This window comes from Vibrio rotiferianus, from assembly GCF_002214395.1.
Taxonomy (GTDB): Bacteria; Pseudomonadota; Gammaproteobacteria; order Enterobacterales; family Vibrionaceae; genus Vibrio; species Vibrio rotiferianus.
Map to the genome: position 1 here is coordinate 518146 of NZ_CP018312.1, position 115343 is coordinate 633488.

Annotated in this window: 101 protein-coding genes, 1 pseudogene and 1 riboswitch (1 of these 103 running past the window's edge); of the genes and pseudogenes, 56 read left to right on the forward strand and 46 right to left on the reverse strand. The window is 45.0% G+C overall.

The genetic code is table 11. From position 1 onward, the window contains the following. Positions 1-450 carry the final stretch of an elongation factor G gene (gene fusA, locus BSZ04_RS11470; RefSeq protein WP_010450004.1) on the forward strand. Its footprint begins 1638 nt before the window's first position, so the window shows 450 of its 2088 coding nt (coding positions 1639-2088); its start codon lies beyond the left edge, outside the window; the stop codon is at positions 448-450. Between the two features lie 105 nt (positions 451-555). On the opposite strand, the gene BSZ04_RS11475 is transcribed toward fusA, so the two are convergent. Beyond that, on the reverse strand, positions 556-1485 hold the full coding sequence (locus BSZ04_RS11475) for a LysR substrate-binding domain-containing protein (protein ID WP_088880425.1): 930 nt from the start codon (positions 1483-1485) through the stop codon (positions 556-558). A gap of 97 nt (positions 1486-1582) precedes the next feature. On the opposite strand from BSZ04_RS11475, the gene BSZ04_RS11480 reads away from it, so the two are divergent. Then, the gene (locus tag BSZ04_RS11480) at positions 1583-1792 is read left to right on the forward strand and encodes a DUF1127 domain-containing protein (RefSeq protein WP_010449999.1); all 210 of its coding nucleotides are present in this window, start codon (positions 1583-1585) and stop codon (positions 1790-1792) included. Between the two features lie 69 nt (positions 1793-1861). Here the strand turns inward: BSZ04_RS11480 and BSZ04_RS11485 are convergent, their stop codons facing one another. Next, complete coding sequence (locus BSZ04_RS11485) at positions 1862-3553, reverse strand: AMP-binding protein (RefSeq protein ID WP_071235334.1); 1692 nt, start codon at positions 3551-3553, stop codon at positions 1862-1864. Between the two features lie 127 nt (positions 3554-3680). Continuing rightward, positions 3681-4406, reverse strand: coding sequence for a helix-turn-helix domain-containing protein (locus tag BSZ04_RS11490; RefSeq protein WP_038885138.1), 726 nt, complete (start codon positions 4404-4406; stop codon positions 3681-3683). A gap of 340 nt (positions 4407-4746) precedes the next feature. Between BSZ04_RS11490 and BSZ04_RS25030 the strand changes: the two genes are divergently transcribed. The 15 genes from BSZ04_RS25030 (at position 4747) to BSZ04_RS11565 (ending at position 18407) form a co-directional block, all read left to right on the forward strand. Further along, positions 4747-4920 (forward strand): Flp family type IVb pilin, encoded by a 174-nt coding sequence (locus BSZ04_RS25030; RefSeq protein WP_010449993.1) that lies wholly within the window; start codon positions 4747-4749, stop codon positions 4918-4920. 13 nt (positions 4921-4933) lie between these two features. After that, positions 4934-5416: an A24 family peptidase gene (locus tag BSZ04_RS11500; protein ID WP_088880426.1), complete on the forward strand. Its 483-nt coding sequence runs from the start codon at positions 4934-4936 to the stop codon at positions 5414-5416. Between the two features lie 60 nt (positions 5417-5476). Next, on the forward strand, positions 5477-6790 hold the full coding sequence (locus tag BSZ04_RS11505) for an ATPase AAA (protein ID WP_038885140.1): 1314 nt from the start codon (positions 5477-5479) through the stop codon (positions 6788-6790). A 14-nt stretch (positions 6791-6804) separates the two neighbouring features. Further along, entirely contained in the window at positions 6805-7560 is a 756-nt protein-coding gene (gene cpaB, locus BSZ04_RS11510) for a Flp pilus assembly protein CpaB (protein WP_038885143.1), read from the forward strand. Positions 7561-7567: 7 nt separating this feature from the next. Continuing rightward, positions 7568-9046 (forward strand): type II and III secretion system protein family protein, encoded by a 1479-nt coding sequence (locus BSZ04_RS11515; protein ID WP_088880427.1) that lies wholly within the window; start codon positions 7568-7570, stop codon positions 9044-9046. Between the two features lie 13 nt (positions 9047-9059). Then, positions 9060-9287 (forward strand): hypothetical protein, encoded by a 228-nt coding sequence (locus BSZ04_RS11520; protein ID WP_088880428.1) that lies wholly within the window; start codon positions 9060-9062, stop codon positions 9285-9287. A gap of 29 nt (positions 9288-9316) precedes the next feature. Then, positions 9317-10615 carry a pilus assembly protein TadG-related protein gene (locus BSZ04_RS11525; RefSeq protein ID WP_088880429.1) on the forward strand — a complete coding sequence of 433 codons (1299 nt, stop codon included), beginning with the start codon at positions 9317-9319 and terminating at the stop codon, positions 10613-10615. Between the two features lie 5 nt (positions 10616-10620). After that, positions 10621-11091 (forward strand): TadE/TadG family type IV pilus assembly protein, encoded by a 471-nt coding sequence (locus BSZ04_RS11530; protein ID WP_050568971.1) that lies wholly within the window; start codon positions 10621-10623, stop codon positions 11089-11091. Beyond that, complete coding sequence (locus tag BSZ04_RS11535) at positions 11088-11606, forward strand: TadE/TadG family type IV pilus assembly protein (protein WP_038885149.1); 519 nt, start codon at positions 11088-11090, stop codon at positions 11604-11606. Before BSZ04_RS11530 ends, BSZ04_RS11535 begins: the two co-directional genes overlap by 4 nt. A 12-nt stretch (positions 11607-11618) precedes the next feature. Continuing rightward, positions 11619-12827 (forward strand): nucleotide-binding protein, encoded by a 1209-nt coding sequence (locus BSZ04_RS11540; RefSeq protein WP_038885151.1) that lies wholly within the window; start codon positions 11619-11621, stop codon positions 12825-12827. Positions 12828-12842: 15 nt separating this feature from the next. Further along, positions 12843-14285, forward strand: coding sequence for a TadA family conjugal transfer-associated ATPase (locus tag BSZ04_RS11545; RefSeq protein ID WP_088880430.1), 1443 nt, complete (start codon positions 12843-12845; stop codon positions 14283-14285). A 9-nt stretch (positions 14286-14294) separates the two neighbouring features. Continuing rightward, positions 14295-15263 (forward strand): type II secretion system F family protein, encoded by a 969-nt coding sequence (locus tag BSZ04_RS11550; protein ID WP_010449971.1) that lies wholly within the window; start codon positions 14295-14297, stop codon positions 15261-15263. Between the two features lie 2 nt (positions 15264-15265). After that, positions 15266-16210 (forward strand): type II secretion system F family protein, encoded by a 945-nt coding sequence (locus tag BSZ04_RS11555; RefSeq protein WP_010449969.1) that lies wholly within the window; start codon positions 15266-15268, stop codon positions 16208-16210. A gap of 15 nt (positions 16211-16225) precedes the next feature. Then, positions 16226-17242, forward strand: coding sequence for a tetratricopeptide repeat protein (locus tag BSZ04_RS11560; protein ID WP_010449967.1), 1017 nt, complete (start codon positions 16226-16228; stop codon positions 17240-17242). A gap of 70 nt (positions 17243-17312) precedes the next feature. Then, complete coding sequence (locus BSZ04_RS11565; RefSeq protein WP_088880431.1) at positions 17313-18407, forward strand: phosphatase PAP2 family protein; 1095 nt, start codon at positions 17313-17315, stop codon at positions 18405-18407. Here BSZ04_RS11565 and BSZ04_RS11570 read toward each other — a convergent pair. Together BSZ04_RS11570 and chrA are read right to left on the reverse strand one after the other, a co-directional pair. Then, on the reverse strand, positions 18326-19597 hold the full coding sequence (locus tag BSZ04_RS11570) for an O-antigen ligase family protein (RefSeq protein ID WP_088880432.1): 1272 nt from the start codon (positions 19595-19597) through the stop codon (positions 18326-18328). The two genes, BSZ04_RS11565 and BSZ04_RS11570, sit on opposite strands and share 82 nt — an antisense overlap. 111 nt (positions 19598-19708) lie before the next feature. Beyond that, positions 19709-20848 (reverse strand): chromate efflux transporter, encoded by a 1140-nt coding sequence (chrA, locus tag BSZ04_RS11575; RefSeq protein ID WP_088880433.1) that lies wholly within the window; start codon positions 20846-20848, stop codon positions 19709-19711. A 112-nt stretch (positions 20849-20960) separates the two neighbouring features. On the opposite strand from chrA, the gene BSZ04_RS11580 reads away from it, so the two are divergent. Next, the gene (locus BSZ04_RS11580; protein WP_088880434.1) at positions 20961-21887 is read left to right on the forward strand and encodes a LysR family transcriptional regulator; all 927 of its coding nucleotides are present in this window, start codon (positions 20961-20963) and stop codon (positions 21885-21887) included. A gap of 100 nt (positions 21888-21987) precedes the next feature. Here the strand turns inward: BSZ04_RS11580 and BSZ04_RS11585 are convergent, their stop codons facing one another. From BSZ04_RS11585 to mrdA, 5 genes are all read right to left on the reverse strand, one after another. Further along, positions 21988-23421, reverse strand: a complete 1434-nt coding sequence (locus BSZ04_RS11585; RefSeq protein WP_005449069.1) for an amino acid permease — start codon at positions 23419-23421, stop codon at positions 21988-21990. 89 nt (positions 23422-23510) lie between these two features. Further along, complete coding sequence (locus BSZ04_RS11590; protein ID WP_009698695.1) at positions 23511-23960, reverse strand: beta-galactosidase subunit beta; 450 nt, start codon at positions 23958-23960, stop codon at positions 23511-23513. A 3-nt stretch (positions 23961-23963) separates the two neighbouring features. Beyond that, positions 23964-27062: a beta-galactosidase subunit alpha gene (gene ebgA, locus BSZ04_RS11595; protein WP_088880435.1), complete on the reverse strand. Its 3099-nt coding sequence runs from the start codon at positions 27060-27062 to the stop codon at positions 23964-23966. A gap of 343 nt (positions 27063-27405) precedes the next feature. Further along, positions 27406-28392: a transcriptional regulator EbgR gene (gene ebgR, locus BSZ04_RS11600; protein WP_088880436.1), complete on the reverse strand. Its 987-nt coding sequence runs from the start codon at positions 28390-28392 to the stop codon at positions 27406-27408. Between the two features lie 241 nt (positions 28393-28633). Continuing rightward, on the reverse strand, positions 28634-30532 hold the full coding sequence (mrdA, locus tag BSZ04_RS11605; RefSeq protein WP_088880437.1) for a penicillin-binding protein 2: 1899 nt from the start codon (positions 30530-30532) through the stop codon (positions 28634-28636). Positions 30533-30989: 457 nt separating this feature from the next. Between mrdA and galE the strand changes: the two genes are divergently transcribed. From galE to galM, 4 genes are all read left to right on the forward strand, one after another. Further along, a complete protein-coding gene (gene galE, locus BSZ04_RS11610; RefSeq protein ID WP_088880438.1) occupies positions 30990-32009 on the forward strand; it encodes a UDP-glucose 4-epimerase GalE in 1020 nt (339 codons plus the stop codon). Between the two features lie 150 nt (positions 32010-32159). After that, the gene (locus BSZ04_RS11615) at positions 32160-33212 is read left to right on the forward strand and encodes a UDP-glucose--hexose-1-phosphate uridylyltransferase (RefSeq protein ID WP_047481565.1); all 1053 of its coding nucleotides are present in this window, start codon (positions 32160-32162) and stop codon (positions 33210-33212) included. A gap of 200 nt (positions 33213-33412) precedes the next feature. Further along, the gene (gene galK / locus BSZ04_RS11620) at positions 33413-34573 is read left to right on the forward strand and encodes a galactokinase (protein ID WP_088880439.1); all 1161 of its coding nucleotides are present in this window, start codon (positions 33413-33415) and stop codon (positions 34571-34573) included. Between the two features lie 52 nt (positions 34574-34625). Further along, a complete protein-coding gene (gene galM, locus BSZ04_RS11625; RefSeq protein ID WP_088880440.1) occupies positions 34626-35684 on the forward strand; it encodes a galactose-1-epimerase in 1059 nt (352 codons plus the stop codon). Between the two features lie 181 nt (positions 35685-35865). Here galM and BSZ04_RS11635 read toward each other — a convergent pair whose 3' ends face one another. After that, positions 35866-36864, reverse strand: coding sequence for a substrate-binding domain-containing protein (locus BSZ04_RS11635; protein ID WP_038885172.1), 999 nt, complete (start codon positions 36862-36864; stop codon positions 35866-35868). 177 nt (positions 36865-37041) lie between these two features. Between BSZ04_RS11635 and BSZ04_RS11640 the strand changes: the two genes are divergently transcribed. Both BSZ04_RS11640 and BSZ04_RS25405 read left to right on the forward strand, forming a co-directional pair. Beyond that, a complete protein-coding gene (locus BSZ04_RS11640) occupies positions 37042-37374 on the forward strand; it encodes a tRNA-binding protein (protein WP_088880442.1) in 333 nt (110 codons plus the stop codon). A gap of 367 nt (positions 37375-37741) precedes the next feature. After that, entirely contained in the window at positions 37742-38119 is a 378-nt protein-coding gene (locus tag BSZ04_RS25405) for an outer membrane beta-barrel protein (RefSeq protein ID WP_338063138.1), read from the forward strand. 38 nt (positions 38120-38157) lie between these two features. On the opposite strand, the gene BSZ04_RS11650 is transcribed toward BSZ04_RS25405, so the two are convergent. Next, positions 38158-38709, reverse strand: a complete 552-nt coding sequence (locus BSZ04_RS11650) for a gamma-glutamylcyclotransferase family protein (RefSeq protein ID WP_088881587.1) — start codon at positions 38707-38709, stop codon at positions 38158-38160. Positions 38710-38908: 199 nt separating this feature from the next. Here BSZ04_RS11650 and BSZ04_RS11655 point away from each other — a divergent pair, with 199 nt between their 5' ends. Beyond that, the gene (locus tag BSZ04_RS11655; RefSeq protein ID WP_010449927.1) at positions 38909-40093 is read left to right on the forward strand and encodes an NnrS family protein; all 1185 of its coding nucleotides are present in this window, start codon (positions 38909-38911) and stop codon (positions 40091-40093) included. Positions 40094-40208: 115 nt separating this feature from the next. On the opposite strand, the gene mltC is transcribed toward BSZ04_RS11655, so the two are convergent. The 6 genes from mltC to BSZ04_RS11685 form a co-directional block, all read right to left on the reverse strand. Continuing rightward, complete coding sequence (gene mltC, locus BSZ04_RS11660; RefSeq protein ID WP_088880443.1) at positions 40209-41333, reverse strand: membrane-bound lytic murein transglycosylase MltC; 1125 nt, start codon at positions 41331-41333, stop codon at positions 40209-40211. Between the two features lie 166 nt (positions 41334-41499). Beyond that, positions 41500-47154 carry an SslE/AcfD family lipoprotein zinc metalloprotease gene (locus BSZ04_RS11665; protein WP_420823189.1) on the reverse strand — a complete coding sequence of 1885 codons (5655 nt, stop codon included), beginning with the start codon at positions 47152-47154 and terminating at the stop codon, positions 41500-41502. A gap of 211 nt (positions 47155-47365) precedes the next feature. After that, positions 47366-48925, reverse strand: coding sequence for a glycerol-3-phosphate dehydrogenase (glpD, locus tag BSZ04_RS11670; protein WP_088881588.1), 1560 nt, complete (start codon positions 48923-48925; stop codon positions 47366-47368). A 178-nt stretch (positions 48926-49103) separates the two neighbouring features. Next, positions 49104-49895, reverse strand: a complete 792-nt coding sequence (locus BSZ04_RS11675; RefSeq protein ID WP_071235359.1) for a DeoR/GlpR family transcriptional regulator — start codon at positions 49893-49895, stop codon at positions 49104-49106. A 189-nt stretch (positions 49896-50084) separates the two neighbouring features. Beyond that, entirely contained in the window at positions 50085-51602 is a 1518-nt protein-coding gene (glpK, locus tag BSZ04_RS11680; RefSeq protein WP_038885178.1) for a glycerol kinase GlpK, read from the reverse strand. Positions 51603-51660: 58 nt separating this feature from the next. Continuing rightward, the gene (locus BSZ04_RS11685; protein WP_010449920.1) at positions 51661-52515 is read right to left on the reverse strand and encodes an MIP/aquaporin family protein; all 855 of its coding nucleotides are present in this window, start codon (positions 52513-52515) and stop codon (positions 51661-51663) included. Between the two features lie 870 nt (positions 52516-53385). On the opposite strand from BSZ04_RS11685, the gene glpT reads away from it, so the two are divergent. Further along, on the forward strand, positions 53386-54753 hold the full coding sequence (gene glpT / locus BSZ04_RS11695; protein WP_088880445.1) for a glycerol-3-phosphate transporter: 1368 nt from the start codon (positions 53386-53388) through the stop codon (positions 54751-54753). A gap of 54 nt (positions 54754-54807) precedes the next feature. Beyond that, on the forward strand, positions 54808-55863 hold the full coding sequence (gene glpQ, locus BSZ04_RS11700; RefSeq protein WP_088880446.1) for a glycerophosphodiester phosphodiesterase: 1056 nt from the start codon (positions 54808-54810) through the stop codon (positions 55861-55863). A 423-nt stretch (positions 55864-56286) separates the two neighbouring features. On the opposite strand, the gene dapD is transcribed toward glpQ, so the two are convergent. Then, positions 56287-57318 (reverse strand): 2,3,4,5-tetrahydropyridine-2,6-dicarboxylate N-succinyltransferase, encoded by a 1032-nt coding sequence (dapD, locus tag BSZ04_RS11705; RefSeq protein WP_005391708.1) that lies wholly within the window; start codon positions 57316-57318, stop codon positions 56287-56289. 238 nt (positions 57319-57556) lie between these two features. Here dapD and BSZ04_RS25205 point away from each other — a divergent pair. Continuing rightward, positions 57557-57763, forward strand: a pseudogene (locus BSZ04_RS25205) (recombinase family protein); the annotation flags it as partial. On the opposite strand, the gene BSZ04_RS11715 reads toward BSZ04_RS25205, so the two are convergent. The 6 genes from BSZ04_RS11715 to BSZ04_RS11740 all read right to left on the reverse strand — a co-directional run bounded on the left by BSZ04_RS11715 (position 57738) and on the right by BSZ04_RS11740 (position 62168). Then, a complete protein-coding gene (locus tag BSZ04_RS11715; protein WP_088880447.1) occupies positions 57738-58040 on the reverse strand; it encodes a type II toxin-antitoxin system RelE/ParE family toxin in 303 nt (100 codons plus the stop codon). The pseudogene BSZ04_RS25205 and the gene BSZ04_RS11715 sit on opposite strands and share 26 nt — an antisense overlap. Beyond that, positions 58040-58300, reverse strand: coding sequence for a type II toxin-antitoxin system Phd/YefM family antitoxin (locus tag BSZ04_RS11720; protein ID WP_045394064.1), 261 nt, complete (start codon positions 58298-58300; stop codon positions 58040-58042). The genes BSZ04_RS11715 and BSZ04_RS11720 overlap by 1 nt, the downstream gene beginning before the upstream one ends. Positions 58301-58611: 311 nt before the next feature. Next, positions 58612-59595, reverse strand: coding sequence for a GGGtGRT protein (locus BSZ04_RS11725; RefSeq protein WP_005427312.1), 984 nt, complete (start codon positions 59593-59595; stop codon positions 58612-58614). Between the two features lie 23 nt (positions 59596-59618). Then, positions 59619-60311: an iron-sulfur cluster assembly scaffold protein gene (locus BSZ04_RS11730; protein ID WP_005427365.1), complete on the reverse strand. Its 693-nt coding sequence runs from the start codon at positions 60309-60311 to the stop codon at positions 59619-59621. A gap of 260 nt (positions 60312-60571) precedes the next feature. Further along, positions 60572-60647: riboswitch (Fluoride riboswitch) on the reverse strand. A 156-nt stretch (positions 60648-60803) separates the two neighbouring features. Further along, complete coding sequence (locus tag BSZ04_RS11735; RefSeq protein ID WP_005380208.1) at positions 60804-61103, reverse strand: YebG family protein; 300 nt, start codon at positions 61101-61103, stop codon at positions 60804-60806. 147 nt (positions 61104-61250) lie between these two features. Then, on the reverse strand, positions 61251-62168 hold the full coding sequence (locus BSZ04_RS11740; protein WP_088880448.1) for a LysR substrate-binding domain-containing protein: 918 nt from the start codon (positions 62166-62168) through the stop codon (positions 61251-61253). Positions 62169-62280: 112 nt separating this feature from the next. On the opposite strand from BSZ04_RS11740, the gene BSZ04_RS11745 reads away from it, so the two are divergent. Then, the gene (locus BSZ04_RS11745; RefSeq protein ID WP_088880449.1) at positions 62281-63255 is read left to right on the forward strand and encodes a TDT family transporter; all 975 of its coding nucleotides are present in this window, start codon (positions 62281-62283) and stop codon (positions 63253-63255) included. Positions 63256-63318: 63 nt separating this feature from the next. Here the strand turns inward: BSZ04_RS11745 and BSZ04_RS11750 are convergent, their stop codons facing one another. After that, positions 63319-65136, reverse strand: a complete 1818-nt coding sequence (locus BSZ04_RS11750; protein WP_088881589.1) for a DUF3413 domain-containing protein — start codon at positions 65134-65136, stop codon at positions 63319-63321. Between the two features lie 359 nt (positions 65137-65495). Here BSZ04_RS11750 and recC point away from each other — a divergent pair, with 359 nt between their 5' ends. The 3 genes from recC to recD all read left to right on the forward strand — a co-directional run bounded on the left by recC (position 65496) and on the right by recD (position 75088). After that, positions 65496-68969 carry an exodeoxyribonuclease V subunit gamma gene (gene recC / locus BSZ04_RS11755; RefSeq protein WP_088881590.1) on the forward strand — a complete coding sequence of 1158 codons (3474 nt, stop codon included), beginning with the start codon at positions 65496-65498 and terminating at the stop codon, positions 68967-68969. A 321-nt stretch (positions 68970-69290) separates the two neighbouring features. Further along, complete coding sequence (gene recB / locus BSZ04_RS11760; RefSeq protein ID WP_088880450.1) at positions 69291-72929, forward strand: exodeoxyribonuclease V subunit beta; 3639 nt, start codon at positions 69291-69293, stop codon at positions 72927-72929. Then, positions 72929-75088 (forward strand): exodeoxyribonuclease V subunit alpha, encoded by a 2160-nt coding sequence (recD, locus tag BSZ04_RS11765; RefSeq protein WP_088880451.1) that lies wholly within the window; start codon positions 72929-72931, stop codon positions 75086-75088. The genes recB and recD overlap by 1 nt, the downstream gene beginning before the upstream one ends. 37 nt (positions 75089-75125) lie before the next feature. Here the strand turns inward: recD and BSZ04_RS11770 are convergent, their stop codons facing one another. Then, the gene (locus BSZ04_RS11770) at positions 75126-75314 is read right to left on the reverse strand and encodes a hypothetical protein (RefSeq protein ID WP_010449872.1); all 189 of its coding nucleotides are present in this window, start codon (positions 75312-75314) and stop codon (positions 75126-75128) included. 261 nt (positions 75315-75575) lie between these two features. Beyond that, positions 75576-76913, reverse strand: a complete 1338-nt coding sequence (argA, locus tag BSZ04_RS11775; protein WP_088880452.1) for an amino-acid N-acetyltransferase — start codon at positions 76911-76913, stop codon at positions 75576-75578. A 164-nt stretch (positions 76914-77077) separates the two neighbouring features. Here argA and BSZ04_RS11780 point away from each other — a divergent pair, with 164 nt between their 5' ends. From BSZ04_RS11780 to csdE, 4 genes are all read left to right on the forward strand, one after another. Further along, on the forward strand, positions 77078-77524 hold the full coding sequence (locus tag BSZ04_RS11780; protein ID WP_088880453.1) for a DUF2850 domain-containing protein: 447 nt from the start codon (positions 77078-77080) through the stop codon (positions 77522-77524). A gap of 262 nt (positions 77525-77786) precedes the next feature. Then, complete coding sequence (gene mltA, locus BSZ04_RS11785) at positions 77787-78890, forward strand: murein transglycosylase A (protein ID WP_010449867.1); 1104 nt, start codon at positions 77787-77789, stop codon at positions 78888-78890. Positions 78891-78992: 102 nt separating this feature from the next. Beyond that, entirely contained in the window at positions 78993-79802 is an 810-nt protein-coding gene (gene tcdA, locus BSZ04_RS11790; protein ID WP_005427322.1) for a tRNA cyclic N6-threonylcarbamoyladenosine(37) synthase TcdA, read from the forward strand. Positions 79803-79823: 21 nt separating this feature from the next. Then, entirely contained in the window at positions 79824-80252 is a 429-nt protein-coding gene (gene csdE / locus BSZ04_RS11795; RefSeq protein ID WP_088880454.1) for a cysteine desulfurase sulfur acceptor subunit CsdE, read from the forward strand. Between the two features lie 102 nt (positions 80253-80354). Here the strand turns inward: csdE and csdA are convergent, their stop codons facing one another. The 4 genes from csdA to BSZ04_RS11815 all read right to left on the reverse strand — a co-directional run bounded on the left by csdA (position 80355) and on the right by BSZ04_RS11815 (position 83951). Then, complete coding sequence (csdA, locus tag BSZ04_RS11800; protein WP_088880455.1) at positions 80355-81566, reverse strand: cysteine desulfurase CsdA; 1212 nt, start codon at positions 81564-81566, stop codon at positions 80355-80357. Continuing rightward, a complete protein-coding gene (locus tag BSZ04_RS11805; RefSeq protein WP_010449859.1) occupies positions 81566-82165 on the reverse strand; it encodes a DJ-1 family glyoxalase III in 600 nt (199 codons plus the stop codon). The genes csdA and BSZ04_RS11805 overlap by 1 nt, the downstream gene beginning before the upstream one ends. Continuing rightward, positions 82165-83052 (reverse strand): 2-dehydropantoate 2-reductase, encoded by an 888-nt coding sequence (gene panE, locus BSZ04_RS11810; RefSeq protein ID WP_088880456.1) that lies wholly within the window; start codon positions 83050-83052, stop codon positions 82165-82167. Before panE ends, BSZ04_RS11805 begins: the two co-directional genes overlap by 1 nt. Positions 83053-83159: 107 nt before the next feature. Then, positions 83160-83951 (reverse strand): nucleoside-specific channel-forming Tsx family protein, encoded by a 792-nt coding sequence (locus BSZ04_RS11815; protein WP_088880457.1) that lies wholly within the window; start codon positions 83949-83951, stop codon positions 83160-83162. Between the two features lie 323 nt (positions 83952-84274). Here BSZ04_RS11815 and BSZ04_RS11825 point away from each other — a divergent pair, with 323 nt between their 5' ends. From BSZ04_RS11825 to BSZ04_RS11840, 4 genes are read left to right on the forward strand one after another with little or no spacing between them, the layout of a single operon-like run. Continuing rightward, positions 84275-84871 (forward strand): LON peptidase substrate-binding domain-containing protein, encoded by a 597-nt coding sequence (locus BSZ04_RS11825; protein WP_088880459.1) that lies wholly within the window; start codon positions 84275-84277, stop codon positions 84869-84871. After that, positions 84868-86229, forward strand: a complete 1362-nt coding sequence (locus BSZ04_RS11830) for a DUF4397 domain-containing protein (RefSeq protein WP_088880460.1) — start codon at positions 84868-84870, stop codon at positions 86227-86229. Before BSZ04_RS11825 ends, BSZ04_RS11830 begins: the two co-directional genes overlap by 4 nt. Before the next feature lie 45 nt (positions 86230-86274). Beyond that, the gene (locus BSZ04_RS11835) at positions 86275-86859 is read left to right on the forward strand and encodes an RNA polymerase sigma factor (protein ID WP_029561030.1); all 585 of its coding nucleotides are present in this window, start codon (positions 86275-86277) and stop codon (positions 86857-86859) included. Continuing rightward, positions 86856-87515 carry a ChrR family anti-sigma-E factor gene (locus BSZ04_RS11840; RefSeq protein ID WP_010449847.1) on the forward strand — a complete coding sequence of 220 codons (660 nt, stop codon included), beginning with the start codon at positions 86856-86858 and terminating at the stop codon, positions 87513-87515. Before BSZ04_RS11835 ends, BSZ04_RS11840 begins: the two co-directional genes overlap by 4 nt. 66 nt (positions 87516-87581) lie before the next feature. Here BSZ04_RS11840 and BSZ04_RS11845 read toward each other — a convergent pair whose 3' ends face one another. The 4 genes from BSZ04_RS11845 to BSZ04_RS11860 all read right to left on the reverse strand — a co-directional run bounded on the left by BSZ04_RS11845 (position 87582) and on the right by BSZ04_RS11860 (position 91306). Then, positions 87582-88934 carry an AmpG family muropeptide MFS transporter gene (locus tag BSZ04_RS11845; RefSeq protein ID WP_010449846.1) on the reverse strand — a complete coding sequence of 451 codons (1353 nt, stop codon included), beginning with the start codon at positions 88932-88934 and terminating at the stop codon, positions 87582-87584. A gap of 71 nt (positions 88935-89005) precedes the next feature. Next, entirely contained in the window at positions 89006-89551 is a 546-nt protein-coding gene (locus tag BSZ04_RS11850) for a peptidylprolyl isomerase (RefSeq protein WP_088880461.1), read from the reverse strand. After that, the gene (locus BSZ04_RS11855; RefSeq protein WP_010449842.1) at positions 89551-90120 is read right to left on the reverse strand and encodes a YajG family lipoprotein; all 570 of its coding nucleotides are present in this window, start codon (positions 90118-90120) and stop codon (positions 89551-89553) included. The genes BSZ04_RS11850 and BSZ04_RS11855 overlap by 1 nt, the downstream gene beginning before the upstream one ends. A gap of 28 nt (positions 90121-90148) precedes the next feature. Then, positions 90149-91306 carry a methyltransferase gene (locus tag BSZ04_RS11860; RefSeq protein WP_088880462.1) on the reverse strand — a complete coding sequence of 386 codons (1158 nt, stop codon included), beginning with the start codon at positions 91304-91306 and terminating at the stop codon, positions 90149-90151. Between the two features lie 217 nt (positions 91307-91523). On the opposite strand from BSZ04_RS11860, the gene BSZ04_RS11865 reads away from it, so the two are divergent. The 9 genes from BSZ04_RS11865 (at position 91524) to nqrM (ending at position 99562) form a co-directional block, all read left to right on the forward strand. Beyond that, the gene (locus tag BSZ04_RS11865; RefSeq protein WP_010449838.1) at positions 91524-91832 is read left to right on the forward strand and encodes a BolA/IbaG family iron-sulfur metabolism protein; all 309 of its coding nucleotides are present in this window, start codon (positions 91524-91526) and stop codon (positions 91830-91832) included. A 460-nt stretch (positions 91833-92292) separates the two neighbouring features. After that, a complete protein-coding gene (locus BSZ04_RS11870) occupies positions 92293-93633 on the forward strand; it encodes a Na(+)-translocating NADH-quinone reductase subunit A (RefSeq protein WP_038885204.1) in 1341 nt (446 codons plus the stop codon). 3 nt (positions 93634-93636) lie between these two features. Continuing rightward, positions 93637-94878, forward strand: a complete 1242-nt coding sequence (locus tag BSZ04_RS11875) for an NADH:ubiquinone reductase (Na(+)-transporting) subunit B (RefSeq protein WP_010449833.1) — start codon at positions 93637-93639, stop codon at positions 94876-94878. Further along, positions 94868-95653, forward strand: a complete 786-nt coding sequence (locus tag BSZ04_RS11880) for a Na(+)-translocating NADH-quinone reductase subunit C (RefSeq protein ID WP_038885205.1) — start codon at positions 94868-94870, stop codon at positions 95651-95653. Before BSZ04_RS11875 ends, BSZ04_RS11880 begins: the two co-directional genes overlap by 11 nt. Then, positions 95653-96285 carry an NADH:ubiquinone reductase (Na(+)-transporting) subunit D gene (locus tag BSZ04_RS11885; RefSeq protein ID WP_005436651.1) on the forward strand — a complete coding sequence of 211 codons (633 nt, stop codon included), beginning with the start codon at positions 95653-95655 and terminating at the stop codon, positions 96283-96285. The genes BSZ04_RS11880 and BSZ04_RS11885 overlap by 1 nt, the downstream gene beginning before the upstream one ends. 7 nt (positions 96286-96292) lie before the next feature. Beyond that, entirely contained in the window at positions 96293-96889 is a 597-nt protein-coding gene (gene nqrE, locus BSZ04_RS11890; RefSeq protein ID WP_005436652.1) for an NADH:ubiquinone reductase (Na(+)-transporting) subunit E, read from the forward strand. Between the two features lie 33 nt (positions 96890-96922). Further along, positions 96923-98146 (forward strand): NADH:ubiquinone reductase (Na(+)-transporting) subunit F, encoded by a 1224-nt coding sequence (nqrF, locus tag BSZ04_RS11895; protein WP_005436653.1) that lies wholly within the window; start codon positions 96923-96925, stop codon positions 98144-98146. 155 nt (positions 98147-98301) lie between these two features. Beyond that, positions 98302-99306, forward strand: coding sequence for an FAD:protein FMN transferase (locus tag BSZ04_RS11900; protein ID WP_038885206.1), 1005 nt, complete (start codon positions 98302-98304; stop codon positions 99304-99306). A gap of 22 nt (positions 99307-99328) precedes the next feature. Beyond that, entirely contained in the window at positions 99329-99562 is a 234-nt protein-coding gene (nqrM, locus tag BSZ04_RS11905; protein ID WP_005436655.1) for a (Na+)-NQR maturation NqrM, read from the forward strand. A gap of 76 nt (positions 99563-99638) precedes the next feature. Here nqrM and BSZ04_RS11910 read toward each other — a convergent pair whose 3' ends face one another. Continuing rightward, positions 99639-100853, reverse strand: a complete 1215-nt coding sequence (locus tag BSZ04_RS11910; RefSeq protein ID WP_038885207.1) for a diguanylate cyclase — start codon at positions 100851-100853, stop codon at positions 99639-99641. Positions 100854-101029: 176 nt separating this feature from the next. Between BSZ04_RS11910 and dinB the strand changes: the two genes are divergently transcribed. Continuing rightward, positions 101030-102094, forward strand: coding sequence for a DNA polymerase IV (gene dinB, locus BSZ04_RS11915; RefSeq protein ID WP_082038831.1), 1065 nt, complete (start codon positions 101030-101032; stop codon positions 102092-102094). Here dinB and BSZ04_RS11920 read toward each other — a convergent pair. Next, a complete protein-coding gene (locus BSZ04_RS11920; RefSeq protein ID WP_088880463.1) occupies positions 102091-104016 on the reverse strand; it encodes a RecQ family ATP-dependent DNA helicase in 1926 nt (641 codons plus the stop codon). The two genes, dinB and BSZ04_RS11920, sit on opposite strands and share 4 nt — an antisense overlap. A gap of 76 nt (positions 104017-104092) precedes the next feature. Here BSZ04_RS11920 and BSZ04_RS11925 point away from each other — a divergent pair, with 76 nt between their 5' ends. The 3 genes from BSZ04_RS11925 to BSZ04_RS11935 all read left to right on the forward strand — a co-directional run bounded on the left by BSZ04_RS11925 (position 104093) and on the right by BSZ04_RS11935 (position 106984). Then, positions 104093-104572: a GreA/GreB family elongation factor gene (locus BSZ04_RS11925; RefSeq protein ID WP_088880464.1), complete on the forward strand. Its 480-nt coding sequence runs from the start codon at positions 104093-104095 to the stop codon at positions 104570-104572. Between the two features lie 60 nt (positions 104573-104632). Continuing rightward, positions 104633-105376 carry a YggN family protein gene (locus BSZ04_RS11930; RefSeq protein WP_088881591.1) on the forward strand — a complete coding sequence of 248 codons (744 nt, stop codon included), beginning with the start codon at positions 104633-104635 and terminating at the stop codon, positions 105374-105376. Between the two features lie 243 nt (positions 105377-105619). Further along, positions 105620-106984 (forward strand): sodium-dependent transporter, encoded by a 1365-nt coding sequence (locus tag BSZ04_RS11935; protein ID WP_005436738.1) that lies wholly within the window; start codon positions 105620-105622, stop codon positions 106982-106984. A gap of 93 nt (positions 106985-107077) precedes the next feature. On the opposite strand, the gene BSZ04_RS11940 is transcribed toward BSZ04_RS11935, so the two are convergent. The 5 genes from BSZ04_RS11940 to tsaA all read right to left on the reverse strand — a co-directional run bounded on the left by BSZ04_RS11940 (position 107078) and on the right by tsaA (position 110950). Beyond that, entirely contained in the window at positions 107078-107269 is a 192-nt protein-coding gene (locus BSZ04_RS11940; RefSeq protein WP_088880465.1) for a DUF4250 domain-containing protein, read from the reverse strand. A 2-nt stretch (positions 107270-107271) separates the two neighbouring features. Next, positions 107272-107475 carry a YaeP family protein gene (locus tag BSZ04_RS11945; RefSeq protein WP_010449800.1) on the reverse strand — a complete coding sequence of 68 codons (204 nt, stop codon included), beginning with the start codon at positions 107473-107475 and terminating at the stop codon, positions 107272-107274. Positions 107476-107586: 111 nt separating this feature from the next. Continuing rightward, positions 107587-108255 carry a tellurite resistance TerB family protein gene (locus BSZ04_RS11950; protein WP_010449798.1) on the reverse strand — a complete coding sequence of 223 codons (669 nt, stop codon included), beginning with the start codon at positions 108253-108255 and terminating at the stop codon, positions 107587-107589. A gap of 172 nt (positions 108256-108427) precedes the next feature. Beyond that, a complete protein-coding gene (locus BSZ04_RS11955; RefSeq protein WP_088880466.1) occupies positions 108428-110143 on the reverse strand; it encodes a proline--tRNA ligase in 1716 nt (571 codons plus the stop codon). A 111-nt stretch (positions 110144-110254) separates the two neighbouring features. Continuing rightward, a complete protein-coding gene (gene tsaA, locus BSZ04_RS11960) occupies positions 110255-110950 on the reverse strand; it encodes a tRNA (N6-threonylcarbamoyladenosine(37)-N6)-methyltransferase TrmO (RefSeq protein ID WP_088880467.1) in 696 nt (231 codons plus the stop codon). A gap of 122 nt (positions 110951-111072) precedes the next feature. On the opposite strand from tsaA, the gene BSZ04_RS11965 reads away from it, so the two are divergent. From BSZ04_RS11965 to BSZ04_RS11975, 3 genes are all read left to right on the forward strand, one after another. Continuing rightward, entirely contained in the window at positions 111073-111333 is a 261-nt protein-coding gene (locus tag BSZ04_RS11965) for a type B 50S ribosomal protein L31 (protein WP_010449792.1), read from the forward strand. A 3-nt stretch (positions 111334-111336) separates the two neighbouring features. After that, positions 111337-111462 carry a type B 50S ribosomal protein L36 gene (gene ykgO, locus BSZ04_RS11970; RefSeq protein WP_005380299.1) on the forward strand — a complete coding sequence of 42 codons (126 nt, stop codon included), beginning with the start codon at positions 111337-111339 and terminating at the stop codon, positions 111460-111462. 228 nt (positions 111463-111690) lie between these two features. Further along, positions 111691-113277, forward strand: a complete 1587-nt coding sequence (locus BSZ04_RS11975) for an AbgT family transporter (RefSeq protein WP_088880468.1) — start codon at positions 111691-111693, stop codon at positions 113275-113277. Between the two features lie 56 nt (positions 113278-113333). Here the strand turns inward: BSZ04_RS11975 and BSZ04_RS11980 are convergent, their stop codons facing one another. From BSZ04_RS11980 to BSZ04_RS11990, 3 genes are all read right to left on the reverse strand, one after another. After that, positions 113334-114059, reverse strand: coding sequence for a MipA/OmpV family protein (locus BSZ04_RS11980; protein WP_088880469.1), 726 nt, complete (start codon positions 114057-114059; stop codon positions 113334-113336). 95 nt (positions 114060-114154) lie between these two features. After that, a complete protein-coding gene (locus tag BSZ04_RS11985) occupies positions 114155-114598 on the reverse strand; it encodes a YaiI/YqxD family protein (RefSeq protein WP_005436748.1) in 444 nt (147 codons plus the stop codon). Continuing rightward, the gene (locus BSZ04_RS11990; RefSeq protein WP_088880470.1) at positions 114595-114888 is read right to left on the reverse strand and encodes a hypothetical protein; all 294 of its coding nucleotides are present in this window, start codon (positions 114886-114888) and stop codon (positions 114595-114597) included. The genes BSZ04_RS11985 and BSZ04_RS11990 overlap by 4 nt, the downstream gene beginning before the upstream one ends. Positions 114889-115343: the final 455 nt, after the last annotated feature.

Below are 115343 nucleotides of genomic sequence, written 5' to 3' on the forward strand. Positions count from 1 at the left end.
ATGGATACTGGTGTTCTAGCTGGCTTCCCAACTCTAGACGTTGAAGTTGAACTATTCGACGGTGGTTTCCACGCAGTTGACTCATCAGCAATCGCTTACGAAATCGCAGCTAAAGGTGCATTCCGTCAGTCTATGCCTAAAGCTGGCGCGCAACTTCTTGAGCCAATCATGAACGTTGACGTGTTCACTCCAGAAGACAACGTTGGTGACGTAATCGGTGACCTTAACCGTCGTCGTGGTATGATCAAAGACCAACAAGCTGGTACTACTGGCGTTCGTATTAAAGCAGACGTTCCTCTATCAGAAATGTTTGGTTACATCGGTCACCTACGTACTATCACTTCTGGTCGTGGTCAGTTCTCTATGGAGTTCGCACGCTACGCAGCTTGTCCAGCAAACGTTGCTGAGCAAGTAATCGCAGAAGTTAAAGAGCGCGAAGCTAAGAAGTAATTCTTAATTTAACTCTTTAAGATCTCAAAGCCCCGCCTTGTGCGGGGCTTTTTAATATCTGTCGGTAAACCTATCTATAGGGCTTTCCAACATCTATTACTGACTTTACTTTTCTTTTAATTGAATCGTTTCAAAATCACGAACGGTACTGCGTTCAAATTCAGCAATCTCTTCTTTTATCCACTGACTAAACAGCTGCGTTTTTTGACGCTTTAAATACCCCGTTGGCGCACAAAGGTAATAGGCATATTTGGGTTGAATTCCCGCGTCGCCGATTCGAACCAGTTTACCTTCTTGAATATAACGATACGCCAAACTGTGTTTAACCAAAGCGACGCCTTGTAGAGAAAGTGCACCTTCCAGTACTAAATGCGAACCACTGTATTTTAGGGTCGGCTTCGCTGCTTTATGGCCCAGCGTTTCAAGCCACAAATTCCAATCCAGATCGGGCCATAAATCTTCAATTAACTCTGCTTTCTCCAAGTCTTCTATATGGTAGATATTGTGCTCTTTCTGATAAACCGGATGGCAAGCAGGGTAGAAGACCTCATCCATCAGCCACTGTGACTCAAGGTGCGGATAATTGCCATGTCCATAGCGAACGCAAAGGTCAATTTGACTGTCTTGGAATGACACCAGCTCGTTCGTTGGTTCCATTAACAAGGAGATATCTGGATGACGTTGCCGAAACGCTGTGATTCTTGGTACTAACCAGTGGTGGGCAAAAGAGGGCAATGTTGAGATGGAGAGGTGATTTGGGTTGGGATCTTGGTTAATCAAACGCACACCTTGTTGGAGGTGATCGAACCCTCTCTCAGCTTGGGTAAATAGCAAACTCCCCTCTGGAGTGAGGAGAATCTTTCGATGTTGGCGCACAAACAAATCGGTACCAAGAAACTCTTCTAGTTGACGTATCTGCTGGCTAATCGCGGCTGGGGTAATAAACAAGTGCTTTGCTGCCGCTTTAAAGCTGCCCTCCTTTGCAGCGATGTAGAAGTAGTACAGCCCTTGTAGCGGAGGCATACGCTCTTTCACGTTAGTTTTCCTTAACTCAATGTCAGATTCTATCGTTTGAGAATAACAGGGTAGTCACTGATTATTACGTGGTCAATGTGAATCAAAAGGAGGAGATATGAACAATACCGTGCAAACTTGTGGGCGATTAGCCTCGAAGCCACAACAACGTTTGGTTCAGTTTATCTTTTCTAAACTCTCTATTTGGAGAAAGAACTACCGAACACGGCGTCATCTCGCAGAGCTGCCAGAACATCTTTTGGATGACATTGGTTATAGTGAAAGAGAAGTGCGAAAGGAAATTAATAAACCGTTTTGGCGTGAGTGATTGGGTTGAGAAATAAAAACGCTCCCTAACTGGGAGCGTTTGACAAGACAGTGTAGGGTGATGAACTGATTACAGGTCTTCTTCCCACACAACCATTTCACCTTTTGGCCAGTTGTGACCAATTTCATGATATTTCTGCTCTAGGACATGACGCTTGATCTTCAAGGTCGGAGTCAGAATACCATTTTCGATGCTCCACGGGTCTTGAATCATCAATACCCCTTTGATTTGCTCGTGTGATTCCAGCTCTTCGTTCATACGAGCGATCACTTTGCGAGTCGTTCGTGCGTAACGTTCTTTGTCGAAGTCCGGGAAGTCGTGTGGCACAACCAACAAGATAGGTCCTGGTAAGCCTAGGCCAATCAAACACATCATTTCGACGCGGCTGTATTCGAACAGTTTCTTCTCAATAGGAACTGGTGCAACGAATTTACCTTTTGAAGTTTTAAAGGTGTCCTTCTTACGACCTTGGATAGTCAGGTAACCGTCCGCATCGATTGAGCCAATATCCCCCGTGTGCAACCACCCTTCGGAGTCAAACGACTCTTGCGTAGCAATGTCGTTTTTGTAGTAGCCAGAGAACAAGCCTTTACCGCGAACCATGATTTCATCATCGCCAGCAATCTTAAGTTCAATACCTGGACCGGCATTACCCACTGAGCCAATCTTATCGGCACGGAAAGGGTAGTTTAGTGTGCTGTAGGCGAAAGACTCCGTCATGCCCCAAGCTTCCGTGATATTCAAGCCTACGCTGCGATACCACTCGAGCAATGCTGGTGATACAGGCGCAGAGCCACAACCAAGAACACGTGCTTGATCTAAACCAAGGCCATCCGCCAGTTTCTTCTTGATAAGTGAGTTAATGAACGGGATCTTCAACAGAATGTTGAGCTTTTTCTGTGGAAGCTTGTCTTGAATACGTTGTTGGAACAAGGTCCACAAACGAGGTACAGAAATAAACAGCGTCGGACGATGCATTTTCACATCTTCGATAAAGGTATCGAGAGACTCTGGGAAAGCGGTGGTAACACCACCCATGATGGATGAGCCGAAGATGTATACACGCTCGGTAATATGAGCAAGTGGCAAATATGAGAACAAACGGTCGTTTTCTTGAATACCAATATGATTAATCAACTGTTGAACAGACCAACTGAACGCGCCGTAGGTGAGCATTGCGCCTTTCGGCAGCCCTGAGGTACCGGAAGTATAAACCAATGACATTAGCTTATCGTCAGTGTGTTGAGGGCGCTCTTCACTTGGCATTACATTGGCGATCAGTTCCTTGTACTGATATTGGCAATTAGGTGCAGTGTCATAAGGTAGCGCAATACTAATTAAATCTGGCATTGCATTAATGACTTGCTGCGTTGCGGCTGGATCGTCTAACTTACCGCCGATCAAAGCTTTACTTTCACTGTGGGTAATACAGTACTCGATAGTATCCGCGCCAGCTGTCGGGAAAATTGGCACACTAACATAGTCACCAAGCATCATCGCAAGATCGCAGATAAACCATTCGGCACAGTTTTTCGATACTAATGCCACTTTGTCCCCAGGCTTTACTCCGAGGTTTCGTAGTGCAGACACAAGTTTTAGTGCTTGTTCAGCAACTTCAGCATAAGTGAACTCAACAAACTGTCTGTTGATGATTTGCTTTAGATAGACTTCGTTTGGGCGTTCCTTTGCCCATTTGAGAATCATTTCATTTGGTGGCGGGAGAGCGCAGCCAGTAGCGACTTTAGGGTTAGGCTGATTCATGTTAAGTGACTCCATGTCTTTTACTTGTACTTATAGTTGTTAAAACATTGTTAACTTTAGCATGTTCAATCCACATCAGTGAGTATCATTGCTCATTTCTGTGCGTTTAATAACGTTGTGGGGAGTGTTAAAATTTTTGACGATATGCGGCAGGAGAGTAGCCCGTTTTTTTCTTGAAGATCCGAGAAAAGTAAGACACGTCTCGGTATCCGCATTGGTAGGCAACATAAGCGATTTTGGCTGAGCTATCTTCCACTAGCAGCTTCTTTGCAAGGCTGATTCGTTTAGTTGTCACAAAGTCTCTAAAGCTAATCCCGACTTTTCGATGAAATAACTTAGAAAAATACGTTACAGAATAATGACATAACGCAGCGACATCTTGCTCTTTTATTTCTCGATGAACGTTTTTAGTCACGTATTGAATAACACGATCTAAATTAGAATTATTGTGTAAGAGGTTAATTTCTAAGTTTAAATCGATATTTCTATTGTATGTTGCACCTTGAAAATATTTTAACCTTACTGATTCTATCCAGTCAGGGAAATGGCTTGAACCTAAGTGATAAATTTCGGAACAAATATTATCTTGAGGTAGTACAAGTTCTTCATTTTTATTGAATAGGACAATGAGTTTTTTATCAAGGTTGGAGCATAGAGTGCTAACCGACTTGAGAAAATTATGATCAGGTTGAGTTAAGTAAATAAGGTAGTGTTCAATACCTTTTTCACTCATTACGGCGATATCCTTGCCGTAGTCTAAAACTTCAAATCTGGACTCTATATCACCACGAAAGTGCTGTGGAAGTGAATGAAATGGCTCACCAAGCCAATGAATAGTGATGGTTTCTCTCACGTTCTTTCCTCTCATTATTGAGACGGTCACAATGTTTTTGAAAGCCTGAGTGATCCAATTACACGCTAGTTTTTATATTTCTTGTATTGAGTATTAGCCATCATGTCAGCATTAAGTTTAGAACTATTAAGCAGTTATTCAAGTGTGATATGGGTATCGATCTAATATCCGAATATTCAACGCATAGCTATGTGTTAATAGAAATATTAATTGGCAAAAAAGTCCTAATCGTTAGCAAAAAAGTCCTAACCGTCAATTTTTCGTTTGTCCTACTGTTAATCCATGGCGCAGGTTGCTTTGAAAAAGCGTCATTTACATGGGAATTATGAGGGGACTACAAATGGAATCTGTACGCAAGTTATTCAACGACTTTATTGAAGACGAAGAAGGTCTAACGCTACTGGAATACATTCTTGGTGCTGCGCTGATTGTAGCTGCACTGCTTAATATTGGTTTCTGGAGTACTCTAGCTACCAAGTTTACATCAGTCGCGACAGCTATTAGCTCTCAATAACAGTTGGTCTGAAATGGATCTGCTTGTTTGGGGATTATTGATTGCTATTGGTGTCTCTGATGCTCAGAGGCACCGCATTCCTAACAAATATGTTCTTGTTTTATTTTTAGTTGTTGTTGCTTCACTCATTAGCACCCCTAGTACGGATTGGTTCGATCACGTCAAAGGGGGCGTCGTTACATTCTTCATCTGCTTTGGTTTGTTTATGGTGAGAGCCATGGCTGGTGGAGACGTCAAACTGTTGGCAGTCATAGGTGTATGGTTGGGGTTAAGTCGTATTGGGGACGCGATGATGTGGGTCATTCTTGCCGGGGGTATTGTAGGGCTGTTTTATGCTGCTCTGAATATTGCAAGTAGTGATAAGTCATTGTCGCATCAGGTGAGGGGCTACTGCTTACGAAAAGTCACACCCGGCTTTAGGCACGAGTCTCATTTAGTTATCCCATTCGCTCCTGTCATTGTTATTGGCTTAGCTTATTACTCTTACATTTATTAGTAGACAAGAGATTCTTGCGCTTCTGATAAGTAATGAAGTTGCCTGTGATAGGGAGGTCGCATGGGCTCTGTTTGCTTGGAAAAACTTGTGCCACAAATTACGCCACCAAAAGTGCCAGCATCAGAAGAGGCTCTAGGGGTACCGCCCGCTGTACTAGAGAATTTAGTTCTGAAGCACTTGTCCGCTTATCCAAAGTGCGATCTAGTTCAGCTAACTAGTAAGCTTTGCGTTGTCTCTCATATTGTTGAAAACGCATTGGCTCAACTAAGACGTCGCAGTTGGGTAGAAGTGTATCAGCCTGTCACAGATCAAACACATCATTCCTATTCTAATGTTCGCTATGGGCTTACTGAGCTTGGTATGGCTGAAGCAGAACTAGCGTTTCGCAAGGACGCTTATATTGGACCTGTTCCTATCTCTTTAGAGGAATATTGGACTGTCGTTGAGGCGCAAGATATTCGTAAATACCCGATTGAACGAAAAGATGTCGAGCGGGCGCTTCAAGATGTTTATGGTTCAGATAGGCTAGTCCCTATTTTGGGACCAGCTATCAACTCTGGCAGAGCTTTGCTGCTTTATGGTCATGCAGGTACAGGTAAGAGTTATGTGGCGGCTCGAGTATTGAATGCGATGAATACGTCAGTCTTTATCCCTTATGCGGTATACGCTGACGGCAATATTATCAAAGTCTATTCGGAGCACCATCACCGTAGATTAGATGATAATCATGCACGATTGAGCATAAAGCTAGAACGACATTACGACAAGCGATGGGTGTTGTGTGAACGACCGAATATTCAAGTGGGCGGTGAGCTCACCATGGAAATGTTGGAAGTGAACCACAGTGAGCACAATCGTATTTGGATAGCGCCACTACAGATGATGGCCAACAATGGGATATTGGTTATTGATGACTTAGGCCGTCAACCTATGCCAGTGGATGCCATTCTCAACCGTTGGATTGTACCAATGGAATATTTCTTCGATCACCTAGCTTTACCCAATGGTCAACAAATTACCGTGCCGTTTATGTTGACGCTAGCATTTTCATCCAACTTACCTCCAAGCTCAATTGCGGACCCAGCCTTCTTAAGAAGACTGGGGTATAAGGTGGAATTTCGTCCGTTGGAACACTCTGATTATATCGCACTGTTAAATGAAACGGCCAAGCTTAAGAAGTTGTCTTTAGAAGATGGAATCGTTGACACATTGATGGGGCTGCATAGTGAGAGTGGTAAGGCTTTTTACCCTTGCTTGCCTAAGGATCTATTAGGTATTAGTCGAGATATTTTATTGTTTGAGGGGGGCGGCAGTGAAGTTCACGCAGATATTCTGCGAAGAGCGTGGGAGCTCTACTTTACTGTTGATGAATAGGGAGATAGGGAATTATGAGTCGGACACAGATAGTGATGCTGTTGTTACTCTCAATTGTGTTTGGGTTGGGAGCTGTGATGATTGCGAAACAATGGTTGGATGGACAAAACCAGCCAACGGTTGAACTTGAAGAAGTAGAGCGTCATCCGGTGTTAGTTGCAGCAATGGAGTTAGAGCCAGGTACGGTTGTTGAAGAGCGCCATTTAACCACGAAATTAATGGAAGTGGATTGGATTAAAGAGAGCACGTTGAAAGTACCAGAACAAGCCGTTGGAAGAATCGTTGCGACTACCATTTACGATGGCGAGATGGTTCAGCCGGAGCGCTTAGCTTTACCTGGTGAGGGGGCAACTCTTGCAGCACTAATTCCTGAAAGTAAACGCGCGGTAACAATACGGGTCAATGACGTTATCGGTGTCGCAGGTTTCTTGTTGCCGGGTAATAAGGTGGACATTCTTAATACCATCGGCGGAGGAAAAGGGAAAAGAGCTAACACCACCACTGTTCTTAAAAACATCAAGGTATTGGCAGTAGACCAAACCGCAAAAACCAAAGATAACAAGCCAGTTATTGTTCGAGCTGTGACGCTCGAGGTAACACCAAAAGAAGCGGAAAAGTTACTAACAGAAAATAGTAAAGGGAAGATCCAATTAGCGCTAAGAAACCCTCACGAGGTCGATAAACCAATTGCGAAGAAACGTTACACACCGCGACCAAGCGTGACGGTAATTAAGGGAACTCAGGCATCGAATGTCCGAGTAAGTAATTAGGTGACTTATGAAAAGAACAATTATTATTTTTTGTCAGTTACTTCTAGTCAGTTTTTCTGTTAATGCGGTAGCAGCGCAGTCTGGAAAAATCGTTACTGTACCGCATCATCAGTCAACTCAACTAATGATCTCAGGAAAAGCGAAGAAAGTAACACTGGGGGATCCTGCAGTATTAGATCTTTTGATATTGAGATCCAACGAGCTATTTCTCATTGGTAAAAAACTAGGGACGACGAACGTTTCTGTTTGGGATAGTAGAGGTCGGATCATCGAATCTTTTAATGTTGAAGTTACTCATGACCTAAATAGCCTTAAAGCGAAGCTACATCAATTTTTACCTAATGAAAGTATCGAAGTACATAGCGCACAAGAAAAAATTGTGTTGCGTGGTTTGGTCAGTAATCAGCAAAACATGGATACCGCAATTAAAGTGGCTGAAACCTTTGCTGTCGGTGATGCAGTCGATAAGGAAAAAGACAGCAGTGATGACGAGAAAGTGCATGAAAGCCCGGTTATTAATCTGTTATCTATCGGTGGCGCACAACAAGTTACTTTGGAGGTAACTGTTGCGGAGGTTCAACGTAGTCTTGTACGTCGCTTTGACTCTAATTTCCATTTCTTTCAAAAGAGCGGAGACTTTACTTGGGGGGCAACAACGGTAGGGGGCGATATTCAAAGTATTGATGGCATCATCCAGCCTATCCTTAATGCGCCTGGTGTGAATGAGTTTGGTTTTCTTGGCTCCTTCATTGACAGTAATACTCTATTTACGTTTGCACTGGATGTTGCTAAGCAAAATGGGGTAGCAAAAGTACTCGCGGAACCAAGTTTGACGGCACTGAGTGGTACTCAAGCAGAGTTTATTGCAGGTGGTGAATTTCCTATCCCCGTCCCGAATGAGGATGGCATCACTATTGATTATAAAGAGTACGGTGTAGCGTTAGATTTTGTGCCATACATTCTTAGTGATAAAAAAATCAATTTAAAGATGAATGTCAATGTAAGTGAAATTGCTAACTCAGGGGTACTAACCTTTAGCCCAGGTGAAGTTAATGCCGCATTCTTTATTCCTCCAATCACTAAGCGTAGTGCAGGAACGACACTCGAACTTGCTGATGGACAAACTATCGGGATTGCAGGTTTGTTAAGTGAGAATGCACGCAATGTTGATAGCGGTATCCCGGGGGCGAGTGATATCCCGGTACTGGGTCGACTGTTTAAGAGTGAGGAATTCACGTCTGGTGAAACGGAACTGGTGATTTTAGTTACTCCAAGGTTAGCCAAACCAGTAGATAGAAGAAGGGTAACCTTACCAACAGATGGTTTCGTAAGTCCAAACGACGTGGAGTTCTATTTATTGGGTAAAGGGGCTGAGCTCGATTTTGATAGATACAAATTGAACAGCGATGATCAGCTTGATCTTAATGTTATTGATTACAACGTTTCGGAAGGTGGTTCCGAGGGTAAATTTGGACACAGTTTATAGGGGGGGACTCAGGATGAAAAAACTATTTTTATTATTCACTTTTGTTACATCTCTGGGGAGCTTGGGCTGTGCGAATGAACCAGAGCTTGGAATCTCAGTAAGCCAATTACGAGCAGAGCAAACACTCAACCCTAACGCGTGGCAAGAGAACTTAGGCTACTTGCCAGAGGGTAGTGGAGAGCGTTCGCAAGTGAGTCTTGAGGTTTACAACAATAATGGGATAGCCAAAGACAAAGACTAAGCAGAACTTACTGCTTAAAGGAGTAGGCTATGCTAGCAAAAGGCAATGCCTCATCCAGAACGAAGCAAAGTGGTATCGTTTTGGTGTTAGTAAGTTTGTTGATGCTGTTCATCTTAGCGATGGCTGCATTTGCAATCGATATTAACCATCAAATATTAAATAAGGCTCGATTACAAAATGCGGTAGATTCAGCTGCCCTAGCCGGGGCGGTGGTAGCAGATGATACCCTAGATGTAACTCAAGCCGAGACGGCTGCGATAGCAATGCTAAATAGCTTTGCGGCCGCATCAGGTAACAGTGAAATGACGTTTACTAGCGGGAATTCCGCGGTTACGTTTTCTGCTGACAGGCAGAGTTGGGTCGACGCGGCTTCTTTTACGCTACCAGCAGATGAAGATATCTACGTTCGTGTCGCTGTGACGGATATGCCCTTGACTCAGTATTTGAGCTACATCTTTGGTGGGAATAAAAATGTATCTGCCAGCGCCGTTGCGGGACGAAGTGCTGCTATTGCTTATACCTGCAATATCACTCCGGTTGCAATGTGTGGAGATCCAACTGCTGCGCCTGGTGAGGTATGGGGTTATAACCCAGACGGTTACAATCCTAATACTGATAGATCGCCTTCATTGATACATGAGCTCAAAGTTGGCGACCAAGATAATACAGATATGGGCCCAGGAAACTTCCAGTTACTGGATTTTAGTGCTGGTGACGTAGGGAGTGGAGATGACAGTGGCGGTAATAGTGGTGGTGGTTCCGCTTTAGTTCGCCAAGCATTAGCTGGGGCTTACAACGGCTGTGCAGCTGTCGGGGCTACCGTAACCACCAAGCCAGGTAACAGTATTGGCCCCGTTGCCCAGGGCTTAAACACAAGGCTCAATGATTTCTCTGGGCCAATTCAGAATGATGGAACAGTCCTGCCTGATAAATATGTAAGAGAGCCAAATAATCTGATGCAGGAAGGAGGAACCTACTCTGGGGATCTATATTACGCAGATTACTTGAATGAGTTGAGCGCCTGTGAAGGCGGAGGGAGCTGCCCAGGCAACATTTATTTAGGTGATGCTGGCCAGAGTGGTAGAAGAGTCTTGCGAGTGCCAATCGTTGATTGTACAGAAGATTCTACTGGTAAAACTGACTTTGATGTTTTGGGCTTTGGATGCTTCTTTTTACTTCAGCGGGTTGAAAACTCGGGCCAAGCGTCTATTTTCGGTCAGTTCCTTTACGACTGCATGATTAACAATGGTGCAACGGGCAATAACCCTACAGATAAGGGACCATATCGCATACAGCTTTATGATGATCCGTTAAGTGGAGAATCATGATGAGTATGACTAATCCAGCGAAGCGTCACGCTAGAGTTTTTGGTAAGCGAGGTCACAGTCAAGGATTGGCTGCTATTGAGTTTATTATTACGTTGCCTGTATTACTTATGCTGGCCGTACTAGTGATGGATGTGGGGCGAGCATTCATCCAATATACCCAAGTGAATAAAGCGCTTCAAAATGGTGCGAGATACGCTGTTGTGGACACTTACGGTACGCTTAATTTTGATGCAATAGCCGAAGAATCCAATATTAAAAATGTTGTGGTTTATGGTAACCCGACAGCAACAGGGTCGCCTATCATCGACTTAATAGGTGTCAACGATATCGTAGTGACGCAACCAACGGCTGCGAATAAGGAAGTGACCCTTTCAGCCACTTACAATTACACACCTTTATTTTCGAGTTTACCGTTTTCCAATGAATCTCTTCAGTTTTCAATTGGGGCATCAGCAAAGATGAGGACGGGGCCATGAGGACGCTATTGTCAAAACAGAAAGGGGTTACTCAAGTCGAGTTTTCGATTATTGCGGTTAGTGTACTGCTCGTTATTTTCGTTATCTTGGAATTCGCTGCCTATTTTTATTCGACGCAAATGGTGAATGAAGTAACTAGGAGAGCTGCGCGTTTAGCGACAGTTTGTTATGTAGCCGATAGGGATGATATTCCGTCAATGCCTGCCGTAACGAATATTTACCCATCGGGATTTAATGCAAATAATTTGGAAATTACCTATTTAGATCAAAATGGTAATACCGTCGACGTTTCTGGGTTCTTGAGCACGCCAATGGCGGACTCGGCAGCCCTTGATGCAACATTAACACAAATTAAGTACGTGAAAGCTCGAGCAATAAATTATAGCTTCCAGTTTGTCGTATTATCATTTTTGATTAATGCTATAGGAACGACACCAAATTTTGAAACCATCCTTCCCGCAGAAAGCCTTGGAATTTTAAGGCCAGAGGGAAGCGATGTTATTACGAACTGCTGAGGGAGTAGCAACGTGTTGAAACCAATAAAAATTGCAAGCGACCGTAGTAAAACCTTGAAAACAAATTTGATTGTTTGGGTTGTGTATTCATCGTCAGAATTTAAAGCACATATGGTCGCTGAGTTATCCGAGTGCTTAAACGTCAACATTGAATGGATTGAGCTAAAGTTATTTGTTCAAGAAAACGTAAAGAGTAAGCAAACTCCGGATTTGGTTTATGTCGAAACAGGAGATGGGTGGGCTCAAAAAATAGCTCATGTTTATTCTAACGACAGTAACTTACAGCAGTCCAATACATCACTTATCGTATTTGGTGAAGAGCATGATACGGCATCGCTGAAAATGGCTCTAAAACTGGGGGCATCAGACTATTTTTCTAAAAAATTTGATTTTGAGGAAATTTATCCAGTTTTAAAAACAACGGCTGAAGAAAAGATTTTCAGCAAAAAGATGGGTGATTTAACCTTGTTCATCAATACAAAAGGTGGTGCTGGAGCAACAACGCTGGCTTTGAACTCTGCGATTGAATTAGCAAGTTACGTTCAAAGCAAAGTATTGCTTGTCGATCTCGATATGCAGTTTAGTGATGCGGCAGATTACTTAAACTGCAAACCAAAATACAGTATCAACGATGTTGTTGAACAAATTTCAGATCTTGATGAACTATCATTAGAGACACTAATCTATAAGCACTCTTCAGGGCTAAATTATCTCTGTTTTAACCAAGAAAATATCAAAGATAACTACAAATGTTCTGCTGGGATAAGCAAGTTATTGCCGTTATTGAGACAGTTCTACTCTCATATTATTGTCGATATGTCTCATGGCATTGACCATACATTTCAACAGATTATCTCTCCAGCAACACATGTATTCTTAGTTGTTCAACAAAATGTGACCTCAATAAAGCATGCTTCCAATTATGCAAGGATTTTGGAGTTAGATTATAGCGTTGGTGCCCATAGTATTGAAATAATAGTCAATCGCTTTGATAAAAAAGCCGAAATATCGGTAAAAGATATCGAAGATACAATTAAAGGACGCTCAATTCATATTGTACCTAATAATTTTTCGTTAGCGTTAGAGTGTGCCAATTTAGGTAACCCAATTGTTCAATCGAAGAAGAATAGTGCGATAAAAGCATCTCTAGCCGAGATATCGCACTTATTAGAGAACCCGAAAGAGGATGGAAAAAGCTGGTTTAAGAAATTGTTCTCATAAGCCAAGGAGGGGGCTATGTTTTTTAAACGAAAAAGTGTTGGGGCAAGTTTTTCTGAACTAGCGCAAGAAGAGGAAGTCAAGCTTGAGGAAGACGTTGTAGAGCAAGAGGATCTGGAAACCGAGAGTGATAAATCTCTTTCACCACTAGAAGCAAAACTGAAAGCCGTCGAAGAGCAGAAAAAACAGCTTGAGCAAGACCTTTCTGTTAAACATTACTACCATAAACAATTGCTTGATACGTTGGATGTCGGCTTACTCTCTCACTTGGAAGAAGAGAGAGCCAAAACAGAACTGAAAGAAGCGGTAATTCAGCTGATCTCGGAAGACAAGACACATGCACTTAGTTCTGAAGCACGTAGCCGTGTAATTAAACAAATTGAAGATGAAGTGTTTGGTCTTGGGCCTTTAGAGCCACTGTTAGATGACCCATCAATATCAGATATTTTAGTGAATGGTCATAATGATGTGTATGTCGAGCGGTTTGGTAAGCTCGAAAAAACACCACACACTTTTCTCGACGAGCGTCACTTAAGAAATATTATTGATAGAATCGTCAGTCAGGTTGGTCGTCGTATTGATGAATCTTCACCTATGGTTGATGCTCGTCTAAAAGATGGTTCTCGTTTTAATGCGATCATCCCTCCTCTTGCTATTGATGGTCCTTCAGTATCGATTCGTCGATTTGCAGTCGATCGCCTAACCATGGAGAACCTACTTCAATTGAACTCTGTGTCTGAAGGTATGGCTCGTTTCCTTGAAGCTGCAGTGGTGGGTGAGCTCAATATTCTTATTTCTGGTGGTACTGGCTCTGGCAAAACCACTACCTTAAATATTCTTTCGGGCTTTATCCCTAAAAATCAAAGAATTGTCACCATTGAAGATTCAGCGGAGCTTCAGTTGCAACAACCTCATATTGTCCGTTTAGAAACTCGCCCGGCAAATATTGAGGGAAAAGGTGAAATCAACCAGCGTGAGTTAGTCAAAAACTCATTGCGTATGCGCCCAGACCGAATCGTGATAGGTGAGGTACGTGGTGCTGAGGCTGTTGATATGTTATCTGCGATGAATACTGGCCACGATGGATCGCTCGCGACTATTCACGCGAACACTCCCCGAGATGCACTAGGACGAGTTGAAAACATGTTCTCAATGGCGGGGTGGAATGTTTCGACGAAAAACTTGCGTGCCCAAATTGCTTCAGCGATTCACGTTGTGGTGCAGATGGAACGCCAAGAGGACGGTAAACGTCGTATGGTCAGCGTTGAAGAAATCAATGGCATGGAAGGCGATGTGATTACTATGTCGCAGATCTTTAAGTTTCAAAGGCTTGGGGTGGACAAGGAAGGCAACGTGCTCGGTGATTATGTAGCTACAGGTATTGTGCCTAGTTGCCATGATCAACTGATAAAACGTGGTCTAGACGTACCATTTGAACTGTTCACCGAGGAAAAGCTATAGGAGTGGAGTATGGAAAACCAAGGTCCTATTTTTCTCTTCTTACTATTTTTGTCGGTTGTATTTATCAGTCAGGCATTGATTCTTCCTTCGGCTGGTAAAAAAGTAAAGCAGAAGCAACTGCTCAAAAGAATTAAAGAAAGTCGGAAAAATGTTGATGCAGAGAGCATCAACTTGTTGAGGGCAAATGCGCTCAAAGACTTAAGCCCGTTAGAACAGCAATTGGTTCAAATCGGTATCTTTGACAATCTCAAAAGAAAACTCGAATTAGCGGGAATAAATGTCGGGTTTAGTAAGTTTCTATTAGCGTCATTGCTTGGGGGAGTAGCGGTGGCGCTGCTGTTCTTGTTTTTTGGTCAGGCTTGGTACCTTTGCATTGCTGTCATGTTTCTGATTTGGGTTTGCGAATACTTATATATTCAAAAGCGAATCGATCAGCGCTTGATGAAGTTTGAAGAGCAGCTACCAGAAGCTCTAGATATTATTAAGCGTGTATTGCAAGCGGGACAACCGATCAACCAAGCTTTTGGGGAAGTTGGTCGTGAAATGCCGGCGCCTCTCGGACCAGAATTTCTTAAAACCTTCAACCTACTCAATTACGGTTATGACTTGCGTTTAGCCATTATGCAATTGACTGAGAGAACACCTACGATTTCTATGTTGGCTTTTGCTAGCGCAGTTATGATGCAGAAAGAGACGGGCGGTAACTTAATTGAGAACATTGAAAAGCTCTCTCGCATTCTGCGAGCTCGCTTTAAGCTAACCAGAAAGATCAAAACTATTTCAGCAGAATCAAGGATGTCTGCGTGGATTCTAGTTTTGGCTCCGTTTGCAATGTACATCATTATTGCCATTTCAAAACCTGACTATATCGCTCCTCTCCACAACACACCGACAGGCGTGAAACTGATTGGAATGGGGATGGTTGCGCTATTTATTGGCACCCTTTGGATTCGAAAAATAGTCAGTATGAGGGTGTAGCTATGAATGAACAACAATTAAGAGATTGGCTGGCTCAAATCAATATTGATCAAGAGATCCTCATCATGGCATTCATCATGATTGCAACGGTTTTAGTTGTTTTGACGATTGGCTCTTTGCTTATGGGAGTGAACTCTCCAATTAAAAGAAAATTAGCGGAGCTATCTGGTGAGCCTCAAGGACGCTCACAAGCAAATGCAAGAATGATGGATACCTTGGAATCTTTAGCGCCTCTTACTTCACCAAGTAGTGAAAAGGAACGAGAAACGACCAAAGACAAACTGATGCATGCAGGGTTTCATCAACGTAACGCGTTATCACTGTTTTACGCTATTAAATCCGTTACCACTATCATCGGCCTTTTGGTCGCCATGTTTATTTACATTGTTTTCCCTAATACAGGGCGTCTCTATACCTACATGATTTTGGCCGTCGCGATAGGGCTTTTTGCTCCAGATATTGCATTAAGACAGATGGTGAAGAAACGCCAAGAAAATATCCGCGCTGGTATTGCTGATATGTTGGATTTGTTGGTGGTGTGTACCGAATCTGGATTGGGTTTTAATGCGGCATTAAGACGAGTAGCCAACGAGCTAGCCATCTCTCACCCAGAATTGGCCGATGAGCTTGATACTGTTTGTGTGAAGATCCAAGCAGGTAAACCGATGCCAGAAGCTCTACGAGAACTCGTGGTAAGAACGGGTGTTGAGGAAATCATGGGGCTTGTAAGCATGCTCAGCCATGCATCCCGAATTGGTGGTAGCTTAGTCGACTCTTTACGCGAGTATACAGAAGATTATCGGGATAAGCGTCAGCAAGCATTAGAAGAGATGGCCGCAAAGATACCAGTAAAAATGATGTTTCCAATGGTGCTGTGTATTTGGCCTTGTTTCTTTATTGTCGCAGTCGGACCGGCATTAATTATTCTTGCCGAAGCCTTTTTATAAAGAGGGATAGGGGATATGGATATTCGAAAAACTGTTTTAATTGGGGCTGTAATACTACTTGCAGCGTGCTCCTCTCAACAAAATGACTCTGACTTTGATGGGAGCTTGTATTCCGGAAAGCCCGTAGAGTCTTTAACAAGTGATGCACCTCCGGCAACCGAGGAGGAAGCCATTCAACGCGGTGATGCAGCACTGAACAATAACAATATCGACCTTGCTCTCTATGAGTACATCCGCTCGCTTGCTTTCCCCAATGCACAACACAAAGACAAGACGCTTTATACCGTAGGTAAAATCCATCTAGTCAGAGAGAACTATGAGTTGGCCGATAGATCATTTAGAGCATCGCTGGCCGAAAACCCTGATCATATTGGCTCTCTGGCCGAATTAGGAAAACTAAATACCAAGCAAGGAAAGAAGGAGGTCGGACAAAGCTATTACTTGCGAGCCATTAATGCCGACCAAATCCGCTTGGGGGGAGAGCCTAATTTGACCAAAGATTCGATCTCTAAAGAGTCCGTTGCAGGCTTGCGTTTTGATGAATCTTCGCCAAGTGAGTCATATGTAGGGCTTGGCGTGTTAGCTGATGTAAGAGGAAATCACGAAACAGCCCAAGCACTGCTTCGAAAAGCGGTCGAAATAGATAACCGAAACGTCAACGCGCTGGTTAGTCTTGGTTACTCGTACTACATGATTGAAGATTATTTCAGAGCAACACATTTCACCAGTGCTGCGTTGAGTGTTAGTCCGTCAAATGAGCGCGCAATCAATAACTTAGGTCTAATATCACTTGCAAAAGGCCAGCCACGTCAAGCGTTAAGCATATTTAATAAACACATGAGTGAGCCTGAAGCGCTCAATAATGTGGGCTATTTCTTGATTCTACAAGGTAAGCCAGATGAAGCTATTCCCTACCTTCAGCAAGCGATCAATAAGAACCCTTCTTACTATGAAATGGCCAATAAGAACCTAGAACGTGCTTTAGCTATGGTTCGTGAAGGTACAGATACTTCTACTGCGATATTGCAATAAAAAATCCCGTGAGCAATGTACAGTTTCTGTACGTTGCTCATGTAGGAATGTTTCACTCTAAGGAGATAGTGTGGAAGTCGGGCGAACGGATGCTGAAAATGGTGTAGTAATACAAGATATAAAAAATGCGTTAAGTAAAGACAAACTGCTTTTTTTATTTGTTACAGTTTCTTCAATTATTACTTACTCTATCATAGTAACCTACAGTGATGATATAAAGGTAGATTATCAATTTGATATATACCTTGCTCTTATATTTAGTTGTTTATATGCAACCTTTCTAGCCTGGTCAATTGTTTTTTATTTTAGATCAATTTTAAAAAAAGAATCAAGGTTGTTTCATTCTTACATGTGTGAAATAAAAATGATGTTCAAGCCTAGAAGTAAGGCTATTATATTTTTTATCAGAATTTTAATTGTTAACATTTGTTTTTCAAACTACACATACTTAAAGCAAGTAATTCCAAATGTAAATCCATTTCAACATGATGAGTTGTTTTCAAAGATTGATTTCCTATTACATGGAAATAATTTTCCATGGGAAATAACACACTATATATTTAGCGAATCTATTTTTACTTACATTTTTACATTTTCTTATCATATTTGGTTTGTTTTAGTCTGGGGAAGCATTATCTACTTCTTATGTGTGTGTCGAAATGAAAAATACAGACAGCAGTATATATTGAGCTTTTTATCTTGTTGGTTTTTATTGGGGAGTTTGTTAGCTATATTTTTGTCTTCTGCTGGACCTTGTTATATTCACCTCATTGAACCTGATAATATGAGTTATGTAGCGCTATTGGATCGAATTGAAGATCAAACTATTCTTTTGAATAATATTCCTTTGTATCAAGGTGGAGTAATTGAAGTTCAAGAGTACCTTTGGGTTAACTACATAAATCAAAGGAACGATATAGGAGCAGGTATCTCTGCGATGCCAAGTATGCACGTGTCATCATCAGTTTTACTTGCTTTAGGTGCGGGGCTGATAAGTAGAAGTATGGGGTATTGTCTGTGGGGTTACGCAATAATTATTCAGATTGCTTCAGTACATTTAGGTTGGCACTATGCTATTGACGGTTACTTCTCGTTTCTAGCAACATTAGTAATCTGGTATTCAGTCCGTTGGTTGTTACTTCTTAAGTTTTCAGAGAGTACATAGGCAGTCACTATGCAGAATATAATAACTGACGGAGCGAAATAGAGTGTTCCAGAATATAAGCTATGAATCAACACTGATATGATGAAATTAAATAAAAGTAAATTTTTAGAGTTACTTACTTTCAAGTAGTTATTAATCGATATTCTTGTGATGCAATATAAACCGATTAGGAAGGGTATTGTTCCTAGTACTCCAAACTCCAGTAGAGAGTGCAATATCGAATTGTGTGGTTGTAATAGTCCTAGATTTGTCTTAAATATATGTGCTTCAGGGCCGAAGCCAAGAATAGGTCGTTCAAGAATGAAATTTATAGACTCTTTCCAAAAAAGTAGTCTGTAGCTTGATATTTGATCGATAGAAAGATTTGTTAAATCTGGTGAAGAAATAAATCGATTAAGGCCATTCCATGGAAAAACATTGAAAGGAAGTGAAATGATACAAGAAGTAATCATTAAAAATATTAAAGTAATTGTTTTTGTGAGTGTTTTTTGTTTTACTATTTTTAATAAAAGTAAAGATAAAAGCAAAGATAGGCCATAAGCTAATAGTGCACCTCGTCCACCTAGCCAAATAAGCATGGAAAAATTAACAATAAATAATGGGGCGATGTAAATAGTGTTTTTTCTGCTTGTTTGAGTCAGAATAGCATTTGAACAAAATATGCAACCTAGCATCACAATATAGCCTAATTGTCTCACGTTGCTTGTGATAATTAGTCGGTTGTCCTCTTGAAACATAATGCTAGATGGGTTTAGTTTATAATCATAAAAAGTAATAAATACTGCTATTAGGATCGAAAATGGTATCCACTTGAATATGTCTTCTTTGACTCTATTTTCATTAAGGTAACTAGTTAGTAATAAAATAAAAACAACATTGGTTGTTATTTGAATGTAACGTATTATTCCATAAATACTTTGAGTATTCGTGTGGTGCTCAATTACAAGGAGTATTGTTGAGGTAGAAATGGAGCAGAGAAAAAACAATGGAATTACAAGGTATTGCCTAGGTAAAGAAAATAATGCGTAAATTTTTTTATTATTGCTTGTGTATGCTAATTGAATGATCGACATTTCAAAAAATAAAATAAACAAAGAACCATAAAATGGTTTATGGAAGTTTATAAATGCAGCTAATAATAAAACAACCGATAGCCGAATGTTGATTTTTTCTGAATTTAATGTACTCACACATTCTTCCTTGGGCGCGCTAGTACACTAAATATAGAACAACTTTAAAGTATTGTAAGTACATCGAATTAAACAAGATATTGTATTTAATTCGATGTGCTTATTTAGTGGTTACATCATACCAGTCACGCAGCCTGCTGTGACAAAGAATACGATCATCCAAAGTACAGATAGATTGAGCTTTTTATGTAGGTAGAAACCGGCAATGACTAATGCGATATCAATCGGAGCAATCACAGCACTAATGAATACCGGTTGGTAAAGTGCCGCCAAGAGTAAACCAACTACTGAGGCATTCACGCCATTAATTGCGCCAGATACTGCAGGTTTGCCAGCTAGAGCTTGCCAGTTTTTCAGCACACCGAGTAACAGCAAGAAGCCAGGAAGAAAGACACCCAGTGTTGCAACTAGCGCCCCTAGAATTGGCGTATCTGATAGTTCATAGCCAATGTAAGTTGCGAAGGTAAACATCGGGCCGGGTACAGCTTGCGCTGCTGCGTAGCCCGTTAGGAACGCATCTTGGCTGAGCTGATCGCCAACAATATTTTGCAGCAATGGAAGAACCACGTGACCACCACCAAACACTAAACTGCCAGCTTGGAAGAAGTCGCTAAATAACCCTAGCATCGGTAGCGTATGAGCCACCAATGGCAAGCCAACGAGAAGTACGGCAAACAGGGCGAGTGGAGCGACAGTCGGTTTAAACGGCTCTGCTGGTGTAGTCGATTCTTTCTTTAGATATTGAGTACCAATCAAACCTGCCACGATTAAGACCAACATTTGTGTCATGATGCTAGGTGCAACCAATAGCGCTATTGCGGTTGCTACACACAATCCTGCTGTTAGTTTGCTTTGGCAGAAATTTTTGTACATTCCCCATGTCGCATCGGCGACCACCACAACAGCCAGTAACTTCAAGCCGTGTACGATGTTTTGGAACAGTGCCGTATCCGTGATTTGGCTGCTCACCATTGCAAGTGCCAACATGATGATCACCGAAGGCAGTGTGAATCCAAGAAACGCCATACAAGCGCCGCCCAGACCTCCGCGTTTGTAACCCAATGCAAAGCCAACTTGGCTTGACCCCGGTCCCGGTAAAAATTGGCTCAACGCCACGATTTGTGCGTATTCGCTATCATCAATCCACTTGAGTTTTTCTACGAACGTTTGGCGGAAGTAACCGATGTGTGCTGCAGGACCACCGAAACTGATCCAACCAAGCCAAAAAAAGGTTTTAAAAATGGTAAACATATTGAGCCTGTTAAATCTCCAATAACACTCCAGTTACAGTATGAAATGTACTAAGATGACTCAAATTAATAGTTTTAATTTCATCTATGAATGAAATAGGATTGGGTGATTTGTGAAAGATGATATTCAGTGGCGTAACATCGATTTGAATCTGTTGGTGACCTTCTCTTATCTGTATCGCTATCGCAGTGTGAGTTTGGCTGCCGAGAAGAGTTTTGTCAGTCAGTCCGCCATGAGCCACAGCTTATCGCGTTTGCGTGCGCTGTTTGATGACCCTCTGTTTGAGCGTAAAGGACATAAAATGGATCCGACTGAGCACGCGCATCATATCGCGCCAACAGTGCATCATTTATTGGATTCCATTGCCAAAGACTTGCTGACTAAGTCCGAGTTTCAGCCAGAAAACTACACTGGCGTGTGTCGCATTGGTCTTACCGATTACGCTGAGTTCATCTTCGCACCTCTGCTTTATGATGAAATTCGCAAGCGCGCGCCAGAAGCGCAAATCAGCTTTATCAATGTTAACCGTAGCAACTATGTCGCCATTACTGAACACGACAAGCTCGATGTCATTCTTGGTAGCATGCCCGTACTCGATGACAACTTTGATAGCCAATATCTCTACACTGAAAAGCATGTGTGCCTATGCGATAAGCAGGTTTTAAACGGTGAGACTGAATTATCGATTGAAGCATTTGCCAATATTGAACAAGCCTTGGTGAGCCCGGATGGCAGTTTAAGTACCCAGGTAGACAAAAAACTCGCGGAACATGGTTTAAGCCGTAAGGTAACAGTAGCTTCTCGTAACTTCTTGACGATCCGTAATCTGCTTAAACAACGTAATTTGATTGCCATTGTGCCGGAAAAAATGGCATCAGCAGAAGGGTTTTCAGATGGCTTAGTGTCTGTGCAGCCGCCGATTGCGGTTGCCGATTTTGATATTGCTATGCTGTGGCACACCAGTCGTAACAATGAAGATAAAGGGATGTGGCTACGTCAGTTGGTGGCAGATATCGTTACTTCAACGCACTCTCGCTGAACCCAGCATCGCGAGGTTACTTGGGTATAAAAAAGGGCACCGATGGGTGCCCTTGGTCTGACGAATGTGGTCAGGTGCTATCAAGCGTTATGTGTAAGGCTCACATTGCTTGAGTTGCTGGCGCTGCTTCTTTGGCGCGCTCTTCTTGGTCGAGTGATTTTTCGTATTGGCTGTACTTCCACCAAGCAAAACCAAGGAAAATCACAATGCCACCAACGTTGTAGAAAATAATCGTCATGATGTCTGCGCCAGTTGGGAAGGTTGACGCTAGGAAGCCCACAGTAAAGATAACGATAAGCACAGAAACCGCAGCGATACCTGTCATACGAGAGCCCATTTTGAAATCACGTTCTAGATGGTCCAGTTTTAGGCGTAGGTTTAGGTAAGCCAACATGATAAACAGTGGTGGCAACATTGAAGCCGCAGCCGTCATGTTGATGACCGTGTTCATCAGATCTTGCGCTGTGTTCGAGCCCAAAGTCGGGATGATCATCAGTGGAATAACGATAAGGAATTGGTACCAAGCTGCACGAGCAGGTACGCCGTTTTCATTTAGCTCTACGGTTTTCTTACCAAAGATACCTTCTGGAATTTCAGAGAAGAAGATTTTTACTGGTGTCGCAGTCCACATTAGCAGAGAGCCGAACATCGCGGTAAACGACACTAAGCCTACAAAGCGGTTCATCAATATTTCAGGCAAGCCGAAGTGCGCCGCTAAACCTTCAAATACTTGTACAGAGCCACCCGTGTATTTAAGTGTTTCGCTAGGTACGAATACGTTAATCAGCACTGAAGCGACACAGTAAAGTACGCCGATGAAGATACCTGCAACGATGATCACTTTAACAAAAGACTTTGAGCCGCCTTTCACGTCGTTTACGTAAACCGCCACCGATTCAGCACCGCCTGCAGCCATAAAGATCCAAGTGGTAATGCCTAGGAATGCCCAGCTAAAGTCTGGCACCATGGCTTCTACTGTGATTGGGTCAGCAGGTTGAACGCCACCGACTAATGCAGCGCCAGCAAGCAGGATGTACGACATAGTCAGTAGCAGCATCAAAGAAGAAGTGACTGAGGTAATTGGACCCAACATCTTCGCGCCGTTGGTTGATACGTAAGTTGCGAACGCAAACAGAATCATACTTAGTGCTGTTGTGGTGAGTGGGGTCAGAATGTATTCATAACCAAGGAATGCGTATGACGCATAAGCAATAACGCGTGGCAGCAATGACGTGAAGAAAAATAGGTTAACAAACCAGTAGGTGTAGGCAGAGATAAACGCCCAACGTCCGCCAAGTGAGCTTTTTACCCATGCATACACACCGGCTTCCGAGTCTTTGTTTAACGATACAAACTCTGCGATGATCAAACAGAAAGGAATAAAGTAAAAAATGGTTGCCAAGAAGAACATTGGCGCTGAAGCAAGACCGATCTCAATGTTGTTATTAATTACGTTGTTGAAGCTAAAGACCGCGGCAAAGGTAAGGGACAACAACCCGAATTTGCCTATCGTATTACGTTTGGATTCAGACATTTTCTATCTCCGATGAATCACGTTGGAATTGTAGGGAGGAAGGGCTTGCATTGCTGTGAGCGCAGCCCTTCTCTTGTTCTTTGCTTTTGTTATTTGTTTAAGAAGTAGCCATCTTCGATAGTGACTTTCAGCACGACCTTTCTAACGCGGTTATCACCGTGGAAGCGGTAGGCTTTGGTGTTATCGAAAATCGCTACTTGCCCCTCACAAAGCTCACGAGTATCCCCTTGACCGGAAAGGAACTCGCGGTCAGTTTCATCTTGGTAAGCTTGCTCAGGTTGTAGGTTTTTCTTGTCAGCGAACTCCACCGTTTCGCGACCTTCAAGGTAGTAATGCACGTCGAAGTAGCGGCGGTTGCCTTCAAACATTTCAGTTTGTTTTGTGCCGTCTTGAATCATGTAAACCAAGGAGTCTCCGATGGAATACATCACGCCATCTTTAAGGTTTACGGTGTTCTCAATTGCCTCGACACAGCGCTGCCATTTACGCCCATTGCGGTACACGACTTTGAATTGGTCTAAGTTGTCTAACACGATCATGGATTACGCCTCGTTTGCAGTTTGAGTATTAGGTTGAGTGAAGAACGCATTGTCGAAATCATGGTTTGCCATGGCTTGTGCACTGCAATCGCCTGCTTGAAGTGGCATCAGTGTTAGGCCATAGCGGAACTCGTCCATGTACACGCGGTATGAATCAAGCACTTCGCTTCCCCACGAGTTTGATCCCAGTCCCATCACTTGATGGTCAAGGTTGAGCGTGATATAGCCGCTCTTTTCTAGCTCAATGGTGTGTTGCGCTTCGTGCAGGTTTTGGCTGGTGTAGAACCAAGCGCTGAAGTTAATTTCTTGCTGTGGTTTCACCAACAAACCCGTGCCGTGACGATTCGTTAGTGATGCCCAACGAACGTGTTGGCGGTTGCCGTTGTTTTGTGGGAACGGGTAGTTCTCAAACATGTCGGCTACCGTGCTGTGGTAAACATCAATCAAGTTCGCTTGGCGGCTGTCTTGGTAGTTTTCTTCAGGGCCACGGCCGTAGTAACTCACTTGGTCAAAGCTGCCGTTAATGCCCAAATCCAAGCCAATCACAGGGATTACGTGCGGGTAATCGCCATAGCGTTCACCGCTCAGTTCCACATTCAAGTGACCTTGTGCGTTGATTTGGTAGCGGTAGGTACAGCGCATGCCAAAGTCGAATACCGGTGGTGCAACGATGCTGGTGGTCGTAATCGAAACCGAATCATCCGTTGCTTCGACATGTAGCGTGCGGAAGTGCTCTTGCATGATTTGTAAGTGTGCTGGGTGCCACAAACCTTCGTACTCTTGTTTGTGGTTATCAATCATTGGCTTGAAGAAGTTCAGTCTAGGTTCCGATTGAATCAGCTCTTCACCATTAACGCGCCAAGAGGTCAGCTTGCCGTTGACTTTAGAGAAGGTCAGAGTGAAGTTGTGACCTTCAATCACATGTTCCAAGCGGCTTTCTGTCGTGACTAACGCTTGTGCATTGTGGCTAACAAATTCGACTTCGCTTGCTGTGTTCTCTTTCAGTTGGAATTGGTACACCGCGATGTCGTGGTTCGCTTCGCTGTACAAAGTGCGGCTGTCTTTACGCACGGTGAAGTTGATAAAGGCTTCGCGTTCGTCGAGTTCTGGCAGGTTAATTGTGATTTCACGCGCGCTGTTTGCAGCAAGTTGTTCGACCTTAAACTGCACGCTGCGCAGCGTTTCACCTTCCGCTCGGATATCCGCCGTGATGGTGTAATCATCAAGGTTGGTAAACCACAATTTGTTCTCTACGGTGAAGGTGTTTGTCTTACCTTCTACTGCTTGAATTTTCACTGGAGCGATGACTTGTTTGTACTCTTTCAAGCCCGGTCCAGGTGTTTGATCTGGGTAAATCAAACCATCCATACAGAAGTTGTAGTTATTCGGGTAATCGCCGTAATCACCGCCGTATTTGTAAAACTCTTGGCCGTTTTCATCACGTGCTAATACGCCGTGATCACACCATTCCCATACGTAGTGACCTTGGATATGGTCGTGCGCATAGAACACGTTTTGGTATTCCGTTAGACCGCCAGGGCCATTACCCATCGCGTGTGCATATTCACAAATGATGCGTGGTTTCTCGTGTGGGTGCTCCCCAAAGTGATTCATGAGCTGCGCACGTGAGTACATGGTTGAAATCACGTCGACGACTTCTGCATCGCGGTCTTCTTCGTAATGCACCAAACGGGTGTCATCAATCGCTTTGGTTGCATCGTACATCGCGCGGATGTTGCAGCCGTAGCCGGACTCATTACCCAGTGACCACATGATGATAGACGGGTGGTTCTTTTGGGCGTGAACGTGGCGTTCTGCGCGGTCTACAAACACACTTTCCCATGCGGCATCGTTGGTGATGCGGCTTAGATCGCCAACGTTCGCGAAGCCGTGGGTTTCTACGTCGGTTTCTGCCATTACGAACAAGCCGTAAATGTCACACAGTTCGTAGAAGCGTGGGTCATTAGGGTAGTGCGCGGTGCGAACTGAGTTGATGTTGTGTTGCTTCATCAAAATCAGATCTTTCTCGATACGCTCCATGCCAACTGCACGACCTTTTAGGTGGTCGTTATCGTGGCGGTTCACACCGTGCAGCATCACGTATTGGTTGTTGATGTAGAACAGACCATCACGCACTTTGATGTCACGGAAGCCAACGCGTTGCGGAATCACTTCGACAATATTGCCTTGTGCGTCTTTTAGCGTAATGAACAGTTGGTAAAGATATGGATTCTCTGCTGTCCAATGGACAGGATTGACCATATCAATGGCAAAGCTTGCTTGGCTGTTGTCTTGGATTGTCAGTGAATCACATTGGCCTTTTGCAACCGCAGTGCCTTTGTCTTGTAGCGTGTATTCCAGCGTGTAACCAGAAGCAGCCGTAGTCGACAGGTTTTCCAGTTCAACTTGGCAGCTTAAGGTGGCACTTTGGTAATCGTCGGCGAAATCAGTACGAACAGTTAGATCTTGGACGTGAACGTGCTCTTTTCCGACAAGGTACACATCGCGGAAGATACCCGCCGTCCACCACATGTCTTGGTCTTCAATGTAAGTCGAATCTGCCCACTGCATCACACGTACAGACAGTAAGTTTTCACCTTGTTGTACGTAAGAAGAGATGTCGAACTCTGCGGTCAATCGACTGCCTTTGCTAAAGCCAACGTAATGACCGTTTACGTAAACTTCGAAGTAGGTTTCAACGCCATCAAATTTGATGACGGTTTGTTTATTGTCCCATTGCTGACCCAGAGTGAACGTGCGTTGGTAAGCACCTGTCGGGTTATCTGTCGGAACAAAAGGCACATCGATAGGGAATGGGAAGCCTTCATCTGTGTATTGAAGGTCGCCATGACCTTCCATTTGCCACATGTTTGGAACGGTAATTTGTCCCCATTCTTCCATTTTTTGCGAGTAAAACTCTTCTGGCACCAAGAGAGGATTGGTGAAGTAGTTGAATGTCCATTGACCACTTAGCAGTTTGAAGCGACGGCTCAGTTCTCGTTGGAATGTTTGTGCGTTTTTAATTGAATCGTAAGAGAAGAAGTAAGCACGTGGTGCCATACGACTCTCATGCAGGTGAAGGAAGTTTTCCCAATTGTTCACGTTTGTTCTCCCCTCGGCTTAGTTTGGTAGCAGGCAAAGGAGGAGTCCAATGCTTGAAGCTATCCAAAAGAAATGCAGCCGATGTCATTTGAAAAAGAGTGATGAATTATCTGGGAAAAGATATTAGTAAAAGTTTTACTAAAATAAATTAGTGGAAACGTTTAACTTTAACTTGGTCACGTTTTATCGAGCGATCATTGAACAAGATGTGATCAGGATAAAGGAATGGCATCCCAAGTCGATTTCTTAGGTAAAGTGGATAAAAAATAGCTAGATTTAAAGAAGGGACAATAAAAAAGCACTGAATATTCAGTGCTTTATAAATTTGATAATGTGAAGGGAATTATTGAGTGGTGCCGCGGAGTTTTAATTTACTCGGTACATGCACTTTTAGAGGCAGTGCGCGACCGTCGCGGTATTTTTCTACTAATAAATTTACCCCTTGAATACCCATCATCTCAGAATGAATGCGCACAGTTGAGAGTGGAGGGAAGGTAAATCGGGCGGTTGGGATGTCATTGACGCTGATTAGGGCAATGTCTTGTGGAATGTTCAAACCGAATTCATGAATCGCTCGTAAAACACCAATTGCAATCGAGTCTGAAGCGATAAAGAGCGCTTTAGGAAAATCGCCTTTTGCTAACATGGCTTTTGCTAAATCGTAACCAGATAAGCTAGAGAAGTCGCCGCGATAAATATCGTCTTCAGACACCACGCCTTTCAAGCTGCCGTATTCTACAAATGCATTTTCACGAATGTCTGCAGTGTTTGGTTCATCTTGACCACCAATAAAACCAATCCGTTCGTAGCCTTGTTCGACAAAGAAGTCGACCACTTGTTTACTGATTCGCGCAAGATCGATATCAACACAGTCATATGTGCTATCGCTGTCAGAGAAGTCGATGTAGCAAATGCTGTCAGCAAGACGTTTAGGCAATTTACGAATCACGGCGCTGTCAGTTTTACCGACTAGAAGGATGCCTGTGATCTTTTGCGTTTCTACATCGATGATGCTGTCGTAGCAATTGGTTAGCGTAATGCCCAATTTGTCACACTGGGTTTCAATCCCGTGACGAATCGACAAATAATAAGGGTCATTCACCTCGGCTTCTTGCTTGTAGTTATACAAGGCCAAAAAGTGGTGTTTTTGTCTCGCTTCTTTGGTGGCTTTTTTGGAACTGCTGGTGCGGTATTCCAGCTTTTCTGCGATTTCTAAGATGCGGTGTTTGGTTTCTTCTTTTACGCTCAAGGTTGGGTCGTCATTTAACACCCGCGATACGGTCGCGAGTGAGACGCCAGCTTCGGTAGCGATATCTTTTAATGTTGCCATGTATACTTCCCGTAGGCAAAGCTCACTGTCCCAGTGAGAAAAAGCAATAATCCCCCCATTGTAAACAGCTACTTATAGATGCACAAATTTTTAGTAAAACTGTGCGAGGAGTGAGATGAAGATATCACCGCGAGAAGAGGAATTTTAAGCAAACAAAAGCCCGAGCGGCTAGGACACTCCGGTCGGACTTTATTGTTTATTATTGCCACTTAACATAAGCGGCAAGGCGATAAGGTTAAGTCTAAGACTTTTTACCTTTGGTTTTATCTGGGTCTACCAGTAGGTGATCAAATACATGGCGAATGAACGGAGCACCTACTTTTGAACCACCGTTACCGTGCTCAATGACGACAGTCGCCACGTATTTCGGATGGTCGTACGGTGCAAACGCAGTGAACAACGCATGGTCAAGCAGGTGGTTAGCGAGCTTTTTCGAGTTGTAGACTTCGTCTTTGCGCAGGCCAAACACCTGTGCGGTACCCGATTTACCACCACTGCTGTATTCCGCTCCTTTGAATGCGCGGCGACCTGAGCCATGAGTCCCATTGTTTACTAAGCGCATCGCGTTAATTGGAATATCCCAATACTCATCAGGGACACCTTCGATAGGAGGTAAGTCTTTTGGCGTGACCTTGACTTGGTTTTCAAAACTTTCACCATGCTCAATCACGGCTTTGAGTAGATGCGGGGCTTTCATTTCTCCATGGTTAATGAGGAAGGAAGTCGCTTTTGCAATTTGCATTGGTGTTGCCGTCCAATAACCTTGCCCAATGCCGATAGGCACGGTATCACCTTGATACCAAGGTGTGCGGTGGCGTGCTATTTTCCACTCTCGAGTTGGCATGTTGGCGCTACTTTCTTCGTAAATATCGATACCCGTAGGCAAACCAAAACCAAATTGGTTCATCCATGCAGAAATTCGGTCAATACCAAGGTCAAAAGCGGTTTGATAGAAGAACGAATCAACCGATTCCTCAATGGCTTTGGTGACGTCAACATCCCCGTGGCCCCAGCGCTTCCAATCTCGCCATGCTTTTGAGTTAGGTTTCGAGCCAGGAATGCGCCAAGTGCCATGATCGTTACGTACGGTATTTGGTGTGATTACGTGCTCTTCGAGCCCAGCCACTGCCATAAAAGGTTTTACGGTTGAAGCGGGTGGGTAAACGCCCAATGTAGTGCGGTTAACCAAAGGGTGAGCTGGATCGTTCAACAGAGCGCTGTAGGCTTTGCTGGAAATACCGTTCACAAATGGATTCGGATCGTAGCTTGGGCTAGATGCCATAGCGAGTACGCTGTTGTCACTTGGGTCGAGTACGACTGCGCTGCCTTGACGATGGTCTAGCTCTTTATAGACATACTCTTGCAACTCAATATCTAGGTTCAACACTATGTCTTTGCCTGGAATAGGCGGCACATATTGGATGGTACGGATCACTCGGCCTCGGCTATTTACTTCGACTTCTTCGTAGCCTTTGGTGCCGTGTAGAGTGTCTTCGTAGTAACGTTCTACGCCTAGCTTTCCGATGTTTTGTGTTGCTTGGTAGTTCTGTAATTTGCCTTCTTCATCAAGGCGGCGTAAGTCTCGATCATTGATATGAGAAACGTAGCCCAATACATGCGTTAACTCTGCACCATAAGGGTAGAAGCGCTTGAGATCGGCGGAGACAAAGACGCCATCAAACTCAAATTGGTGGACTGAAAAGCGCGCTACTTGTTTTTCATTAAGCTCATTCATGATCGTAACAGAGCGAAAGCGGCGAGTATGTTTATAGCGCTTTTTAAAAGATTTGACTTGTTCCGGTGTGATATCGATGTAATGACGCAACTTTTCAATCAGTGCATCCGGATCGCCTGCTTGTTCGGGGATCATATCAAGATTGTAAATGGGGCGGTTTTCCGCAAGCAATACGCCATTTCGGTCGTAGATGAGGCCGCGAGTAGGCGCAATAGGCAGTATCTTGATTCGGTTATCGTTAGAGCGGGTTTGGTAGTCTTTAAAGTGATTAACCTGCAAGTTGTATAGGTTGGCGACCAGCCCTCCTAATAAAATGACCATGCCAATAAAGGCGACGATGGCACGGTTCTTAAACAACCTCACTTCCTGGGTATGATCTCGAAATTCGTTTCGCTTACGTAACATGAATAGCTCTTTTGATGCGGTTTCAGTTTTCTGTTTGCCCCAAGAGAGGGAAAAGACTGTGGAATAAGTCCTGTTACAAATGGTTACATTTGAGGCGGAGCTACTGTAGCGGGCTTTATCTCTCGTTTTGTAAGAGCAATGTCAGGGATCGATTGTGGCAAACCAGCTTTCTTGTATGCGTGAATCACCGCGCCTTTTCTTAAGAGTGTAAACGTTGATACATATAAGTGTCATAAGTCGTATTTCTCTTTCTAATTAACTCCAATTGTGCCAATTATATTTGTTTCAAGCTGTGATTTTATTTTTGTGGAAACGTTTACACTAATTTGAATTTGATCACGGATCTGGATCGGTTTTGATTGGTAGACTTTTAGCCAGTTAAGAGATGAGCGAATTTGCTTGGTGATCAGGCTCAACCAATTTCCAAGTATCGAGCAGCAAAAGTGGAGAAGCAAAAGTGAAAGTTCTTGTCACAGGCGGTATGGGGTACATCGGCAGTCTCACATGTGTCCAGATGATTGAAACTGGTATGGAGCCAATCATTGTCGACAACTTGTGTAATGCCAAAGTGGAAGTGTTAAGCCGCATTGAAGCGCTAACTGGTAAGCAACCGGCTTTCTACCAAGGCGACATTCGTGATGAAGCCTTTTTGGACTCAGTATTTGCCAAGCATGACATTCAAGCTGTGATTCACTTTGCTGGCCTGAAAGCGGTGGGCGAATCTGTCGCGAAACCATTGGAATACTACGACAACAATGTGAATGGCTCATTGGTGTTGGCGCGCAGCATGCGTAAAGCAGGCGTGAAAAGCATTGTATTTAGCTCATCGGCAACGGTTTACGGCGATCCTGACATTGTGCCGATTACGGAAGACTCTCCAACGGGGGCGACCACTAACCCATATGGTCGCAGCAAGTACATGGTGGAAGAGTGCTTGAGTGATTTGTTCAATGCAGAAAATGACTGGAGCGTGACTTTGTTGCGCTACTTCAACCCAGTTGGTGCGCATCCATCGGGCACCATGGGTGAAGACCCTCAGGGCATCCCGAACAACTTAATGCCGTTTATCGCGCAAGTGGCAGTAGGCCGCCGCGAAAAACTGTCGGTATTTGGCAACGACTACCCAACGCCGGATGGCACAGGCGTGCGTGATTACATCCACGTGATGGATTTGGCTGATGGCCATATCGCAGCGCTGAAATCAGTCGGTGAAAAAGCTGGTTTGCACATTTACAACCTAGGCACGGGCAAAGGCTCTAGCGTTCTTGAGATGGTAGAAGCGTTTGCAGCGGCTTGCGGTAACCCAGTGCCTTACGAGCTTTGCCCTCGTCGCCCAGGTGACATTGCAGAATGCTGGGCAAGTACAGATAAAGCGGAGCGAGACCTTGGCTGGAAAGCGACCCGCAGTGTTGCGGAAATGACGGCAGATACGTGGAAGTGGCAGTCAAATAATCCACAAGGTTATTCCCCTGCGTAATTGAAGCTGCAACGTTGTTGCCTACACTTTCCAATTCCAATCACATAGAAAACCTATGCTCATGGATATTGGAAAGCTTGCCGCCTAGCTGCAACTCCAATTTCATTGGGGAATGCAGATGAAAGAAATTTTAAAAGTTGAGTAAGTAAGATGTCGAATGTTGAATTTAACCCAGTGGATCACCCACACCGTCGTTACAACCCACTAACGGGTCAGTGGATTTTGGTGTCACCGCATCGTGCAAAACGCCCTTGGAGTGGCGCTGACGAGAAACCTGCAATTGATGAGCTACCAAGCTACGACGAGAAGTGTTTCCTTTGCCCAACCAATGAGCGTATTTCTGGTGATGTAAACCCAGATTACCAAGGCACGTATGTGTTCCAAAATGACTTTGCAGCATTGATGGTGGACTCTCCAGATGCGCCTGAGTCAGACAACCCACTGTTCAAAACGCAAGGTGTGCGCGGTTTGAGCCGAGTGATTTGCTTCTCGCCTGATCACAGCAAAACTTTGCCTGAGCTACCGGTCGACAAAATTCGTGGCGTGATTGACACGTGGAATGACCAAATCGAAGAGCTGGGTAAAGACTACGTTTGGGTTCAAGCATTCGAGAACAAGGGTGAGACCATGGGTTGTTCTCAGCCTCACCCGCACGGTCAAATCTGGGCAAACAGCTTCTTACCAAACGAAATCGAGCGCAAAGAACACAACTTAAAAGCTTACTACCAAGAGCATGGCAGCAACTTGCTGGTGGATTACGTGCAAGCTGAACTTAAAGATGGTTCACGTACCGTGGTTGAGACCGAACATTGGGTTGCTGTTGTTCCTTACTGGGCGGCGTGGCCATTCGAAACCATGCTACTGCCTAAAACGCACATTCGTCGAATGAGTGAGCTAACCGATGATCAACGTGATGACCTTGCGGTTGCAATCAAAAAGCTAACCAGCCGTTACGACAACCTATTCCAATGCTCTTTCCCTTACTCAATGGGCTGGCATTACGCGCCATTCTTTGAAGAAGGCACCGATATCGACCATTGGCAACTGCATGCGTTGTTCTACCCGCCATTACTACGTAGTGCAACGGTTCGTAAGTTCATGGTTGGCTATGAAATGCTGGCAGAAAGCCAACGCGACCTAACAGCAGAACAAGCGGCGCAGCGTCTGCGTGACCTAAGCGATGTGCATTACAAAGAGCAATAAACCAATTAATGAATAACCGGAGTTATCGCTGGTTTTACCTAAAACTCGGTCAAATTCTCTTTTATTTGTGAGTGGAGGGCTAACCCCCTCTGACTCCCCCTTATTAAGGGGGAGGACTAGCCGAGCAAATACGAAACTGGAAATCAGCACTTAACACCGGTTACACCAATACCAAATTTATAATTTAAGAGAACGTCCCTATGTCTGATCTAATCCAAAATGTGAAAACTTCTTTTGAACAAGTGCTGGGTTACGCGCCAAGCCACATTATTCAAGCCCCTGGTCGTGTAAACCTGATTGGTGAGCACACTGATTACAACGATGGTTTTGTACTGCCATGTGCGATCAACTACCAAACCGTTGTGGCGGCTGCGAAGCGTGAAGACAACCTAGTGCGCGTGGTTTCTGTGGATTACGGCAACGCCGTTGATGAATTCGATATCACGCAAGAAATCACATTCCAGCAAGACAAAATGTGGGCGAACTACATTCGCGGTGTGGTGAAGTGTCTTCTTGCTCGTGGTTACCAATTCACTGGTGCGGATATTTCTGTTAGCGGCAACGTGCCTCAAGGTGCGGGTTTAAGCTCGTCGGCAGCGTTGGAAGTGGTGATTGGTCAAACCTTCAAAGTGCTGTTCAACTTAGAAATCAGCCAAGCGGAAATCGCGCTAAACGGCCAACAAGCAGAGAACGAATTCGTTGGTTGTAACTGCGGCATTATGGACCAAATGATTTCGGCAGAAGGTCGTGAAAACCACGCTATGCTGTTGGACTGTCGTAGCCTAGAAACTGAAGCGGTATCGATGCCTGAAGACATGGCCGTGGTGATCATCAACTCGAACAAAAAACGTGGCTTGGTAGACAGTGAATACAATACACGTCGTGAGCAGTGTGAAGAAGCGGCGCGCATTTTCGGTGTGAGAGCACTGCGTGATGTGACCATTGAACAGTTCAACGAGAAAGTCTCTGAGTTAGACGAATTGGTCGCAAAACGTGCTCGTCACGTAATCACAGAAAACGACCGTACGGTAGAAGCAGCACAAGCACTTCGCGCACATGACATGAAGCGTATGGGGGAACTGATGGCCGAGTCTCACGCTTCTATGCGTGATGATTTCGAAATCACAGTCAAAGAAATCGATACGTTAGTTGAGATGGTGAAAGAAGTGATTGGCGAGCAAGGCGGCGTGCGCATGACAGGCGGCGGCTTTGGTGGTTGTATCGTTGCGATTGTACCGCCAGCATTGGTTGACGAAGTGAAAGCAACGGTAGAAGCGAAGTACCAAGCAGCAACGGGTCTAAAAGAATCCATCTATGTGTGCCAAGCAAAAAACGGCGCTGGTTTAGTCGAAGTACTTTAAATACAAAATTGCTTTAAGTTCAAAGTGCTTTGAGACGCAGTAGGAGCGAGAGATGACTGAGCCATTAACTATCACGATGACACAGCAGGCCGCCTTTGATGGCGCGCCTGCCAACGTGGTCGAACTGAAAAATAACACAGGTATGAGCGTTACCTTTATGGATATTGGCGCGACATGGCTGAGTTGTCGTTTACCTTTGGCGAATGGGGAGTTGCGTGAAGTACTTCTCGGAGTGGGGACGATGGGGAGTTTCATGCAGCAACAGGGTTACATGGGTGTCACTGTTGGTCGCTACGCAAACCGCATCGCCAATGGTCTTTTTGAAGTGAATGGCGAAGCATTTCAAGTGTCTACCAACCAAGAAGGTAACTGCTTGCATGGTGGTGTGGAAGGTTTTGATAAACGTCGTTGGAAGATTGAGTCTCAGTCCGAACAGCAAGTGACGTTCTCTTTGCTGTCTGAAGATGGCGACCAAGGTTTTCCGGGCAATCTAGAAGTGCAAGTGACGTATACGCTGACTGATGATAACCAAGTGAGCATTGCGTACTTCGCTAAGACAGACAAAGCGACACCAGTAAACTTGACCAACCATGCCTACTTTAATTTATTGGGTTCAGAGGCGGATTTGGATTGCCGTTCTCACCGTTTAACCATCTCAGCAGAGCAATATCTACCAACCAATGAGGCCGGTATTCCTTTGGAGACATTGCAAGATGTAAAAGGAACGGGCTTTGATTTTAGAAATGAAAAGTCAGTATCGGAGCATTTCTTACAAGATGAACAGCAGATTGCCGCCAAAGGGTATGACCATAGCTACCTATTTGATGTTCATCGTGATGTTGCAAAACCGGTTGCGCTGGTGGTTTCTCCAGATGAAAAAGTGCACTTGTCGGTGGTGACCAACAAACCTGCGATGCAATTGTATACGGGCAACTGGTTAGCGGGTGCACCAAATCGTCGTGGTGGGGAATACCAAGACTACTCGGGCTTGGCGTTAGAAACCCAGTTTTTACCAGATTCGCCAAATCATGCTGAGTGGGCGCAGCCAAGCTGTATTCTTGAGCCTGAACAAGAGTACCGCTTCTGCACCACTTATCAGTTTGCTTTCTAGGTAGACTGAGCATTTTCGAGCTTTTGGATTACAGTAGGCTTTTTGTTCACAGTAGGTCAAAAGCTCATCGAAAGTTGGCAAAATAACGCTCTCTACAAACACCCAAAAAGAAAAAGCTCTGTCACATCGGTGGCAGAGCTTTTACTTTGTAATCTGTTTTGGCATTGACTAGCGCGATATTCTAAAGACGGACCACCGAATTACGGCGCACTAAAGTCGGGCTAAAGATGATGGTGTCATCTTCCACTTGTTCATCACGCGATAACGCTAACGCCAAGCGTGCGGCACGCTCTGCCATCATTTCGATTGGGTAACGAATCGTGGTTAAACTTGGGTTGACGAAGCGAGCAATTAAGCCATCGTCGAAGCCAACCATAGACACTTTTTCTGGTACGTCGATGCCGTTTTGGTCTAATGCCGCCAGTGCGCCTGCTGCCATGTAGTCGTTGTAAGCCACCACGCCAGTGATTGCGAGTGATTTGGTCAGCAGATTGGTCATGGCTGTTTCGCCGCCGTCACTGTTTGGCTCGCCATATTCGACATAGCTTTTTGATAGCTCAATATCGTGATCTTTCAGTGCTGCTTGGTAACCTTGTAAACGCTCGTCGGTATCTTCGATGTCATGGGATGAGGCGATACAAGCAATCTTGGTGTGACCATGACGAATCAAATATTCCGTCGCTAAGTATGCCCCCTTGCGGTTATCAAGAGAGATACAACGCTCTGCCAACTCTGGGATATGGCGGTTGATCAACACCATGCCTTTAACTTCTTTGGCGTAGCCAATCAATTCTTCATCTGATAAGCCTTTAGAGTGGATCACAATCGCCTCACAGCGGCTATTAATCAGCAACTCTAGCGCTTGGCGTTCGTCTTCTGGGTTGTGGTAGCCATTGCCAATCAGAATGTGCTTCCCATTTTCTCTTGCCACGTTATCAACCGATTTGACCATGGTGCCGAAGAATGGGTCAGAGACATCGCTTACCAGCACGCCCATCGTATTGGTACTTTGGCTGACGAGTGCACGTGCTGCTGCGTTAGGGCGATAGCCAAGCTTACTCATCGCTTGCGTCACTGCATCGATAGAAGATTGGCTTGCTTTCGGTGATTTATTGATCACGCGAGAGACGGTCGCGACCGATACGCCGGCTTCTTTCGCGACATCCTTGATTGTTGCCATGAGGAACCTTTCGTTGGCTAAAAACGTTAACCTGAGTATTAAACACCCATTGTGTAATAAGTGCAATTTTAACAGTTGGTTACTTTCTAAAGTGCGATCTTTACCTCTTGTAATTATTAATCTTACTGATAGTGTAAACGTTATCTTTTTAGTAAAGTTTTACTGGAGTTTTAATAAATGGAAACGATCGCTTACTCAGACTTTGCAAAGTTAGAAATTCGCACCGGAAAAATCATCGAGGTGGCGCGCCACGAGAATGCAGACAAGCTGTACATTGTGCAGATCGATGTCGGTGAGAAATCCCTGCAAACGGTAACGAGCCTTGTACCGTACTACACAGAAGAAGAGTTGATGGGTAAACAAGTGGTAGTGTTGTGTAATCTAGCAAAAGCTAAGATGCGTGGTGAAACCTCTGAGTGTATGTTGCTGTGCGCTGAAACTGACGATGAGTCGGAAAGCGTATTACTGACACCGGAACGCGTAATGCCTGCCGGGGTAAGAATTGTTTAGCGTTAACAGATAAATATTATAAATCTCTATGTATGACACCTCATTTTATAACCATTAAGCTTAAGTGATATGCAACATAAGTTATATTTTCTTGATTAATATTATTTAAAATTATGATGTTTAAGGGAATTATAATGAAAGTCGCAGTGTCTTCTTTATCATTGGCTGTGGGATTAGTTGTTTTGTCATGCTCTGTTCAAGCCAACACAAACATAGGTAGATATGTTGGAGTTGAGGTGCACAATACTGTCTTGATATCCCTAAATCAACAGTTAGTGACCTATCCTCCAGCACGGGATTTGGCGTAAGTTTTGGTGTTGAACGAGCTTTAACTCAGCAGCTGAGTTTTGCCTTAGAGGCCGAATATATGAATTTCGGCTCGTTTGATGGTATCGCTACTATTTCGGATGGGTTTACGACGAAAAAAGTTAAGATCGAAATCGATGCATATGGGATTAACGTAAATGTTAAGCCGAAATACTACCTTCCGGGAACAGGTTTTTATGCTGGCGCGATCGCCGGAATTGGAGTGTTAGGGGTTGACCTCACTCTTGACGGGGTTGCTGATGACGGAAGCAATGTCGGCTTTAACTATGGTGTAGAAGCAGGATACGAGTTCATGTCTGGATTGATGATTTCAGGTGGTTATCGAGCCTCTTCTGTATCAATTGAAATTGAAGGTGATGCTGGTGATATTGATTTCGACTTCGAAAGCTTCTATGTAGGTCTAGATTACAGGTTCTAACTTGGTGTCAGCTAAAAAACAGTAACAAAAGGGAGCGGCTAGGCTCCCTTTTTAATTAGGTTATCGATCACTTCATAATGATGGACCTGCACTCCAGCAAGGTTGCCATATTTAGGCTGGTGGCGATCATTTTCTTTTGCATGCTGCCAACCAATTGTATGGTGGACAAAGTGTTCAGCAAAGGCGTGAGATACTTCCAAGCAACCAGCTAAAACAGTATCGACATAGCTTTGCATGATTGGGCTGAGTGAACAGGGCGGTAGAGGATCATTTTTGACGTAGACCCAAATGCTGTACTCTCGGTTAAACGAGACTTCAGCTTCGATTTGCTCAGGGCGAATTTGAATACGGTGATAACCACGCTCGCGTCGGTCAAAATCCGCTAGCGCTTGATCGTCGACTTCAAGCAGCACGCCATTGACTTGCCCTTCGCCTTTATTCACAACTAGAGGGGACAGGATATAGCTGTCATCGACTTTCCCCCAATAACGCACTAATCCATGAGCAACTACCGGGATGGCTTCTCCAGTTTGCCCCGTTAACTTACGTGAGGCTGAATTAATTAAGCTGCCATAGCCAAATATATACATCTCGATTGCTTCCCTTACTTCGACGAAATCATTTCTACCTGTTATACCTAAACAGTACTCTCCAAGCAACGCAGGGAGCATCGCTTTTACCTAGAAAGGATAGTTTAAAATTATAACATGTATTTTTTATGCATGTTTGTGGTAAGATCGCTGGTGTTGAATTTTTGGACAGTACCTAAAGGTACTTGAGGGCATCACAATGCTGAATATCACCGATAAAAAAGTGGAAGAAAAAATCCCCGCATGGCTGCGACTCGGGTTTAGACCCTTTTTCCTGTTTGGCTCTATCTACGCCATTATCGCGATTGCGATATGGGTATGGATGTTTCAGACCGGACAGCCAAGCGCACTGAGTGTTCCTGCGTTGTGGTGGCATGTACATGAAATGTTGTTTGGTTTCTCGATGGCCATCGTGGTGGGTTTTGTGCTGACTGCTGTGCAAAACTGGACTGGTATCAATGGCACCAAGCATTACACGTTATTGGCTTTGTTTGCTTTATGGTTGGCACCAAGAATATTACTATGGACACCAGCACCACTTTGGTTAACCAGTAGTATTGAAGCACTATTTTTGTTGTTTGTAGCATATGAAGTAGGCATTCGTGTATACCGTGCTAAAGGTTGGCGAAACCTATTTTTTGTCCCGCTATTCTTACTCGCAATCTTTGCGAATTTTGCCAGTTATGCCACGGTGAAGGGCATGCCTCCATTCACGTCATCGGCGGTATGGCAGGCGATGCTTTGGTGGTTCACGTTATTACTATCGGTGATGGGGGGACGAGTGATTCCTTTTTTCACTGCTCGTCGTTTTAACTTCGAAAAAGCTCAGCCACTCATGTGGTTAGATTGGCTAGCAAACCTACCTTTGGTCATGTTGTTTGTGTTGAGCTTCTTCCCGGTAACTTTTGCTGAACTTGGTAAGCCACTGATGCTGTTTGCCGGAGTCGCGCAATTGGTTCGATTCCTACGTTGGAAGCCTTGGTTAACCCTAAGTGAGCCACTTGTGTGGTCTTTACATACGGCATATTTGTGTCTGCCTTTAAGTCTTATCTTGCGGGGTGGTTGGGACAACGCATTTGCCAGTCACAATTTGATTCACTTGTTTGCGATTGGTGCACTGGGTGGATTGATCTTAGCGATGATTGCTCGCGTCACTATGGGGCACACAGGGCGCATGATTTACAAAGGTCCGAATATGAGTATCGCGTTTATTGCGATTATTGGAGCCGCGTTAACGAGAAGTTTGGGCGTTATTTTTGACCCTTCAAATATGCTCATTTGGATCGATGTGAGTGCCGCATTGTGGATCCTCGCCTTTGGTATGTTTGTATGGCGTTTTGGTATTATGTTGCTTACTCCACGAGCGGATGGGCACCCTGGCTAGTTTCAGGAAGTCTTGAGTATTCTCCATGAGAAAGGGCTTGGATTATTGCCAAGCCCTAGGGGCTGTTTATCTTTCGCTGCAAAAGCCAACTCGAAAGGTCAACAACCCCTAGTATTTATATGTTCCCTTCATTAAAGTCTTTTTGGAAATACAGAACTTTTTGTAAGTAACGTCTTGCTTCCCCTTTTGGGTGTTGAGTCGTTAGAGCCTGATAAACTTGAGTTGGATTTAGGCTATTGAGTTCGTTCATCGCGCGCTTTCGGTCACTATCAAACGTCGAAAGAACGCCACCAGTGCCACCGTTGTACGCGGAAATCATACTGAAGTGCTTGGAAGTTGGGTGCTTTACATCTCGCAAGTAGCGGTTTTTCAATATATAGAAATATGCTGCACCGGTATCGATATTGTTTGCTGGATCGAATAAATACTCTTTGGTCGGAATTCCGGGTTTGTTTTTCACCAAGTTAAATACGTCAGCACCAGCGGTTTTAGGAATAACTTGCATCAAACCGTAAGCTCCGGCATGAGAAACTGCGTAAGGATTAAAGCTGCTTTCCGTCTTGATCACGGCGAAAATTAGATCTTCAGATAACCCATATCGTTTCGCTGCATCTTGAACCAGGCCTGCGTATTGGTACTCGCGCTGCTCTAAGTGGTCCTTTACCATGGTAATTTCAACATAATAAGCACTACCACGCTTGATGGTTTTTTTTTGCAACCTGTTGTCGATCAAATAGTCCGCGTAGCGATTTGCTCGCCATTCCCATTCAATTGGTTTGCCATCATGATCCAAAACCTGCCCAAGTAAGAAAGGTTTCCCACGCAGCACAGCCTCTTTATCACTAAAGAGCTCGGCATGTGCAGGGTCTGCAGGCATCAGTAACGTTTGTACAATGGCTTTTTGTAACTTTTCGGTTGGTTGATATTGAGAAATCGTTGAAACATAAATCTTACCCGCCTCAAAATCGATGTGAGCGCGAGTGCTATAACCATCAAGGTATTTCACATAGCGATGTTTACCGGCCTCAACAAATTCATCCTCACCCCAACGATCTTGAGCGAGCTTTTTGATATGTGCTAATAGCTTAGCGATATCACTGTCATTTGAGGTCGGCGGAGAAATCGGTGGTTCATAAGCGCTGCAATCACACGGTTGTGTTGGTTGCTGTTGGTGAGGCCCTTCTGGGCCAAGTGAGCAGCCTGCTAATAACAGCGATAGCAGCAAAATAGTTTGTTTCATCAGAGTCCATAGTTGGCTGAAGTTGTAGATTACTCGTGATCTACATAAAGGAATGAAATGATAGAAAAATGTACTAACACCATGAAATTAAAAAAATTTGTGGTATCGATAAATGGAAAATAGCTCGGGAGAAGTAATGGCCTCTTTCGAGGCCAAAACTATTGGATCAATGCACTACAGCATCAGGAAGGTGACTGATCGCTTGAGGTGGGGTTTCTGGTTTCGGTAGTTTAAGGCCAGCTAACATTGTTAGGGCTGTGCTACTGATTCCACCTGAGTATGTTTTGATTCCTTCAGGACTGGTACTTGATGTTTCACCAACATTCCAGAGAGTAAAGAAATCGCTCAAGTCGTGGTTAGCAACGTAAGAGCTACAAAGCATCATCAAATCACCACCGCTAAGGCCAGTGGCTTGTGCACTACAGTAGTTCATACCTTCATCACCTTGTGAATCGCCACGGGATTTGCGATGCATGAACTTAAACATGTTCCATCCTTGGTCATGATTGTAGATGCTTGGCTTTTCAGTTCCTGATGAATACCAATTGTCGATGATGAAGTTATCTTGAGCCCAGATTTTTAGCTGTCCGAACATAACCAAACGTAAACCCGCATCGCCATGGCTCCAAGCATGACCGCTGTTTTGCTCCAGCCAGTATGGGGCTTTTTGGATGTCAGCTTCGATACGAACCATTTTGCCATTGACTTGCTCTTGCATGTATAGGGCAAGCAAATTGTTAGTTACTTCAGTGCTACCAGCAGCTGTAAATGGCGCTGAGGCTAAGTTGTGACCTACCTCATGCCACAGTAACCAACTAGCCAGAGGTTGTAATGGTATGTTCTCATTTTGGGCATTAAAGCCACTGTTCATTACTGGATAACCTGAATGTGCAGCACCAATCGAGATCTGTACGTCATTGACGAATCGGTGGCGGAATTCAGCGAGATCTTTGTAGGTAAAACGTCGATGCTTGCCCTCAGTTGTTACTTCATCTCGACCATAGAAATCACTTGCAGCTTCAGCAAACTGATTCATTTCTTCACTGAACTTTACAAGATCCGCGTTGGTTAAGTTCTTAACGGCCGTTGTATAAATGAAGCTCCCCGTGTCCACTTCTGCGATTGGGGCGGTACTCTCTTCAATCGAGTGCACCCATTTCCCTTCTTTCCACCATGCCGCTTTTTGTACGCCATCGAAAGTGAATGTCGCTATTGCATTATCTGCAGAAGCAGAGCTTATTGGTTTAACCGTGATAAGCCCCCCGTAAGGAACGGTGAACTTGGTTAATCCCCCATCGTGGGCAAAGTTCATTTGCATTCTAGGTGGACGATTTAGACGAGTCTCATGTTGAGGCTTACCTGTTAAATCATCGGCCATCATTACGGTGATGTTAGCTTGTACGCCGCCTGTCACAGTGACTTCTTGTAACTGTGGCGCCCAAAGTCCTGTTGATTGATTGTTTCCTGCAGAGAAGGTTACAGGGGAGCCCGCGGTTTTAATATCAATCGAAACAGAGGATGCCTCTCCTGTACTTTGACCAGGGTACGCTGATGTATCCACTATAATGTCGTAGTCCCAGAATGAGCGCCCGAGCATAATGCGAGTCAAAGGCTTTTCAGTATAGTTCAATGGGTAGCTAGGGTTCATTTGCCCTAATAGTTCACCTTCACCGTGAATCATCTTGTGCTCAATCAGTTGAGCCTTTGATGAGTCAGGACAAGCCCCACCGTTACCATGTTTATTGTTTGTGTAGCAATTCAGGTAGTTGACTAGAGTTTCAAAACCGAGCTCATCTTGAACGTCCTGATCGTAAGCATAATCATTGTTGTTCCATAACCATACTGATAGGTTGTCATAGGTTTGGTTCAGCTCTGTGGTAGATAAACGAATACCTTTGTCGCCTTTAGTACGGTAGTAAAGTTCATGATCCATCAACGCTTGGATATTGGTGCCTAAGTTTGCTGCTTTCACCATGCTATCCACTACGTCTGGGCTTATTTGGTAACGATCGAAGTCTTTTCGCCAATAGTTTCCACGAACAACGACACCATCACCTTTGCGAATTTCGATACAGTCGATTTCGTATTCGTAATCATGACTACAGATTGATGTATCTGGAAACGCATTTTGCAGTTCAGCAATCGCTGCTGCTGTTTCTTGCTCATTTTGTACAAAAATACGAGCATGTTTTGTTTCCATGATTGGTTGCCCAGATTCGTCTAGCATTGGTTTTCCATTGCTATCAAGTTTCTCTACTTGATATTGAGGAATTTCAAGGCTTGGCATATCAATTGGCGGAGCCCAAGTTATCGAGCCGTCATCATTGACTTGGTAAGGGCGCTTGCCATTGACATCTGGGAATCGCTCTAGTACGACCATGTCATAGCGGCTACGTACATGAAGGTTCGGATACATGCTTTGGCAGTAGTATGATGAACCGCAGAAAGCTTGGTTAGTTGGCGTCACGTTACCGCCACCAATAGACATACCAGCTGCATCGGCTAGACGTCCTAAAGGTTCAGGGTTTAGCTTTTCGTCGATGGCATCCATAAATATCACGCTGCCACCATCATTGATAAAGTGGATGAGGGTGGTGATATCTTCCTGAGTTAGGTTTGCTTGATCTAAATCCGCGATGTAGCGATGAGTCATGCCATCACCGAGAACTTTCGGTTGATAACCTTGAAGAATAAGCAATGGTGTTTCTGTGATAGAAAGCGCCTCAAAGCCACCTTTACTGATTTTATCGACTGCGGAAAACCCGTATTCTGGGCTAATAAAGAAGTCATATTGAGTGCCGTGAGACACATTACTTCTTGCTGCCGCAGCTAGGTCGATATTGGTAGCAACACGAATGCCACCATTGTTCAAATCAGGTGCGAGCCATTGGAACAGATTACTGAAGAAGCGTTTCATGCTGCCATGATCGTTTCTTGGGTCATCGGATAAATCAACAGTGGTTGTACAAGAGTAAGCGGTACTGTCAATACGCAGTGCGTCGTTCGCCCAGTAGTTGTTTGGGCAAGACAGGATACTTGGGTACAAGCTGTTGCCCATAAACACCACTTTGCCTAAGCCGATCTCTCCAGCTGTAACAAATGGAAAGCCGAAGGTGGCGTTGTCTTTTGAAACTTTAGGGATGGCTGGCATTTCAATGTCAGGCCAGTTTGCGATGTATGGCTTACCTTCTCGTGTCCAGGCTTGGGCTTCGTCAAAAGCAATTTGTCGGTTAATGTCGGTGCGTGGCATGACAATTGGGAACGCACGGTTTGACATATTCAACATACGCATTCCGCGCGTGTAACCTGTTGCACCATAGAAACTGCTGTTATCGTTGAAGACATGGAAAGTCGTGACGCCGTCAAAGATTGCTTTGAGTGAGTTGGTCACGTATTTATCATCATTCAGAGAAAAGACGACTGGTGATCGATTTGCGACAACTGATGTCTTTTTCAAAGATTGATCAATAAGCGCAGTAAGTCCCTGTTCAAATTGCTTTTCAAATTCATTAGGCAAGCTGAAAGAGGTACCTTCTAACTTTCCACCATTCGGTAGGGTAAGTTTGATCAGTTCATTGATGACGTTCGGGTATTGTGAGAAGACGTCCCGTACTTGAGCACCAATCGTGATCTGTTCGCCACTTGCTTCGCCATAACGCTGCAATAAAGCTTGGATGTTCGCTTTTACTACAGGATTTTCTGTCACATCGGCAAGTTGATAACTTACCTTGTTACCGATAACGGAGCCAAACTCAAAGGTATCAATGCCAAATGTGAGTGAATCCCCCCACAAATACTCAAATTCACCATTCGCATCTGTTACCCCCGTTGAGTGTGCGGAGAAATAGCTGATTCCCACAATCGGCAGTCCATGAGCGTCAGTTAATGTACTGCGAGTTAATACTTGAGCCTCTACACTTGGCTGATATGTCAAACTGGCTTCTGCATTAGATGACACAAAGTCACTGTTCAAATCGTTATCACCACCAGATACCGCAGGAACCAAATTAGGATCTCGGTGTGAGCTCGGTGCTTTACCTACGTCGTCAGTAGACTCTTCACTTTTAGCGGCTAAAAACGCGCCTACGGTTTCGTCTGAATCGAGTGCAGCTGAGTTATAGATCCCGGCAATATCGATGCTGTCCATCTTGTTAAGGCAGACCTGTTGTGACTCTGGACAAGAGGAGATCGACTCCAATACTTTCGCCGCATTATCACCTTTACCGATGACGTTGGTGAGCTCAAAGGCAATGGGAACTAATGCATCTGAGTTGAGGCTTTGGCTCTTGTGATCGGGAGCGATGAAGCTTCCGAGTTCTATTGAACTGGAATCGAGTGATTCTAAGTAACAAGTAAAGCTGTCACCTTCTGTCGTATTAAAGTGACCCTCTAAGAGTGATTGCCCGTTGCAGCTCACATCGCCTTTTAATGGCTTGTTTGATGCTGTCAGACTAGCTTTGTAGAAGGTGACTTCCATACCTTCATCGGGGTTCACACACTCAGGTGCGGTGCTGTTTTCATCGCAGGATGCTGTCGGAAGATGAACCTGAGCAATAACGGTTGTCTTTGTGCTTAACTTCCCATCGCTGACCGTAACATCAAATTGATAATTGCCTTCATGCACCGGCGTTGGTGCGAAAGTAAGAACGCCTGATTGAGTGATCGAGACAAATTCTGGCGAGTTATCAAGTGAGAAGCTCAAACGGTCCCCATCTTGGTCAGAAGCGATGACTTGGTATTCAAGCGTTTGATCGGTGAAAGCGGTGATCGGTGCTATTGATTGAACTATAGGAGCATTGTTGTCATTACCTGGTTCATCTTGATCACTAACGTGAATGGTTAGATTACGAGATGTGATAAGTGAGCCATCACTCACTAGTACCTGACTATGATAACTTCCTGCATTTGAGTTGTTTAGTGGCTCTATATATAGCAGACCATTTTCTGAGATGGAGACAAAATCAGGCGCATCTTTTAAAGAGTAAGTAAGTACATCATTATCTTTATCCGTCGCAAGAACTTGATAAGTTGATGGTCGTTGGACCTTGGCTTTTAGTGCAGGGATAGGGGCGACCACCGGAGCATGATTTATCAAGTCTGGATCTACCGGTGTCATGCCTAAATGCACGGTTACTTGAGTATCAGCGGTTACGTCGAATGTGCCGTCACTGACTATCACTGCAAGCTCATAAGTGCCAATATCAGCCGCAGTTGGCACGAAGCTCATAAGCCCTTGGCTATCAATCGATGCCCAAGAAGGTGCTTGGTTTAAAGAGAAGCTTAGTTGATCACCATTGTAGTCTTTAGCACTGACTTGATAGTTCGATGCGATATCTGCCTTAACATCGATTTGCGCATCAACGGTGAGCTCAGGAGCGAAGTTAGGTTGGAAACCGCTGTCATTATTACACACTGGATCAGTCGTATCTTCAGGGCAAGATGCTGTTGGTTGAGCAAACACATTGAGCTGAATTTGGGTGGTTACCTTTGCTTTACCGTCTGAGACGCTGATAGAAAATTGATACTGGTCTTGGTCTGGTTCTTTTGGAGCAATAGTGACTAAGCCAAGTTTATCGACAGACACAAAATCGGGCGCATCGTTCAGTTGATAGCTCAGAGAATCACCGTCTCTATCGGAGGCAACAAGTTGGTAAGTTACCTTATGATCGACCAGCGCAGTAAGCACAGGAACTGACTCTACACTAGGTGGGTGATTCGACGAAGGCGGCTCTACTGAAGGAGGCTGACTACTCCCTGAGTCGCTAAAGCAACCAGTAAGCACCATAGATATGATGGTTGAAAGTATAAGTTTTTTAGGCATTTTTTATTTTAGTTATGAAGGAAAATGCGCATTCTATTCGAATTAGTTTAAATTAAAATATGCTAGACGGTATGTGTGGCTAAATTACAATTGTTCATACGATAAAAAACTTTTTACCAATCATATTTGTTTTTCAATCAATAACTTGAATCTAGTTGCTCACAATAGAAAAAGCCTGCGAGGTGCAGGCTTTGTATTAGGAGAGTCCAATTTAACTTACTTGTGAGAGGCTAACGACTTTTTGTTGCAGCTTCTCTTTTAGATATTCTGCCAGTACGATTTTCTCCTCTTCGTTCATGTATAAACCAAGTTTTGTACGACGCCATAAGATGTCTTCATCGGTTAGCGCCATTTCGTGATTCATCAAGTAATCAATTTCGCGTTGATATACGCCGCTTGCTTGCTCTGAGAAGCAGTGGCCAAGATCTTCTACGTTGTTAGTGCCTTCCATCAAATCCCAAGTTTGTGTACCAAACTGAGTCACATAGCGCAGCAACATCGCTTCTGATGCCCACGAGTATTTCGCATGAATCATCTTCGCCAGTTGCTCGCGGCTGCAACTGAAGTTACCGCCAGGAAGGGTTTGGTTTGCCGTCCAGTCTTTACCCATTTCAGGTAGGAACGGGGCAAGTTTCTTCATTGCCGCTTCACCAAGCTTACGGTATGTCGTGAGCTTGCCGCCGAACACTGAAAGCAAAGGTGCGTGGTCGTATTCAGCGTCCAGTTCTAGTGTGTAGTCACGTGTGATCGCTTGCGGTGAGTCAGACTCATCATCACACAACGGACGTACACCACTGTATGTCCACACCACGTCTTCGCGGCTTAGCTGGTGGACAAAGTGTTGGTTAACGATATCGATCAAGTAATCGACTTCATCTTCGGAGATCGCGACTTCACGCGGATCGCCTTTGTATTCCACATCGGTTGTACCAATGATCGAGAACTTATCTAAGTAAGGGATCATAAATACGATACGGTTATCTTTGTTTTGTAGGATGTAGGCTTGCGGCTCGTTGTGGATACGAGGAACAACGATGTGCGAACCTTTGATCAAACGAATGTTGCGAGGGGAGGTTTGCTCTAATCCTTCATCAAAGAACTGTTTCACCCATGGACCAGCTGCGTTAACCAGAGCTTTCGCTTTACGTTCGAAACGTTGGTCTGTGGTTACGTCATGAATAGTGACATGCCAAATGCCGCCTTCACGGTGCGCTTTTTCAACGCGGCAGTAGTTGCGAACTTCTGCGTTATTCTCTTTTGCAGCCAGAACGTTAAGTAAGACTAAGCGCGCATCGTCTACCCAACAATCTGAGTATTCGAAACCGGTTTTCATTTCAGGTTTTAAAAGGCCTGATTTTGCTAGGTTGACGGTTTTGCTGCCTGGCAGTGTGGTGCGTCTACCCAAATTATCGTAAAGGAACAAACCACAGCGGATCATCCAAGCTGGGCGTAAAAATGGACGATGAGGTAAACGGAAGCGCATTGGCAGAGCCACGTGTGGTGCTTTACGTAAGATCACTTCACGCTCAGCGAGCGCTTCCGAAACCAAACGAAATTCATAGTGTTCAAGGTAACGTAATCCGCCATGGATCAGTTTTGAACTTGCAGAAGAGGTTGCCGATGCGAAGTCGTTAGCTTCGTACAAACCGACGCTTAAACCACGGCCAGCAGCATCTGCAGCAATACCGGCTCCGTTAATGCCGCCACCGATCACGATCATATCTAGAGTAGGGGATGAATTCGTCGTGGAAGCATTTTGTTGAATACTCATAAATTTGACCTCTTGTGAGCGAACGAGCATTTTAGAACATAAGTTTATCCTAGCTTAGGTTTCGTTTGTGGTCATTATTTATTTTCGTTTATGAGCGTTTTGTGTGATTTGGGCACAAAAAAACCTCTGCCTAATTAAGACAGAGGTCATTTATGCGCGTAAATAGTGAGTGTAAACGCTATTCGGCTTCTACTCTTTCTATTTGTGTATCAACTACTTCGAGCGGAACCGAGGCTTCTCTTAGAATAGCGAGAATCTCTTCTGGTGGTTGTTTGTTGGTGAACACCATGTTCAATTGTGCGATATTGCCTAATTTTACCATGGCATTGCGACCAAACTTCGAATGGTCAACCGCAAGGAACACACTGCGACTGTTATCAATAATGGCTTGTTTTACTCGAACTTCGTGGTAATCAAAGTCCAATAGTGAGCCGTCAAAGTCGATACCACTGATGCCCAAAATGCCAAAATCAAGGCGAAATTGTTTGACGAAATCGAGGGTCGCTTCACCGACAATGCCGCCGTCACGATTACGAACTTCACCGCCAGCTAAAATCACCTTGATTTCTGGGTTCGGTAAAAGAATGGTGGCAACATTAATGTTGTTGGTCACCACGCGAAGCTGTTTGTGGTTTTTATTAAGCGCTCGAGCGACGGCTTCTGGTGTAGTGCCAATATCAATAAACAAGGTGGCGCCGTCAGGAATATGTTTTACTAACTCTTCCGCAATCACATCCTTCTCATTGAAGTTAAGTGCTTTACGCGTGTTGTACGACGTGTTCTCTGAGCTAAGAGGAATGGTTGCACCACCGTGGTAGCGTCTAATTTTGTTTTCATCCGCGAGGTCATTTAGGTCGCGACGAATGGTTTGTGGACTAACATTAAACTTTTCTACCAGCTCATCCGTGCTGACATATCCTTGTTTTTTCACCAAATCAACGATCTGTTGGTGTCTTGGTATTTGCTTCACTTAGCACTCCCTTGTGCACTGGCAACGACCAATGCTTCAAAATCGAAAATAGAAACTTGCTCTATTGTGCTCGAATTAGCGCATTGTGAGAAGCTGTGGGAGTGTGGAATCCGCGATCGAACGCAAAAAAGAGCGCCAATTCGGCGCTCTTTATGATTAATCTGGAGGAAACTAATCGTTTATCAGAAATTAATCGTCTTCGTCGTGAAGCTCAGACCAGGTTTGAGCACACTTAACTGCGCGCTTCCAACCTTTGTAACGACGGTTACGTTTTTCTTCATCATCGTGTGGTTCGAATGTGCGATCGAGCACCGCTTTGTCTTGCAGCTCATCAATGCTATTCCAGAAACCAACCGCTAGACCAGCTAGGTATGCTGCACCCAAAGCAGTCACTTCAGTTACTTGAGGACGGTGAACTTCGGTGTTGAGTACGTCTGACTGGAACTGCATTAGGAAGTTGTTCGCTACTGCGCCGCCATCAACGCGCAGGTTCGCGAGCTTAATGCCCGAGTCTGCTTGCATCGCATCCAGCACATCACGAGTTTGGTAAGCGATGCCTTCCAAAGTTGCACGGATAATGTGGTTAGAGTTTACGCCACGAGTTAGACCGACAATCGTACCGCGAGCGTAAGCATCCCAATATGGTGCGCCTAAGCCAGTAAATGCAGGAACAACGTACACACCGTTGGAAGAATCCACTTTGGTTGCAAAGTATTCTGAATCTTCAGCGCCAGCCAGGATCTTCATTTCATCACGTAGCCATTGAATTGACGCGCCACCCATGAATACCGCACCTTCAAGAGCGTAAGCTGGCTCGCCTTTTGGACCACATGCTAGGGTAGTCAGTAGACCATTTTTCGAGGTTACTTTCTCTTTACCCGTGTTCATCAACAAGAAACAACCTGTGCCGTAGGTGTTCTTCGCTTGACCTGCTTCTACACACATCTGACCGTAAAGCGCTGCTTGTTGGTCACCTGCAATACCAGCGATTGGGATACGAGTACCGCCTTTACCACCAATGTTGGTTTGGCCGTAGATTTCTGATGAGCGTTTTACTTCAGGCATCATCGACGCTGGGATACCCATTTCATCCAGCATTTTCTGATCCCAGCATAGGTCGTTGATGTTGAACAGCATGGTACGCGAAGCGTTAGTGTAATCCGTTACGTGAACACGACCTTGTGTCATCTTCCAAACCAACCAAGTATCAACGGTACCGAATAACAGTTTGCCTGCTTCAGCATCTTCACGCGCACCTTCAACGTTATCTAGAATCCACTTCACCTTTGTGCCAGAGAAGTAAGGGTCTAGAACCAGACCAGTGTTGTCACGAACGTAATCTTCCAGTCCGCGTGCTTTTAATTCTTCACAAATATCGGCAGTACGGCGACATTGCCATACGATCGCGTTATAAACCGGTTTGCCCGTTTCTTTGTTCCATACAATTGTGGTTTCACGTTGGTTGGTAATACCGATACCTGCAAGCTGGTCGCTACGGATACCTGTTTTCGCAAGTGCTTCAACCAAAGTAGAGCTTTGAGTTGCCCAGATTTCCATTGGGTCATGCTCAACCCAACCAGCCTCTGGATAAATCTGAGTAAATTCTCGCTGAGCGACGCTTACGATATTCGCGTCATGATCCAGGATGACAGCACGAGAGCTTGTCGTGCCTTGGTCTAGGGCAACAATGTATTTTTGCTCAGTCATGGTAAGAATCCTTTTGTTTCGTTATTTATATTTTAGTAAATGTTCGAATTGGTAGGGGTTAAGCTTGCGCTTGTTCTGCTTCTTCTTCGGTCTCGCACTGGTTAGGGATAGTGCAGCCATGACCTTGTTGTGGCAGATACGCAGCAATCGCTTTCGGGTACAACCAACCACCGAAGCAAGCACCTGCGATAGGAGCAAGAATTGGAACAATAAAGTATGGGATTTCACGCGCGCCAGTCAATGCGTAATCCCAGCCTGCAAAGTAAGCAAACAGCTTAGGGCCGAAGTCACGAGCAGGGTTCATCGCAAAGCCAGTCAGTGGGCCTAAAGAACCACCGATAACCGCAATGAGGATACCGATCAGTAGAGGGTTCATCGCGCCGCGAGGTGCGCCATTGTTCTCATCACCAAGAGCAAGAATGGCAAACATCAGCACTGCAGTAATCACGAATTCCACAGCAAAAGCGCCAAAGAAAGAGAGAGAAGCGTGTGGGTAAGTCGAGAAAATGCCCGCCGTTGCTAATGCGTCTTGGCTGCTACGAACGAAGTTGTGTGCGATTTCGTAATCCGTAAAAAGGTTGCTGTACAAACTGTAAACCAAAGCGGCAGAGCAAAATGCACCTAGCATTTGCGCAACGATATAAGGCACAACTTTCGCCTTATCAAATCCATGGAACATCGCTAGCGCGATAGTCACGGCAGGGTTGATGTGTGCTCCGGATACGCCCGCAGTACAGTAAATAGCAATGGCGACACCAAAGCCCCATACAATACTGATTTCCCATTGACCAAATTGAGCCCCGGTCAAAACGAGTGCTGCGACACAGCCTACGCCAAAAAAGATAAGTAATCCTGTACCGATAAACTCGGCCAAACATTCTCCGAGCAGTGAGGGGTGTTTGTTCGTTGTCATGTTAAGAGTCCTTTAATATTTATGCTTATCTAGCACGGTTCTATTGTGCATATATAAACGTTTGCGAAAACAAACGAGCGTCAAAAGTGAGCGTTTGAGCATAAATTTGTTAATCAAACTCTTCGTTTTTGTTAATTGACGCATCTTTTGCTCAAAAAGGAAACTCGATAAAACGAATTATGGTCTTCAATTTTGCTTTGATGGACTAAAACTACCGATGTGAAAATCAATGCACAAACTGGTAAGAGGAGTTTTGTGAAGCTGCTTCGTGAATGGTGGTAAATTGCTCAGATTATTGGTCGAAAACTAACCCTAAAGAGCTAGCTAACACTAATGATGATAAGGGATTGCTGATATTCATTCACTCGTTGCCCAGAGCTGCGCCATCACTAAGAGATAAGACGTTTATCCGTGGTTGATAAACCGTCTTTTACTCGGAAATTCGCTTTGAATGCACTTTGGGAGTGGTTGGTTGATGTCGGTCCTAATTGTTAACGTTGTGACATTGTTGCAACACGCCATATTGACGCTTTCATTACTTAAATCACGTGTTTAATCTCTTCCATCTCTACCTTTTATCCATTTATGTGGTCATTTGAGCACTTGGTTTGCTTAAGATAGCAGTGATTTTGTTCGTTTGCGCACTTCATGCTCTATATGAACAGTAACGGAATGTGGGGGAAATGGAAGCGCTGTCTAATTAAATGCTTCTAGTCTACTGTATTTACTGAAATTTAATTCCTATGCAACATTTATCACAGAAATAAAAATCGTATTTCATAAAATGCACAGACTTTCGAACGAAACTTTGCTTTGCTCGTTCGCGACTTAAGGCTCCCTACCATCGCTCACTATATTAATGAGGTTCCTATGTTTGGAATATTCAAACCCAAGGCGCACATCGATCGCTTATCGTCCGATAAGATCGATGGCACTTATTCCCGCTTACGTTGGCAACTCTTTATCGGCATCTTTGTCGGTTATGCCGGCTACTATCTGGTTCGTAAAAACTTTAGTTTGGCGATGCCTTACTTGATTGAGCAAGGGTTCAGTCGTGGTGATCTTGGTGTTGCTTTAGCTGCGGTATCTATTGCTTACGGTTTATCAAAATTCTTAATGGGCAGTGTCTCTGACCGCTCGAACCCTCGTTACTTTTTAAGTGGCGGTCTATTAATGTCAGCGCTTGTGATGTTCTGCTTCGGTTTTATGCCTTGGGCTACGGGCAGCATTACCGCGATGTTTATTCTATTGTTCCTAAACGGTTGGTTCCAAGGTATGGGATGGCCTGCCTGTGGTCGAACCATGGTTCACTGGTGGTCACGTAAAGAACGTGGCGAGATCGTATCGGTTTGGAACGTGGCGCATAACGTAGGTGGTGGTTTGATTGGTCCACTATTTATTCTTGGCCTTTGGGCATTTAACGACGATTGGCGCACCGCTTTCTATGTACCTGCATTTTTTGCCACGCTCGTAGCTGTCTTTATTTGGTTCACCGTAAGAGATACACCGCAGTCTTGTGGTCTTCCGCCAATTGAAGAGTACAAAGACGATTACCCTGACGATTACGACAAGTCACACGAAAAAGAAATGACGGCGAAGGAAATTTTCTTCAAGTATGTCTTTTCTAATAAGTTGTTGTGGTCAATCGCGATTGCGAACGCGTTTGTTTACCTGATCCGCTATGGTGTGCTGGACTGGGCGCCGGTGTACCTAAAAGAAGCGAAGGACTTCTCGGTTGATAAATCTTCTTGGGCTTACTTCCTATACGAGTGGGCGGGCATCCCAGGTACGCTATTGTGTGGTTGGATTTCAGACAAGCTGTTTAAAGGTCGTCGTGCTCCTGCCGGTATTCTATTTATGGCGTTAGTAACCGTAGCTGTGCTGGTTTACTGGTTCAACCCAGCAGGTAACCCAGCAGTCGATATGATGGCCTTGGTTGCAATCGGCTTCTTGATTTACGGTCCGGTAATGTTGATTGGTTTGTATGCTCTAGAGCTTGCTCCTAAGAAAGCGGCGGGTACGGCTGCGGGTCTAACGGGTCTATTTGGTTACTTGGGCGGTGCGGTAGCGGCAAACGCGATTCTTGGCTACACGGTAGACCACTTTGGCTGGGATGGCGGTTTTATCATCCTCGTGGGTTCATGTATCACGTCTATCGTTTGTTTGACTTACGCATTTCTTGGCGAGCGCGCTCACCATGAAAAAAAAGCGCGTGAGAAAGAAGCTTTGGCGTCATAAAACCTTAAAGAGGCAGTGGAATACTGCCCCTTCAAATAAGTTAAGGAAATAACAATGAAAACAACGTCAGTTTGCATGACGGTTCTCGCTCTGGGCATCTCCGCTGGAGCAATTGCACAACCGCTTGTTATCGCGCACCGTGGCGCATCGGGTTATCTACCAGAACATACTTTAGAAGCAAAAGCGTTGGCGTACGCGATGAAACCAGATTACATCGAGCAAGATGTGGTGATGACTAAAGACGATCAATTGGTCGTGCTGCATGACCACTATCTCGATCGCGTGACCGATGTGGCAGAGCGATTCCCAGACCGTGCTCGTAAAGATGGCCGTTACTACGCGATTGATTTCACGTTGGCTGAAATCAAATCATTGCGAGTCACTGAAGGCTTTAACATTGATGATAAAGGTAACAAGGTTGCTGGCTATCCGACACGATTCCCAATGTGGAAATCAGACTTCACCGTACCTACTTTTGCTGAAGAGATTGAGCTGATCCAAGGCTTAAACAAAACGCTGGGTTATGACATCGGTATTTACCCGGAAATCAAAGCGCCGTGGTTCCATCGCCATGAAGGTAAAGACATCTCAAAAGCGGTGCTTAAAGTTTTAAAACAGTACGGTTACGATTCGCAAGACGACAAAGTATACCTTCAGTGTTTCGATGCAAATGAACTCCAGCGCATCAACAGTGAACTCATGCCTGAGATGGACATGGATTTAAAGCTCGTTCAGCTCATGGCTTACACCGATTGGAACGAGACCATGGAGTACAAAGGCGACAAGGCAACACCATACAGTTATGACTGGATGTTTGAAACCAATGGTATGAAGAAGGTCGCGGAATATGCGGAAGGGATCGGGCCTTGGAAGCCAATGTTGGTGGATGACAAATCAACCAAGGATAACATCATCATCAAACCTTTGATGAAAGCGGCAAAAGACGCAGGCTTGCAAGTGCACCCTTACACTTTCCGAGCGGACCCTGGGCGTATTCCAACGTACACAGACAGCTTCGATGGCATGATGGATATCTTCTACAATCAAGTTAAAGTGGATGGTTTGTTTACTGACTTCCCAGATAAAGCTGTGAACTTTCTAAACAAGTAAACGTCTGGAATCCACATTCTCTTAAAAGCAGAGTATTTGAATCACTCAGTATTACGTCACACGCCATGTCGTAACAATGTGCTCTTTATCGGGCATAAAAAATCCCCCAGCAGTCTCCTGCTGGGGGATTTTTCGTAGGGCTAATTCACTGCAATACCCAAATGACTTCAAGATGCTCAGTTCAGAGCGTGGTCACTGATACGAGTTCAAGGAAAATGACGAAGTGAAATAGCTCGCTATTTTCAAGTTATTTGACGTGGGAATCGTGATAGTGACACGCTCCCAAAGGGCGAGTTGTCTTGGCTTTCATGCTTTGTTAACGAGCTTTGATTTAGATTGACTAGATCTTCAACTCGTTGCCGCGCCTGCAAGCCAAGTCAGCCTCGCTGAATCAAGCATCTCGAGGTTATTTGGGTATTCTTATTAGTTGTTTTTATGCAGTTCGCTGTTCAGTTCAACCGCGCTCTTGTTTGCAAGACACTCGATTTGACCTGTTACAGAGTTACGACGGAACAGTAGGTCAGAAACACCAGCAAGATCGCGTGCTTTCACTACTTCTACTTCTTGGCCTGCAGAATCTAGCATGCGTACTTTAGAACCAGCGGTTACGTATAGACCTGATTCGATAGTACAACGGTCACCCATTGGGAAGCCAAGACCTGCGTTCGCGCCTAGTAGAGAGTTTTCACCGATAGAAACCACAACTTTACCGCCGCCAGATAGCGTACCCATTATAGATGCGCCGCCGCCGATGTCAGAGCCGTTACCAACCACTACGCCAGCAGAGATACGACCTTCAACCATGCTCACGCCGGTTGTACCCGCGTTGAAGTTGATGAAGCCTTCGTGCATTACCGTTGTGCCTTCGCCAACGTGTGCGCCAAGACGTACGCGAGAAGTGTCAGCGATACGAACGCCAGTTGGTACCACGTAGTCCACCATTTTAGGGAACTTGTCTACGCAATCTACGCTTAGTGCACGACCCGCTAGGCGAGCTTCGATTTGACGCTCTGCCAGTTCAGGTAGGTCGATTGGACCTTCGTTAGTCCATGCGATGTTGTGTAGTAGACCGAAGATACCGTCTAGTACCGTGCCGTGTGGTTGAACTAGGCGGTTAGAGATAAGTTGAAGTTTTAGGAAACCTTCAGCAACGCTTTGTGGCTGCTCGTCAGTTGCAAGGATAACCAGTACAAGTGGTTGTGCTGATTCTGCTGCTTTTGCTGCGAAAGATGCGTTTGCAGCATCGCCGTTTGCTTCAAATGCAGCTGCCAGTTCTGCGCTTTGTGCTGCAGAGATCTCGATAGCTTGGTTGCCTTGTTCGTAACCTGCTACTGCTGCTAGTGCGTTAACAAGCGCTTCGCTTGGGTTAAGAACTGGGTTTGGGAAAAACGCTTCGATGATTTTGCCGTCGCGGTTTTTAGTTGCCGTACCAAAGGCTAGAGAGAAGAAAGCCATAGTTGATCTCCATGTGTTGAGTCTTGTGTCTCGTCTGTTCACTGACAAGAAATAATTAAGTTGTCAGTCATCATAAAGAGAGTGTTGGGGAGTTTAAAGAGGGGAAATGGAGAAAGTCTGTAGATGGATACCTTTTGTCTTTTTGGAGATATGTTTGTCTGATGAGAAATGTGTCGCAAAAGCCAGCTTTGATTGAGTGTAGGTTGAGTTGGGGCGAGGGGCTGGGGATTATCGTAGCAAAAAAAACGGTGTTATCTTAGGTCGACCAAAAGCATAAGCGGAAAAGCTCAAGCTCGACCCCAAAAGGGATCAAATTGAAAAATACCTAAGCATGGGACTTGGGATTCGCCCTACTGCAAAGCTTATTGATGAAGCCCCAAGTACATTACGAAATTACATTAAGCGCAAAGGCTTAAGGGCTACAATTGTCGCTGAAAGTGCTTAGCTGGTGACATGTTACGCCCTAAGACTGCAGCAATAACAATGTGGTCAGGTTTTCTTATGTAATAAATCACATGATGCTTTAACGGAAAGCGGCAGTAACCGGTTCCTAGCTCCGGCATATCAATCCCAATCAACTCATTGCTAGCTAACAACGTCATTGCTTGTTTGAGCTCTCCAAAATAATTGGTCCACTGTGCGTCTCCCCAATTTTCAAGCGTATAACGGCGAATGTCGATTAGGTCCGTTTGGGCTGCGGGAGAAAGTTTGTATTGTGTCATTAGTCAAACTTGCCTGAATCTAATTCGCTCATGAAGCGTTCGCCATCCACCAAATCTCCATTCACGATGTCTCGTTCCGCTTGTTCAAAACGTGATTTCACCATCGCCATCTTTAAGGCTTCAAGCTCCTCGTATTCTTTACATGACATGACAACTGCCACAGGTGAACCATTTTTGCTGATTTGAACTGGCTCTCGCTGAACTTTCATCAGTAAGTCACCAAATTTGGTTTTTGCGGTATTTGCTGTTAACGATTGCATAGTGTGCTCCTTTTTCTACATTATAAACGAATCGTTCGATTCATACGAATTGTTTGAAGCGAATGAAGTGGAGCACTGTTCAAAAAGGTGTAACGGTCAAGGCTCTGGTTGGAGAGATAATCCCGCAACTTATCTGAGTACTGCCAGAATCTTCACTCGATGCTGTCAGCATACCAGTGAGATACATGGATTTTGAACAGAAGCAGGATTGGTCAATGTTGGAGGAAGAAATAAGGGGAGGACCGAAGTCACTCCCCCTACACTGGGTTTGTTGGATTTACTGGCTTTGGATAGTAAAGCGATAAATCGACTTAGAGGCTTAGCTCACCGACCTCTACTGCAAGTGCAACCGTTGCACCTACCATTGGATTGTTGCCCATACCGATGAAGCCCATCATCGCGACGTGTGCTGGTACTGAAGAGCTACCCGCGAATTGCGCATCGGCGTGCATGCGACCCATAGTATCGGTCATGCCGTAAGATGCAGGACCTGCCGCCACATTATCTGGGTGTAGAGTACGACCAGTACCACCACCTGATGCCACAGAGAAGTAAGGCATGCCTTCACGGTTACGTTCCGCTTTGTAGATGCCTGCTACAGGGTGTTGGAAGCGAGTCGGGTTGGTTGAGTTACCTGTGATGCTCACGTCTACTTGCTCTTTATGCATGATAGCCACGCCTTCACGTACATCGTCTGCGCCGTAGCAAAGGATCTCACCACGTGGACCTTGCGAGAAACGGCGACGTTCTACTTCCACTAACTCACCAGTTTGGTAGTTGTATTGAGTACGTACGTAAGTGAAACCATTGATACGTGAGATTAGGTAAGCGGCGTCTTTACCCAAACCATTTAGGATCACTTTCAACGGATTTTTGCGTGATTTGTTCACGTTCAGTGCGATTTTGATTGCGCCCTCTGCCGCTGCGAATGACTCATGGCCCGCAAGGAAAGCGAAACAGCCACTTTCTTCATTCAATAGACGAGCCGCCAATGCACCGTGACCGATACCCACTTGGCGTTGCTCTGCCACGCTGCCGGGTTTAGTGCACGCCTGAAGACCTTCACCGATGATGTTTGCCGCTTCTTCTGCTGTTTTTGCTCCGCGGAAAATCGCCAAAGCAGTGCCCAGTGTGTAGGCATCGGCAGCGCTTTCAAACGCGATAGGTTGAGTGTCCATCACCAATGCTTTTGGGTCGATACCACGATCCATACAGTATTGGTAAGCCTCTTCCAGAGAAGAGAGTTGCATTTCGTCTAATGTGCGACGTACAGATTCAGTAATTGGAGTGTTCATAATCTCTTTCCTCTTGGTGGCAATTATTGTTGGCGTGGGTTGATGGTGGTTACGGCTTCGTCAAAACGACCGTAAGTCCCCGTTGCTTTGTCTGCCGCTTCTGCAGCAGGTACGCCTTCGTTGATGGCTTTCATCATCTTGCCGAGGTTGAGATATTGGTAACCAATCACTTCTTTGTTTTCGTCTAGCGCGAGTTTTGTTACGTAGCCTTCAGCCAGCTCCATGTAACGCACGCCTTTTGCTTTGGTTGAGTAGCTAGTACCCACTTGGCTACGTTGAGTTTGACCAAGGTCTTCCAGTGCCGCACCAATTTCCAAGCCGCCTTCAGAGAAAGCAGATTGAGTACGACCGTAAACAAATTGAAGGAAGATTTCGCGCATCGCGACGTTGATAGCATCACATACCAAGTCGGTATTCAGTGCTTCAAGAATGGTTTTGCCAGTTAGGATTTCTGCGGCCATCGCGGCTGATTGAGTCATGCCTGAACAGCCGATCGTTTCGATCAAAGCTTCTTCGATGATGCCGTTTTTGACGTTAAGAGTCAGTTTTGCTGCACCTTGTTGAGGAGCACAAGCACCAACGCCGTGGCTAAGACCAGAAATCGCGATAACGTCTTTTGGATTGATCATTGCGCCTTCAACAGGGATCGGTGCAGATGCATGAAGATCGCCGCGTTGAATCGGGCACATTGATTGGATTTCGTGTGAGTATTGCATAATGTTTTCCCAGTGTACGATATCCAGCATATTGGTCAGACTCAACGGCGTTGACTGCTCTTATTCGCTCCATCAAATAGAAAAACTATGTTCAGGAGGCTCATGCGTTTGTCGCCTTGTTGAGTTAACAACTATTTTGGATATCTTTTTAATTTTTGAGAAAACAGGTGCGGGGTTGGAGGAGAGTTGAATTGCTCACTACAGAACTCTTACTTTTACGCTGGAGGCAAAAGCATTTCCAACAGGGCTGACCTGTTCTCGTTTCTGTAGGAGTCATCAGCTGCAAAAGCGGTTCGAATCTTTCGATTCCGGTGGCACCCCATCACCGTGTGCAATTAGATTAGATCTAAGTCACACTAATCTGCAACATGAAATTTAGAGTAATTTGGGATATTAAATCGGTTCTTTATATTGCTAGAGATATATGGCGATAAATGAATGGCATAAAAAAACGCCGCATAATACGACGTTTTCTCGAAACAAATTAGAGGCTTATGCAGCGTCTTCTTGCTCGCTATCTTCTTCAACAGCTTCAAGCTTCTTTGCTTTTTTTGGTGCAGGTTTACGTTTTGCACCCAGAGCGTAAAGCACTTCTTCTTTGTTTTGCGCAAGGAACATTGCAAGATCTTCTTGCTTGCCTTCGTCTTCTAGAAGTTCACTTTTACCTAGCAGTGAGAATAACTCGTCCGCCATATCCAGCATTTTGTCGTATGCGTCAGCTTCCGCTTTAGAGGTAAAAGTCATTTTCTCTTCTCCATTGCGTTCTACCACGTACTTGACGATTACAGCCATGGTGTTGGTCCTCTAACTTGATTAATTTATACTGGCTTTTTATACAGTTTTTGACCAGTTAAGTCTAGCGACAAGCCTAAGAATGAGAGCCGTGTACAACTAAGTGACTAGCATTTGAACTATCTGCCTTGAACTATCTCCCGTGAACTAGCCATCTTTAAGGTGTGGGTTCTCTGGGCGTTCCCAATCTTGGCAGAACTCAATAAACGTGCGCAATAGCGGGTTTTGATACTTCTCTTTGTGGAGTAGCAGCCAGAAGCGACGCTTCATATCCAGCGGCATGTTGAGCATTTTCACACGACCATCTCGAATCGCAGGCTCGGCGGATAGGCGTGATAAACAACCTAAGCCAAGCCCCGCAGACACAGAGTTAATCAGTGCTTCGGTAGTGTTTAGTTGGAAGGCCTCATGCCAGTGCTCTAAACGTGGCGCAATGACACGCATAAAAAACTCTCTCGAACCAGAGCCAGCCTCACGCAAGATCCATTCGGTGTCTTCAAGTTCGTTGAGGCTGATTGGCCCCTCATCGAAGTTAGGGTAATCCGGTGGACAAATCACACACATTTCATCTTCACTGAATTGCGTTGACTCCAGCTCTGGGTGTATGGTCTTGCCCTCAATGAGTGCGATATCGAGCTCGTAGGCGATCAACATGTCGCAAATCTGCGCTGAGTTAGAGATGAACAAACTCTGTGACTGATGATTGGTATCCTGACGGAAATCACTTAGCAGATAAGGCGCGACTTGGTTGCCAATGGTGTCACTGGCACCGATACGTAAAAGCCCCGATAGGGTTTGATCGCCATCGAACACACTCTCAATATCCCGAGCTCGGTTGAGGAGTTCATCCGCGAGGGGCAGAAGTTTTTGTCCTTCTTGGTTGAGAATCAAACGGTTGTTCACTCGATCAAATAGGTGATGACCAATTTGTTTCTCTAGCTCAGACAGCGCCATGCTCACGGCAGCTTTAGAAAGAAACAGACTTTCTGAAGCTGCTGTCAGCGTTTTGTGCTGAGTGATTGTAGTAAAAACTTTCAGTTGTTTGAGAGAGATATGACTAGGCATGACATTCCGTTAAGTTTATCTGAACGTTAGTTTTAAATAATTAGATATATTGGAACGAAGTGCAAGAGTAATATACACCCCATAGAAAGTTAGCCTAGATTTTGAGGTCGTAATGATTCAAAGAACAAAAGCAAAAGTAATGGGAGCACCAACCCCAATGGCGGGTCTGGCTCTTGGTATTGCGAGCTTAGGTTGGAGTTGGGAAAACTTCGCCGAATTACATGGCTATGGACAGTGGATTAGCGCAGGTATTGCAAGCGTACTGCTAGCAATCTTGGCGACTAAATTTCTTTTTCACAATCATTTGTTGAGACAAGATCTTGCGCACCCTGTGGTGGGTAGTGTCGTTCCGACTTTCGCGATGGGAACCATGGTGGTTTCAAATTCTCTAGGGCACTTTTTCCCCGTTGCAGGTGACGTGCTTTGGTTAGTGGCGGTAGCTCTACATATCGTGTTCCTAGTGAGCTTCTTGTATCACCGCGCGAAAGACTTCGAACTGCACCACATGGTGCCAAGCTGGTTCGTACCACCAGTGGGTATTATTGTTGCAGACGTGTCTTTCTCAGGTAATCCAGTGCTTGCGCCAATTGCGCATGGTGCTTTGGTATTCGGTATGGTTGCGTATGCCGTGATGTTACCAATTATGATCTACCGTTTCATGTTCACCCATGAAATCCCAGATGCAGCAAAACCAACCATGGCAATCTTGGCTGCTCCAGCAAGCCTATCGCTGGCTGGTTATCTAACCGTAACCGCAACGCCTTCACCAGTGATTATTGCTCTATTATTTGGTATCGCAGTATTGATGACAGCTATCATCTACTTAGCCTTCTTTAAACTGCTAAGACTGCCATTTAGTCCAGGCTATGCAGCGTTTACCTTCCCAATGGTGATTGGTGCGACAGCTCTATTCAAAACTGCAAATTGGATGGAAGCAAATGGTCTAGCTGCACACTATGTACAACAAGTTCGTGGTCTAGCTGGCATTGAGTTGATAGTGGCGACAATCGTAGTGACTTACGTAGCATTGCAATACATTAATAATTTGCTGATTCAACCACGCTTAGTGGCAGCACATCATGCATAAATAAAATATGCATAAGTAAAAAAAGCCTCTTGGTCTCTCTCGCCAAGAGGCTTTTTCTTATCCTTAGTTATAGAAACGAGACATCTCATTCAACGAATTCTGGATTACGCTAACGGGCACCTGATGCTTCCTATCAACGTTGAGGCGTTTATCAAGCTGTTGGGATTGTCCGCCAGGGTTCACGACTAACATGGTCTCTTTCCCCACCAAAGCGTAGTTGTAGTAGCTACCTGCGATGTACCAATCACGAGATATATGGCTATCAAATAGATCGTGTCCAACGCTGTATGAACCAGTAGCACCTTTCACATTAAATAGGCTGTTCATCAAAGTTGGAACGATATCAAAGTGTGTGGTTCGGTATTGAATTTGCTCTGGTTGATGGTTTGGCAGAAACACATATAAAGGCACATGAACTTGCGTATCACTGTAGTTGCCAGTATGACCCCAGTAATTCTTTTTATGGTCGTTAAACTCTTCGCCATGGTCTGAAGTGATCACGACAATGGTGTTCTCCAGATCTATATTCTTTAGTACGTTCGCAATCAGACTGTCGATGAAGTACAACGAGTTCTTATAGCGGTTGTGGTAAAGCGATGCATCGAAATCGTTATTAAGAAGAATATGGTCGACGCGCTCCCAGTAAGGTTTGAACTTAGCAAATTCTGGTTCAGGAAAGCTTGTGCCATGGGCTGAATCATAGAACAAGAAGCCAAAGTACGGTTTATCGCTTTCCTGTTGCTGGAACTGGATAAACTCTTCCGTGATTTGCTGATCACGCTCGACTTGTGTTTCACCCGTTTGCTTTAGGGTGAGGTCTTTCACCTTTTTAAAAACGGTACGTGACAAAGGTGGGCTAGTTAATGGCGCTGAACCAAAGATGCCCATTCGATAGCCTTGATTTTGCAGAGTATCGAGGAATATAGGGGAGCGCTGGCTGGCATAAAAGCTATCCCAGTAAGTCGCTGGCAAGCTGTAAAATAGGCTAAAAATACCTGCTTGAGTCGAGTTACCACCGCTCATATGTTGAGTGAAATTGACCGTTTTCTCGGTGAATTTGCTGACATTAGGCATGATTTCTGGCGTTGCATCGCTGTAGCGCCATGCATCAACTAGAATGAATAGGACGTTCGGTTGTGTGTCTCTGCGCTCGACATTAATGGGTGTCAGCGGGTAGTTAAGCGAACCACTTTCAACGTTCTTCAGTTCAACGCGGTTATGTGATGCCGTGTTTTCGTCTACTAAGTTGTGGCTGTAGATGAATTTGCGTGCCGTCAATGGATAGTAAAGAGGCCAGTTATTCGAAAACTGGCTGACTTCGTTATCGTAGAGCGCATTTTTGTATGCGTGGATTGCCTGAGTGCTAAGTAACAAGCCAAACCACACACTTATTAGCACAAACTTAGCGCGACTATGTGCCATCTTATTACTTAGCCAAACGGTAAATGCGAGGCCGATTGCCAGTAATGCAATATCGCTAATGAAGATCAGCCAACTCATCCAAGAGATTTCAAATACGTCACGACCACCTTCAAAGAACATGCGGATCAGTAGGCCATTGATGTGCAGTTTATATTGCTGGAAAACGAGGATATCGACTTTCAACATGATCAAGAGTGCGATTGCCACCGCAATCACAACGGCTTTGAACATGCGTGTCGGCAAAAAGGACAGCAATAAACAACCCAGCATCAGCGGCAGAGCAATCAAACCCAACCAGCCTAGCTGTGTGGCGATTAAGTAGTATTCTTGTAGAAATGTGAGCGGTTCTGCTTGGCTATTTGACAACAAAAACGGGTAACAAGCGATCGATAGATATAGAGCAAAGCAAGCAAAAAATGCCATCAACCAAGCGCTATTAGATGAAAGTTTGCGCAACATACTTTGATATTCCAGTATTTTTCGCCCATTTAATTGAATGTGAAGTGGAGAGCTGCCGGAAAGAGAAGCGATTTTGCCTTCCTTTGTGAGCTTCATACCGATGTTCAATATGATGGGGATTGTTATAGAAATTTGTGATGATTATAAAACAGTGTTTTTTATCATGAAATACTTGTGACTAATGTCACGCTTTGTATTTGCATGTAAGGTGTCGCTTACAAATGTTAGTTGCTGGTTATTTGCGCAGAGTTTGAGTGTTCTCTAACCTTTTGTTATTTAAGCTATCGAGATCGCTCTAGGAATAAATGCGGCTGTGCTAAGCTTGCTAGCAGTTTCCATTGGCATTCGGTGCACTTACTTTGTTTACTGTCTATCACTCCAATCAGGTCGATGTTCTCAAATCACTTCTTGTTGAACTAATTCGCATCAACCCATTAGAAAACCCATTCGAGAAAGAGCAAATTCTGGTGCAAAGCCCAGGTATGTCTCAGTGGTTGAAAATGGAATTGGCGAAAGAGTTTGGTGTTGCGGCAAACCTAGAGTTTCCGCTGCCAGCGACTTTTATTTGGGACATGTTCACCCAAGTATTGGCTGATGTGCCTAAGCGCAGTGCCTTCAACAAAGAAGCCATGACGTGGAAGCTGATGCACTTGCTTCCGGGTTTACTTAACGAAGCGTCATTCGAACCTTTGGCTCGTTATCTTCAGGACGACAGTGACAACTCCAAGCTGTATCAATTGGCGGAGAAAATTGCCGATATCTTCGATGGCTATTTGGTGTACCGCCCAGAATGGATTGCAAGTTGGGAAGCCGGACAAACGGTGCCTGAACTTGAAGATGAGCATCCATGGCAGCCGATTTTGTGGCAGGCATTGTACGACCACACCGTGACCTTGGAGCAATCGCCTTATCATCGTGCCAATTTGTACGAACACTTCATTGATACGCTCGAAAACTTCAACGGCAATTTTGATCATCTGCCGAAGCGTCTGTTTGTGTTTGGTATCTCTTCACTGCCGCCACGTTACATGGACGCGCTCAAAGCTATTGGTGAACACATTGATGTGCACTTGATGTTTACCAACCCTTGTCGTTATTACTGGGGTGAAGTACGTGACCGTAAATTCCTAGCTCGCCTAGCAGCAAAACATCGCCAGCACGTGGTGTGGCAAGAAGACCATTCTGAAGTACAAGGTGAGAGTGAGCAGTTAAAAGGTTCACTAGAAGAAAACGTGATTGATGAGCTGCATACCGATGTGGTGGGTAACAGCTTGTTGGCGTCGATGGGTAAACTTGGGCGCGATAACATGTATCTGTTGTCACAGCTCGAATCCCATGAGATTGAAGCATTTGTTGATGTCGAGCGAGACAGTCTGCTCCATCAACTTCAAGCCGACATTCTTAACTTAGAAGAGCACCAAGACGATCAGAAAATTGACAGTAGCCAGCACAAACAAGTGGTGAGTCTGGGTGATAAATCTCTGAGCTTGCACTCTTGCCACAGCCCAATGCGAGAAGTGGAAGTGCTACACGATCAGCTTCTGGCGATGTTCGATGCTGATCCAACACTGAAACCGCGCGATATTATTGTCATGGTGGCAGACATCAATGCCTACAGCCCTGCGATTCAGGCGGTGTTCGGCAATGCGCCGGGTGAGCGATTTATTCCTTACTCGATTTCAGACCGAACGGCCGATCAAGAAAGCCCAATTTTGGCGGCTTTCATGCAACTTGTTAATTTACCGAATACACGTTGCTTGGCTTCTGAATTACTTGAGTTGTTAGAAACGCCAGCGATTTTGAAGCGATTCGACTTAAGCGAAGATGACTTCCTTCAAGCCAAACAATGGGTGGAAGAATCTGGCATTCGCTGGGGGCTAGATAGCCATACGGGCAGCGAATTTGAACTGCCAGAAACACGCCAAAACACATGGCAATTTGGTATTCAGCGTATGTTATTAGGTTACGCGATGCCAGAATCTGCCGGTTTGTTTGAAGCGCAAGAAGGTAGCCTCTCACCATACAATGAAGTGCAAGGCATGGGCGCAGAACTTGCTGGTAAGTTAGCCCATTTTATTCAACAAATTAGCCAATATCGCCGCAAACTTTCCCATGTTCAGTCGATTGATGCATGGCGTGAAACCTTGGTGGCGATGTTGGATGACTTCTTCTCTGTTGAGCTAGAAGGGGAAATGGCGCTCAAGTCGATTCGAGATACCTTAAGCCAACTGAAAGAACAGCTAACCGATGCGGCATTTGATGATGCCTTGTCGCCTTCTATTGTTAGCCAGTATCTGCAAAACAAACTGTCAGGAACACGGGTCAGTCAGCGCTTCCTTGCTGGGCAAGTGAACTTCTGTACTCTGATGCCGATGCGCTCGATCCCATTTAGAACCGTGTGTCTGCTTGGTATGAACGATGGTGTTTACCCGCGCTCAATGCCACCGGAAGGTTTTGACTTAATGACAGGGCGCACTAAACCGGGTGACCGTTCACGCCGAGACGATGACCGTTACCTATTCTTAGAAGCCGTGCTGTCTGCGCAGCAAAGTTTGTACATCAGTTACGTTGGGCGTTCTATCCAAGATAACACCGAGCGAGTGCCGTCGGTGTTGGTGTCAGAGTTATTGGAATATTGCCATCAGAACTACTGCTTAGATGGCGATCAAGACCAGCCAGTCGATGATTCCGGAGATAAATTACTCAACGAGTTAGTGAATGTGCATGCCATGGTGCCATTTAGCCCAAGTGCATTCCAAGGTTCTCATTCAAGCTATGCCAAAGAGTGGATTCCGGCAGCGTTGACCCAAAGCAATCAATCGCAAGGTCATGCTCGTGGCGAATTTAACCGCGCGTTGGATGATTACTTACTCGGTGCGACCTTCCCAATCGAATTGGACTTGGTGGAATTACAACGCTTCTGGCGTTTGCCTGTTCAGTATTTCTTTAACCGCCGTTTGAAAGTGATGTTCGAGCCACCATTGCCCGTGATGGAAGATGATGAACCCTTCTTATTAGGTGGCTTAGAAAGCTATCAAATGCGTGATGAGCTACTGGAAACCTTGCTTGAAACCGCCATTACTCAACCGTCCGCAAAAGCAGACGTGCTCAAGCACTTTATGAGTGAGCAACGCGCGCAGGGCAAGTTACCCGTTGGTGCATTTGGTGATATCGAGTTTGAAACCAACCGCGTGCAAGCGGAAGAGCTGGTGGATAAGTTGGCGTTCTTATCCGGTGCTCCGCAAGACGATTTAGAAATCGACCTTACCTTCGATGTGCTTGGTGAAGGAAAAAACATCCGTCTAACCGGTTGGCTAACTCAATGCTATCAGTCCGGTTTGATTCGCTACCGCAGCGGTAAAATTCGTGCGCAGGATTACCTCGCTGCATGGATTGATCATCTTGCTATGTCTGCCTCTGGTCACGCTAGAAAGACCCACGTTATCGGTTATGACCGCAAGGAAGGCGCAGTGCATTTGGTTTACCCAGCAATGGCAGACGCTGCGCAAGCAAAACAACTACTTGCTGAATTAGTGCGTTTGTTTTTTGAAGGCATGACCAAGCCATTACCATACTTCCCGAAAACAGCACTGGCGTGCGTTGAGGCGGGCTTTAGTCGTGGTCATTGGGCTGATGACGAAGAGAAATCGCTGAAGAAAATGGCGGATGCATTCAATGATGGCTACATGAGTCCAGGAGAAGGAAATAACGCGTATATTTCGCGTATTTGGTCTACTTGGAATGACGAGCTTGCAGCAGAAGTTCGCACGCTGACCGCATTGGTTCTTCAAGGCGCAAGATTGGCGGCGATGGATGCCGATGATGAAAAGTAAGTTGGATTATTTAGACAAAAAAGAGAGTAGGGTGGCCGCCAGAAAATCATTATTTTTTGTAGGGCGTTCGCTGTACGGCCACAAGGTCAGAGGGACCATGATTCGTTTGAGTGTTTAGCCTGATCATTTATCAATACGTTAAAGTGATTGATCTGTTATCAGTGCTCATCTCGTGACGCGCATACTAGCGGTTGAAGATCAGGATAACCGTGAGTGAGATCCCACTAACCTCTAAATATTCCAACTTGTTAGACATATAAATAGAATTTTTAACGACAGATCACAGTTCGGTCAGTCGATAATCCGGAGAGATTCAGCGTTATGGCGCAAATGTCAGTTCCAACTCCACTGCAAACCATGACTTTTCCACTGCATGGTGCAAGGTTAATTGAAGCATCGGCAGGTACGGGTAAAACCTTTACCATCGCGGGTTTGTATCTGCGACTCCTACTAGGGCATGGCACGACAGATACCAAACACCGCGTGCCGTTGACCGTGGATCAAATTCTGGTGGTGACCTTTACCGAAGCCGCAACGGCGGAGCTGCGTGATCGTATTCGTGCGCGTATTCATGACGCGAGGATCGCATTCGCTCGCGGGAAAAGCTCAGATCCTGTGATTCAGCCTTTATTGGAAGAAATTGAGGATCATAAGCAAGCCGCCGAGATCCTTTTGCAAGCAGAGCGCCAAATGGATGAAGCCGCGGTGTACACCATTCACGGTTTCTGCCAACGCATGCTGACGCAAAACGCATTTGAATCTGGTAGTCGTTTCAATAATGAGTTTGTGACAGACGAAAGCCATCTTAAAGCGCAAGTGGTTGCCGATTACTGGCGTCGTAACTTCTACCCGCTGCCATTCGCTTTGGCGGGAGAAGTACGCCAACTATGGGGTTCGCCATCGGATCTGTTGTATGACATTAGCAACTACCTCACGGGTGCACCGCTAAGTCTCTCTGTCCCTGCAATGCAAGGTAGCCTTGCCGATTTGCATGAGCAAAACTTAAAGCAAATTGATGCTTTGAAAGGCCAGTGGCGTGATAGCCAAGAGGATTTCCTCGCACTGATTGCTGATTCCGACGTCAACAAGCGCAGCTACACCAAAAAGTCTTTACCGACGTGGCTAGAAGCGGTCAACGCTTGGGCTGCGACAGAAACCACGGGCTATGACTATCCAGATAAGTTGGAGAAGTTCGCGCAGAATGTGTTATTTGAGAAAACGCCGAAAGGCACTGCGCCACAGCACCCAGTGTTTGAGGCGATTGAAGCTTTTCTTGCCAACCCAATAAGCTTAAAAGCGCCATTATTAGCGCATGCGATTGAGCATTGTCGCGTGATGCTGGCAAAAGCAAAAAATCAGAAGCAATGGTTGTCATTTGATGACTTGCTGACTCAGCTTTCTGCCTCGATTGATACCGATGAAACCGCAATACTGACAGAGCGTATCCGTACGCTTTATCCGGTTGCGATGATCGACGAATTCCAAGATACCGACCCACTGCAATACAGTATTTTTAGCCGCATTTATTTAGATAACCCAGAGTGCGGTTTGTTTATGATCGGTGATCCGAAGCAGGCGATTTACGGTTTCCGTGGGGCGGACATCTTCACTTACATCAAGGCTCGTAACCAAGTTAGTGCTCACTACACGCTTGGCACCAACTGGCGCTCAAGTGCCGATATGGTATTGGCAGTGAACCAGATTTTTGCTCTGCCAGACAGCCCGTTTATTTATGACTCCGACATTCCATTCCACCCCGTGGATTACAGCCCAAGTGCTGACAAACGCGTTTGGACTATAGGTGGTCAAAAGCAACCTGCGCTGACTTATTGGCTGCAAGAAACGGAAGATAAACCTCTGCCAAAAGGCGAATACCTCACTGCTATGGCAGAGGCGACAGCAAGCCAAATTCAAACTATTTTGACCGCGGCGCAACAAGGCGAAGCGTGTTTGGTCAATGGAGAAAAGCAAAAGCCAGTCAAAGCGGGTGACATTGCAGTGTTGGTGCGAACGGGTAGCGAAGGTCGCATGGTCAAACAGGCGTTAGCAGACCAAGGCATTGCTAGTGTGTATTTGTCCAACCGCGATAGCGTGTTTACCAGTTCCGTCGCACAAGACTTACAGCGTTTGCTGCAAGCGGTATTAACGCCAGAAAACGACAGAGCATTACGTGCCAGCCTAGCATCAGAATTATTCGCTCTGGATGCGGCAAGTTTAGACGCCCTCAATAACGACGAAACCGTGTGGGAAAATACGGTTAACGAGTTCAAAGAATACCGTAAGCTTTGGGTGCAACGTGGTGTGCTACCTATGCTGCGTGCAGTGATCAGCAAGCGTCATATTGCTGAACGTTTGCTAGAAGAAGGGTCGAGTTCACAAAGCGAAAACGGTGAGCGAGTACTTACCGATCTGATGCACATTGGTGAGCTATTGCAGCAAGCGAGCAACGAATTAGACAGCGACCACGGCTTGCTGCGTTGGTTAGCCCAATCCATCAGCGATGCAGAACATGGGCTAGGTGGCAGCGATGACCAAATTCAGCGTTTGGAATCAGAGCGTAACTTGGTGCAAATCGTCACCATTCACAAATCTAAAGGCCTGGAATATGACTTGGTCTTCTTGCCATTTGTGTTTGGCTACCGAGAAGCGAGTGAAGCCAAATACTACGACGCTGAGAACGATCGCACCGTACTTGATATCACGGGCAATGATGCGTCGTTAAAACAGGCAGATAACGAGCGCCTTGCTGAAGACTTGCGCCTCATCTATGTAGCGCTAACGCGTGCCGTGTATGCCTGCTTTATTGGTGCTTCACCACTACGCAATGGTCGCTCAACCAAAGAGCCAACTGGCGTGCATCACAGCGCAATTGGTTACTTGGTGCAAAATGGTCAAGAGGGCGGCATTAACGATTTGTTTGTTGGGTTGAAGAAGCAACAAGAGAATCTCGATAACGTCATGATTTGTGACCCTCCAAAGCAGCACGACGAGATATATGTTGCGGAGCAAACCGAGTTAGAAGCGTTGACTGCCAAAGAGCTGCAAAACCCGATTGATAGAAACTGGCGCATCACCAGTTACTCGGGCTTGGTTAAGCAAGGTTCTCATCATGCTGAACATGACGCGACGATTGAAATCACCGGCTTTGATATCGATTCTTCAGAAGAGCAAGATGAGGCGGAATTGGTTGAGCCAGAACGCTCTATCTTCAACTTCCCGCGCGGCGCACGTCCGGGTACTTTTCTGCACAGCTTATTTGAGGAAATTGAGTTTACTCAACCAGCGACAACGGAAGAGAACACCCAAATTATCCTCGGTTTAATGGAAAGTGAGCAGCTTGATGAAGAGTGGCTACCAATTCTGCAACAGTTGATTGATACCGTGCTGGCAACGCCTTTGGATAGCAAAGCACTACTGCTCAATCAAAAAGGTCCGGCGCAACGTTTGGTTGAGATGGAATTCTTATTACCGATTGAAGTACTGTCTGCACCTGCATTGAACCGCGTGATTCAACGTCATGATCCGCTCTCTGCCAAAGCGGGCGATTTGGGTTTCCAAACCGTGCAAGGCATGTTGAAAGGCTTTATTGACTTGGTGTTTGAGTACCAAGGCAAATACTACGTCCTCGACTGGAAATCGAACCACTTAGGTGATGATGTATTCCATTATCATGGCGATGCGTTGAAGTCGGCGATGGCGGATCATCGCTACGATCTGCAATACCAAATCTATGCTTTGGCACTGCATCGTTTCTTGCGTAGCAGATTGCCAAATTATGATTATGAACAGCACTTTGGCGGTGTTTATTACCTGTTCTTGCGTGGTATGGATGGGCAAAGTGATCATGGTATTTTTTCTGCCAAGCCAACCTTTGAATTTTTACAAGAGATGGATCATTTGATTGATGGTCAAGCACCTGACACGCGATCCAGTGAATCGGGGCAGATGGAGTTAATTTGATGAAAACCAATGATCTTCTTTCTGAGCAAAGCAGTGCGATGGCAACGCCAGATCTATTGGCAACGTTAGAATCGCTAGCAAATAAAGGGGCGATTCGCCAATTGGATTTCCAGCTCGCGCGCTTTATCTATTCGCAAGTTGAGCAACAAGTGAACAGCCAAGAACTGGCTTTTATTGCTGGCGTGCTCAGCAGTGAACTGGGGAAAGGACACATCTGTTTGCCTTTGTTTGATGGCCAAGGGCAACCAGCAGACCTTGCCAGTAAGCTTGGTCTGTTTGGAGAGTCTGCGCTGACGCTTAATACTCAGCTGCAAGGCGTTAACTGGGTTGAGCTTCTGCAAGCGTCGCCTTTGGTTGGTGCTCAAGGTGAAGCCTTGCCAATGATGTTTGATGGTGAGCGTCTCTACTTGCATCGTTACTGGCACTATGAAGTGACGTTGGCGGACAAGCTCAATCAACTCAGTGCGGCTGTAAACCTTCAGCCTCAAGAGTTCACACGTTTGTCTGAGTTGCTGCATCATTTATTTGCTCGTCAGTATCACTTTTTGTTCAATGCATTAGCCAAAGCGACAGAGGCAGGAACTAGCAACCAAGTGCTACGCCAGCAGCTAGTCTGTGACCATGTGGATGTGGTCACTGTAGACAGTCTCGATTGGTCAGCCATTGATGCGGCAGTCTGCCAAGCGAAACAAGTTCACGATCTGCAAGTGCTGGACAAACTGGTACCGTTGTCAGCTTGTGTCAACTGGCAGAAGGTCGCGGCAGCGGTAGCACTGACGCGTCGTTTTGCGGTGATTTCCGGTGGTCCGGGTACGGGTAAAACTACTACGGTAACCAAACTGCTTGCCGCATTGATTGAGCAAGCAGGACAAGAGAAAAACCTCACCATCAAGCTGGTGGCGCCAACGGGTAAAGCGGCAGCTCGTTTGACGGAGTCTATTGGTAAAGCGATTCAAGAGCTGCCAGTGGAGCCTGAGCTTAAAGCGAAAATTCCAACCGAGTCGAGCACTTTGCATCGCCTACTGGGCGCGATCCCAAACAGTGCAGAGTTTCGTCACAACAAACAAAATCCGCTACACCTCGATATTTTAGTGGTGGATGAAGCCTCCATGGTCGATCTGCCGATGATGTACAAAGTCGTCGATGCGCTACCAAAGCATGCGCGTTTGATTCTTCTCGGAGATAAAGACCAGTTGGCATCGGTAGAAGCTGGTGCGGTGCTGGGTGATATCTGTTCGTTCCACGCATTCGGTTTTGGCAAAGAGCAGGCGTCTGCGGTCGCGAAGTTATCAGGCTTTGACACCTTGGCGTACAGTACCAACAGTAATGCTTCGATTGCCGATAGCTTGTGTATGCTGCAAAAGAGTTACCGATTCGATGCTCGCTCTGGTATCGGCCAGCTAGCAAAAGCGGTCAACGCTGGCTCAGCCGCAAAAGTAGATGACGTTTGGAATCGTGATTTTGCTGATATCGAGCATTTCGCACTGAGTAGCCAAAATTACAATCAGATGATGCAGACTTTGGTTGCCGAATATGGTCGTTATCTAAAACGCATCGGGCAGCAAGAGATTGACCAGAAGACTGGGGAATCAGAAACGTTGACCCACAAAGCTAAAGCAGTGCTGGATACCTTTAATCAATGCCGATTATTGTGTGCCATCCGTGAAGGTGATTTTGGTGTGACCGGTTTAAACCAACGCATTGAAAAAGCACTAGCTGCACGTAAGTTGATTCAAACCCAAGACGAGCTTTGGTATCACGGCAGGCCAGTGATGGTCACGCGTAACGATCATGGCTTGGGATTGTATAACGGTGATATCGGCATTTGCATGCGAGACGACAGCGAAGGTGAACCGCGTCTTAAAGTGTTCTTCGAATTGCCGGATGGCAGCGTGAAGTCGGTGCTGCCAAGCCGAGTGCCTGAGCATGAAACCGCATATGCGATGACCATTCATAAATCACAGGGCAGTGAGTTTGAATACACGCTGATGATTTTGCCGCCAGATTTCAGTCCAATTCTCACTCGCGAACTGATCTATACCGGCATTACTCGCGCCAAGAAACGCCTTGCGATGTACGCTGAGATGAATGTCCTCAAGCGCGGTATTAAAGTGAAAACAACCCGAGCGAGTGGGTTGGTATCTCGCTTATCTAGTTAAAACAAAAAGACCGAGCATGATGCTCGGTCTTCTTCTATCAACTGGCTTTACTAAAAGCGTTGGTAAATGACACGCTCTTAATGTTGTACTGTTTTTGGTAGCTTAAGATGAACTCTCTGATGGCATCATTAACAGGGAACACACAATGCACATCTAGGCCTTCTAGAAAATGATTATCAGCCATATCCCAAAAGCTTTGCAGCGAATTACAAATAATAGTTCTCATATAACAGTGCTCTTCTCGGCTTTAATAAAAGTCAGATAAACAGCTGTCCTTGATATACGGATACTCAGCAGAAACGTAATTAATGCTGAGTATTTTAGGGTGGAGAGAGTTCTCTCACCTAGATCCTTAGCGGTTAAACTTTGACCGCATTGGCGCAAAGTATAGCCAACCAGATGAATAAATCAACGATAAATATTCATTCAATTTTAATGTAATGGTTTGCACATTAATTGAACGGTTTATGTTAGTTGATCATGTGGTTTAAAGATCCAACGCTAGGATTTTTGACTTACGCTGAAAGTTATACAGATCCTGTTTTACTACAGGTAGGTAATCAACATTCACCTCGTAAAAGCCTTGCTCTCTGAACCAGTGCAGACTGTGGGTAGTCAGTACAAAAATCTGGTCAATGCAGTCTGATTTTGAGCGATGCTTCATATAGTTGAGCAGCAGTAGTCCTCGGTTTCCATCTCGATAGTCAGGGTGAATTGCAACGCAGGCCATTTCTGCTTTGCGTTCTTCGATATATGGATACAAAGCCGCACAGCCTATTATCAAACCGTCTTTTTCTATGATGGTGAACTTACTAATTTCTTGCTCAAGTTGCTCACGTGAGCGTCGCACTAAGACTCCTTGTTCTTCTAGTGGACGGATCAAATCTAGGATACCGCCAATGTCATCGATATCGGCTTCGCGCACCTGTTCGGCACTGGCCATCACGACTTGAGTACCGATGCCATCGAAAGAGAAAAGCTCTTGAATTAACGCGCCATCCACTTTGTAGCTGATCAGGTGGCTTCGTGGCACTCCTGCACGGCAAGCTGCAATGGAGCCTTTAAGAAAACGTAATGTACCGGAGTTGTAGTCGGTGTCCGGCGAGGTGTTCTCGGTCAGCTTTTTAATGACATGTTCTGCTTCGATAGGGAACAGCTCCGCGACGGCGTTGCCATTGTCATCAATCACACCTTGCTCTGAACAGAAGCCAATAAGCTTATATGCGCCTAGTTTTATAGCAAGTTGAGTAGCAACTTCTTCAGAGAGCAGATTAAAACACTCGCCTGTCACTGAGCTGGCAATAGGGCCAAGCAGTACAATTGAGCCTTGATCGAGTGTGCGATGGATAGCATTGGTATCGATTCGACGGATACGACCACTGTGGCAATAATCAATACCGTCATCCACTCCGAGGGGCTGAGCAATCACAAAGTTACCGCTCACGACGTTAAGTTGTGTTCCTGCCATCGGCGTATTATTGAGGCTCATCGATAAACGTGCGGTAATAGCCAGTTGTAGTTGCCCTGCTGCCTGCATAACTACCGAAAGTGCTGCTTCGTCTGTGATTCGAACGTTTTTGTGGTACGGCGTTGTAAGGTCTTGTTTTTCTAGTAGCTGATTAATTTGTGGCCTAGCACCATAAACAAGTACTACCTTAATTCCTAGACTGTGCATAAGCGCAATATCATTGATAATATTGCCAAAGTTTTTATCCGCAACCGCCTCTCCCCCTAACATTAAGACCATGGTTTTACCACGGTGGGCGTTCACATAGGGTGTGGATTGACGGAATCCTTTAACTAGAGCAGTACTACGAATTTTCACTACAGCCATTCCTTGTGTTTATTTATGCTGTAATATTGTCTTTTTATTCAATTGTTGGCAAGGTGTTTTTTTGGAACAAAGAGCAAACATCAATTTGCTCACTCTTTATTCTTTTTACTATAAAAGAGTAGAATGTGTGTGTGGTTTCAAAGTAAGAAAGTGTGATGTCTTCTTTAGCGAAAAAAAACGCTGCTATCAACGAACAGCCAACTCAGAAAAAAACCAATACCCGTAAGTGGATTGAACGTGCACTGATGTTTATTGCCTTAGTCGGAACGCTTGCTGTTATTGGTGTTTATGGAGACTTGATTGGTCGTTTTGTATATAAGCCGGTACCAAAGTCTCTTATCTATGGTAAGTGGATTGAGCAAGAGGTTGCGCCTTACGCTCGTGAAGAGTTCATTGTCAGTGAAAGGGGCATCGTCGTTCAGGGCTCTACCGTAGCCACTGATTTTGAGTTTGACGGTAAAACCTTTTCGTATAAGGTGGGCTCTAAGGTAAGAGAGTTTGAATTCGTGGGACAAAATCATACTGAAATGAAGTTGGACTCAAATGCGCATTATTTGCCAGTCTTCCGTTTAGAAGGCAAAAGCGACTTGTCTCTACGCTAGAACTCCGAACCACTTGTTCATCGCATGGAAGCGATGGTTTAACATCTGTCGATGTAATTTTCTCTGGCTGACCGGATCTGCAATATCAAACATTGCTTGGACATTTCCTTTATTTTCCTCTGCTATAAATATATTTGGTTGATGAACTGTACGAGGCGCTCGTGTATTCGCTCATTGTTGATACACTTTGTCGCAGCTTTTCAATTGCTTCGTAGTTATTTGTTTGTCATCCTTTCGCTATATTTAACTGTGGAAATCCTCCGTGCATAAAAAACTCCTACCCCTAATGACGTTAAGCCTTCTCTTTGGCTGTGCTCAACCAACAGATCGTGCTCAACAATATCTGGATGGTGAATTTACCAACATACTCAATGAAGTGAATGTGGTTGAATCTAACAAGCCGCAAGACTTTACTGAGTTCAACAAGCAAGCAGAGCAAGTTGTAACCAAGTCGCCTTCAATGGCAAAAATGTACCAACCACTTTACGAGAAGTTGAGTGAGTGGGCGTTGCAAAGTGGTGATACCACAGCGTTAAGTGCTTTCGGCATTCAGGCCGCTCAACTTGGGGGCGGTGACAAAAAGGGTAATGTGTTATTCACGGGTTATTTCTCACCAGTGATGGAATTGCGTCACGAGCCAAATGCTAAGTTTAAGTACCCAGTTTATGGCAAGCCGACTTGCAGCTCGGACTGTCCGACTCGTGCAGAGATTTATAACGGTGCATTAGAGGGGCAAGGCCTAGAGCTTGGCTACGCACCAAATATGATTGATCCGTTTATGATGGAAGTGCAGGGCAGCGGCTTTGTTCACTTTGAAGATGACGACACGTTGGAATACTTCGCTTACGCAGGCAAGAACAACAAAGCGTACGTAAGCATTGGTCGTATTTTGATTGATCGTGGTGAAGTGCCACGTGAAAAGATGTCATTAAAGGCAATCAAAGAGTGGGTGATGGCAAATGATGAGGCGGCAGTTCGTGAATTGCTAGAGCAAAACCCTTCTTATGTCTTCTTTGCGCCGCAGGCGGATGCGCCAGTAACGGGGTCAGCAGGTATTCCTCTATTACCAATGGCATCGGTTGCAGGTGATCGCTCAATTCTACCTATGGGCACACCAATCCTAGCTGAAGTACCATTGCTTAATAAAGACGGTACATGGAGCGGGGCACATCAGCTTCGTCTTCTTATTGTGCTAGACACTGGCGGTGCGGTGAAGCAAAACCATCTTGACCTTTACCACGGTATGGGACCACGTGCTGGCACAGAAGCGGGTCACTACAAGCACTTTGGTCGTGTGTGGAAACTCGGTCTGGAAAATACCCCAACGCAAGCACCTTGGGCTTTGCCGCCAGAGAAGTTACAATAAGCGCCTAGCGAGAGGAATCGCCTCTCATCATCTAGACATTTCATCAAAGAGTGCGTATAAATCGCACTCTTTGTTTTTCTATCGATCATCTGGAACTTCAATATGCGTGAACTCGATACTCCGGCATCTGACAGCTACAACCAACGTTTTGGTGGCACTCGTCGTCTCTACGGCAACAGCGAAGTAGAAATTCTTCGTGCTGCACACGTGTGCGTGATTGGTATTGGTGGCGTAGGTTCTTGGGCGGTAGAAGCGCTGGCACGTACTGGTATTGGTGAGCTGACACTTATTGATATGGATGACGTGTGTGTGACTAACATTAACCGCCAAATCCATGCGATGACAGGCACGGTTGGTCAAAGCAAAATTGAAGTGATGGCAGAGCGCGTTAAGCTGATTAACCCAGAGTGTAAGGTCAATCTGATTGACGATTTCATCACGCCAGATAACCAGCACGAGTACTTGAGCAAAGAGTTCGATTACGTGTTGGATGCGATCGATAGCGTAAAAGCAAAAGCGTCTCTACTGGCTTACTGTCGTAGCAACAAGATCAAAGTGATCACGACAGGCGGTGCTGGTGGTCAAATCGATCCAACTCAAATCATGGTGGCGGATCTGACCAAGACTATCCAAGACCCACTGGCGAAGAAGATCAAAGATACATTGCGTCGTCATCATAATTTCCCGAAAAATCCAGCGCGTAAGTTTGGTATTGATTGTGTTTTCTCTACGGAGCAATTGAAGTACCCACAAGCCGATGGTTCAGTATGTGGCGTGAAATCGACAGCAGAAGGTCCAAAACGTATGGACTGTGCGAGTGGTTTTGGTGCGGCGACGGTCGTAACAGCAACGTTCGGTTTTGTTGCGGTATCACGCATCGTTGAAAAGCTGATTCAAAAGCATAAGAAGTAATTCAAAGAAGAGAGCGCACCAATGACTGATTTTCCTGTTTCGCCGTTTGGCACCGACATCACCAGTGAAGACATCGCCGCAACCATGCAGCAATTTAAAGGTTGGGAAGACCGTTACCGTCAGGTGATTCAATGGGGTAAAAAGCTGCCTCAAATGCCTGAAGAGTTTAAATCAGAACAAGTTACGGTATCTGGTTGTGAAAGCCTAGTGTGGTTGGTGAGTAAAGAGCAAGAAGGCGTATGGCACTTCTGCGCTGATTCTGACGCGCGTATCGTTCGTGGCCTGATTGCCTTGGTGATGGCAGCTTACGACGGCAAAACGGCAGAGCAAATCCAAACGTTTGATATTGATGCTTACTTTGAAAAGCTGGGTTTAATTGCTCATCTAAACCCATCGCGTGGCAACGGTTTGAAAGCGATTGTTGAGCAGATCAAAACACAGGCTCAGTAATTGCGATTAGTTAACACCGCATAAAGAACAAAACAAAGAAAAAGGGTTGAAGCCAAATGGTTTCAACCCTTTTTCTATGTATCTAGATTGGTACCTTGATTGTTAAAGCATATCGACTGCTTTCTCGACGGCTGCAATCAGCTTCTCAACATCTTCTAACGTATTGTAGATACCAAAAGAAACACGCACCGTACCTTTGACGTTGAGCGCATCCATCAGAGGGTGAGCACAGTGATGCCCAGCACGAACAGCGATACCTTGTTGGTCAAGCAGTGTAGCAATGTCTTGGTGGTGAACGCCGTCCATCACAAAAGTAAGCACCGAAGCACTCGGCTGATAACCGAGGATTTGAATGTCGTCCAGCTGAGTCAGTGCTTGGTAAGCTTTTTCCTGCAGAGAATGCAGATGTGCCTCTACAGCGGTTTGGTTAAAGCCTTGGTACCAATCGATAGCTTTTGCTAGCGCAATCGCGCCAGCGACGTTCGGTGTGCCCGCCTCAAACTTACCCGGCAAGGCAGAGAAGGTGGTTTTCTCGAACGAGACTCTTTCGACCATTTTGCCGCCGCCGTGCCATGGTGGCATCGCTTCTAAAAGTTCAAGCTTGCCATACAGCACGCCAATCCCTGCAGGTGCATACAGTTTGTGACCAGAGAAGACATAGAAATCAGCATCGAGCTCTGCCAAGTTCAACGGTTCATGAACAATACCTTGTGCACCATCAACAACAACAACCGCGCCTACCGCATGCGCCTTAGCGATGATTTTCTCAATAGGTTGACGAGAACCCGTCACATTGGTGATTTGTGCACATGCTACGATTTTACAGCGCTCCGACAACAATGCTTCAAATGCACTGATATCGAATTGGCAATCGGAGGTCATCGGAACTTTAACGATTTTCGCGCCCGTTTGCTCTGCGACAATTTGCCAAGGCACGATGTTGGCGTGATGTTCCATTTCACTGATCAGGATTTCATCACCTGCTTGGAGCGAGCTTCGGGCATAAGTTTGCGCGATTAGATTTAGTGCTTCGGTTGCGCCGCGAGTCCAAATGATTTCTTTGGAACTGCTTGCCCCAATGAACTTCGCAACGGTTTCACGAGCCGCTTCAAATTGACTGGTCGCGTTGGCTGTTAAGCTGTGACTGCCACGGTGCACGTTAGCATTTTGTGCACTGTAGTAATGGCTAATCACATCGATCACGCACTGTGGCTTTTGTGTTGTTGCTGCGCTATCAAGGTAAACCAAAGGTGACTGGTTGACGTCTTGATTCAGAGCTGGGAACTGTTCGCGTACAGCGTTTACGTCAAACATTATTCGTCACCGAGCTCGTGATAATGCAGTGTTGGGATAGTGACTAACGGCTCTGCAACCATCCATCCATGCTCTTTACCGGAAAGTTTGATAATGATTTCCATAGCGAACTCAAGTGCGGTTCCTGGTCCCTGGCTTGTCAGTAGATTGTGATTCACGTCCATGGTGACACGTTTTGCTCGCCATTTGTCTTCCGGAATATGAGATTGGAAGCTTGGGTGACATGTCATCAGAGCTTCAGGGTAAAGGTTGTGGTGTTGTAAAACCAAAGCAGGAGCAGCACAAATTGCCGCAACCAGTTTACCTTCGTACATATGCTGTTTCAGGATCTCAATCATGATGGTGCTATCACGGAAGGTTTCTGCACCACCTACGCCACCAGATAGAACAATCGCATCAAACTCGTCATCGGCAACATCAACCAGCTTGCAATCCGCGGTAAGTGTCACACCACGAGACGCTTTCATAGTAAGTGCACCATCGAAATCTGCGCTTGCGACCGTTACGTCATAGCCTGCTCGAACCATTAAATCGATAACGGTTACCGCTTCCATTTCTTCTGTGCCCGGAGCGATAGGTACTAAGATCTTTTTGTTCATTATTCTGTCCAGCTTTGTTCAATCTGTTTGATACGTTGATAGAGTTTGGCGTTCTCTGGCGTGCTAATATGATGCTTTTCGGCGGCTTGCAGTAGATAACCAGTAATAAAGTCTATCTCGGTACGACGTTGGTGAAAAACATCTTGCCTCATAGAAGAGTAGTTGGCCGCTGTAGCGTTAACCACTTGCATAATAGTGGCGTGAAGAGAGTCAAAATCTACCTCGATCTCTTCTTTATTCATGACTTCCACTAACTCATGAGTGATGTTAGTCAACTCGGTGGCAAACTCAGGAGCGGCAAGCTCACCATTCTTGCATTGATGGATGGCAGTCAGGGGGTTGATTGCGCAATTGATCGCAAGTTTGGTCCACAATGCAGCGTTGATGTTTGAGTTCCAATTTACCTCGGGCAAAGCGTGGTTCATCACATCTGCAAGAAAGCCACACTGAGCACCTTTCGGATTAAAGCCACCCAGTTGTGTGTATCCATGGCCAGTATGAAGCACCTGCTCTTTACTTGGTTTATAAGCACCGTGTGTGGTTGTTGCAATTACGATTGGGTTACCAGCAAGCTTTGCCTCGATGAGTGGTGCGGTTCCCATGCCGTTGTGCATTAACATCACGATGGTGTCTTCGCTGATGTAGGGAAGAAGAGGTTCAATTGCCGCTTCAACTTGCCATGCTTTTACCGTCACAACAATCAGATCTGCGGCTTGTACAGAAGGAAGGTGCTGATTAGCGAAGCTAATTGCAGGATCGTCATCAAGTTGAAGCTGTTGCTTACTATCAGAGGTTCTTCCCCATAAGGAAACATTGTGCCCAGCAAATTGAAATTTGGTCGCCCATAGTGAGCCAACCGCTCCCGGACCAAGGATAAGAATATTCACCAAACGCTCTCATTAAAAAGGTTTGCTGCAAGGATAATGAGGGAGAAAAGGAAAGCAAATAAAAATGGCGCCGAGAGGCGCCATTTTTGGGGAACTTATCGGTTCTATTAGAACTTGTAAGTTACAGCTACGTAGTGACCGAAGCCAGTTGTTTTACCTGCCCAACCGCCATCTTTAAGACCGTAAACGTCTTTGTAACCTTTCAGGCCGTAACCCACTGCGAAGCGGTCAGAGTGCCAGTAGATACCGTTAAACATAGCACCACCGTTTGTAGTGTTTAGTGCTTTGTTGTCATCGTTCATACCGAATTGGTAATCGATGTAACCTTGGTAAGAAATGAATGAACCGTTCTCGAAGAAGTAGAATGGTTTGAACCAGTTAGTCGAGATTTGGAAACCGTTCCAGTCTTTGTTGTTACCTTCGTAGTTACCGTATAGGTTTAGGCCAATTTTGCCTAACCATGGAACCATTACGTCAGAACCTAGACCGATTTTTTGGTTGTTTACGCCAGAGTTACCGCCCCACTCCATAAGAGTAGCAACGTAAAGCTCTTGAACTGGACCGAAAGATAGGTCTTTACCAGTTAGGCCGTCTAGAGACATACGTGGTGCGAACTTCATGAAGATTTTTTCTGCACCAGCTTTATCGCTGCCTTTGTCTGACGCTAGGTTGAATACATCAACGTAACCGTATAGGTCGAAAATACCAGAGCGGCCGCCGAATTCCATTTCTAGGTAGTCGTGAGATGACTCGCCTGGAAGTTCGTCAAATGCACCCATAAGGTTGAATTGCATCCACTTGTAATCGTTTTTGTGGATATCGCCGTCAGAGTAATCTGCAGCCATTACTGGAGCTGAAGTAGCCGCTAGAAGGCCAAGAGCTAGAAGTGATTTACGCATAAGGGGACTCTCTATGTTTGTAATGATTCAGAACACGCAATCTTTGCTGCGCTTTCCAATTGGCAGGGATAATAGCGATAAAAATCTCAAATGAAAGTGATAAAGGATGCAAAAATGAAGGTTTTTGGTGATGTTTGTCACGAAATTAATTTTAATAACGGAACTTTTATTTTGTTGCATGTTTTTGCATAAATACTGTGATTTAGATCGTTTGCGCGGGCGATTTTATGACATTTTAAGCCAGTCGTTTAACCAACATAAATCGTTAGTGATCTGACTGATACGTCCCTCGTATGAGTTATTGAATCAAAGAGGACGATTTAATGAATGAAGTGATGTTGTTCCCATTAACCTCGGTTGTACTACCCGAAGGGAAAATGAATCTGCGTATTTTTGAACCGCGTTACAAACGTATGGTGAAAGAATGCAGCATACAGAACATTGGGTTTGGGGTGTGCTTGGTCGGTAACGATAGTGACCAGAGAGCAGCGGGAAACGTTTCGTCCATCGGTACTTTGGTGACCATCGTTGATTTCGAAACACTCAGTGATGGGCTTCTTGGCATTACGGTCGTTGGAGAGAGACGCTTCCGAGTGAAGCGTGTGCGCTCTGATTTTGATGGTCTTCGTCATGCTGACGTGGAATGGATGGAAAATTGGCAACAGCCCAACTCCTACCCAGACTTTCTTTATTTGAGTACGCAACTCGCTCACGTGTACGAACAATTCCCCCAACTTGGTAATCTGTATCAACACCGGTTTTATGATGATCCTTCTTGGGTTACGCAGCGTTGGTTGGAGCTTTTGCCACTCGACCGTTCACTGTTTGAAAAGTTAGTAGGTGCGGATGATTGCATCGACGCTCTGACGTTTCTTTCACATGCCATTGAAGCCCCAAATGAAAGAGAGACTAGGATATGAAAGGACTTACGAAAGCCGCAGTGACTTTGGTTACTGCCATTGGCTTGGCTGCTTGTGGCTCAGACAGTGACACAATTGAGTATTCAAACCTTCAAGCTGTTCATGCTTCTGTAGATGCCCCTTTGGCAAATGTATGGATAAATGGTAACGCAGCACTTACTGGTGTTGATTACGGTGTTGGCTCTGGCTATGTCAAGTTAATGGCGGGAGAAAATACGGTTCGTGTCGATGTACAACTACCAGGCGGTGAAGTGTTGAATGTTGTTCCAGAGACGATGTTGGACCTTAACAGCGAAACCAAATATACAGCATTTGTTGTGGGTGATGCCGCGGAAGGTACCGTTGAGCCTCTAGTTGTCACTCGTAGCGCAGTTTCTATGGCAGATGAATATAACTTGGACGTTCAAATAGTGCATGCGGCTGCGGAGATACCGCCAGTGAATGTTTATGTAACGGCTCCTGGCGCAGACCTTTCTATGTCAACGCCCGTTGCAATGCTTGGTTATAAAGACTCAACTGATGTTCTGAACATTCCAGCTAACGATTACCAAGTGCGTTTGGCTGTGGGCGATTCGGTTGCCTTTGATTCAGGCACAATCCCATTGCCGGCAAATGCAAATTTGACCATTGCAGCCATCAAAACGGGAGATTCAGACAGCACTTCTCCGGTGAAGTTGCTGGTATTAGATGGTTCTGGTTCTTCTATAATCGAGGATATGGGGAGTGAAGCGGAAGTACGAGTTGGCCATTTAGTTGAAGACGCAGGTACTGTCGATGTCAACGTGAATGGAGCGCCATTTGCAATGCTCTCTAATCCTGAGTTCGCGCCTGAACGAACTACTCCGGGCGTAGGTAGTTACCTAGGACTTGATTCTGGCAATTACGATATCGACGTCATCGATCAGGCTTCTGGAACGACCATCATTGATGCAGATGGTGTCCCTTTGATGGGCGGTATGGATTACAGTATCTATGCCGTAGGAATGGCATCTACTATGGTTGAGCCTCTTGTTGTTGAAGACATGCGTAGATCTGTAGTAACCAGTGCAACGTTAAATGTTACTCATGCTGCCGCAAATCCAGTCGCTGAAATGGTAGATATCTATCTCACCGCGAGCACAGGCATAGAAGGAAGTGATCCAGCAATAGCGAACTTTGCGTATAAAGATAGTGTGCAAGGCGTATATGTGGCGGAAGGATCTTATTTTGTAACTGTAACGGTTGCTGGCGACCCATCAACAGTAGCCATAGATTCTGCGCCACTTACTGTAACAAACGGCGTTGTATATCAAGTGATCGCCATCGACGATGGTAATAATAATGGTTTTAACCTCATTGTTGATGACATCACAGATTAGGGAAAAGGAAGGGAGGAGGAAACTCCTCCCCTTAAAAGGCTGATTATGATGAGTGATAGCCCGCAGAAGCTTGGGCGAAGCGAGTGGAACGACTATATGGATAAAGTAAAAGCGAGAGATAAAGCCGCTTTTGCTTTCGTTTTCCGTTTCTATGCTCCGAAGCTTAAGCAGTTCGCCTACAAACATGTTGGAAACGAGCAGGTCGCAATGGAAATGGTTCAAGAGACTATGGCGACCGTTTGGCAGAAAGCACATTTGTACGACGGAGCAAAAAGTGCTCTTTCCACTTGGATCTACACCATATTGCGTAACCTTTGCTTTGACTTGCTGAGAAAGCAGAAAGGGAAGGAGTTACATATTCATTCTGATGACATTTGGCCTTCAGAATATTACCCGCCTGATTTGGTCGACCATTACTCACCAGAGCAAGATATGCTAAAAGAGCAAGTTGTGAAGTTCTTGGAGATTTTACCCAAAAATCAGCGAGACGTGCTAAGAGCGGTGTATTTGGAAGAGTTACCACATCAGCAAGTTGCAGAAATGTTTGAGATCCCCTTAGGCACGGTGAAATCTCGGCTGAGGCTTGCAGTTGAGAAATTGAGGCATTCAATGCATACGGAGCAATTATGAACAAACATCCAGATAAAAACCTGTTAGAGGCATATGCTTCGGGAAGTATTGACGCAGTTTCTGGCTTAGTTGTCGCTACGCATTTAGAGACTTGCTCCGACTGCCGTGCATATGTAAATCAGGTAGAGGCTGCTCAGGCCGTACTTGTGAGTGATATTCCTACAGAGTATGGAGAAGAGTTTGACACCATGCTTGATGAAATATTGTGTGCAGAAGCGGTGTCTGACGATATCATCGTGCTAGAACAGGCTAAAGTTCAAGTCGCAGGGAAAGACTTCACATTACCAAAAACACTGAGTCGGTTTTCTGACTTAGTCAGTGATTGGAAAAGTTACGGCGGCAAAGTTTATAGCGCTCAGTTAGATCTTGGAGAAGATGCTCGTGTCAATCTTATGTACATCGGTGAAGATGTACGGATTCCTCAGCACACTCACAAAGGCTTGGAATCGACCTTAGTGTTACATGGTGGTTTTAGTGACGAGGACGGCCATTACGAGGCTGGTGATCTGCTGGTCAAGGACGCCACTGTTAAGCATAGTCCGTTCACGAAGCCTGGAGAAGACTGTTTATGTTTAACAGTTCTGACGGAGCCGATGATTTTTACACAAGGTGTAGCTCGAATTTTCAATATGTTTGGAAAGGGCATGTACCCTTAGATATTGCTTCAACAGACCCCAATCAAAAAGCCACCGACGTTCGGTGGCTTTTTTCATTATTTCTTCTTAATCTCTTTGTCTTGCTTTTTCGAGCAACTCAGTGAAGTAGTGCCGCAGTGAATAAAGCATGATTAAACTCGGAATTACCATCAAAGCGGTGAGAACAAAGAAGGTTGTCCAATCATTCAAGTAGTCAACGAGTTCGCCACTAAAAGAAGCAAGAGTGGTTCGGCCAAAGTTACCAAGTGAAGCTAATAGAGCGTATTGAGTTGCTGAAAAAGCTTGTCCGGTAAGGACCGTCAAGAACGACACAAAAGCAACGGTAGAGAATGCCGTTGTAAAGTTGTCCACAAAGATCGTTGCTAAGAATAAATGCTCGCTCGGGCCAACTTTCGCAATCCAAGCAAACATGAGGTTACTTGCTGACATCGCAATGCCGCCAATCATCAAGCCTCTTACAATGCCGAACTTCACGTTGAACATACTACCTACAAACGTGAATACCATAGTTGCGCCCCATCCAATGAGCTTAGAGTAGTAGCCAATTTGCTCATTGCTAAAGCCTACCTCTTTATAGAAGGCAATCGACATACGACCTAAGAACGCTTCACCAATTTTGAATAGAAAGACGAACAGTAGCAACGTGATAGCGACCCGAACTCCATTACGGTTAAAGAAGTCCAAAAATGGCTCAACGACGGTTACAGTGAACCAAGCAACTAACTTTGAGCCTACAACTTCTTTATGGCGTTGTTCTGCTTCTCGTTGAAGCTGTTCTCGTTGAGTATTTGGCTCACCAACCAGTAGAGTAAAAATCATGAGCAGAACAACAATCATTGCCATGCCGTAGTAGACGCCGTTCCATCCCACAGTATCTGCATTAATAAATGCAAGGTAACCAGGTAGCGAATAACCCGTCCACCAACCGATTACTGCCATTGCTGAAGCTTGAGGCAATTTTGAGTCTTCTGTTTTCGGGAAGGTATCAATACGAAAAGCGTCAATAGCGATGTCTTGGGTTGCGGATGCTGTTGCTATACATAGAGCAAGCATAGAGGTGAAAATCAAATTCTCTGCTGGGTTCACATCAGCAATAAATAAGGTCGCAACTAGCACGATACTTTGGCAAAGAAAAATCCAACTTCGGCGCTGCCCTAGTAAACGATGCAAAACAGGTAATTTGACACGATCAACTAATGGCGCCCATAAAAAGTTGATTGCGTAAACTGCAAAAACGCTACCGAAATAACCGATTGCCGATAACGTTAAGCCAGCATCTTTGAGCCAGCCTGACATGTTTGAACCAATAAGCACCCATGGAAAGCCACTTGAGCAGCCAAGCATGAAAACCCAAAGTAGGCGTTTATCGAGGTAACTTTTTACCGTTTCCAACCAAGTGATGGAAGGTAATGAAGACATAAATCAATCCGTTAAAATAGAGCCGCTAAAAGAGAAAGCCCTTCGAATATTCAAAGGGCTTATGATTTTGGCTATTTGAGTAGTGTTGCTTTGGTGATGATGATTGGTGTCTCTGGGACATCGCGCATCCGACCAATAGATTTGGTTGGTTGTTTCGCCATGCTTTCAATGACATCGAAGCCTTCAGTAACAACGCCAAACACGGCATAACCTGGTGGGCGAGAGCCGTAGTTCAAGAAATCGTTATCTACTAGGTTAACGAAGAATTGTCGAGTAGCTGAATCTGGAGCATTAGTACGAGCCATTGCGATGGTTGCACGGTCGTTATTTAAACCGTTGTTACCCTCGTTTTTGATTGGAGCGTACGTTTGAACCATTTGCATATCTTGGTTAAAGCCACCACCTTGTGCCATAAAACCAGGGATTACGCGGTGGAAAATCGTACCTTCGTAACTGCCATCTTCTACGTATTTCAGGAAGTTTGCGACGGTGATTGGTGCTTTTTCTTCGTTTAGCTCCACCGTAAAGTTTCCTAACGTGGTTTCAAACGCGACTTTTGGGCCCGCAAAAACGCTGCAGCTCAATAGTGCAAGAGAAAGAATCGCTTTACGTAGCATTAGAATCGCTCCTGCATGTACTGACGAAGTTCAGAATCATTCGCAGCTTCTTTTAAGGTTAAACTAATAACATCATTAAGCGTTTCTTCAATGTCTGAATCAGAGGCACTTAATGTACCCGAGCGCTTAGCGGTACCCGTGTAAGTCTTAACCAATTTACCTTCAGGTGTTTCTGCAGTGATCTCGATAACGACCTTCGCATCCATCTCATTTTCCATGACCGAATGTTTCACATTGATAAGCGCTTCTTGGATCTCTAGCTCGATAGAGTTATTGCTATTGAGGTCGGTGCGGAAACCTTGAGAAGCAAATTGCTGAGCAAATGCGTCTTCAAGAGTGATTCTAAGGTTTTGCTTTGCGTGTAGAGGTAAAATATTTGAACGGCCGTTATCAACCAATGCCACATATTGTGCAGCGCGGACGTCTTTACTGGTTAAGCTGTAGGTTTTTCCCTGTACAATTGAATTTGTGCTCAAAGTAGTTTGAGGCATAAGGTTCAATTGTGGCTGCTGTGGAGCTGAACAGGCAGCAAGCAGGGCAACTGAAGCTGCTAATACCAGTTTTTTCATCTTATTATTCCTTTTTAAAGTCATAGCTTTATTGCATAACGCTTAATTTAGCAGGATCTTTTGTCGCCTGTAAAATTACGAATTTGCTGTTAGAAGCGACAAGTTTCACATTTTTATCGCCAAACAAGCGTTTCAGCTTAACGTCGTAACCAAGATGGCGATTACCTATGACTTGTAATTTACCACCTTGGTTCAAAATTTGTTTCGCATCACAGAACATTTGCCAAGCAATATGGTCGGTAATAGCTTGTTGCTGATGAAATGGTGGGTTACACATGATTAAGTCTGCACTATTGTGCTCAAAGCCATCTAAACAGTTATTGACGATGCATTGGGTCGGATGCTCGGCACCTAGGTTATCAATAAGGTTCTGTTTGGCAGACTCGATAGCCATAAAGCTCTCGTCAACGAGCGTTAACTGAGCGCCTGGGTTGAGTTGTCCTGCTTTTACTGACAACACACCATTGCCGCATCCAAGGTCGATGATACTTTTGATTTTAGGGTCTTGCGGAATATGCTGAAGCATAAAGCGGGCACCCAGATCTAAGCTTTCGCCTGAATAAACATTTGGCAGATTTTTTAGTTGTATGTTCTCACCTTCGACACCCCAAACCGTAAAAGGGTCAACGGTGATAACGGGTTGTGCATTGGCTGCAGAAAAGACCAAGCGATGCTTCTTCCAAGCTAAAGAGGTTTTTGTTTCGCCTAAGTGCTTTTCGAATAACTTGAGCGTTGATGTATGAATATCTTTCGCTTTATTTACTGCGATAATAGGGCACGATACGGGCAGTGTTTTACGTAGTTGGCTCAACAGCCAAACTAGATGACGATTGCTTTTGGGTAACTGAAGCAAAACGATATCGGTTTGGTTGGAAATTTCACTGATGGTTGAGTCAAAAGTCACGCTATTGCAGTGATTATTCTCTAAGTTCAGTTGAGCACCTCTTTGAGAGACAAATGAGTCGCTTATCGATGTGACGTTATGCTTCTCTGAAAACCAGCATGCCAATGCTCCAAAACTATCATTGATGATAAGTATGTTCTGATTGGTAGGCAGATCCAGTTCTTCCACGTGGTTAATTAGGTACTCATCTCCCGCATCCCAAGCTTGAAGTGTTTCATTAGCGCGCTTTGGGAAGCGATGAAGTGTAAGACTTCTATCGTGAAGGTTCAGTTCGGTTTTCATAAGTGAGTTAAGGGTAGTTGTAACATACAGCTGGTATTGTCGCAGATGATAGCGGGACAAGATACTAAAAAGCTGTCAATTCTCTGTTTCTCGTGTTTTAGCGCTGCACGTGACACAAGCAAAGAAGTGTGAAGGCTCTTTGAAATTTAAACCAGTTGTACGTTGTTTGAATGAGTTGCGTATATACTTGCATAATTCGTATTTGCGAGGACGTAATATGATCCAAGAAATCATAGAAAAGAAGCTACATAGTGAGCTGCAGCCTAGTTACCTAAAAGTGATTAACGAAAGCTACATGCATAATGTTCCACCAGGCTCAGAAAGCCACTTTAAAGTGATTGTCGTATGTAATGCTTTTGACGGTCAGCGTTTAATTGGTCGTCACCGACAAGTTAACCAAATCTTGGCTGATGAACTTGATAATCACATTCATGCTTTGGCGATTCATACTTACACTGAAGCTGAGTGGCATGAGCAACAAAATGGTGCGCCAGATAGCCCAATGTGCATGGGCGGAGGGCGCTAAAGTATTGATAAAAGAAGATGACGAGAGTCATCTTTTTTTATTTTACATTTTTACGGGGACACAATGTGGTACAAAAGCTGGTTAAAAAATGTGTTAACAGTGTTTCAACAAATAAATAGAAATTTCTGTTTGTTTCAAACCATGAATGTATCACTAAATAGGTATTCGTAGAGGACGATGCAATTGTGCGATGGTTCAAACTTATGACTATTCTTTAGCCTTTTAGATCTGATTCGGTCGAAATAAAACCACTATTGCTATCATTGGTCATGGCATCAAGTTCCCAAAAAATGCTAGACTACTGCACCTGATAAATCTCGCTCAAAAAATGTGATGAGATTTTTAATAGGATGTTGCGATTTTGATGTTTTAAACAGCATCAAAACCGGACACTGATGTCGTGTCTAAAAGTTACGCAATCAAAAGAATCTTTTTCCCGATAAAAGTAGTGCAAGTGCGTATGATTACAATAAAGAAGGGCTTGGATCTTCCTATCGCAGGAGCTCCATCCCAGGTGATTAATGATGGTAAGACCATCAAAAAAGTCGCCTTGCTTGGCGAAGAGTACGTTGGCATGCGTCCTACCATGCATGTCCGCGTTGGCGATGAAGTGAAAAAAGCGCAAGTTCTTTTTGAAGACAAGAAGAACCCTGGCGTTAAGTTCACTGCTCCAGCAGCCGGTAAAGTGATCGAAGTTAACCGTGGCGCTAAGCGTGTACTTCAATCTGTAGTGATTGAAGTGGCAGGCGAAGAGCAGGTTACATTTGATAAGTTCGAAGCAGCTCAACTAGCAGGTCTAGATCGCGAAGTGATCAAGACTCAATTGGTTGAATCTGGCCTTTGGACCGCTTTACGTACTCGTCCGTTTAGCAAGGTTCCAGCAATCGAGTCTGCTACTAAGGCTATTTTCGTAACTGCAATGGATACTAATCCACTAGCAGCACAGCCTGAGTTGATCATCAATGAACAACAAGAAGCATTCGTTGCAGGTCTAGACATTCTTTCAGCCCTGACAGAAGGCAAGGTTTACGTATGTAAATCTGGCACTAGCTTGCCACGCTCTTCTCAGTCTAACGTAGAAGAACACGTCTTCGATGGCCCTCACCCAGCAGGTCTTGCTGGCACCCACATGCATTTCCTATACCCAGTAAATGCACAAAACGTGGCTTGGAGCATCAACTACCAAGACGTTATCGCGTTCGGTAAGTTATTCCTAACTGGTGAGCTATACACAGATCGCGTTGTATCTCTTGCTGGTCCTGTAGTGAATAACCCACGTCTTCTTCGTACTGTTGTAGGTGCTTCTCTTGAAGACCTAACTGACAGCGAATTGATGCCAGGCGAAGTTCGTGTGATTTCAGGCTCGGTACTTTCTGGTACACAAGCGTCTGGTCCACATGCTTACCTTGGCCGTTACCATCAGCAGGTTTCTGTCCTGCGTGAAGGTCGTGAGAAAGAACTGTTTGGCTGGGCTGTTCCTGGTAAAAACAAATTCTCAATCACAAAATCTTTCCTTGGTCACATCTTTAAAGGTCAGTTGTTCAATATGACAACGACAACTAACGGTAGTGATCGTGCAATGGTTCCAATCGGCAACTACGAACGTGTAATGCCACTTGATATGGAACCTACTTTGCTACTTCGTGATCTATGTGCCGGTGATACTGACAGTGCTCAAGCGCTGGGTGCACTTGAACTGGATGAAGAAGATTTGGCATTGTGCACCTTTGTATGTCCTGGTAAATACGAGTACGGTCTGCTACTTCGTGAATGCCTAGATACCATTGTGAAGGAAGGGTAATCCATGCTTAAGAAATTCATAGAGGATATCGAGCATCATTTTGAACCAGGCGGTAAACACGAAAAATGGTTTGCACTGTACGAAGCAGCAGCAACACTTTTCTACACGCCAGGTCTAGTAACAAAACGTAGCTCGCACGTTCGTGATAGCGTTGACTTAAAACGTATCATGATCATGGTTTGGTTCGCGGTATTCCCAGCAATGTTCTGGGGTATGTACAACGCGGGTGGCCAAGCTATCGCAGCACTTAACCACATGTACGCTGGTGATCAACTAGCGACAGTTATCGCAGGTAACTGGCACTACTGGCTAACAGAAATGTTTGGCGGCACCATCGGTGCTGAAGCTGGTGTTGGCAGTAAGATGCTACTAGGTGCGACTTACTTCCTACCGATCTACGCAACAGTATTTATTGTTGGTGGCTTCTGGGAAGTACTTTTCTGTATGGTGCGTAAGCACGAAGTTAACGAAGGCTTCTTTGTAACTTCTATCCTATTCGCACTTATCGTTCCACCAACGCTACCTCTATGGCAAGCGGCACTAGGTATCACATTTGGTGTTGTTGTTGCTAAAGAGATCTTCGGTGGTACAGGTCGTAACTTCTTGAACCCTGCTCTTGCGGGTCGTGCTTTCCTATTCTTTGCTTACCCAGCACAAATCTCGGGTGACGTAGTATGGACAGCAGCTGACGGCTTCTCTGGTGCAACTGCTCTTAGCCAATGGGCTCACGGCGGTAGCGGCGCGTTGATCAACAACATCACTGGCGCTCCTATCACTTGGATGGATGCTTTCATCGGTAACATCCCTGGTTCAATTGGTGAAGTATCGACTCTAGCTCTAATGATCGGTGCAGCGATGATCGTATACATGCGAATCGCTTCGTGGCGTATCATTGCGGGTGTAATGATCGGTATGATTGCAGTGTCAACACTATTCAACGTGATTGGCTCTGACACCAACCCAATGTTCAACATGCCTTGGCACTGGCACCTAGTTCTAGGTGGTTTTGCATTCGGTATGTTCTTCATGGCAACAGACCCTGTATCAGCTTCATTTACCAATGGCGGTAAGTGGTGGTACGGCATCCTAATCGGTGCAATGTGTGTGATGATTCGTGTAGTTAACCCAGCTTACCCTGAAGGTATGATGCTGGCGATTCTATTCGCGAACCTATTCGCACCTCTGTTCGACCATGTGGTTATCGAGAAGAACATCAAGCGGAGACTAGCACGCTATGGCAAGTAATAACGACAGCATTAAAAAGACGCTGGGTGTTGTTATCGGGTTGAGCCTTGTTTGTTCAATCATCGTATCAACAGCAGCCGTAGGCCTGCGTGACAAGCAAAAAGCTAACGCTGTCCTAGATAAGCAATCTAAGATTGTAGAAGTTGCTGGCATTGAAGCAGACGGTAAAAAAGTACCTGAGCTATTTGCACAATACATTGAACCTCGTCTAGTTGATTTCAAAACGGGTGACTTTGTAGAGAAAGCTGAAGATGGCTCTACAGCAGCTAACTACGACCAACGTAAAGCCGCTAAAGATCCAGCTGAGTCTATCAAGCTAACAGCTGATGAAGACAAAGCTAAGATCCTACGTCGTGCTAACACAGGTATCGTTTACCTAGTGAAAAGTGGTGATGAAATCTCGAAAGTTATCATCCCTGTTCACGGTACAGGTCTTTGGTCAATGATGTACGCATTCGTTGCGGTTGAAACTGACGGTAACACTGTGTCTGGTATTACTTACTACGAGCAAGGTGAAACTCCTGGACTTGGTGGTGAAGTAGAAAACCCAGCATGGCGCGCTCAATTCGTTGGTAAGAAACTATTCGATGAGAACCACAAACCAGCAATCAAGATTGTTAAAGGTGGTGCTCCAGAAGGTTCTGAACACGGCGTTGATGGCCTATCTGGTGCGACACTAACTGGTAACGGTGTTCAAGGTACATTTGACTTCTGGTTAGGTGACATGGGCTTCGGTCCTTTCCTAGCAAAAGTTCGTGACGGAGGTCTGAACTAATGTCTAGCGCACAAAACATTAAAAAGAGCATTATGGCGCCGGTGTTGGATAACAACCCGATCGCGCTGCAGGTTCTTGGTGTATGTTCTGCTCTTGCAGTAACAACTAAACTAGAAACAGCATTTGTAATGACACTAGCGGTAACGTTTGTAACTGCACTGTCGAACTTCTCTGTTTCTTTAATCCGTAACCACATTCCTAACAGTGTGCGTATCATCGTTCAGATGGCAATCATCGCATCACTAGTAATCGTGGTAGACCAGGTGCTTAAAGCATACCTATACGATATCTCTAAACAGCTATCTGTATTCGTAGGTCTGATCATTACGAACTGTATCGTAATGGGTCGTGCAGAAGCATTCGCAATGAAATCTGCGCCAATCCCATCGCTAATTGATGGTATCGGTAACGGTCTTGGTTACGGTTTCGTTCTTATCACTGTTGGTTTCTTCCGTGAGCTATTTGGCTCAGGCAAACTATTTGGCCTGGAAGTTCTACCTCTAGTGAGCAACGGTGGTTGGTACCAGCCAAACGGTCTGATGCTACTTGCACCATCAGCATTCTTCTTAATCGGTTTCATGATCTGGGCTATCCGCATTATCAGACCTGAACAAATCGAAGCGAAGGAGTAAGGACGTCATGGAACATTACATCAGCCTGCTAGTTAAATCGATTTTCATCGAAAACATGGCACTGTCTTTCTTCCTAGGTATGTGTACTTTCCTTGCCGTATCTAAGAAAGTTAAGACTTCTTTCGGTCTAGGTGTTGCAGTTGTGGTAGTACTAACTATCGCGGTTCCTGTGAACAACCTAGTTTACAACCTAGTTCTGAAAGAGAACGCGTTAGTTGAGGGCGTAGACCTTAGCTTCCTAAACTTCATCACCTTCATCGGTGTAATCGCAGCACTTGTACAGATACTAGAGATGGTTCTTGACCGTTTCTTCCCACCTTTGTACAACGCGCTAGGCATCTTCCTACCGCTGATCACAGTAAACTGTGCGATCTTCGGTGGTGTATCTTTCATGGTACAACGTGACTACAACTTTGCGGAATCTGTTGTTTACGGTTTCGGCTCTGGTGTGGGCTGGATGCTAGCGATCGTCGCTCTTGCAGGTATCCGTGAGAAGATGAAGTACTCAGATGTACCTCCTGGTCTACGTGGTCTAGGTATCACGTTCATCACTGTAGGTCTAATGGCGTTAGGCTTTATGTCTTTCTCTGGTGTTCAACTGTAAGTCGGGTAAACCGCAACAATTAAGGAATAGTCAATGGACATTATTCTTGGTGTAGTGATGTTTACTCTGATCGTACTTGCGCTAGTACTAGTGATTCTTTTCGCTAAGTCTAAGCTTGTACCAACAGGTGACATTACAATTTCTGTGAACGATGACCCTTCACTGGCGATCGTTACACAACCAGGTGGTAAGCTACTATCTGCGTTAGCTGGTGCTGGCGTATTCGTATCTTCTGCTTGTGGTGGCGGTGGCTCTTGTGGTCAGTGTCGCGTAAAAGTTAAATCAGGTGGTGGTGACATCCTACCTACCGAGCTTGACCACATTACTAAAGGTGAAGCACGTGAAGGTGAGCGTCTAGCGTGTCAGGTTGCAATGAAAACTGACATGGACATCGAACTTCCTGAAGAAATCTTCGGCGTTAAGAAGTGGGAATGTACTGTTATCTCTAACGATAACAAAGCAACATTCATCAAAGAGCTTAAGCTACAAATCCCAGATGGCGAATCAGTACCTTTCCGTGCTGGTGGTTACATCCAGATTGAAGCGCCAGCTCACCACGTTAAATACGCTGATTTCGATGTACCTGAAGAATACCGTGAAGATTGGGACAAGTTTAACCTGTTCCGCTACGAGTCTAAGGTAAACGAAGAAACGATCCGCGCATACTCTATGGCTAACTACCCAGAAGAGCACGGTATCATCATGCTTAACGTGCGTATCGCTACGCCGCCGCCAAACAACCCTGACGTACCACCTGGTATCATGTCATCGTTTATTTGGTCTCTAAAAGAAGGCGACAAGTGTACGATCTCTGGTCCATTTGGTGAGTTCTTCGCGAAAGACACTGACGCTGAAATGGTATTCGTTGGTGGTGGTGCAGGTATGGCTCCAATGCGTTCTCATATCTTCGACCAGCTGAAACGTCTGCACTCTAAGCGTAAGATGTCATTCTGGTATGGTGCACGTTCTAAGCGTGAAATGTTCTACGTAGAAGACTTCGATGGCCTAGCGGCTGACAACGATAACTTCGTATGGCACTGTGCACTGTCTGACCCTATGCCAGAAGATAACTGGGATGGTTACACTGGCTTCATTCACAACGTTCTTTACGAGAACTACCTACGTGATCACGAAGCGCCAGAAGACTGTGAGTACTACATGTGTGGTCCACCTATGATGAACGCGGCTGTAATCGGCATGCTGAAAGATCTAGGTGTAGAGGATGAAAACATCCTTCTAGATGACTTCGGTGGTTAATCCCCCTAAGTGATTGAATCTATGGCTAGCTCTCTAAGAGCTAGCCATTATTTTTTGTAGAAATAGAAACCATATTCAACAGTTGCTATAGGAAATCGGTTTGTCTTGAGAGAACCCATTTTCCATATCAATTTAACGACAATAGGAGTAAACAAGTGAAAAAGTGGCTTGTTGCATTCGCTTCTCTATTGGTTCTAGCTGGTTGTGAACAGCCTGCAGATCAAGTTCATTTAAGTGGCCCAACAATGGGTACCACATACAACATTAAATACATCGAGCAAGATGGCCTGCCATCGCCTGAAGTTTTGCAAACAGAAATCGATCGCCTACTTGAAGAAGTGAACGATCAGATGTCGACTTACCGTGAAGATTCAGAGCTTAGCCGTTTTAACCAACACCAGACCAGTGAGCCATTTGAAGTATCTCCGCAAACAGCAACGGTAGTGAAAGAAGCGATTCGCTTGAACGGTCTTACTCTAGGCGCACTAGACGTAACCGTTGGCCCACTAGTGAATCTTTGGGGCTTTGGTCCAGAAGCGCGTCCAGATGTGGTTCCGACAGATGAAGAGCTAGCAGCTCGTAAAGCAAACACAGGTATTCACCACCTTTCGGTTGAAGGCAATAAAATGTCGAAAGACATTCCAAACTTGTACGTTGACCTATCGACTATCGCAAAAGGTTGGGGTGTTGATGTGGTTGCGGATTACCTACAATCACAAGGCATTCACAACTACATGGTAGAAGTTGGTGGTGAAATGCGTTTGAAAGGTATTAACCGCGAAGGTGTGCCATGGCGTATTGCCATTGAAAAGCCAACTGTTGATGAGCGCTCAATTCAAGAAATTATTGAGCCTGGCGACATGGCAATTGCAACAAGTGGTGACTATCGCAATTACTTTGAGAGCAATGGTGTGCGATACTCTCACATCATCAATCCGCAAACAGGCAAACCAATCCATCATAAAGTGGTGTCTGTAACGGTACTGGATAAATCGTCGATGACGGCTGATGGTCTTGCAACCGGCCTTATGGTACTAGGTGAAGACAAAGGCATGGAAATCGCGAACGAAAATAACATTCCTGTTTTCATGATTGTGAAAACGGATGATGGTTTTAAAGAGCTGGCTTCGGAAGCATACAAGCCGTTCATGAAGAAATAACAACAGAAGTGAGCATGTCCTTATGAGTACATTTCTAATTACTTTTGCTGTTTTTGTTGCGGTGATTGCAGCGATGGCAGTGGGTTACATCTTCCAAAAGAAGGTGGTAAAAGGCAGTTGTGGTGGTCTTGGTGCGGTTGGTATTGAGAAGGTATGTAACTGCCCAGAGCCATGTGATGCGCGTAAGAAGCGTGAAGCTCGTGAAGCTGCCCGCGCAGAAAAGCTGGCTGCATGGGAAAAAGATCGCATTGCTTAATCAGCGATAGCAAGAATGATAAAACCCAGCTAATGGCTGGGTTTTGTTTTTTAGGCTTTATATCAAGAGGAGAGGCTTACTGATAAATAGTTTGGTTTCGCCCATTCCCTTTTGCTTGATATAAACGGTCGTCTGCCACTTTAATCTGTTGGTCAAGATCACCTTCAACACTCGCCACACCAACACTAATGGTCACTTGAATGTTCTTATCTTGATAAGGAATAGGGGTCTTCTCCACTCGTTGACGCATTTGCTCCAAGCGGGTCACAAAATCTTCATAACTACCGCACGCTTGAATACAAAACTCTTCGCCGCCGAAACGCGCAATCACATCATCTGGGAAATAGATTTTTAATATATTCGCGACCATAACGAGTGCCGCATCGCCACCATCGTGCCCGTAGTTATCATTCACTTTTTTAAAGAAGTCGATATCTAACATGGCAATATTACGTTTTTCGCAACCATCACAAGCTTGGCCAAACAGGAAGCGGCGATTCCACAATCCAGTCAAAGCATCTTGGTTTGCCATTCTAAACAGTTCTGTTGTTGCTTCCTTCATATCCAGTATTTGATGAACACGGCAGAAAAACTCTTCCTGATTAAATGGCTTATATAAGAAATCATTAGCGCCGGCTTTGAGGAAGCGAGCGGTCATTGTGTGGTCATCACTTCCAGAGATACCAAGAATAGCGAGTTGGTTTTTATCAAAATTCTGCCGTAATTCACGGATCATTGTAATGCCATCTTTTATTGGCATGTCATGATCGGTGAGTATAAATGTGATGTCGGGATTTTGTTCTATTAACTCAATCGCTTGTTGGCCATTCTCAGCCTGAAGTGTTTGGATATATTGGTGCTCTAACAACTGCACAACGTGGTGGCGAACAGTCATTGAGTCGTCTACAACCAAACACTTATGCTGCTGGTTATTTGTTAAGCGCTTAATGAGAGGAAGTAGGTAAGAGACAGAAGCCATGCTGTCTTTCAGTATGTAATCCAATACACCTTTCGCTAGCATCTGCTCACGAATATCTTCTTGGAACATGGCTGTTAGCACGATAACTTTTTGGTTATGAGATAACAGCAGATCAATAATTTCGCCATCTTGAGCATCTGGCAAACAGTAATCTAATACAGCGCACAACAGCTCTGGTTGTGAAGCTAAGGTTGATTTCGCTTCATCATAACTTTCAGCAGCAAGTACTTCGTAGCCCGCTTTCGTTAATATTTGCTGCAGGTAATTTCTATAAGCACGGCTGTCTTCGACAACCAAAATTCTCTTACTCAAAAAGTTTCCCTACTTTTGTATATAAATTACTTTTAATGTTATAGAGCTCAATAATAATAGAAAGTGGGGTGATTACCATGAAAAAATTCTTGGCTCTGGCTCCAGATAACACTATTTTAAATGCGCCTATTTATCGCTATACTGTTTTTTTAAACAGTGTTATTTGTGTGTAGATCGTGCAAGAACGAGTAAGAAAAATCATTCACGTTGATATGGATTGCTTTTACGCCGCTGTAGAAATGCGTGACAACCCAAGTTACCGAGGGACGGCTCTTGCTGTCGGCGGTCATGAGAAACAACGTGGGGTGATCAGTACGTGTAATTATGAAGCGCGCAAATTTGGTGTTCGTAGTGCGATGCCAACAGCGCGTGCGCTCCAGTTATGCCCGAACTTACTCGTGGTTCCCGGTAGAATGCACGTCTATAAACAAGTTTCCCAACAGATACGCGCCATTTTTGAGCGATATACCCCGCTAATAGAACCGCTGTCTCTCGATGAAGCTTATTTGGATGTGACTGATTCTAAGATGTGCCGAGGCTCTGCGACCTTAATCGCTGAGTCAATTCGCAACGACATATACTCTGAGTTGGGATTAACGGCATCTGCCGGTATTGCGCCGATTAAGTTTCTCGCCAAAGTCGCCTCTGATATGAATAAGCCTAATGGTCAGTTTGTGATTCCGCCAGAGAAGGTTCAAGAAGTGGTGGATAAACTACCGCTAGAAAAGATTCCCGGTGTTGGCAAAGTCAGTTTGGAGAAACTACACCAAGCAGGCTTCTACCTATGTGAAGACATCAAAAACAGTGATTACCGTGAGCTGTTGCGCCAATTTGGGCGCCAAGGTGCGTCCTTGTGGAAGCGTAGCCATGGCATTGATGATCGCGAAGTGGTGGTCGAGCGCGAACGTAAATCGGTTGGGGTAGAGCGTACGTTTAGCGAAAACATTGCTACTTATGATGAGTGCTGGAAGGTGATTGAAGACAAGTTGTACCCTGAACTGGAGAGACGTTTAGAGAAAGCCAGCCCAGATAAATCGATCATCAAGCAGGGGATCAAGCTCAAGTTTGCTGATTTTCAACTCACAACGATCGAGCACATTCATCCTCAACTTGAACTCGAAGACTTCAAAGTGCTGCTAAGAGACATTCTCAAGCGCCAAAACGGCCGAGAAATAAGGCTGTTAGGCCTGAGTGTGATGCTCAAGCCTGAACAACAAGCGCGTCAATTGAGTTTCTTCTAAGCTCGTGCTAACTCAACCTGCTTTAGTACCAGTGCAAAAGAGACATTCGCCATTGAACCATAGCCTCGCAGTTTGCTGGCTTTAAGCTGAGCAATGATTGGCGTGCTGATCCCACACAGGAAGCGCGCCACAGCGGCATTGCTAATCACCGTTGGTGAAAGTTGGACAAATTCATCAACCCAAGCGGATAGGTGAGTCAACTCAGGTTGTACTTGTTGTGGCTGAGGGAATGATGCGACTTGTCCACGACACACAGAACAGTGGCCACATTGCGTTGGTGCATTGTGATCAGCAAAATAATGCGCTAACTGATAGCTCAAGCAGTCCGATGATTGGAACAGATTCAACATAGTATGAATTCGTTCAATGTCTTTCTGTTCTTTGGATTGGAACAGCTCAGCCAAATGCTGAGAAATCGCTTCTTGATTTTGAGTCGCAGGGAGAACCGAATACACATCCGTGAGCTGTTTGCTTTCTAATTCAATCCAACCGTTTTGGTGGAAGTAATCAAGCGCCGCAACTACACGACTACGCTCAGATTGATAGTTCACCCACAAGGCTTCTAAATCCACTTGGCACCACACTTTCGCTTTGGTTGAACAAGCAAAAATAGCTTCAACAAACTGACGTCGTTCACCTTGGAACTGATTGAGGATAAAAGATTGGTCTTGTAAGAACTTGAAGCGATATTCCGCGAAATAGCTGTATTTGGCTTCAATCACTTTTGCCAACTCTAGGTAAACCAACAAGGTCTTTAGTGGCAGTTGGCGAATATTGCTGTCGCGAGATAAGCGTAGCGCCATCACTTCCCACTGAGGCGTGTTCTCGCGAATTTGTTCTAATACATAATTGATTGAGCTTGGCTCTGGCGTGTCACCGTAAACAAAGTTCTCTAATACTGTTAAGCCAGAAGTATTCCCCAAAAGAATACACTCCGAGCGCTGCCCATCTCGTCCAGCGCGCCCGATTTCTTGTGCGTAGTTTTCGATAGATTTCGGTAAATCGAAGTGAATAACACGACGAATGTCGGATTTATCTACCCCCATACCAAACGCGATTGTGGCGACAATGCAGTCGATTTGTGAGTCCATAAACTGCTGTTGGATTTTCTCGCGTATGTCGCTTTTCATACCTGCGTGGTAAGCATGAGCATTGATGCCTAAACGAATCAGTGAGCTAGCAACTTGCTCTGCGGTTTGCTGTTGAGTTACGTACACGATACTCGGCAGTTTAGGGGCCGCAGTAATGATGTCATTCAGCTGTGTTTGCTTATTTTCTTCCTCGCAAGGCACCACAGAAATATCGAGATTAGAGCGATAGAAACCAGTAACCGTAATATTCTCGTCAGCGATATTAAACTTGCTTTGCATGTCTTCAATAACCGCAGGCGTTGCTGTTGCGGTTAGCAACAGGGTTTGCGGAATATTCAGTTCACGTTGGTATTGCGGCAGTTTAAGGTAGTCAGGACGGAAGTTATGACCCCATTCTGAGATACAGTGCGCTTCGTCGACCACCATTAGAGAAAGCGGAATTTGACGAATGAACTCGCGAAAACGTTCGTTCTTGAGTCGCTCCACCGAGATCATCAAAATCTTGATATGTCCATTCTTCACACCAGCCATCACCTGCTGTGCTTCTTCACGGCTTTGGCTACTGTCGATAGATGCCGCAGCAATGCCTCTGCTTTGTAAGAAGCTTAGTTGGTCTTTCATTAATGCAAGAAGCGGTGAAATCACCAACGTCAGGTGTGGTAACTGAGTAGCAGGAAGTTGGTAGCAAAGCGATTTCCCTGAGCCAGTTGGGAAGATGGCAGCGGCTGAGTGTCCGTTCATTACTGCTTCAATCACCGGTTGTTGGCCGGATCTTAATGAGTCAAACCCGAACACGGATTGAAGCGTTTGCTGAAGCGAGTCACTTTGCATAATAGGGAAACCTTGGTTTGATGATAAACTGGGCTACATTAACACACCCTGAGTGCCAAACGCGCGCCCTAAAAGTATGAACAAAGTCGATTTAGTCCAAATAATCATTCAACAACTCGAAGATAAACTGCAAGTTGCTCATGCCTCGACGCAAAGAGCTATTGACGCTGCGACCGATGAAGAGACCGTACCTGAGCACAAGTACGACACATTAGCGCTTGAGGCGTCATATCTGGCACACGGGCAAGCAATGCGTGTACAAGAGAGTGAAGAAGAGCTTCGCCAGTACCGCACTCTTGTGCTGCGTGATTTTTACGATGCATGTATTTCGGTTGGTGCTTATGTGGAATTAGTGGACGAGAATGATGTTGAAAAAGCCTTCTTTATTGGCCCTTGCTCCGGTGGACTAACCGTTGAATGGCAAGGCAAAGAAGTGTTTGTTCTCACGCCGAAATCCCCCCTTGGTTGTGCCTTGGTCGGCAAAGAAGAGGGGGAAGAGATTGATGTAAAAATTGGTGATAAAACAACTTGTTATGAAGTCGTGACGGTTTGCTGACATCTTATCCATAGTTGCTTGTTATAGTTAAACAGAATAACCATGAAAAAAGAGAAAGTAATGAAGAAACTGCTCACACTCTCATTGTTGACCATCAGCGCCAGTGGCTATGCAGCCCAGTGTCGCGTCGATATTAACAACGAAGTTCGTATGGATGGTCAGAACTTAGAAATCGTGCATACCAATGGTGAAAAAGCGGTTGTCGACGAAGACAATAACCTGTTTATCAAAGGCGAGCTGATCGAGCTTGATGATGATCAGAAAGCGGCCATCGAGAATTACCGCGAGAAGATGAATGCTTACATTCCGCAAGCAAAACAGTTGGCAAGTGATGGCTTAGCATTGGCAAACGACATTATAGATGACATCGCGGTTAGCCTTGATGCGCCAGATTCATTTGATAACGTGAAAGTCGCAGTAAAAGACTTCTTTGCCGATGTGGAAGCGCGTTATTACAAAGATGGTGATTTTATTCTGCCTGCTGATAGCTTTGATTCGATGACTGAATCATGGTCACAAGACTTCGAAAAAGCACAAGAAATCTTTAACAAAGAATTCCTAACCAGTGCATTTGATGCATTGTCTGCCAAGATGAAAGAAGACGGTGGTTTGAACCTAACTGCGCTGTCTGAAAGCATGGCCGAACTGCAAGCTAAGGTACAAGAGCGCCTAGCAGAACATTCGAAAGACGTAGAAAAACAAGCGGAAGATTTGTGTGAATCTCTGGATGATATGGCGGGTGAAGAACAAGACCTACTGAAGAAGATCCCAGAGCTGAAAGATTACCAAGTCTTCACAATATAAGAAGTTTGGGAAGTGGTGGAATAGCGCGCTAATCTGTACCCACCAAGACTTATAAAAAGGGTCGTTGAGTCATCAACGGCCCTTTTTGTTTTTTAGTCGTTTATTGTTGTACGTAGAAATTTACAAACTGAATATCTACTAATTGTTCTAACTGTCGAGTAATTAACCTAATCGCTCTTGTTGAGAAGATGATATTGCTATAGTGTACTAGTTAGCTAGTTCATTGATATTTGTGTGAGTGGTATGACGCAACAAACTTCTTCTCAGCCTCGTGAGCATTTTGGTTCACGCCTTGGTTTCATCTTAGCGGCAGCTGGTGCCGCGGTGGGTCTAGGTAACATTTGGGGCTTTCCTACCCAAGCAGCAAGCAACGGCGGCGGCGCCTTCTTGTTGGTGTACTTGGTGATGATTCTTATCGTTGCATTCCCAATGCTGGTGGTTGAAATGGCGATTGGTCGTCATGGTCAAGCCAACCCAGTCGACAGTATGCGCTCTCTAACAGACAACCCAGTGGGCAAGAAGCTTGGCGGCCTAGTTGGTTGGATTGGCCTAAGCGTGCCAAGTGCGGTTTTGGCGTTTTACTCGATTGTAGGCGGTTGGTTGATCTGCTTTATGTTGGGCGCGGTTACCGACATCATGGGCATGGAAGCGGCGACACAATGGTTGAAAGGCTTCAGCGTTGAACGCAACTTGTTTGGTACGATTACATTTTATGTATTAACCATTTTGATCGTACAAGGCGGCGTGAAGCAGGGCATTGAGAAGTGGTCTACACGTCTAATGCCAGCACTGTTTGTTCTGTTTGGTTTGCTGTTCATCTACATCATGACGCAAAATGGTGCGATGGAAGGTTTGAAGCACTACCTGGTACCTGATTTCGAGAAAGTATGGGATCGCAAACTTATCCTTGCAGCAATGGGACAAGGTTTCTTCTCGCTAACGATTGGTGGTTGTTCGATGCTTATTTACGGCTCCTACCTGAGCAAGAAAGAGAACCTGCCTAAGATGGCGATGAACGTGACTATGGTAGATACCGCGGTTGCCTTTATTGCTGGTCTAGTAGTGATGCCAGCAATGTTCGTTGCGATGCAAAAAGGCGTTCAAATCTATGCAGAAGATGGTTCGCTATTAAGTTCAGACACTTTGGTATTTACTGTTCTTCCGCTGATGTTTGATAGCTTAGGCTTGCTTGGCCAACTGTTCTCAATCGTTTTCTTCTTACTACTGACGATTGCAGCACTGACTTCATCTATCTCGATGCTGGAATGTCCAGTTGCACTGGTAGGTGAGCGATTCAACACTAAACGCAGCACGACAAGCTGGGTATTAGGTGGACTGATTGCGCTGTTCAGTGTGGTTATTGTATTTAACTTCGGCGCACTGTTTGGCATGGTTGCGACCATCGCAACGCAATACCTACAGCCAATGGCGGCGCTACTGTTCTGTCTATTTGGTGGTTGGGTATGGAACCGTCATTCGAAAATCAAAGAGCTTGAACAAGGTTGCCCTGAGTTCACTCAAGGTTGGTTTGGTAAGTTGTGGCCAGCATACGTGAAGTTTGTTTGTCCGATTCTAGTAGCGACAGTTATCTGGGCTTCGTTCGGCTAATCGACTTACGCAAAGCACAAAAGAAAAGGGCTTGATGAATGCATCAAGCCCTTTTTTCTATTCGATGTTTACGTTGCCCGTCGCGATGAACGATTAACGAAACTGACCAGCGTCAGGCAGAAAGTCAAAACCCGCCGTTGCCAGCTTTGCTTCAAGTGCTGCGCGGTCGATATCAAAGAATGCAACCAGTTTATCCAGATCACCACCGAAGTCGTCACGTAGCTTCATGTTGACGATGCTCATCAGCATGATTGTATCCATCGATTCAAAGTTCGCCAGATTCATTGCTAGTCCTCGAAATCAGAGATCAGTAGGTTTGCCGCAGCAAATGCTGCTTTTTCGCGAACATCTTTAGGCAGTGACTCGTCTGCAGCAACGTCGTTTAGTGCTTTTACTGCGCATGAAATTGCTTGAGGAATGTAAGCTTGATCGCCACTACCGATTTGAGCGTAAAGCTCACGAACCAAATCACAACAGCCGTATACTTGCATGTTTTCTTTCCACTAAATGATAACTTATCTCAATATACACATAGCCGTTTTGAAACTCAAAGCAGAGAGTTGTTTTGGCTCAAATTCATAGGCAAGTTGAACAAACATTCATCACTGTAATTGTGCTTCCAATTGATGCGTGACCTCTGGAGAAAGGTTGAGCTGTTTCGCAAGCTCTTGTAAGTAAGCTTTTTCCATAAAATTTTGCTCATCGGCCACAATCAGTGACGCCAGATAAATTTCTGATGCTTGTTGTGGCGACGTTGCTAAGCGCGCGATTTCTGTTGGATCGAGAGGTTTATGCAGCTCTTGATGAACCAACTGTCTTACATGATCGTCTGCGCCCATTTCTGTTAGCGCTTGCTCGATGCGAGCCATTTCTTCTTCATCGACATGCCCATCTGCTTTTGCAGCGCCAATCATGGCTTTGAGAATCAGTTTCGCGTGTTTGTTGTCATCTGGATTGAAGGTTTCGGTGACGCCTTGTGTATCCTGCTTTGCTTGCCAATCGTTGTAAACTTTGTAAGCCAAAGCGCCTAATGCTGCCGCGCCCCCGACTTTGAGTGCGCCAGAGCCCATCTTCTTTGCCATCTTTTTGCTTTTCTTCGAACCCATTAGCATGCCGATAAGGCCGCCGCCGATCGCACCTGCTCCAAGAGTTTTTAGTTGGCTAGAATTAGATGAAGATTTGATATTGCTCGATTGTTTACCAAGCGCATCGGTACCTTGCTTGAGCAGGTCTGATTTGAGAGCTTGGTTAAGAAGACTTTTTAGATCCATGAGTGACCTCCTTACTAGATTGAATTCAGTGTAAGGTGATGAATCTGAACCAAAGATTAACAGCGCTAATATTAGAGAGGGCCAACAGGCTTAAAAAACAGACGTAAAAAAGGGCTGACCGAAGCCAACCCTTTTCATCGCTATATACTCAGCACAGTGTGCTTAGTGCAGCTTATTGTAGCTGAGCTTTAACGTGCTCAACGATGTCTGCCATTGCAACGGCTGTCTTCTCACCAGAGCGGCGGTTCTTGTACTCGAAGTTACCTTCTTTCATTGAACGATCACCGATCACGATAGTGTGAGGAATACCGATAAGTTCCATATCAGAGAACATTACGCCTGGGCGCTCTTTACGGTCATCGAATAGTACTTCGATACCCATAGCCGTCAGTTCAGCGTACAGCTTCTCAGCCGCTTCTTTCACTTCTTCTGACTTGTGCATGTTCATTGGTACGATAGCCACTTGGAAAGGCGCTAGTGCGTCTGGCCAGATGATGCCGTATTTGTCGTGGTTTTGCTCGATTGCAGAAGCAACAACACGTGATACACCGATACCGTAACAACCCATTTCTAGGATTACGTTTTTACCGTCAGGACCAAGAACACCACAGTTCATCGCTTGAGAGTAAACATTACCTAGTTGGAAGATGTGACCAACTTCGATACCACGCTTAAGCATTAGCGTACCTTGACCACATGGGCTTGGATCGCCTTCTACTACGTTACGTAGGTCTTCAACTTGGCCTAGTTCTACGTCACGACCCCAGTTGATACCGAAGTAGTGTTTACCATCGATGTTTGCACCCGCGCCGAAGTCGCTCATTGCAGCAACAGAGCGGTCAACGATGAATGGCAGTTCAAGACCAACAGGGCCTAGAGAACCAGCGCCAGCACCGATCAGTGCACGCATTTCCTCTTCTGTTGCCATCTCTAGTGGAGAAGCAACTTGAGGTAGGTTTTCTGCTTTCACTTCGTTTAGCTCGTGGTCACCACGAACGATAAGAGCGATGATGTCAGCATCTATTTCATCAGACGCTTTAACGAATAGAGTTTTAACCGTCTTCTCGATTGGTAGACCGTGCTGCTCTACAAGTTCCGCAATAGTTTTTGCGTTTGGCGTATCAACCAGCATCATCTCTTGAGTTGGCTCAGCACGCTCACCTGCAGGCGCTGCCGCTTCTGCTTTTTCGATGTTCGCTGCGTAATCAGACTCAGTAGAGAATGCGATTAGGTCTTCGCCGCTTTCAGCAAGTACGTGGAACTCCTGAGAGCCGCTACCACCGATAGCGCCAGAGTCAGCAAGTACTGGACGGTACTCAAGGCCCATGCGATCGAATGCTTTACAGTAAGCATCGTGCATCGCTTGGTAAGATTTCTCTAGACCTTCTTTGTCGATGTCGAAGCTGTATGCATCCATCATGCAGAATTCACGTGCACGCATTACACCGAAACGTGGGCGACGCTCATCGCGGAATTTAGTCTGGATTTGGTACAGGTTTAGCGGAAGCTGTTTGTAAGAGCTCACTTCGTTACGCACAAGGCTAGTGATCACTTCTTCAGCTGTAGGGCTAAGAACAAACGGACGAGTATGACGGTCAGTAAAGCGAAGTAGCTCAGGACCCATCTTCTCAGAACGACCTGTCTCTTCCCATAGTTCAAACGGCTGAACAACGGGCATCAAAGTTTCGACTGCACCTGCATTGTCGATTTCTTGACGAACGATGTTTTCGACTTTACGCAGCACACGTAGACCAGTAGGCAGCCAGGTGTATAGACCTGAAGCCAGCTTACGGATCATACCCGCGCGTAGCATGAGCTGGTGGCTCACTACTTCTGCGTCGTTTGGAGTCTCCTTCAGAGTAGAAAGAAGATAATTACTGGTACGCATTAAATTTATCCGTTTATTAAAGTTAGATACTCAAGCCAGAATGGGCAGGAGTATGAAGGTCCCACGAGGGGAAAATTGTTAGCCGCCTATAATATCAGCCAAATGCCTTTGTCAAAAGCTTTCAATCGCAGTAACTGTTATTAAGTTATCGCTAACCGTGAACTTGACGTTTAAATCGAACAAATTTACCGCATATTCCTTGCTGTCAGGCTTGTTTTTCTTGTAAGCCGGACGAGGATCTTGTGCCAGAACTTGCTCGAGAACTGTTTTTACATACTCAGTATCGTTATGCTTTTCGAGTGTTGCCAGTGCAATATCAGAGAATTCGACCTGCGATGTTTCAGGCTCTTCTTCGGCATAACCGCCTTGTGCTTCTCTAATCGAATCCGAGTAGGGGATGTATGGTTTGATATCGACAATCGGTGTGCCATCAACCAAGTCTACGTTGCCAAGATCTAAATAGATCTGATCGCCTTTTTTACTGATGCCTTTGACTTTTACAGCAGACATACCAATGCCGTTGGGGCGGAAGGTTGAGCGTGAAGCAAACACGCCAATACGTTCGTTACCGCCCAAGCGAGGTGGGCGCACAGTTGGTTTCCATCCGGCTTCTAAATTCTGATCAAACAAAAACAACAACCAAACATGAGAAAACTGCTCCAATCCGCGCACGGCTTCCGGGCTATTTGCTGCGCCTTGAAGTTTGACGCGTGATCGCGCTGCGGGTACTAAACGTGGCTGGCGAGGAACAGCGAACTTCTCTTTATACGGGCTTTCAATAATGCCAATTGGCTCTATGGAATACATGGTTTGCGTCTTGATGAAAGGTTTGAGAAGAAAAGTATCATAAATTTTGCTTGCTTTTCTTGTTGAGAATGATTATTAATTAAAATGTTATAACATAACAATTAATCGAAAGGACTATTTTTATGAAGCCAGGTATCCACCCCAAATACCGACCTGTGGTATTTCACGACACCAGCGTAGACGAATATTTTGTGGTTGGTTCAACGTTGCAAACCGACCGAACTATCGAATGGAAAGATGGCAAAACTTACCCATATTTCACGTTAGACGTTTCGTCAGCGTCCCATCCGTTTTACACAGGCAAACAACGTGTGGTTCAAGCGGAAGGTCGTATTGCAAACTTCAATCGTCGTTTTGGTCAATTTGGCAAAGATAAGGATTAAGAGATGAAAGTGGTTAAATCATTGAAGAGTGCAAAAAGCCGTCATCCTGACTGTCAAATCGTCAAGAGGAGAGGGCGTTTATACGTGATTTGCAAAACGAATCCACGGTTTAAGGCGGTGCAGAAATAACCATAAATATCGTGAGAATTTATGGAATCTGCTTACTTATAATTCTGATTTATGATCTATACGTGGATGATATAACTATATTTTTATCCATTATAGGTCATTAGTTCGACTATTGGTTACATTCTGTAACGTTTTGAACTTTCACTTAACCCTTGTGTCGAGTACCCTGCGCATGCTTAGTGACATTTTTGTTACATATGCGCAGGAATACATACAAGGAGGGAACAGATGAGTTCATCTGCTTCAATGAAACAAAACTCGCCAAAGAAGCCAATGTTCACGCGCTTCTTAGATACAGTTGAATATTTGGGGAACCTATTACCCCACCCAATCACACTTTTCGCTATTTTCTGTCTTGCAATCCTAGTCATGTCTGGCATTGCTGGTTACTTCGAAGTTTCCGTAGTTGACCCTCGCCCTGAAGGTGCTCCTGGTCGCGCTGCCGATGGCATGATTCAAGTCGTTAGTCTGTTAAACGCAGAAGGCTTACAACTGATTGTTACTAATCTAGTGAAAAACTTCGTAGGCTTCGCACCGTTAGGTACCGTACTGGTGGCGATGCTGGGTGTTGCCATTGCAGAACATTCTGGACTACTTTCTGCTGCAATGCGTGGCCTAGTAATGGGCGCTTCTCAGCGCATGGTTACGGTAACGGTAGTTTTCGCTGGTATCATTTCAAACACGGCTTCTGAACTTGGCTACGTGGTACTGATCCCACTGGCAGCAATGCTGTTCCACTCTCTAGGTCGTCACCCACTTGCTGGCCTAGCGGCTGCGTTTGCTGGTGTATCTGGTGGTTACTCCGCAAACCTACTGATTGGTACGGTTGACCCACTGCTTTCAGGTATCACTGAAACAGCAGCGCAGATGATTGACCCAACTTACACAGTAGGCCCAGAAGTAAACTGGTACTTCATGTTTGTTTCTACCTTCTTTATCGCGATTACCGGTGCATTTGTTACTGAGAAGATCGTTGAGCCAAAACTTGGCAAATACAATGATGAAGAAGCGGCAGAAGATCTATCTCAAGATAAAATGGGTGGTCTGACTGACGAAGAGAAGAAAGGTCTAAAACTAGCAGGTATTGCGGTACTGGCGGTTTCTGCGCTACTGGCTTGGACTATCGTTCCAGCTGACGGTGTTCTGCGCTCTGACGCAGGCACGGTTGCAGGCTCTCCATTCCTGAAGAGTATTGTTGCGTTCATCTTTGTTTTCTTCGCAGTTCCGGGTTTTGTTTACGGTCGCGTTGTTGGCACTATGAAAAATGATCGCGATGTGATTGATGCAATGTCGAAGTCAATGTCTTCAATGGGCATGTACATTGTTTTGGTATTCTTTGCGGCTCAATTTGTTGCCTTCTTCAAGTGGACAAACTTTGGCCAAGTATTCGCGGTAGCGGGTGCAAGCTTCCTGCAAGAAATTGGTCTAACTGGCCCAATGCTGTTCTTCGCCTTCATCCTAATGTGTGGTTTCATCAACTTGATGATTGGTTCGGCATCTGCGCAGTGGGCTGTGACAGCACCAATCTTCGTTCCTATGCTAATGTTGGTGGGTTACGCGCCAGAAACGATTCAGGCGGCTTACCGTATCGGTGACTCAACGACGAACATCATTACACCGATGATGAGCTACTTCGGTCTTATCCTTGCGGTAGCAACACGCTACATGAAGAACCTAGGTATCGGTACGCTGATCGCGACCATGCTACCTTACTCAATCGTCTTCATTGTTGGTTGGAGTGTACTGTTCTACCTATGGGTATTCGTATTTGGTTTACCAGTAGGTCCTGGTGCGGCAACGTACTACACGCCTTAATTGGCGACCTCACTCAGCTTAATCAAAGCCTGCGTTTCTCGCAGGCTTTTGTCTATTTATAACCCTGCAAAACGGTAAGTTAAACCGACTTCAAATGACCAACCGACATCACGCTGAATCAAAGGGCTCTCACTATCATGATGAATGAGTTCAGCTTTTGTAATGCCTATCCAAGATGGTGTGAACTCATACAAACCAATAACTCCAGCTTGATAAACAAAAGTAGAATCGGCTTTAAACTCTCTTAGTCCAGATGCTACCGCTTCTCGTGCTGAGACACTGTACAGGTGGTTGGAGAGTTTTTTATCTCGATAATCGACCTCTAGAAAGGGAGTGAGGGTAAACGGAGGTAGCCAAGTTTTTAGCGTCCGACCGAGATGCAGTTGAACTTCGTAACCGTTATGTTCTGAGGTAACGTCATGCAGATAAGTCAGTCTTGCACCAACGGTGCCTAAAGTAATACCAAGTTCACCATTGCCATCACGACTTTCGATGCCGTTTGGCAGATCGGCAAACGTATCGGATACTTCCGTGAAACGCCAGTTGGCTGATAGCCCAACATAAGGCAACACTTGCCAACTTGCTAAGCTGCCATCAACAAAGCCAATGGGACCTGAATAGAACAAGTTAGGTGTCGCACCAAGCTGAGGTGTGTCTTTGACGGAAAAAACGCTCTCGCCATAGGTAACACTGCCTCCTACGAGGCCAAAAGATTCTTGATTGGCAAGTGAACCAGCAGAGACAAAAAGTAGTGAGAGGGGAAGGACGATCCTTGTATTCATAAATAAAACTCCGTTTTTGTTATAACAACAAAGAACGGAGTTTTACTAATCCTATTTCATCAATAGGCTGATTTCATTGATGGAGGAAGAGAGCATCAACGCTTAGCAAGGATTCTATCGAGGTGGTTAGCGAACTCTCTGCGTTCTGTTTGAGACAGAGCCGCAGGGCCGCCTGTTTGAATACCGCTTGAGCGCATGGTGTCCATAAAGTCACGAATGTTCAAACGCGCTTTAATGGTGTCTTTCGTATATAACTCGCCTCGTGAGCTTAATGCTTGAGCCCCTTTGCTGATCACTTCGTCTGCCAATGGAATGTCAGAGGTAATCACTAAGTCATTGGCTTCCACGCGACGTACGATTTCGTTATCGGCAATATCAAAGCCAGCTGGTACTTGCAGAGAGTGAATATTGGCACGCTTGGGTACAGGGACCACATGGTTCGCTACAAATGTGCATTCAACACCAGTTCGCTCAGCGGCACGTACAATTGTCTCTCTAATGACTTTCGGACAAGCATCCGCATCTACCCACAACTTCATGATGTCTTCTCACTCAGCTTTGCTTCAAGTTCTTCAACGCGAGTCACCAGTTGAGCAACCGTGTTTTCGAGCGAGGTGATGCGATCTTCTTCCTTTGGAGTTTGAACCGCAACCTCGACTTTAGGAATACGGTTGGCGTTCTTCCAGCTTTTGATGGTTGCGATTAATGCTGGCATCGGCACAGGTGTTTTCATTCGAGCTTTAACGAGAGCAACGGTCGGCTCTTTACCTTGCTGTTGCAACTGTTCCATCACGGCTTCCAGCTCTTTAGTGACGTCTTGAGTTAACATAATTTGTCCCTACTAAAATGACTTATATCATCATACTTTGCGCTACACATTTTAGCGAATAGCAATTTCGGCAGTGCCTTGTGCGAGATCTCTCACACGGGTTGTGAGAGAAAACGATTTCGTCATCAGCCAAATAGAATTTTTTTGCTATAAGTATATGAAAAATATCATTTTAACATGCTGTTAACTAAGTTTTTCAGCAAAAGATTTTCTAGGGTAGATTGTGATTTAAAGGGAAAAGCGTAAATTAAACCTTGTCGGCAGGAAGCAGACATGGAACAGGAAAGCACCAAGGATTTGGTCATCGTCAGGACGACGATTTGATTATTCAGGATGAGTGATCAAGCAAGGAGCGTAGGACATTGTAAGGATACAATCATCAATAGGATGTTGATGACTAAGGAAAGACAATGGCCCCTCATAGGATTGAGGTAAGGACAGCATCAGGACGATGC

Bases quoted from the DNA above. Each gene is read 5' to 3' on its own strand.
- cpaB (WP_038885143.1), top strand. From the start codon at position 6,805: ATGAGTCGGACACAGATAGTGATGCTGTTGTTACTCTCAATTGTGTTT.
- BSZ04_RS11830 (WP_088880460.1), top strand. From the start codon at position 84,868: ATGAAAGGACTTACGAAAGCCGCAGTGACTTTGGTTACTGCCATTGGC.
- recD (WP_088880451.1), top strand. From the start codon at position 72,929: ATGAAAACCAATGATCTTCTTTCTGAGCAAAGCAGTGCGATGGCAACG.
- BSZ04_RS11500 (WP_088880426.1), top strand. From the start codon at position 4,934: ATGGATCTGCTTGTTTGGGGATTATTGATTGCTATTGGTGTCTCTGAT.
- glpK (WP_038885178.1), bottom strand. From the start codon at position 51,602: ATGACTGAGCAAAAATACATTGTTGCCCTAGACCAAGGCACGACAAGC.
- BSZ04_RS11870 (WP_038885204.1), top strand. From the start codon at position 92,293: ATGATTACAATAAAGAAGGGCTTGGATCTTCCTATCGCAGGAGCTCCA.
- BSZ04_RS11780 (WP_088880453.1), top strand. From the start codon at position 77,078: ATGTCTTCTTTAGCGAAAAAAAACGCTGCTATCAACGAACAGCCAACT.
- BSZ04_RS11835 (WP_029561030.1), top strand. From the start codon at position 86,275: ATGATGAGTGATAGCCCGCAGAAGCTTGGGCGAAGCGAGTGGAACGAC.
- BSZ04_RS11715 (WP_088880447.1), bottom strand. From the start codon at position 58,040: ATGACACAATACAAACTTTCTCCCGCAGCCCAAACGGACCTAATCGAC.
- BSZ04_RS11515 (WP_088880427.1), top strand. From the start codon at position 7,568: ATGAAAAGAACAATTATTATTTTTTGTCAGTTACTTCTAGTCAGTTTT.
- tcdA (WP_005427322.1), top strand. From the start codon at position 78,993: ATGCGTGAACTCGATACTCCGGCATCTGACAGCTACAACCAACGTTTT.
- BSZ04_RS11825 (WP_088880459.1), top strand. From the start codon at position 84,275: ATGAATGAAGTGATGTTGTTCCCATTAACCTCGGTTGTACTACCCGAA.
- BSZ04_RS25405 (WP_338063138.1), top strand. From the start codon at position 37,742: ATGAATTTCGGCTCGTTTGATGGTATCGCTACTATTTCGGATGGGTTT.
- BSZ04_RS11685 (WP_010449920.1), bottom strand. From the start codon at position 52,515: ATGACAACGAACAAACACCCCTCACTGCTCGGAGAATGTTTGGCCGAG.
- BSZ04_RS11875 (WP_010449833.1), top strand. From the start codon at position 93,637: ATGCTTAAGAAATTCATAGAGGATATCGAGCATCATTTTGAACCAGGC.
- ebgR (WP_088880436.1), bottom strand. From the start codon at position 28,392: ATGGCAACATTAAAAGATATCGCTACCGAAGCTGGCGTCTCACTCGCG.
- recB (WP_088880450.1), top strand. From the start codon at position 69,291: ATGGCGCAAATGTCAGTTCCAACTCCACTGCAAACCATGACTTTTCCA.
- csdA (WP_088880455.1), bottom strand. From the start codon at position 81,566: ATGTTTGACGTAAACGCTGTACGCGAACAGTTCCCAGCTCTGAATCAA.
- csdE (WP_088880454.1), top strand. From the start codon at position 79,824: ATGACTGATTTTCCTGTTTCGCCGTTTGGCACCGACATCACCAGTGAA.
- BSZ04_RS11955 (WP_088880466.1), bottom strand. From the start codon at position 110,143: ATGCGTACCAGTAATTATCTTCTTTCTACTCTGAAGGAGACTCCAAAC.
- BSZ04_RS11840 (WP_010449847.1), top strand. From the start codon at position 86,856: ATGAACAAACATCCAGATAAAAACCTGTTAGAGGCATATGCTTCGGGA.
- BSZ04_RS11725 (WP_005427312.1), bottom strand. From the start codon at position 59,595: ATGAACACTCCAATTACTGAATCTGTACGTCGCACATTAGACGAAATG.
- BSZ04_RS11740 (WP_088880448.1), bottom strand. From the start codon at position 62,168: ATGCCTAGTCATATCTCTCTCAAACAACTGAAAGTTTTTACTACAATC.
- BSZ04_RS11920 (WP_088880463.1), bottom strand. From the start codon at position 104,016: ATGCAAAGTGACTCGCTTCAGCAAACGCTTCAATCCGTGTTCGGGTTT.
- BSZ04_RS11930 (WP_088881591.1), top strand. From the start codon at position 104,633: ATGAAGAAACTGCTCACACTCTCATTGTTGACCATCAGCGCCAGTGGC.
- BSZ04_RS11745 (WP_088880449.1), top strand. From the start codon at position 62,281: ATGATTCAAAGAACAAAAGCAAAAGTAATGGGAGCACCAACCCCAATG.
- nqrE (WP_005436652.1), top strand. From the start codon at position 96,293: ATGGAACATTACATCAGCCTGCTAGTTAAATCGATTTTCATCGAAAAC.
- BSZ04_RS11980 (WP_088880469.1), bottom strand. From the start codon at position 114,059: ATGAATACAAGGATCGTCCTTCCCCTCTCACTACTTTTTGTCTCTGCT.
- BSZ04_RS11485 (WP_071235334.1), bottom strand. From the start codon at position 3,553: ATGAATCAGCCTAACCCTAAAGTCGCTACTGGCTGCGCTCTCCCGCCA.
- BSZ04_RS11860 (WP_088880462.1), bottom strand. From the start codon at position 91,306: ATGAAAACCGAACTGAACCTTCACGATAGAAGTCTTACACTTCATCGC.
- BSZ04_RS11530 (WP_050568971.1), top strand. From the start codon at position 10,621: ATGACTAATCCAGCGAAGCGTCACGCTAGAGTTTTTGGTAAGCGAGGT.
- BSZ04_RS11845 (WP_010449846.1), bottom strand. From the start codon at position 88,934: ATGTCTTCATTACCTTCCATCACTTGGTTGGAAACGGTAAAAAGTTAC.
- BSZ04_RS11815 (WP_088880457.1), bottom strand. From the start codon at position 83,951: ATGCGTAAATCACTTCTAGCTCTTGGCCTTCTAGCGGCTACTTCAGCT.
- nqrF (WP_005436653.1), top strand. From the start codon at position 96,923: ATGGACATTATTCTTGGTGTAGTGATGTTTACTCTGATCGTACTTGCG.
- BSZ04_RS11880 (WP_038885205.1), top strand. From the start codon at position 94,868: ATGGCAAGTAATAACGACAGCATTAAAAAGACGCTGGGTGTTGTTATC.
- BSZ04_RS11545 (WP_088880430.1), top strand. From the start codon at position 12,843: ATGTTTTTTAAACGAAAAAGTGTTGGGGCAAGTTTTTCTGAACTAGCG.
- BSZ04_RS11555 (WP_010449969.1), top strand. From the start codon at position 15,266: ATGAATGAACAACAATTAAGAGATTGGCTGGCTCAAATCAATATTGAT.
- BSZ04_RS11720 (WP_045394064.1), bottom strand. From the start codon at position 58,300: ATGCAATCGTTAACAGCAAATACCGCAAAAACCAAATTTGGTGACTTA.
- BSZ04_RS11985 (WP_005436748.1), bottom strand. From the start codon at position 114,598: ATGAAGTTGTGGGTAGATGCGGATGCTTGTCCGAAAGTCATTAGAGAG.
- BSZ04_RS11735 (WP_005380208.1), bottom strand. From the start codon at position 61,103: ATGGCTGTAATCGTCAAGTACGTGGTAGAACGCAATGGAGAAGAGAAA.
- BSZ04_RS11535 (WP_038885149.1), top strand. From the start codon at position 11,088: ATGAGGACGCTATTGTCAAAACAGAAAGGGGTTACTCAAGTCGAGTTT.
- BSZ04_RS11805 (WP_010449859.1), bottom strand. From the start codon at position 82,165: ATGAACAAAAAGATCTTAGTACCTATCGCTCCGGGCACAGAAGAAATG.
- BSZ04_RS11855 (WP_010449842.1), bottom strand. From the start codon at position 90,120: ATGAAAAAACTGGTATTAGCAGCTTCAGTTGCCCTGCTTGCTGCCTGT.
- chrA (WP_088880433.1), bottom strand. From the start codon at position 20,848: ATGTTTACCATTTTTAAAACCTTTTTTTGGCTTGGTTGGATCAGTTTC.
- BSZ04_RS11770 (WP_010449872.1), bottom strand. From the start codon at position 75,314: ATGAGAACTATTATTTGTAATTCGCTGCAAAGCTTTTGGGATATGGCT.
- nqrM (WP_005436655.1), top strand. From the start codon at position 99,329: ATGAGTACATTTCTAATTACTTTTGCTGTTTTTGTTGCGGTGATTGCA.
- galM (WP_088880440.1), top strand. From the start codon at position 34,626: ATGACTGAGCCATTAACTATCACGATGACACAGCAGGCCGCCTTTGAT.
- BSZ04_RS11550 (WP_010449971.1), top strand. From the start codon at position 14,295: ATGGAAAACCAAGGTCCTATTTTTCTCTTCTTACTATTTTTGTCGGTT.
- BSZ04_RS11640 (WP_088880442.1), top strand. From the start codon at position 37,042: ATGGAAACGATCGCTTACTCAGACTTTGCAAAGTTAGAAATTCGCACC.
- ykgO (WP_005380299.1), top strand. From the start codon at position 111,337: ATGAAAGTGGTTAAATCATTGAAGAGTGCAAAAAGCCGTCATCCTGAC.
- BSZ04_RS11935 (WP_005436738.1), top strand. From the start codon at position 105,620: ATGACGCAACAAACTTCTTCTCAGCCTCGTGAGCATTTTGGTTCACGC.
- glpQ (WP_088880446.1), top strand. From the start codon at position 54,808: ATGAAAACAACGTCAGTTTGCATGACGGTTCTCGCTCTGGGCATCTCC.
- glpT (WP_088880445.1), top strand. From the start codon at position 53,386: ATGTTTGGAATATTCAAACCCAAGGCGCACATCGATCGCTTATCGTCC.
- BSZ04_RS11615 (WP_047481565.1), top strand. From the start codon at position 32,160: ATGTCGAATGTTGAATTTAACCCAGTGGATCACCCACACCGTCGTTAC.
- BSZ04_RS11505 (WP_038885140.1), top strand. From the start codon at position 5,477: ATGGGCTCTGTTTGCTTGGAAAAACTTGTGCCACAAATTACGCCACCA.
- BSZ04_RS11730 (WP_005427365.1), bottom strand. From the start codon at position 60,311: ATGCAATACTCACACGAAATCCAATCAATGTGCCCGATTCAACGCGGC.
- BSZ04_RS11850 (WP_088880461.1), bottom strand. From the start codon at position 89,551: ATGCTACGTAAAGCGATTCTTTCTCTTGCACTATTGAGCTGCAGCGTT.
- BSZ04_RS11945 (WP_010449800.1), bottom strand. From the start codon at position 107,475: ATGCAAGTATACGGCTGTTGTGATTTGGTTCGTGAGCTTTACGCTCAA.
- BSZ04_RS11480 (WP_010449999.1), top strand. From the start codon at position 1,583: ATGAACAATACCGTGCAAACTTGTGGGCGATTAGCCTCGAAGCCACAA.
- BSZ04_RS11885 (WP_005436651.1), top strand. From the start codon at position 95,653: ATGTCTAGCGCACAAAACATTAAAAAGAGCATTATGGCGCCGGTGTTG.
- tsaA (WP_088880467.1), bottom strand. From the start codon at position 110,950: ATGTATTCCATAGAGCCAATTGGCATTATTGAAAGCCCGTATAAAGAG.
- BSZ04_RS11975 (WP_088880468.1), top strand. From the start codon at position 111,691: ATGAGTTCATCTGCTTCAATGAAACAAAACTCGCCAAAGAAGCCAATG.
- BSZ04_RS11635 (WP_038885172.1), bottom strand. From the start codon at position 36,864: ATGGCAACAATCAAGGATGTCGCGAAAGAAGCCGGCGTATCGGTCGCG.
- BSZ04_RS11585 (WP_005449069.1), bottom strand. From the start codon at position 23,421: ATGTCTGAATCCAAACGTAATACGATAGGCAAATTCGGGTTGTTGTCC.
- BSZ04_RS11990 (WP_088880470.1), bottom strand. From the start codon at position 114,888: ATGTTAACTCAAGACGTCACTAAAGAGCTGGAAGCCGTGATGGAACAG.
- BSZ04_RS11950 (WP_010449798.1), bottom strand. From the start codon at position 108,255: ATGGATCTAAAAAGTCTTCTTAACCAAGCTCTCAAATCAGACCTGCTC.
- BSZ04_RS11560 (WP_010449967.1), top strand. From the start codon at position 16,226: ATGGATATTCGAAAAACTGTTTTAATTGGGGCTGTAATACTACTTGCA.
- galK (WP_088880439.1), top strand. From the start codon at position 33,413: ATGTCTGATCTAATCCAAAATGTGAAAACTTCTTTTGAACAAGTGCTG.
- BSZ04_RS11750 (WP_088881589.1), bottom strand. From the start codon at position 65,136: ATGTTGCGCAAACTTTCATCTAATAGCGCTTGGTTGATGGCATTTTTT.
- BSZ04_RS11525 (WP_088880429.1), top strand. From the start codon at position 9,317: ATGCTAGCAAAAGGCAATGCCTCATCCAGAACGAAGCAAAGTGGTATC.
- BSZ04_RS25030 (WP_010449993.1), top strand. From the start codon at position 4,747: ATGGAATCTGTACGCAAGTTATTCAACGACTTTATTGAAGACGAAGAA.
- BSZ04_RS11590 (WP_009698695.1), bottom strand. From the start codon at position 23,960: ATGATCGTGTTAGACAACTTAGACCAATTCAAAGTCGTGTACCGCAAT.
- BSZ04_RS11655 (WP_010449927.1), top strand. From the start codon at position 38,909: ATGCTGAATATCACCGATAAAAAAGTGGAAGAAAAAATCCCCGCATGG.
- BSZ04_RS11925 (WP_088880464.1), top strand. From the start codon at position 104,093: ATGAACAAAGTCGATTTAGTCCAAATAATCATTCAACAACTCGAAGAT.
- BSZ04_RS11940 (WP_088880465.1), bottom strand. From the start codon at position 107,269: ATGAATCTGGCGAACTTTGAATCGATGGATACAATCATGCTGATGAGC.
- mrdA (WP_088880437.1), bottom strand. From the start codon at position 30,532: ATGTTACGTAAGCGAAACGAATTTCGAGATCATACCCAGGAAGTGAGG.
- BSZ04_RS11865 (WP_010449838.1), top strand. From the start codon at position 91,524: ATGATCCAAGAAATCATAGAAAAGAAGCTACATAGTGAGCTGCAGCCT.
- BSZ04_RS11965 (WP_010449792.1), top strand. From the start codon at position 111,073: ATGAAGCCAGGTATCCACCCCAAATACCGACCTGTGGTATTTCACGAC.
- BSZ04_RS11650 (WP_088881587.1), bottom strand. From the start codon at position 38,709: ATGTATATATTTGGCTATGGCAGCTTAATTAATTCAGCCTCACGTAAG.
- dapD (WP_005391708.1), bottom strand. From the start codon at position 57,318: ATGGCTTTCTTCTCTCTAGCCTTTGGTACGGCAACTAAAAACCGCGAC.
- mltC (WP_088880443.1), bottom strand. From the start codon at position 41,333: ATGAAACAAACTATTTTGCTGCTATCGCTGTTATTAGCAGGCTGCTCA.
- BSZ04_RS11520 (WP_088880428.1), top strand. From the start codon at position 9,060: ATGAAAAAACTATTTTTATTATTCACTTTTGTTACATCTCTGGGGAGC.
- glpD (WP_088881588.1), bottom strand. From the start codon at position 48,925: ATGAGTATTCAACAAAATGCTTCCACGACGAATTCATCCCCTACTCTA.
- BSZ04_RS11665 (WP_420823189.1), bottom strand. From the start codon at position 47,154: ATGCCTAAAAAACTTATACTTTCAACCATCATATCTATGGTGCTTACT.